At 57.2% G+C, this 92,454-nt stretch carries 61 protein-coding genes, 2 tRNA genes and 1 pseudogene (1 of these 64 only partly in view); 31 read left to right on the forward strand and 33 right to left on the reverse strand.

Annotated elements, in window-relative coordinates:
• A protein-coding gene (locus AC2D8V_RS05870) for a LysR substrate-binding domain-containing protein (RefSeq protein WP_484732577.1) crosses the window boundary here: on the forward strand, positions 1–170 show its 3' portion. It extends 508 nt beyond the left edge of the window; only the last 170 of its 678 coding nucleotides appear in the window; the start codon falls outside the window, past its left edge; its stop codon occupies positions 168–170.
• A gap of 384 nt (positions 171–554) precedes the next feature.
• Here the strand turns inward: AC2D8V_RS05870 and AC2D8V_RS05875 are convergent, their stop codons facing one another.
• The 10 genes from AC2D8V_RS05875 to AC2D8V_RS05920 form a co-directional block, all read right to left on the reverse strand.
• On the reverse strand, positions 555–1,751 hold the full coding sequence (locus AC2D8V_RS05875; RefSeq protein WP_484732578.1) for an AAA family ATPase: 1,197 nt from the start codon (positions 1,749–1,751) through the stop codon (positions 555–557).
• A complete protein-coding gene (locus tag AC2D8V_RS05880) occupies positions 1,751–2,185 on the reverse strand; it encodes a hypothetical protein (RefSeq protein WP_484732579.1) in 435 nt (144 codons plus the stop codon). Before AC2D8V_RS05880 ends, AC2D8V_RS05875 begins: the two co-directional genes overlap by 1 nt.
• Positions 2,182–2,313 carry a hypothetical protein gene (locus tag AC2D8V_RS05885; protein WP_484732580.1) on the reverse strand — a complete coding sequence of 44 codons (132 nt, stop codon included), beginning with the start codon at positions 2,311–2,313 and terminating at the stop codon, positions 2,182–2,184. The genes AC2D8V_RS05880 and AC2D8V_RS05885 overlap by 4 nt, the downstream gene beginning before the upstream one ends.
• Positions 2,310–2,597, reverse strand: coding sequence for a hypothetical protein (locus AC2D8V_RS05890; protein WP_484732581.1), 288 nt, complete (start codon positions 2,595–2,597; stop codon positions 2,310–2,312). Before AC2D8V_RS05890 ends, AC2D8V_RS05885 begins: the two co-directional genes overlap by 4 nt.
• A gap of 118 nt (positions 2,598–2,715) precedes the next feature.
• The gene (locus AC2D8V_RS05895) at positions 2,716–2,886 is read right to left on the reverse strand and encodes a helix-turn-helix transcriptional regulator (RefSeq protein WP_484732582.1); all 171 of its coding nucleotides are present in this window, start codon (positions 2,884–2,886) and stop codon (positions 2,716–2,718) included.
• 62 nt (positions 2,887–2,948) lie between these two features.
• Positions 2,949–3,956 (reverse strand): hypothetical protein, encoded by a 1,008-nt coding sequence (locus AC2D8V_RS05900; RefSeq protein WP_484732583.1) that lies wholly within the window; start codon positions 3,954–3,956, stop codon positions 2,949–2,951.
• Positions 3,953–5,149 carry a tyrosine-type recombinase/integrase gene (locus AC2D8V_RS05905; RefSeq protein WP_484732584.1) on the reverse strand — a complete coding sequence of 399 codons (1,197 nt, stop codon included), beginning with the start codon at positions 5,147–5,149 and terminating at the stop codon, positions 3,953–3,955. The genes AC2D8V_RS05900 and AC2D8V_RS05905 overlap by 4 nt, the downstream gene beginning before the upstream one ends.
• 552 nt (positions 5,150–5,701) lie before the next feature.
• Positions 5,702–6,013, reverse strand: coding sequence for a bactofilin family protein (locus AC2D8V_RS05910; protein ID WP_484732585.1), 312 nt, complete (start codon positions 6,011–6,013; stop codon positions 5,702–5,704).
• A 436-nt stretch (positions 6,014–6,449) separates the two neighbouring features.
• Positions 6,450–6,535: transfer RNA gene (locus tag AC2D8V_RS05915), tRNA-Leu, on the reverse strand.
• Between the two features lie 120 nt (positions 6,536–6,655).
• On the reverse strand, positions 6,656–7,690 hold the full coding sequence (locus AC2D8V_RS05920; RefSeq protein ID WP_484732586.1) for a zinc-binding dehydrogenase: 1,035 nt from the start codon (positions 7,688–7,690) through the stop codon (positions 6,656–6,658).
• A 162-nt stretch (positions 7,691–7,852) separates the two neighbouring features.
• Between AC2D8V_RS05920 and pcaF the strand changes: the two genes are divergently transcribed.
• Genes pcaF through AC2D8V_RS05950 form a run of 6 tightly spaced genes read left to right on the forward strand, consistent with a single transcriptional unit; the run spans position 7,853 to position 12,645 of the window.
• Positions 7,853–9,049: a 3-oxoadipyl-CoA thiolase gene (gene pcaF, locus AC2D8V_RS05925; RefSeq protein WP_484732587.1), complete on the forward strand. Its 1,197-nt coding sequence runs from the start codon at positions 7,853–7,855 to the stop codon at positions 9,047–9,049.
• Positions 9,050–9,051: 2 nt separating this feature from the next.
• On the forward strand, positions 9,052–10,029 hold the full coding sequence (gene paaA / locus AC2D8V_RS05930; RefSeq protein ID WP_484732588.1) for a 1,2-phenylacetyl-CoA epoxidase subunit PaaA: 978 nt from the start codon (positions 9,052–9,054) through the stop codon (positions 10,027–10,029).
• Positions 10,030–10,033: 4 nt separating this feature from the next.
• Positions 10,034–10,318 (forward strand): 1,2-phenylacetyl-CoA epoxidase subunit PaaB, encoded by a 285-nt coding sequence (paaB, locus tag AC2D8V_RS05935; RefSeq protein WP_484732589.1) that lies wholly within the window; start codon positions 10,034–10,036, stop codon positions 10,316–10,318.
• A complete protein-coding gene (gene paaC / locus AC2D8V_RS05940) occupies positions 10,318–11,097 on the forward strand; it encodes a 1,2-phenylacetyl-CoA epoxidase subunit PaaC (RefSeq protein WP_484732590.1) in 780 nt (259 codons plus the stop codon). The genes paaB and paaC overlap by 1 nt, the downstream gene beginning before the upstream one ends.
• Complete coding sequence (gene paaD, locus AC2D8V_RS05945; RefSeq protein ID WP_484732591.1) at positions 11,091–11,564, forward strand: 1,2-phenylacetyl-CoA epoxidase subunit PaaD; 474 nt, start codon at positions 11,091–11,093, stop codon at positions 11,562–11,564. The genes paaC and paaD overlap by 7 nt, the downstream gene beginning before the upstream one ends.
• Before the next feature lie 10 nt (positions 11,565–11,574).
• Positions 11,575–12,645 carry a 2Fe-2S iron-sulfur cluster-binding protein gene (locus AC2D8V_RS05950; protein WP_484732592.1) on the forward strand — a complete coding sequence of 357 codons (1,071 nt, stop codon included), beginning with the start codon at positions 11,575–11,577 and terminating at the stop codon, positions 12,643–12,645.
• Here the strand turns inward: AC2D8V_RS05950 and AC2D8V_RS05955 are convergent.
• Genes AC2D8V_RS05955 through paaI form a run of 3 tightly spaced genes read right to left on the reverse strand, consistent with a single transcriptional unit; the run spans position 12,642 to position 15,001 of the window.
• Positions 12,642–13,244: a TetR/AcrR family transcriptional regulator gene (locus AC2D8V_RS05955; protein ID WP_484732593.1), complete on the reverse strand. Its 603-nt coding sequence runs from the start codon at positions 13,242–13,244 to the stop codon at positions 12,642–12,644. The two genes, AC2D8V_RS05950 and AC2D8V_RS05955, sit on opposite strands and share 4 nt — an antisense overlap.
• Before the next feature lie 5 nt (positions 13,245–13,249).
• Complete coding sequence (paaK, locus tag AC2D8V_RS05960; protein ID WP_484732594.1) at positions 13,250–14,560, reverse strand: phenylacetate--CoA ligase PaaK; 1,311 nt, start codon at positions 14,558–14,560, stop codon at positions 13,250–13,252.
• 12 nt (positions 14,561–14,572) lie between these two features.
• The gene (gene paaI, locus AC2D8V_RS05965) at positions 14,573–15,001 is read right to left on the reverse strand and encodes a hydroxyphenylacetyl-CoA thioesterase PaaI (protein ID WP_484732667.1); all 429 of its coding nucleotides are present in this window, start codon (positions 14,999–15,001) and stop codon (positions 14,573–14,575) included.
• 95 nt (positions 15,002–15,096) lie between these two features.
• Here paaI and paaZ point away from each other — a divergent pair, with 95 nt between their 5' ends.
• The 3 genes from paaZ to AC2D8V_RS05980 all read left to right on the forward strand — a co-directional run bounded on the left by paaZ (position 15,097) and on the right by AC2D8V_RS05980 (position 18,632).
• A complete protein-coding gene (gene paaZ, locus AC2D8V_RS05970) occupies positions 15,097–17,136 on the forward strand; it encodes a phenylacetic acid degradation bifunctional protein PaaZ (protein WP_484732595.1) in 2,040 nt (679 codons plus the stop codon).
• Between the two features lie 71 nt (positions 17,137–17,207).
• A complete protein-coding gene (locus AC2D8V_RS05975) occupies positions 17,208–17,966 on the forward strand; it encodes a hypothetical protein (protein WP_484732596.1) in 759 nt (252 codons plus the stop codon).
• Positions 17,967–17,969: 3 nt separating this feature from the next.
• A complete protein-coding gene (locus tag AC2D8V_RS05980; protein WP_484732597.1) occupies positions 17,970–18,632 on the forward strand; it encodes an HAD-IA family hydrolase in 663 nt (220 codons plus the stop codon).
• On the opposite strand, the gene AC2D8V_RS05985 is transcribed toward AC2D8V_RS05980, so the two are convergent.
• Genes AC2D8V_RS05985 through doeA form a run of 3 tightly spaced genes read right to left on the reverse strand, consistent with a single transcriptional unit; the run spans position 18,629 to position 22,201 of the window.
• Entirely contained in the window at positions 18,629–19,999 is a 1,371-nt protein-coding gene (locus AC2D8V_RS05985) for an aminotransferase (RefSeq protein ID WP_484732598.1), read from the reverse strand. The genes AC2D8V_RS05980 and AC2D8V_RS05985 overlap by 4 nt on opposite strands.
• Positions 20,000–20,024: 25 nt before the next feature.
• Complete coding sequence (doeB, locus tag AC2D8V_RS05990) at positions 20,025–21,020, reverse strand: N(2)-acetyl-L-2,4-diaminobutanoate deacetylase DoeB (protein WP_484732599.1); 996 nt, start codon at positions 21,018–21,020, stop codon at positions 20,025–20,027.
• Positions 21,021–21,025: 5 nt separating this feature from the next.
• Positions 21,026–22,201, reverse strand: a complete 1,176-nt coding sequence (gene doeA / locus AC2D8V_RS05995; RefSeq protein WP_484732600.1) for an ectoine hydrolase DoeA — start codon at positions 22,199–22,201, stop codon at positions 21,026–21,028.
• Positions 22,202–22,300: 99 nt separating this feature from the next.
• Here doeA and AC2D8V_RS06000 point away from each other — a divergent pair, with 99 nt between their 5' ends.
• From AC2D8V_RS06000 to AC2D8V_RS06010, 3 genes are read left to right on the forward strand one after another with little or no spacing between them, the layout of a single operon-like run.
• The gene (locus AC2D8V_RS06000; protein WP_484732601.1) at positions 22,301–23,344 is read left to right on the forward strand and encodes a pyridoxal-phosphate dependent enzyme; all 1,044 of its coding nucleotides are present in this window, start codon (positions 22,301–22,303) and stop codon (positions 23,342–23,344) included.
• Complete coding sequence (locus AC2D8V_RS06005) at positions 23,344–24,501, forward strand: M24 family metallopeptidase (RefSeq protein WP_484732602.1); 1,158 nt, start codon at positions 23,344–23,346, stop codon at positions 24,499–24,501. The genes AC2D8V_RS06000 and AC2D8V_RS06005 overlap by 1 nt, the downstream gene beginning before the upstream one ends.
• Positions 24,501–25,256: a maleate cis-trans isomerase family protein gene (locus tag AC2D8V_RS06010; protein WP_484732603.1), complete on the forward strand. Its 756-nt coding sequence runs from the start codon at positions 24,501–24,503 to the stop codon at positions 25,254–25,256. Before AC2D8V_RS06005 ends, AC2D8V_RS06010 begins: the two co-directional genes overlap by 1 nt.
• Here the strand turns inward: AC2D8V_RS06010 and AC2D8V_RS06015 are convergent.
• The 9 genes from AC2D8V_RS06015 to AC2D8V_RS06055 form a co-directional block, all read right to left on the reverse strand.
• Positions 25,253–28,336: an efflux RND transporter permease subunit gene (locus AC2D8V_RS06015; protein ID WP_484732604.1), complete on the reverse strand. Its 3,084-nt coding sequence runs from the start codon at positions 28,334–28,336 to the stop codon at positions 25,253–25,255. The genes AC2D8V_RS06010 and AC2D8V_RS06015 overlap by 4 nt on opposite strands.
• A gap of 4 nt (positions 28,337–28,340) precedes the next feature.
• Entirely contained in the window at positions 28,341–29,450 is a 1,110-nt protein-coding gene (locus AC2D8V_RS06020) for an efflux RND transporter periplasmic adaptor subunit (protein WP_484732605.1), read from the reverse strand.
• A 106-nt stretch (positions 29,451–29,556) separates the two neighbouring features.
• Positions 29,557–30,492, reverse strand: a complete 936-nt coding sequence (locus AC2D8V_RS06025; RefSeq protein ID WP_484732606.1) for an AEC family transporter — start codon at positions 30,490–30,492, stop codon at positions 29,557–29,559.
• Between the two features lie 50 nt (positions 30,493–30,542).
• Positions 30,543–31,343, reverse strand: coding sequence for an MBL fold metallo-hydrolase (locus AC2D8V_RS06030; RefSeq protein ID WP_484732607.1), 801 nt, complete (start codon positions 31,341–31,343; stop codon positions 30,543–30,545).
• Positions 31,343–32,152 carry a TatD family hydrolase gene (locus AC2D8V_RS06035; protein ID WP_484732608.1) on the reverse strand — a complete coding sequence of 270 codons (810 nt, stop codon included), beginning with the start codon at positions 32,150–32,152 and terminating at the stop codon, positions 31,343–31,345. Before AC2D8V_RS06035 ends, AC2D8V_RS06030 begins: the two co-directional genes overlap by 1 nt.
• 15 nt (positions 32,153–32,167) lie before the next feature.
• A complete protein-coding gene (locus tag AC2D8V_RS06040; protein WP_484732609.1) occupies positions 32,168–33,280 on the reverse strand; it encodes a DNA polymerase III subunit delta' in 1,113 nt (370 codons plus the stop codon).
• The gene (tmk, locus tag AC2D8V_RS06045; protein WP_484732610.1) at positions 33,277–33,915 is read right to left on the reverse strand and encodes a dTMP kinase; all 639 of its coding nucleotides are present in this window, start codon (positions 33,913–33,915) and stop codon (positions 33,277–33,279) included. The genes AC2D8V_RS06040 and tmk overlap by 4 nt, the downstream gene beginning before the upstream one ends.
• Positions 33,912–35,081: a D-alanyl-D-alanine carboxypeptidase family protein gene (locus AC2D8V_RS06050; RefSeq protein ID WP_484732611.1), complete on the reverse strand. Its 1,170-nt coding sequence runs from the start codon at positions 35,079–35,081 to the stop codon at positions 33,912–33,914. The genes tmk and AC2D8V_RS06050 overlap by 4 nt, the downstream gene beginning before the upstream one ends.
• Positions 35,082–35,101: 20 nt before the next feature.
• Entirely contained in the window at positions 35,102–35,986 is an 885-nt protein-coding gene (locus AC2D8V_RS06055) for an SPOR domain-containing protein (RefSeq protein ID WP_484732612.1), read from the reverse strand.
• A gap of 197 nt (positions 35,987–36,183) precedes the next feature.
• Between AC2D8V_RS06055 and AC2D8V_RS06060 the strand changes: the two genes are divergently transcribed.
• Positions 36,184–36,273, forward strand: a tRNA-Ser gene (locus AC2D8V_RS06060).
• 356 nt (positions 36,274–36,629) lie between these two features.
• On the opposite strand, the gene AC2D8V_RS06065 is transcribed toward AC2D8V_RS06060, so the two are convergent.
• Genes AC2D8V_RS06065 through AC2D8V_RS06075 form a run of 3 tightly spaced genes read right to left on the reverse strand, consistent with a single transcriptional unit; the run spans position 36,630 to position 38,934 of the window.
• Positions 36,630–38,291: a recombinase family protein gene (locus AC2D8V_RS06065; RefSeq protein WP_484732613.1), complete on the reverse strand. Its 1,662-nt coding sequence runs from the start codon at positions 38,289–38,291 to the stop codon at positions 36,630–36,632.
• Entirely contained in the window at positions 38,288–38,695 is a 408-nt protein-coding gene (locus tag AC2D8V_RS06070; RefSeq protein ID WP_484732614.1) for a DUF2924 domain-containing protein, read from the reverse strand. The genes AC2D8V_RS06065 and AC2D8V_RS06070 overlap by 4 nt, the downstream gene beginning before the upstream one ends.
• On the reverse strand, positions 38,692–38,934 hold the full coding sequence (locus AC2D8V_RS06075; protein WP_484732615.1) for a DUF3489 domain-containing protein: 243 nt from the start codon (positions 38,932–38,934) through the stop codon (positions 38,692–38,694). Before AC2D8V_RS06075 ends, AC2D8V_RS06070 begins: the two co-directional genes overlap by 4 nt.
• 540 nt (positions 38,935–39,474) lie before the next feature.
• Between AC2D8V_RS06075 and AC2D8V_RS06080 the strand changes: the two genes are divergently transcribed.
• The 3 genes from AC2D8V_RS06080 to terL are packed head-to-tail and all read left to right on the forward strand — an operon-like array spanning position 39,475 to position 42,672.
• Complete coding sequence (locus AC2D8V_RS06080) at positions 39,475–40,803, forward strand: DNA modification methylase (RefSeq protein WP_484732616.1); 1,329 nt, start codon at positions 39,475–39,477, stop codon at positions 40,801–40,803.
• Entirely contained in the window at positions 40,803–41,258 is a 456-nt protein-coding gene (locus tag AC2D8V_RS06085; RefSeq protein WP_484732617.1) for a DUF5681 domain-containing protein, read from the forward strand. Before AC2D8V_RS06080 ends, AC2D8V_RS06085 begins: the two co-directional genes overlap by 1 nt.
• A complete protein-coding gene (terL, locus tag AC2D8V_RS06090) occupies positions 41,245–42,672 on the forward strand; it encodes a phage terminase large subunit (protein WP_484732618.1) in 1,428 nt (475 codons plus the stop codon). Before AC2D8V_RS06085 ends, terL begins: the two co-directional genes overlap by 14 nt.
• Before the next feature lie 274 nt (positions 42,673–42,946).
• Here the strand turns inward: terL and AC2D8V_RS06095 are convergent, their stop codons facing one another.
• The 4 genes and pseudogenes from AC2D8V_RS06095 to AC2D8V_RS06110 all read right to left on the reverse strand — a co-directional run bounded on the left by AC2D8V_RS06095 (position 42,947) and on the right by AC2D8V_RS06110 (position 45,542).
• A complete protein-coding gene (locus AC2D8V_RS06095; protein ID WP_484732619.1) occupies positions 42,947–43,330 on the reverse strand; it encodes a DUF6508 domain-containing protein in 384 nt (127 codons plus the stop codon).
• A 59-nt stretch (positions 43,331–43,389) separates the two neighbouring features.
• Positions 43,390–44,532, reverse strand: coding sequence for an ATP-binding domain-containing protein (locus tag AC2D8V_RS06100; protein WP_484732668.1), 1,143 nt, complete (start codon positions 44,530–44,532; stop codon positions 43,390–43,392).
• A gap of 219 nt (positions 44,533–44,751) precedes the next feature.
• Positions 44,752–45,105: pseudogene (locus AC2D8V_RS06105) on the reverse strand (nuclease-related domain-containing protein); the annotation flags it as partial.
• The gene (locus AC2D8V_RS06110; protein WP_484732620.1) at positions 45,105–45,542 is read right to left on the reverse strand and encodes a Zn-binding domain-containing protein; all 438 of its coding nucleotides are present in this window, start codon (positions 45,540–45,542) and stop codon (positions 45,105–45,107) included. The pseudogene AC2D8V_RS06105 and the gene AC2D8V_RS06110, both read right to left, overlap by 1 nt.
• Before the next feature lie 161 nt (positions 45,543–45,703).
• Between AC2D8V_RS06110 and AC2D8V_RS06115 the strand changes: the two genes are divergently transcribed.
• The gene (locus tag AC2D8V_RS06115) at positions 45,704–45,928 is read left to right on the forward strand and encodes a DUF5681 domain-containing protein (RefSeq protein ID WP_484732621.1); all 225 of its coding nucleotides are present in this window, start codon (positions 45,704–45,706) and stop codon (positions 45,926–45,928) included.
• Between the two features lie 239 nt (positions 45,929–46,167).
• Here AC2D8V_RS06115 and AC2D8V_RS06120 read toward each other — a convergent pair whose 3' ends face one another.
• Positions 46,168–46,965, reverse strand: coding sequence for an efflux RND transporter periplasmic adaptor subunit (locus AC2D8V_RS06120; RefSeq protein ID WP_484732622.1), 798 nt, complete (start codon positions 46,963–46,965; stop codon positions 46,168–46,170).
• Positions 46,966–47,077: 112 nt separating this feature from the next.
• Here AC2D8V_RS06120 and AC2D8V_RS06125 point away from each other — a divergent pair, with 112 nt between their 5' ends.
• The 13 genes from AC2D8V_RS06125 (at position 47,078) to AC2D8V_RS06185 (ending at position 92,401) form a co-directional block, all read left to right on the forward strand.
• Positions 47,078–48,079, forward strand: a complete 1,002-nt coding sequence (locus tag AC2D8V_RS06125; protein WP_484732623.1) for a methyltransferase — start codon at positions 47,078–47,080, stop codon at positions 48,077–48,079.
• Positions 48,076–48,630, forward strand: a complete 555-nt coding sequence (locus tag AC2D8V_RS06130) for an AAA family ATPase (protein WP_484732624.1) — start codon at positions 48,076–48,078, stop codon at positions 48,628–48,630. The genes AC2D8V_RS06125 and AC2D8V_RS06130 overlap by 4 nt, the downstream gene beginning before the upstream one ends.
• A gap of 242 nt (positions 48,631–48,872) precedes the next feature.
• The gene (locus tag AC2D8V_RS06135; protein WP_484732625.1) at positions 48,873–80,042 is read left to right on the forward strand and encodes a hypothetical protein; all 31,170 of its coding nucleotides are present in this window, start codon (positions 48,873–48,875) and stop codon (positions 80,040–80,042) included.
• Between the two features lie 102 nt (positions 80,043–80,144).
• Positions 80,145–80,459 carry a DUF3467 domain-containing protein gene (locus tag AC2D8V_RS06140; RefSeq protein WP_484732626.1) on the forward strand — a complete coding sequence of 105 codons (315 nt, stop codon included), beginning with the start codon at positions 80,145–80,147 and terminating at the stop codon, positions 80,457–80,459.
• A 17-nt stretch (positions 80,460–80,476) separates the two neighbouring features.
• Entirely contained in the window at positions 80,477–82,372 is a 1,896-nt protein-coding gene (locus AC2D8V_RS06145; RefSeq protein ID WP_484732627.1) for a GAF domain-containing protein, read from the forward strand.
• A 3-nt stretch (positions 82,373–82,375) separates the two neighbouring features.
• The gene (locus AC2D8V_RS06150; RefSeq protein WP_484732628.1) at positions 82,376–84,514 is read left to right on the forward strand and encodes a PqqD family peptide modification chaperone; all 2,139 of its coding nucleotides are present in this window, start codon (positions 82,376–82,378) and stop codon (positions 84,512–84,514) included.
• Positions 84,507–86,516: a preprotein translocase subunit SecA gene (locus tag AC2D8V_RS06155; RefSeq protein ID WP_484732629.1), complete on the forward strand. Its 2,010-nt coding sequence runs from the start codon at positions 84,507–84,509 to the stop codon at positions 86,514–86,516. Before AC2D8V_RS06150 ends, AC2D8V_RS06155 begins: the two co-directional genes overlap by 8 nt.
• Positions 86,513–87,280 (forward strand): hypothetical protein, encoded by a 768-nt coding sequence (locus AC2D8V_RS06160; protein ID WP_484732630.1) that lies wholly within the window; start codon positions 86,513–86,515, stop codon positions 87,278–87,280. Before AC2D8V_RS06155 ends, AC2D8V_RS06160 begins: the two co-directional genes overlap by 4 nt.
• Entirely contained in the window at positions 87,280–88,161 is an 882-nt protein-coding gene (locus AC2D8V_RS06165) for a hypothetical protein (protein ID WP_484732631.1), read from the forward strand. The genes AC2D8V_RS06160 and AC2D8V_RS06165 overlap by 1 nt, the downstream gene beginning before the upstream one ends.
• Complete coding sequence (locus AC2D8V_RS06170; protein WP_484732632.1) at positions 88,148–89,188, forward strand: radical SAM protein; 1,041 nt, start codon at positions 88,148–88,150, stop codon at positions 89,186–89,188. The genes AC2D8V_RS06165 and AC2D8V_RS06170 overlap by 14 nt, the downstream gene beginning before the upstream one ends.
• 74 nt (positions 89,189–89,262) lie before the next feature.
• Positions 89,263–90,048, forward strand: coding sequence for a SapC family protein (locus AC2D8V_RS06175; protein ID WP_484732633.1), 786 nt, complete (start codon positions 89,263–89,265; stop codon positions 90,046–90,048).
• Positions 90,045–91,565 (forward strand): tryptophan halogenase family protein, encoded by a 1,521-nt coding sequence (locus AC2D8V_RS06180; RefSeq protein WP_484732634.1) that lies wholly within the window; start codon positions 90,045–90,047, stop codon positions 91,563–91,565. The genes AC2D8V_RS06175 and AC2D8V_RS06180 overlap by 4 nt, the downstream gene beginning before the upstream one ends.
• 131 nt (positions 91,566–91,696) lie before the next feature.
• Positions 91,697–92,401: an IS6 family transposase gene (locus AC2D8V_RS06185; protein WP_484732635.1), complete on the forward strand. Its 705-nt coding sequence runs from the start codon at positions 91,697–91,699 to the stop codon at positions 92,399–92,401.
• The last annotated feature ends 53 nt before the right edge of the window (positions 92,402–92,454 follow it).

Raw genomic sequence — 92,454 nt, forward strand, 5'->3', positions numbered from 1 at the left:
ATCTGGTCGCGCCTGAATTAAGCGACGGAACGCTTGTCAGATTGTCTGACATCAGAGTTGAAAACACGGGTTACTTTGTCGTTTTCACGGATCGGCCGATGTCTCAGGGTGCGGAGGCATTCTTGGACTGGTTGCGGGCTGAATACTATCACAGCAATGGGCCGGTTTAGAATCCTGCGGGTTCTCAGCGCTTGAACGGCAGGTTTGGCGAACCCTGCTGCGCCGCCGAATTTACCCCTCGCACGAGCGAGAGCTTTCTGCTTCAGCAATAGCTGCGGTTGCACAAGACCGCTTGGTCCCGCATTGCGGACACACGAACAAATTTTATTGAACGGCTTGTTATGGTGAAAGCGGTCACTGTCACACTGAAGTTGACGAGGCGCCCTGTTGTTGTGCGGGGCTTTTGTTTTTTGGTCCACGACATGAAGCGCTCGAGTGCGAACTTCATGTCCGGCGTTACTTTTTCAAGTGCTCTTCTTGGACGTGCAGGGTCAGCGTTACCAACGTTACCTCCCATAGGGAGAGGTAACGCCGGTAACGGCAGCATGACCGCGTTACGGAACGGGAACGGTAACGCTTGGTAACTGAGGTAACGGTAACTCTTCACACCGCCATACCGCGTCGTCGACTATCCGAATGATTTCCTTGAAATGCAGCGCTGACTTCACAGCGTGGAAAGCCTTGCGCTGGGCGCTGTCGCTCTCACCGCTGGAAAGCGCATGACGGTCGCAGTATTCCCGCCAGGTTGCCAGCGACACACAGCGACGGTTCTGCGGGTACATATCGCCCAGCCGCTTTTCACCTTTGACCGCTATCGCGTCGTCCAGCGCCTGTAGTGCAATGCTTTGCTGGGCGCTTAATCTGGGGCGCTTGGCGACAGGTTCCGTCGGCTCGACCACGGCGGAAGTTACCGGCTCGCCATCCTCATCTATGCCGATTTCAACATCGCGCAGCCGGTAGGCAAAGACGCTGCCGGTCGGCATATCCCGCTGCTTGTGTGTCTCTGCCATGACCACTGCACCTGACCGGCTCAGATGGATTTCAGTGTCCACTGCAGCGCGTAAGCTGCCGCTGCCGCGCGCGCCCTTGGAAGCATCCTTGCCGCTGTGATGAATGACCATGACATGCGCGCCGGTCGCATTGCGCAGATGGTCAATACTGCGAACAAATGCACCCATGTCGCGCGCCGTGTTCTCGTCACCGTCGCCCATTGTCCGCGCCAGCGTGTCAATGATGACAAGCCCGATCCGCGTCGGCAGGGTGGCAAACGCTTTCACCAGCTCTTCGGCATCGGTCGCGCCGCACAGGTCCAGCATTGTCGGCAGCAGCGTGAAGCCGTGCCTGCCTTCAGCTTGCCCGATCAGCTCAGCCTTATCGCGCCGTAACGCCTCGACGCGGTTGTGCATTCCTGAGCCACCTTCGCCCGCGACATAAACCACGCAGCCAAGGTCATCGCCCGTGTGCAGCACTTTCGCCCCATGCCAAGGTTTGCCCGCCGCAATGTGCATCGCCAGGTCCAGTGCAAAGAATGTCTTGCCAACATTACTCTCGCCGTAAACGACCGACGTCGCCCCACGGTCCAGCCAGCCTTTCACAAGGTAGCGCGACGACAGGACAGGCTGGATAGTCTCAAGCGGTCGCAATGCCGCCTGAAGTTCGCCCGCCCGCCCTGCAAGCCGGTCACTACTGCCATCGCGGCCCGTCCGGTCATTCTTTGATATCTGCTCGAAGCGGTTGTCCTGCCTGCCCATCAGCGCCCTCCTGCAAAGTCACGGAATTCATCGCGCTCGACCGGAGAGAACCGGTTGAAGCAGGCGACCGCATAGGCCGCGCGTTCCTGAGGTGTTGCCATGTCCGCCCAGAAACCTGCCTCCGAGACAATTTCAAGAAAGGAAGGCAAAGGCGCTCCAGCGCCCTCCAGCACAGCACAGGCGATGCTTTCTGCAAACTCGCTGTCGGTTGCTAGTATTGCTGCACAAGCCACTGCAGCGGCCTCCTGCGGCGTCAGACGCGCTTGCCAGACTGCCGCTACCCCATGCCAAGCGGAACCGTCGCGCAGTGTCAGACCATAGCCCAGCGCCCTTGCCGCTGATTTGTGGTTCGGATTTGCGTATTTCGACATGGTGGACGGGGTGGCCGGGCGTGATGCCCGACCCTCCTGTTCTGCTCCGAAAGCGATACTCATGGTTTCACCCGGTAATGCAGTTCTGCCACGAGCCTTGCCGATGCTTCCGAAAGCCCGTGCTTGCGGCGCAGGTGGCGCACGAGGATGACATAAGGACTTTGAAGGCGCTGCCTGATATCCTGCCTCATGCCGCACCGCCTTTGCCGCCAAGCGATTTTGCGGATCGTGGAAAGCGCAAGGTGCTGGCCTTGGCGTGCTTACTCAGCCAGTAATGCGCGATGTTTTCCGGTCCACGGTATTCAACCAGAATGAACCAGTGAAACTCCGTTTTCAGCCGGTGAATAATTGCACCCAGCCGCCATCCGCGCACTTCGCGGATTTCCGTCTTGTGGGAGATTGTGCGCCCATCCAGAAGCGCCTTGCAGGTCCAGAAAATCTGCGTTTTGTTCGAGTAGAAGTTACTGCTCGTCATTTGGTTAGTCCTTTTCATGACGGTTGCTATGAAAAGGCGCTGAGCGTATGTATGAGGGGTATCCGCCAAGATATATTCCCGCCTCACGCACAAGCACCTTGCTTCGGTGGGGCGGGTCTTATCCCGCATGTGCCGCGATTGCGGCTTCTACTTCGGCTTCAATCCAGAAAAGGCGTCCGCCGAATTTGATGGGCTTAGGCAAGCGCCCCTGCTCAACGTCACGATAGATGCTGGTGCGTCCTCTGCCGTCGAGTTTGGTTTGAAGGTTTTGGAAGTTTATGTAGGTCATATGAGTGCTCCATGGGTGGTCATTTGGAACACCTAACCTAACTGGGTTGGGACAGTGGCTGGCTATGTACCCATTTTATTCTTGTGGCGTTTCCAAAGCTGTCTGTTCGCGTCAGTGGACTGCCCATGCCCTCGTTGGAACGCCAATTCCGAGGCTCGCCGCGCTGAATGCCCCTTTGCAATAAATGACTTTATTGCTCTTAAGGTGCTTTCAGTGCTTGCCTTTGTTGAACTCTTACGAGCAAAGCCTCCCGCACGAGCGGACTGAACTGCTTTGATACCTCGCATCGTGTGTTTCTCTAAAGGTTTATTCATTATTTTGCTGCGAAGATCGCCAATATTATATGCGTGTATAGCTAATCTTATGGCATTACGTGCCCGTTCACCCCTATTCCCAATATGGCTCGCATATTTAGTAAAGTCCGGACTGTGAACACGTGAAAAAGCCCGGCTAAATTCGCTGACTTCCTCTAGTAATTTAAGGGCGTAGTCGACGTCAGAAAATTCTGTAATTTTATTGCTTTTCCACTCCTCATAAAGCGTGCTTGGTTCACGCCAAGGATATAGCATCAATTTTCGGTCTAACTCCTTGCCGGCAGCTTCTTCAGTTTTTGCGTCAGGAAATTCTTCGTTCTCGAAAAATTCAAACCAAGTGTCATTTCGATCTAGTATAGCGTTAGCGAGTCTCGACGAAAGCTGCACTAGGTTGCCTTTCTTGTTTTCATAAAAGAAAGTTTCGTGAAGCCCTTGATATTCAATGCCATTTTTCTTCAAGATCAATTTTGCAAGTTTTGCTGAATCCTGGAGAAATCCTGTTTCTCTCGGCACGACATCACGACAATAGATGCGAAATTCTATCTGCTCCAGCAGCATCGCGGCTTCCTCAGTTGCGATGTCGTCCGCCTCGTAAGGGGCAATAAAATCTCGATAGCTGCGAAGCCCTTCTCCTTTTTCGACAACCGGGACGAAGTTTGAAACAAGCTCCCATGCTTCATCCAATTCCTTTTCCGGAATTTCATATGGGTTTATCGTGAGCCAATCGTTCCGTTCAGCATATTCTCGCCAAGTCATTTCAATGTAGCCAAGGAAATTAATGGTCTATTAGGGTCGCATATAAGGACTGCCCACCGCTCCATCAGCGCGCGCCGTTGCTCCAGAAAATCAGTCGTCCGGTATGTCCTGACCACTTTGCTGCCGGTCACGTGGGCGATGCACGTTTCGGCCACCTCGTGCGGTGCTTTTGTTGCATCGGCCAGCCAGTTCCGCAGCGACGCCCGAAACCCGTGAGGCCGCGCCTCCAATCCCTTTCGCTTCATGTAGCTGCTCATGGTCACATCTGAAATGACGCCCTTGCGAACACCCGGAAACAGGTAGCCGTCACGTGCGAATTTTCGGGCTTCATCGATAACGGCACGCGCTTCAGTCGAAAGCGGTACTCGGAACTCCTTCGCTTTTCCTTTTCGCGCCTTCATGTATTGCGCGGGCACAGTCCATATATCGCCGTCGATCTGGTCCTCATTTAGATGGCGAACGGAATCAGACCGCATCCCGGTGAGAATGAGAAAGCGCAGCGCCAGTTCCGTCATCGATCCGCCATCAAGGCTCTGATAGAATGCAGGCACCTCCTGCCACGGCATAGACGGAATATGCGTCGGTTCATGGCGCTGCTTTCCCAAAAGCGCCTTGGCTTTGTCCGTTGCCTGCAGGTCTACGTCCAACCCAAGCGCCGCCGCGTGCCGAATACAAATACGCAGACGGTCCATCGCCTTTTGCGCGGTCGATGCCTTGCTGTGCCAGATAGGCGCGAGCGTATCGCGGATATCGCGCTGATCGATCTGCGTGACCGGCATTTTTCCAAGCTTTGGCAGGACGTGTAGCTCCAAAGGGGAGAACCAGCGCCCCGCTTTGCCGTCGCCCTTCAATTCTGCTTTGCGGCTTTCGAAGGCATCCAAGGCAATGTCGCGCAGGATGTGCATATTGCGTTCGACGTCCCGGCGCTGGCGGTCGCGTTCCTTTACGGCGTCTTTGCCTTCCCGCACAACGGCCCGCCACTTGTCTGCTTCTTCGCGGGCGGCTTTCAATGTCACATCTGGATAGCTGCCAAGACCCATCTCATGCCGCCGTCCAAATATCGTGTAGCGCAGAAACCATTGCGCGCCGCCATCGGGGCGCTTGTGGAACCATAACCCGTCGCCATCGGCATATTTGCCAGAAAGTTTGGTCTTTAGTTCTGCGTTTGAGAGCTTGTGTTTGGGCCGCGCCATTTTCTATCCACCCCAATATCCACCCCTATATATGGGGTATAGTGGGGCAGAATGGAATAGGCTGGAACAGTAGTTTTTAGAAAATATGCGCAAAAACAGTAATTTGCGGTCGTGGTGGGGAAGTGTGGCGTAATAGTTGGATGCCTCTCATCCGCACCACTTTTTCTACGACTAATGCACCGCGGGTTGCCTTGCATCTTTTCAGCAAAAGTTGAGCGTGCAACGTACTGAGCACCCAAAACATGCTTGGCGACCTAAGCTCGCGCTTATCACTAAAGCTCTGGCAAAGCGAAACCCGCCTATAACCGCGGCATACGCTCGCGCTAGTATGTCGAGAAGCGCAAGGTGATCAATGATTTGGTATGCGCAGAACGCGACCTAGCCGCCCTGATTGATAGCAGGGCGACGGAAGATTACATTTGACGGTCCGATTAACTGGGACCTGGACCTGAAACATAGTGACAGACCGGAAACCAGACTTTTACGCGAAGCGTAGCAAATGACTGCAACGATCCTACTTCAGCCTCAATTTTATCGTCATATAACCCTGCATCAAGGGCCTGTTATATTGACTTTGCCAACAAATTTACCGCCACCTTCCGTTGTCATAGTTTTCGCGGAGATATCGCCCTTGATCTTTGAAGTGGCGGCGACCCGCAATTCATCACATTTCAGGGTCCCCTCATAGCTGCCTTCAATTGAAACTGAGGCAGCAGTGAGTTTCCCATCTAAATTTCCGGTCTGATGTAACTCGACCGATGCGGCAGTGACATTACCCAGCACTTTGCCTTTGACTTCGACGCTACCATCCTTTGCGTCTAAATTGCCCTCTATGGTTAGGTCTTCTTCGACTACTGATTTCATAGGTATGACTTCCTTTTGGCACGGACACGCAACCTTCCTGACAATCATTCCAGCCAAACACAACACTGAAGCTTAAGTTGCCAACTTTCGTAAGCGCCGGTCACAGGTGACACAGGCTCTCCCAGAAGCAGAAGTTCATCTGGAATTGTCGAATGACCGCTTCGAGCCCATTTTGACCGGTGCTGCAAAAGTTACGAATTGGCGCGAATGCACGCATTGCAGCCTATGGCGTTGGAAAGTGCCACCCTGAGTCGACAACCAACCAAATAGCGGATGCCAGATGACACCTCGCCAAAACTCATGACGCTGCAGCGCTATGCTATCGCTGCCGTCGGGTAATTGTGTTTAAGGTTGCCTAGAAGGGGAACCCACGGGTGGATCGGTTGCGATTGATGGTATTTAATGGATTGAAATATAATAATATTAATTCGTTATTTGGTGCCCGCGGCCGGACTCGAACCGGCACGGCGTTTCCGCCTAGAGATTTTAAGTCTCCTATGTCTACCATTCCATCACGCGGGCTTAGGGGTCTTCGCGTTACGACTGCCCCGTAGTCTGAATAGGGCGACAAAGCCATGAAAACAATGTGTAAAAAACGCGGCTCACAGGAAATGCTTTCCAAACTCTAGCTTGCCGTCAGGATCAAGCGGTGAAGTCAGTAATAACTGCAGTTCCAGGAGCGGTCGGCCCCATCATGGCCCGCAACTCTGCGCTGGCCTGCGACAGTGGGATTTCGCGTGCCACCATCGGAGAAAGATCGACAGCGCCGCGTTCTATCATGTCAAGCAGACGAGGATACTTCCAACTGGGCATGCCGCGCGTACCGTAAAAGGACAGTTGTTTCATATAGATCGCGCGGATGTTGAGTTCCATCATTCCATCACCCGAAGGCATGCCGACGTGAACATGCCGCCCGAGCGTGGCAAGACATTCGACTGAAGCATTAGTGGTTTGTGCGATCCCGAGTGCTTCGATTGAGACCTGCGCGCCACCACCGGTTATATCTCGGATCGCTTCGGCAACGTTTTCTTTAGAGGCGTCGACCGCCGCATCAGCGCCAAGCCCCTTTGCGTGTTCAAGCTTTTCCGCAACCACGTCAACCACGACAACCTGTGCCCCGAGCATCTTGGCGAGCAAAAGCGCCGACAGACCAATGCCACCCGTACCATGGATTGCTACCCAGTCGCCCGCACGCACCTGTGCCCGATCAGTCAGCGCATGCCACGCAGTGGTAACGCGACACCCTAGGCCAGCTGCCAGCGCAGGTGACATGGTGTCGGGCAAGTCGACGAGATTGTGGTCGTGGGGTACGGCAACATATTGCGCATAAGCGCCCGGCGCGCCGAACCCGGGCACAATCGCGCTTTCGCACGCATTCGAACTTCCAGTCTGGCACAATGGGCACGATCCGCAAGAAAGGATAAACGGCGCGATGAGTCGGTCTCCGACCTTGTGGGTTGCGCGCGGGCCGGCTTCGACGACCGTGCCGCAGTATTCATGACCCATGATGGAGCCGGGCGTCACTTTCGGATGCCCTCCGACCCATCCGTGAAAATCCGAACGGCAGACCCCGCAGGCCAGTACCTTCAGAACCACACCGTCTTCAGGGCAGGTAGGGTCAGCAACGTTTTCCAATCCGAGGTCTTCCTTGAATTGAGTGACAACAGCTGCGCGCATGGTGTGGTTCCTCCCTTTTCCAAATGCTGGATAGCCTGTGACTTTTGATCTGGCAATCACGGGGATGATCATCAGTGATTTTAAAAATGTTACCAAATCTACATCTTTCGAAGTATTGCGTAACATGATATCCTGATAACCGAGCTCGTGGATGGAGACGTGATGTCAGCCTATTTGATAGACGCAGTAAGGACGCCAATTGCGCGCTTTGGCGGAGCTTTGGCGTCAGTGCGCACGGATGATCTGGCCGCGCTGCCGATAGCCGAGCTGGTACGTCGGAACCCCGGCGTCGACCTGGAAGCCATCGACGATGTGATTTTGGGGGATGCAAACCAGTCCGGCGAGGACAACCGCAACGTGGCGCGTATGGCGGCTTTGCTTGCGGGCTTGCCCGAAACCGTTCCGGGGATCACGTTGAACCGCTTGTGTGCCTCAGGCATGGATGCCGTTGGCATGGCCGCGCGCGGGATCAAGGCCGGCGATTACCGCATGGCGATTGCTGGGGGCGTTGAAAGCATGACGCGAGCGCCGTTTGTTATGCCCAAGGCAGAAACTGCATTCAGCCGATCAAATGCAATTTATGACACCACGATCGGTTGGCGCTTTGTAAACCCGAAAATGGAGGCCACGTTTGGCATCGATAGCATGCCGCAAACTGCGGATAATGTGGCCGAAGACTATGGTGTTTCGCGCACCGATCAGGATGCATTTGCCGCGCGATCGCAAGAGCGCTACGCGGCGGCGCAGGCAGCAGGCTATTTTGACGATGAATTGATGACCGTTGAAATCCCGCAACGTCGAGGCGATCCGGTCCAGTTCTCGGTTGACGAGCATCCTCGAACGGGCACCGACATTCAAAAGCTGGCAAAGTTGAAGGGCATTAATGGTGCGGACAAGACGGTTACTGCCGGAAACGCTTCAGGGGTAAACGATGGAGCGGCAGCACTCTTGCTTGGCGATGAGGCGGCCGCGCGCGATTATGAGCCGCTGGCCCGTGTGGTCGCGATGGCAGCTGCTGGTGTAGCGCCGCGTGTTATGGGCGTCGGTCCTGTCCCCGCTGTACGCAAAGTGCTCGCACGCTCCAGCCTGCAGATCGGCCAGATGGACGTCATCGAATTGAATGAAGCATTCGCCAGTCAGGGGATTGCTGTACTGCGGGAACTGGGGATCGAGGATGATGCCGCCCACGTTAACCCCAACGGAGGAGCCATCGCGCTGGGCCACCCGCTTGGAATGTCAGGGGCGCGACTGGTGATGACTGCTGCCTACCAACTGCGCCGAACCCGTGGTCGCTATGCGCTATGCACCATGTGCGTGGGCGTCGGGCAAGGTGTGGCACTGATTTTGGAGAGGGTCTGAAAATGTATGCACAGATGATTAAGTCCGAGGCCAGTGCCGAAGATCCCGAAATGCTGGCGGCATTTCAGGCACGCATTGATGCCGGCGAAAAGATCGAGCCCAAGGACTGGATGCCCCAAGGTTATCGCAAGACGCTGATCCGGCAGATTGGTCAGCACGCGCACTCTGAAATTGTCGGCCAGTTACCAGAAGGGAACTGGATCACGCGCGCACCGACTCTTGAGCGAAAGGCCAACCTCCTCGCCAAGGTGCAGGACGAGGCGGGGCACGGCCTTTATCTCTACTGTGCAGCCGAAACACTTGGCGTGAGCCGGGACGAACTGACGGAAATGCTGCATGACGGGCGTATGAAATACAGCTCTATCTTCAACTACCCGACGCTGACTTGGGCCGACATGGGCGCTGTGGGCTGGCTGGTGGATGGCGCGGCGATTATGAATCAGGTGCCGCTGCAACGGACGTCTTATGGCCCGTATGCGCGCGCAATGGTGCGCATCTGCAAAGAAGAAAGCTTTCATCAACGGCAGGGATTTCACCTCATGATGACAATGGTGAACGGTTCTGCTGCGCAAAAGCGAATGGCCCAAGATGCGCTGAACCGCTTTTGGTACCCCGCGTTGATGATGTTTGGCCCTTCGGACAAGGACTCTGTCCACTCGACCCAATCCATGCGCTGGAAGATCAAGATGAACACCAATGACGAGTTGCGACAGAAGTTCGTGGATGAAACCGTACCACAGGCAGAATATCTAGGCCTGACTGTGCCTGATCCGGAACTGCAGTGGAACGATGAGACCGGACATTACGACTTCAGCGAGCCGGACTGGGCGGAGTTTCACGACGTGCTGGCCGGCAATGGGCCTTGCAACGTAGAGCGGTTGGCGACACGCAACAAAGCCTGGGACGAGGGTGCGTGGGTGCGTGATGCGATGGTGGCGCATGCGGAGAAGAAAGCCGCACGCAAACTGGCGGCGGAGTAGGGCAATGAGCAAAGAATGGCCGCTGTGGGAAGTTTTTATCCGAGGTCAGCATGGCATGAGCCACAGGCATGTGGGCAGTCTGCACGCCGCAGACGCCGAACACGCGATCCGAAATGCACGGGACGTTTACACACGGCGCAACGAAGGCGTCAGTATCTGGGTTGCCAAGGCGGATGACATTGCCGCGTCGAGCCCTTCGGACAAGGGGCCGATGTTCGATCCCGCGCGAGACAAAGTGTATCGGCACCCGACGTTCTATGACATCCCTGACGACGCTGGGAAAATGTAATGGCGCATCCGCTGTCAGACGCTTTTGCGAAGCCTTTGTTCGAATTTCTGTTGCGACAGGGTGACAATGCGTTGGTGCTCGGGCATCGCACATCGGAATGGTGTGGGGTTGCACCCGTGCTTGAAGAGGATATTGCGCTGGCCAACACCGCACTGGATCTCATTGGCCAGACACAACTGTGGCTCGGTTACGCCGCTGAAGTGGAAGACGCGGGGCGCAGCGCCAATGATCTGGCCTATCAGCGTGATCCTTATGATTTCCGGAACCTTTTGATGCTGGAAGTGCCAAATCACGATTTTGGCCGTACCTTGATGCGCCAGTTTCTGTTCGATGCTTTTCAAGTGCCATGGCTGGAAGCGCTTGAGCAATCCGTTGATGAGCGGGTGGCAGAGATTGCGGCGAAATCAGTCAAGGAAGCGATCTATCATCTCGAGCGGTCGCGCGAAACGGTGATCGCCTTGGGCGACGGTACCGAACTGAGCAACAAGAAAATGCAGGCGGCCCTGAATTATCTCTGGCCTTATGCAGGTGAGGTTTTTCAAGACGATGGAACCGATCGTGCGATTGCCGACGCGGGTATCGCCCCCTTGCCATCAAGCCTTCGGTCATCGTGGGAGGAAACTGTGGCTGCGACGCTGGCCTCTGCCTGTCTGAAAAGACCTGAAGGCGATTTTGCACATCATGGCGGGCGCAGTGGCAAGCGGCACACAGAGCATCTGGGCCACATGCTGGCGACCATGCAAGTCTTGCAACGCTCGCACCCCGGTGCCGTGTGGTAACGGCGGACGCACATATTACCGAGCGGCAGGTTTGGGCATGGCTTGAGGCGGTGCCAGACCCGGAAATCCCGGTTATTTCCGTAGTAGATCTCGGCGTTGTCCGCGCCGTTTCCGTCAACGGTGCTTCGGTTACCGTGACCATTACGCCTACCTATTCCGGGTGTCCTGCAATGGCTGTTATCGCGATGGACATTGAAACCGCATTGTCCGCCAAAGGAGTGGCCAATCTGAAGATAGAGACAAAGATAGCGCCACCTTGGACGACAGATTGGATGTCTGAAAAGGGACGCGCGCGGCTTGAAGGATACGGCATTGCCCCGCCACGTGAGGCCGGGGGGCCGGAGCGCTGCCCTAGGTGCAAGTCACAAGACGTGCACAAGGTCAGCCAATTCGGTTCCACCCCTTGCAAGGCACAGTGGCGCTGCGCTGAATGCCTTGAACCGTTTGACTATTTCAAGTGCATCTGAGGACGCGCGTATGAGCCAATTTCACCCTCTGAAAGTAACCGCGATTGAAAAGACGATCCGTGATGCCGTTGTGGTGACGCTGGAACCTGAAAATGCCGAGAAATTTGCATTTACCCAAGGGCAGTACCTGACCTTTCGCCGTGATTTTGACGGGCAAGAGTTGCGCCGGTCGTACTCAATTTGTGCGGGCCGCGACGCGGGCACCTTGCAGGTGGGGATAAAGCGGGTTTCAGGCGGCGCTTTTTCGACTTGGGCGAACAGCGGTCTTAGCGTTGGTGAGGTGATCGATGCGATGCCTCCAATGGGCAATTTCTATACCGAACCCGTCACTGAAAGCCCACACATTCTTGCATTTGCCGGCGGGTCGGGCATCACACCCATTTTGTCCATTCTGCGCACAGATCTGGAAAACGATAGCGGTGCTCGTTTCACTCTGGTCTATGCCAATCGCTCGCCTGCCACGATCATGTTCCGTGAAGAACTCGAAGATCTGAAGAACCGATATATCGGGCGGTTGAACGTGATCCACGTTCTGGAAGACGATGCGCAAGAGATCGACTTGTTCCGAGGACGGGTGGATGGCGAGAAGTGTGCGGCACTTTTTGCGAAATGGATCGATATCTCAACGGTCGATATGGCTTTTATCTGCGGCCCAGAGCCAATGATGCTGGCAATTTCCGAAGCGCTGCAGGCGCACGGCATCGCCAAGGAGCGGATCAGGTTTGAGCTTTTTGCAAGCGGACAGCCCGGAAGGTTGCCGCAGAAAGTTGCGGATACGCAAGTCGGTGCACAAGGCGTGCCGGGCCGCGTCACGATGGGAGGCGTCGCAACCCGCATCGCGATCCCTGCAGAAACCAGCTTGCTGGACGCGGCACTGGGTGGGGGGCTTGACGCCCCGTTTGCTTGCAAAGCAGGTGTCTGCTCCACTTGCAAGGCACAGGTTTTGGAAGGCGATGTAGAGATGGTTGCGAACCATGCGCTAGAGGACTACGAGGTAGAGGCTGGTTTCGTGCTGACTTGTCAGTGCTATCCCGTGTCCGACACGCCAGTTGTCTGGGACTACGACGCAGCGGGGCATTAGACCCTAGCGTTTCGCAGCCCGTTCAATGTCAGATCGGCCACTGTGGCTGCATAATGCTTGCGCTCGGCACGACTGGCGCGCGGTGCCCACATGTAGAACCAGTTCAACATGCCAAAAACCGACATGGTAATCTCGCGCCTTGCCACTGTGTCATTTCCCAGTTTTTCAGGGGCGCATGCCGCAAGAACTTCTCCCAACCGGGCCACAAGCGCGCGCTGGTGCCCTTTGAGAATTTCCTGCCGGTCAGGTGACAGGCTGGGTAAACCTTCGGCCTGTATTTTGTGCTCGTTGTCCATGCCGTCATAGGCCAGCAGGCATTCTAATGTCAGGGTATGAAGCTGCTCTGACGGGGGCAGGTCTGCGAGATCGCAGCTGCATATCCGATCCCGCAGCCGTGCCAGATAAGTGTCGAGGATATCGAAAACCAGATCGTCCTTGCTGTCATAATAGTGGTAGATGTTGGCTTTTGAAATTCCGCAGGCACGGGCCACTTCGTTCATAGAGGCGCGAGCAATCCCGTCTCGGGCAAACACCTGTGCAGCCACCGACAGGATGCGGCGTCGTTTGGCATCGTGATCCTTGGCGATCGTTCGCACCATGCGCTTCAATCCTTGGGACGGTTGTCGATCACGCGGCGTGCCTTGCCTTGCGAACGTTCCACAGTGCCCGGTGTTCCAACGACAACGGCAGCACTGACGCCGACAACGTCCTTGATTTTCTGTGTCAGTGCCTGCGTGGCAATGGCTCGGGCTGACGCGTCGGCCGCTTGCGGGGTCGCTTCGACATGGACCGTCATGGCATCCATGCGTCCCTCGCGGGTCAGTACGATCTGAAAATACGGAGCCAGTTCCGGCAATGCCAGAACCTGTTCTTCGATCTGCGTGGGAAAGACGTTTACCCCGCGCAGAATAATCATATCGTCCGCGCGCCCTGTGATCTTTTCCATGCGCCGCATGGATCGTGCCGTGCCGGGTAGCAACCGCGTCAGATCGCGGGTGCGGTAGCGGATCATCGGCAACCCTTCTTTGGTGAGTGTCGTGAAAACCAATTCTCCGATCTCGCCGTCAGGAACGGGATCACCCGTATGCGGGTCGATAATCTCCGGAAAGAAGTGGTCCTCCCAGATGTGCAGCCCATCCTTCGTTTCAACGCACTCGTTGGCAACCCCGGGTCCCATGACCTCGGAAAGCCCGTAAATATCCACCGCATGCATGTCGAAGGCCTCTTCAACTTCTGTCCGCATGGCGTTTGTCCACGGTTCCGCGCCAAAAATCCCCACCTGCAATGGTGATTTGCGCGGATCAATCCCTGCCTTTTGGTATTGCTCGAGAATGTTGAGCATGTAGGACGGTGTGACCATGATGGTTGTGGCGCGAAAGTCTTCAATCAGCGTTACCTGCCGCTCTGTCATGCCACCTGACACAGGCACAACCGTGCAGCCAAGGCGCTCTGCGCCGTAGTGCGCCCCTAGACCGCCGGTAAACAGGCCGTAACCATAGGCGATATGTGCTATGTCACCGGGTCTCGTACCGCTGGCGCGCATAGAGCGGGCGACCAGATCAGCCCAAGTGTCAATGTCGTTCTGAGTGTAGCCGACGACAGTGGGTTTGCCGGTTGTGCCAGAAGAGGCATGCAGCCGTACGATTTGTTCGCGCGGCACCGCAAACAGACCAAACGGGTAATTCGCCCGCAGGTCATCTTTGTATGTGAAGGGAAACCGCGCCAGATCAGACAGGCAGGTCACGTCATCTGGGTGCACCCCTTTGGCATCGAACCTTTCGCGGTAAACTGCAACGTTATCGTATGCATGGCGCAGCGATGTTTTCAGCCGTGCAAGCTGAAGCGCCTCGATCTCGTCGCGCGATGCGATTTCGATCGGCTCTAGACTGTCACGGTCAGGGGTCAGGTCTTTCATGCAAAAGCTCCTTTACGCTTCGTCAAAAAGGGTGCCTTGCACCATTCGGGAAAGGCCGCGGAATTCGGCAATTGTGCTGCCGGCATCGTTGGTTACCTGCACGTCGTATACGCCACTTCGACCGCGCTGCGTCACTTCGCGTGCGGTGGCGACAAGCCGGTCACCCACCTGTGCTGGCGCCATGAACGTCACATTGGCATGCTGCGCAACGGTGGCTTGATTGCGGCTGTTGCAGGCAAAGGCAAAGGCGCTGTCTGCAAGGGTGAAAATCACGCCGCCATGACATGTGCCGTGCCCATTGGTGTGGCGCGCGTCCACGGTCATCGCAAGTACGGCGCACCCCGGAGATATGGCCTCTACATTCATGCCCAAATGCTGGCTGGCCTGATCGCCCGACCAAAGTGCGGCGGCGGCTTTCTCGGCCCGTTCCTGATCCGACATCGTCATCGGGTGCTGCCTTCTATTGACGTTTGGAGTATTCCGGGCAGAATACATAAACCGACCGGTTGGTCAATAAAGCAGTGGGAAGCAACTTAATGACGATCCAGCAGGTGCAAAGTTTTGTAGCGGGACGCTGGCGCGACCCTGACGGCAGCGCCCGGAACATCCGGTCGGCGATCACCGGCGACATAATTGCACGGGCGGGCGTCGAGCAGTTGGACACGGCAGAAATGCTGCACCACGCGCGCGAAAAAGGGGGCGCTGCGCTACGTGCTTTGACCTTCCATGATCGTGCACGCTTGCTCAAGGCGCTGGCGCTTTATCTGCAGGAACGCAAAGACCAGCTTTACGAAATTTCGTATGACACGGGCGCTACACAAAAGGACCACGCCTTTGATATCGACGGCGGTATCGGCACGATGTTCGTCTTTGCTTCCAAAGGACGGCGCGAGATGCCGGACGGGCACGTCTACCTTGATGGTGGACTGGAGCAGCTTTCGCGCAGCGGATGCTTTCAAGGCCAGCATGTCTGCACACCGTTGCAAGGCGTCGCGGTACATATCAACGCCTTTAATTTCCCGGTCTGGGGTATGCTGGAAAAGCTAGCACCGGCTTGGCTGGCGGGGATGCCCGCGATTGTAAAGCCTGCCACAGCGACATGTTATGTGACCGAACGGGCGGTTCGCATGATGATCGAAAGCGGCATACTGCCTGATGGTGCGTTGCAGCTTGTTTGTGGTGGGCTTGGCGACCTGCTCGACCAGTTGGATGCACAGGATGTGGTCAGCTTTACCGGATCGGCCCAGACCGCGCTAATGCTGAGATCCCGGCCACGGCTTTTGTCGCAGTCTGTGCGCTTCATTGCAGAGCAGGATAGTCTTAACGCCACGATCCTCGGCCCTGATGCCATAGAAGGCAGCGCAGAATTTGACATATTCGTCGATGAGGTGGTTCGCGAGATGACCACCAAAGCAGGGCAGAAGTGCACCGCGATCCGCCGCATCATCGCGCCGCACCAACAGGTGCCTGCGGTAATTGCTTCCTTGAAAAGCCGGTTGGAAGGCATCGTGGTTGGTGACCCGCGTGCACCCGAGACGCAAATGGGCGCTTTGGTGTCAGCACAGCAACGCGAAGATGTAATGGAAAAGGCAAGCCAGATCGGCCGAGAGGCCGAACGTGTCGTCGGCGATCCGGCTCACCTTGATTTGTTTGGAGATGTGGCGCGTGCTGGCGCGTTCCTGCCGCCGATGTTGTATCATTGCGACGATCCGGATGCCGCGGCTGAAATCCACAGGATAGAAGCATTCGGTCCGGTTTCGACAGTGATGCCTTACCGAGATCTGGATCATGCCATTACGCTGGCAAACCGGGGCGAAGGCAGTCTTGTCGCGTCAGTCTTCACATCTTCCGGGGATGTCGCGCGCGAGGTCGTGCTGGGTGCAGGAGCGTTCCACGGGCGGCTTTATTTCAACAACGCAACTTCAGCGAAAGAGGCGACAGGACACGGCGCGCCCATGCCCCACATGGTGCACGGTGGGCCGGGTCGGGCGGGCGGCGGAGAAGAGATGGGCGGGGTGCGCGGCGTTATGCACTACATGCAGCGCACCGCCGTTCAGGGCAGCCCCGATATCCTTTCAGCGGTCGGCCGTCGCTGGGTGCCCGGCGGCGCTGAGATCTCCGCGAAATTGCATCCTTTCCAGCGCGGGTTTCGCGATCTGACCATCGGCGAAACCCATCATACCGATGCGCGCGAAGTTACTCTGTCGGACATCGAACACTTTGCTGCCTTCACCGGCGATACCTTTTACGCTCACATGGACGATGCCGCAGCCAAGCGAAACCCGTTCTTTCCGGGTCGTGTCGCGCACGGATATCTATTGCTCAGCTTTGCGGCAGGCCTTTTCGTGCAACCCGACGAAGGACCGGTGCTAGCCAACACCGGGCTTGACGCTTTGCGCTTTATGAAGCCTGTTTCGGCAGGCGATAGCATCAAGGTACGTATCACGGTAAAGCACAAAACCCCGCGCAACGAGGACTACGGCGAGGTGCGGTGGCATGTCAGCCTGACAAATCAATTGGATGAACTTGTTGCGGAGTACGAACTGTTAACGATGAACGCCCATCAGGCGACGTAAGTAGCATAGGCAGCCGCCACAGGGCTGTGCTAAGCTCAGGCTACTGACCAAGCCATCCGACCGGAAATTCCTTGCAGGCATCCCATCACCTTGTCACCGACCTGGCCACACGTGAGACGATCAAAACATGGTCGCTGATCGTCACGCTTTTCGGAGATCTCGACGGAGACAGGCTGACAGGTGCGCAAATACGCGAACTTCTCAGCCACATTGGTGTTAAGCCTGAAACCATACGTGTGGCGCTGCACCGGCTCAAAAGTGATGGATGGATCGTGACGTCGCGCCGCGGGCGCGAAGCGGTCTATACTTTGTCAAACAGCGGAAAAAAGGAAACGCGGGCGGCAGCCCCAGATATATACCGTACAGATGTGAAATACGCCGAGGGCTGGCATTTCTTGGTGTTGCCGGACGCCGCCGTGTCGCCCCCCGCGATCGCCGTTTCCCGCGATGTCGTCTTGTTCCCCGCCGTAGCGCGTGTCAAAGCACCGGACGCACTTTTGCTGCAGGCGGCGACAGAAAGCTTGCCAGAATGGTGTGCGCGTCAGCTGGTGCCGGACGTCTTGTATCAGAATGCACAGGCGCTGCTTGACGCGCTTGTTGCCTATCCGGCTTCGCGAAAAGACTTCGGGCCGCAAGACAAAATCGCGTTTCGCCTGCTTGTTTTACACCATTGGCGACGTCTGGCGCTGCGTACGGGCACATGGGCGCATATCGGCCTTGTCCCTGAGGGCGGTTTGGCGGCGTGCCATGCGGCGGTCACGGATTTTCTTGACCAGACCCCCCGTATCGCATTCTCAGGTCATGTGACCACTCATAAACAAAGCACCTGAAACATGATCCGACCTGAAGCCATTATTTTCGACCTCGATGGGACTTTGGTACATAGCGTTCCGGATATGCAGGTGTCGCTCAACAGAGTGCTGACTGCACTTGAGCGCCCGTCACTGTCGGAGGATGTGGTGCAGAGTTTTGTCGGCAACGGTGTCAGCCAACTGGTGGCCCGGGCACTCGCCGCGACGGGCGGTGCTGACAAGGCATTACGCCGACAGGCCATCGGCGATTTTCTTGATGATTACGCAACACAAAAGACAGTACTGACCCGACCGTACGCCGGGGTGGTGGATTGCCTTGACGCGCTGAAAGCAGACGGCTTCCCAATGGGAGTATGCACCAATAAGCCGCAGAAAGACGCGCGCGAAATGTGTGAAACGCTCCGGTTGAGTCACTTTTTCGACGATATAACCGGTGCCCGCCAAGGCGTGGCGCGCAAGCCTGATCCCGCCTCGTTGCTCGCGTCGATTACGGCGCTGGGCGCGACCGCTGCCACCTCACTTTATGTGGGAGACAGCGCAGTGGACTATGAGACATCCGGAAATGCGGGCGTATCTTTTCGCCTCTTTACCGGTGGTTATCTTAATCATCCCTTACCTCAACTTAATCCAGTGCATCGCTTTGATGACTGGGGCGCGGGGCAACTCGCGGCGTGGGGATTTTAGCCAATCGCCTCGGAAATGGCAGCAACAGTAGCCGACACAATCTGGTCTGCTTCCTTTTTGCTCAGACTAAGGGGCGGCGCAAAGCCGATTGTATCGCTTTGAGGCATGGCGCGCGCAATGACCCCGTGTTCCTGCATTTTGGCGACGACTTGCGGTGCAACACTGCCCACCGGGTCAAAGCCCAGACGTTGGCCTTTATCTGAAACGAGCTCGACGGCAGACAGCATGCCCTCGCCACGCACTTCTCCTACATGATCATGTTTGCTCAATGCATCAGACAAGGCATCGGTCAGATAGGGGCCGACCGTGCCCGCGTTGCGCACCAGATCAAGGCTGTCGATAAGCTTGAGGTTGGCGACACCGGCAGCGGCACAGATTGGGTGCGCTGAGTAAGTCCAGCCATGGCCAAACGCCCCATGGGCATCGGTGCCCTGTTCCAGTACCCGCCACATTTTGTCCGATACAATTGATCCGGAAAGGGGGGCGTATGCCGATGTCAGCCCTTTTGCGATCGTCATCAGGTCCGGTTTGATACCGTAGTGGTCGGACCCGAACATGCTGCCGAGCCTGCCAAAGCCGGTTACGACCTCATCCGCAACCAGTAGAATCTCGTGCTTCTCCAGTATCGGCTGGATGGCCGCCCAATACCCTTCAGGAGGTGGTACAATGCCGCCGGTACCCAGCATCGGTTCCGCGACGAATGCAGCAATTGTCTCCGGGCCCTCCGCTTCGATCAACGCTTCCAACTCGGCTGCAAGCCATTTGGTAAAATCGGCCTCATGCTGTGCCGGGTCTGGCCGCTGGTAATAGTAGGGCGCGTGAGTGTGTAGTACCTGATTGAACGGCAGATCGAATTTTGCATGAAAAAGCCCCAACCCCGTGAGCGACCCGCTCATCAAACCCGAACCATGGTAGGCGCGTTGGCGCGAGATGATCTTTTTCTTCTCGGGGCGACCGAGAATGTTGTTGTAGTACCAGATCAGTTTGACGTTGGTCTCGTTTGCATCCGATCCGGACAGCCCGAAATAGACCTTGGACATATGCGCCGGCGCCCGGTCCATGATCATCTTTGCAAGGGTGATCGATGCTTCGGTCCCGTGGCCGACGTAAGAGTGATAATAGGCCAAATCTCGCGCTTGATCAGCGATCGCCTCCGCAATCTCCGTGTGCCCATATCCGACATTTACGCAATAGAGCCCTGCAAAAGCGTCGAGCAGCCGTGTGCCGTCCCGATCTTCGATGTAGACACCCGATGCGCGCGAGATGATGCGCGTGGGCGTGTCGCCTCTTGCATGTTTGGCAAGGTGAGTTGAGGGATGAAAGAAATTCTCCCGGTCCCAGGCGTCCAGTTGGTCATTCTTGAGCATGGAAGTCTCCTTTCGAAATTGGGGGTCAGGTCGGATCGGGTACGGCGAGCACGGCAAGGCAATCACCCGGCTGGATGAGGCCCGGGTAATGCCGCGCTGTCAACATCCCGTCACGCTGCGCCAGTACGACGAACGGCGGCTGCCCCGTCGCATGCGGATCCCAGATCTGTGCCAGCCGGTCTCCACGACGCACAGATTGGCCAAGCGGCTGATCAAAAGCGATCAGGCCACCGCAGGGCGCAAAGTGAAAGCAGTCGTCGTCCGGTTGGCTCAGATGTACAGTTGGTTCAATATGCGGCGCTCCGTGCAGAATACCTGCGTGAACCAGCAGGTTTCTCACACCTTTCCGCGCGATGTTCAACGTATAGGGCGTGGCGGTGCCACCGCCGCCTAGTTCGGTTGTGACAAATGTTTTTCCAAGCTCTTCGGCCGCGTTGTCGTACATGCCCAAAGCATCGATCTCGCGCATTTCAACGCTGAAAGGCGCATTAAAGGCATCCCGGGCTTTGCGGCAGCGTTTTTCCTGTTCTTTGTCTTCGAGAATGTGAGACGCGGCAAAGGGCAGAAAATCCAAAGTCTTGCCGCCGGAATGGAAATCCAGCACCACATCGGCCTTGGGTAACAAAGTGCGCTGAAAGTAGTCGGCTATCTTCTCAGTCGCCGAGCCGTCCGGTCGGCCTGGAAACACGCGGTTCATATTGCCCTGATCTATCGGTGACGTACGGGTGCCGGCGAGAAATGCAGGATGATTAAACGAAGGAACGATAAAAATGCACCCGCTCACCTCATCTGTCGACAGGTTGCAAGCAAGCTCGTGCAAGGCAACGGGGCCTTCATATTCGTCGCCATGATTGCCGCCAGTAAGCAAGGCGCAGGGTCCTTGCCCGCGTCGGATCATCGTAATGGGAATTGGGATGGAGCCCCATGCGCTGCCATCATGGCTATGTGGCAGACGCAAGTGCCCGTGATGCACGCCGTCGCGGTCAAAATCGATCGTGGCGCTGATGGGAGAATCGCGCAAGGGCCTTACTCCTTGATAACCAGTTCGCGCGGAGTATTGCACAGGCACTCGACACCGGTTTCTGTGATGACGATCGGTTCGGTGATTTCCAAACCGCCATCATCCAGCCATAGCGCGGGCATGAAGTGAAAGCTCATACCCGGTTGCAATTCAGTTTTGTCGCCAGCGCGAAAGGACATCGTCCTCTCGCCCCAATCGGGGGGGTACGACAGGCCGATGGCATAGCCGCACCGACTGTCTTTCTCAAATCCGAGTTTGTTCAGCGTCGTGTTGAATGCCCGCGCAATGTCTTCGCAGAGGTTGCCCGGTTTCGCGGCCTCCAGCCCGGCTTCGACAGCCTCCAATACGGCTTTTTCCGCATCAAGGTATTTCTGCGGTGGTTTGCCCAAAAACAATGTGCGCGACTGAGGGCACTGATAGCGGCGGTGTGCGCCGGCAATTTCGAAAAATGTGCTCTCACCGGCGCGCAGTGGGCTGTCATCCCAAGTCAGGTGCGGTGCTGTCGCATCGACACCAGAAGGTGCCATCGGGACAATGGCCGGATAATCCCCCCAATGCCCCTCTGCTCCGGCAACTGAGGTATGGTAGATATCCGCGATCAACTGGTTCTTGGCCAACCCCGGCTCTGCACGATCACGGATGGTACGGTGCATGGCTTCAACAATCCGGGCCGCACGGCGCATATAGGTCAGTTCCGTTTCCGACTTGACCGCCCGCTGCCAGTTCACCAACCCCGTGGCATCGGAGAACTGCATCCCACCAAGGGTCTGTTGCAGACAGAGAAAAGCTGCCGCAGAAAAGTAATAATTGTCCATCTCAAGACCAATGCGCGCGTCCGGAGCGGTCCGGGCGCGGATGAGGTCCGCCAGATCAGACATAGGGTGTTTGTCCGGGTTCTGGACATAGCTGTCATCGTATCCGCGGATGTTATCGGCAACCAGCCAGGTGGTCAGGCCAGCGCCCACCGCGTCCATTGCACGCCCCCACCAGACAGGCTCGCCTTCGAGTGTCAGAAACACGCCTTGGTGGACATAAAAAGACCAGCCGTCGTAACCCGTTAGCCATGCCATATTGGACGGGTCGGTAACAAACAACGCTTGCAGACCGCGCGCATCCATAGAACGGCGCACCTTGTGCAAACGAAGATCGTACTCGTCGCGAGAAAACGGAAGGTCCGGCATGGCGCATCCCTTTGGAAAGACAGTGCGACGGTATCATGGAAAAACGTCTTCGCAAGCGCGTCATTGACCGCGAGGACAAAAGCGGGTTGCTATGCGGCTATGGATATATTGGACAACCCATACAAAGGTGCCGGACTAGACCACCCCGCACTCGGCGAGATACCCTGGACGGCAGCAGATGCGGCCGCGCCGCAGGCGCTGACATCACGATGCCCCCGTGCGGCAAGGACACCATTGATCGACGCCACTACTCTCGCTCAGGACACCGGTGTCGCATCAGTTCATATAAAAGACGAACGCGGCCGCATGGGGCTGGGCAGCTTCAAGGCGCTCGGGGCCGCTTATGTGATAGCCTGTGACGCGGCCAGCGGTGACGCATCGGCGCGCACCTATGTCACCGCCAGTGCGGGCAACCACGGCATGTCCGTGGCGGCTGGCGCTGCCGCCTTCGGGGCCAAGGCGCAGGTCTACATCGCTGAAACCGTACCCGAAGCGTTTGCAGAACGGTTGCGGGAACAAGGCGCAGAAGTCATCCGCGAAGGTGCAGTCTACGAAGACAGCATGGCAGCGGCTGCGCGAGCGGCCGAAGAAAAGGGACTTACCCTGCTTTCGGATAGTTCGTGGCCTGGATACTTCGAGCGTCCACATCGCCTGATGCAGGGTTATCTGGTGCTCATGGCCGAAGCTGTCGCGCAAATCCCGACCCCTCCAACTCACATCTTTTTGCAAGCGGGTGTCGGGGGATTGGCAGGCGCTTGCGCCGCGCACGCGCGCGCCGTTTGGGGAGATGCGCCCAAGATTATTGTTGTTGAGCCGGAGGCCGCACCAGCGCTGACCGCGTCGGTCAAAGCGGGCGCTCCTGTCGTTGCACCGGGGCCGGTGTCGATGATGGGAAGGCTCGATTGCAAGGAGCCTTCACTGATTGCGTTAAAGAGCCTTGCGCGCGATGCCGATCACTTTCTGACGATCAGCGAAGGAGAGGCAGATTTTGGCACGATGCGGGCTGCGGATGCTGGGATTGCGTCAACGCCTTCGGGTGCAGCGGGCGTCTCCGCGCTTTTGGCCGCATCGTCCGAAGGGGCCTTGGAGTTAAGCGACACATCCCGTGTTCTGCTCGTCCTCAGCGAAATGCCGGATTCCTGATGTCTGACGTAGTATTCCCTGTGCAGGAGTTCCAAGAGCGAACAGCGCGCGCACAACACCGCATGGCCGAAGCGGGATTGGACGCCTTGCTAATGACGACAGAACCGGAGGTGCGCTACTTTTCTGGGTTCCTGACCCGTTTTTGGGAAAGCCCTACGCGCCCTTGGTTTCTGATCGTGCCGGCCGTCGGAAAGCCGATTGCGGTTATTCCGTCTATCGGCGTTGCTTTGATGCAGACCACATGGATAGACGATATCCGAAGCTGGCGCGCGCCCGACTACACGGATGATGGCGTCAGCCTGCTGGCTGAAACGCTCGCCGAGGTGACCGGCCCCACCGCCCGCATCGGGCTTCCGATGGGCAGAGAGACGCTTTTGCGGATGCCTCTGGCCGATCTTGAGCGCTTGCGCGACGTGTTAAAACCACGAGAGCTCGTCGACGCCGGTGGCGTCATGCGCGGGCTGCGCCAAGTCAAGTCAGAGGCGGAAATCGCGGTGATGGCGCAGGCCTGCGGCGTTGCCAGCCGTGCATTCGACCGGGTGCCCGAGATTGCGAGAGACGGTGTCCCGCTTTCAGAAGTTTTTCGACGGTTCCAGATGCTGTGTCTGATGGAGGGCGCGGACTTTATTCCGTATCTTGCAGGTGGCGCGGGGCGGGGCGGCTATCGCGACGTGATTTCTCCTGCCGGTGATACGCCGCTTGAGCGTGGTGATGTGCTGATGCTTGATACTGGTTTGACGGTTCAGGGCTACTTTTGTGACTTTGATCGCAATTTTTCCATTGGACCGCCATCGGCTGCCGTAGCTGATGCGCATGAGCGCCTGATCGAGGCGACCGAGGCGGCTTTTGAGATCGCGAAACCCGGTCAACGAGCGTGCGATCTGTTTGCAGCGATGGATGCAGTCTGCACACGCGGCAAAGGCGGATCGGATGCGGGCCGGTTAGGCCATGGAGTCGGCATGCAACTGACCGAACCGCCATCGCTAATCCCGGCTGACGAGACAGTTCTTGAACCCGGCATGGTTCTGACGCTCGAACCTGGTATCGATCTGGGCGACGGGCGGATCATGGTACATGAAGAAAATATCGTGATCGGCGAAACGGGCGCCGAATGGCTTTCACTGCCGTCCGATCACAACATCGTGGTGATTGACTGATGGATGAACCGGTTTTTGAATACAAGACACAGCAAATAACGGCACCGCGGCTTGGTCTGATTGCTTTGCAATCCGATGAAACCATAGAAGGCGATCTGCGCCGGATGTTGCCACAAGATGCCGAATGCCTCGTTTCACGTGTCGCGTCCGAAATGGAGGTCACGCGTGAGACACTGGCGTCAATGGAGCGCCACCTGACCGCTGCAGCCGCTCTGTTTCCGCGTGGTATACAGTTTGACGCTGTTGGGTACGGATGCACATCCGGTACGGCGCAAATCGGCCCGGATCAAGTTGCCGCAAAAATACGCGACGGGGCACCGTCGGCATTTGTGACGCAACCCCTGTCGGCGCTTATCGCGGCCTGTGGCGCGCTTGACCTGAAGCGCTTGGCGCTGTTGTCCCCTTATGTGTCCGAGGTCTCCGAACGGCTTCGCGAGGTTCTGAGCCAAAATGGTGTTGAGACTCCATTGTTTGGCAGTTTTGACGTTGGGACCGAAGCTGTCGTCGTGAGAATTGATAGCAGGTCAATCATCGACGCAGCACAATCGTTAATTGGCCAGTCAGATACGCCTGTTGATGCGCTTTTCCTATCCTGTACCAACTTGCGCGCGATAGATGTGATTGAACCGCTGGAAGCTGCGCTTGGCATGCCGGTCCTGACCAGTAATCAGGTGCTGGCGTGGCACCTGATGCGCAAGACCGGACTAGATCCATCGTCCGGCGCGCCAGGACGGTTGTTTGCGCATATTGCCTAGGCTGGCACGGCTGACGGGGCGTCGCCTCCTTTGGCCTGCTTGTCTGCGATCCGTTCGCGCCGGAAATAAGTGTGGTACAGCACAGGCACCCCGATCAGTGTGAGCACAGACGCAAAACCCAAACCGGCCATGATGGTCACAGCCATCGCAACAAAGAAACTGTCAGCCAGCAGTGGCACCATGCCGAGAATGGTTGTCCCCGCAGCCAGAACAACTGGGCGAAGACGGCTGATTGATGCGGTAACAATTGCGTCGTGTTGGATCAGGCCCTCGCTCTTTTTCGCATCGATTTCCTCGACCAGCACGATCGCGTTCTTGATCAACATGCCCGACAATGACAACAGACCCAAAAGCGCGGTAAAACTGAAGGGCACGCCGGTAAACAGAAGGCCGAGTGCGACCCCGTTCACGGCCATCGGCACGATCGTCCAGATCACTGCCGCTTGTCTGAGACTTCCAAAGAGCAAAATCGTGATCAACAGCATAACACCGAAACTCAGGGGCATCTGCCGCCCAAGCGACGCCTGCGCATCGCCTGCGCTTTCAAATTCACCACCCCATTCCATTTTATAACCGGGGGGCAATTCGATTGCTTCGATGGCACTACGCACTTCGACAAATGCCGTGGGTGGTGTCACGCCATCAATCACATTGGCCTGAACGCTCAGCGTCGGCACGCGGTTGCGCCGCTCTATCAACGTGTCGCGGACTTCGACTGTGAATCCGTCAATCATCTGGTCAAGCGCGATATAGTCTTGCAGTGCGGGAGACCAAACAATCTGGTCAAGCAGTTGTCCGGGCTGAGCGACCTCTTCGCGAGGCGTGCGGATAATGATCGGGATCAGCCTTTCGCGTTCGCGGTAGACGCCGGCTCGGATGCCATCCGTAGCCAGTGCGATGCCGGTGGCGACGTCCGACCGCGCGACGCCAACTGCCTGTGCGCGATCTTCGGCAAACACCGGAACGGTTACCAGTTCCCGTTCGCGCCAGTTGGTGTGTTCCGTATGAAGATCAGGCGTTGCCGTCTCCAGTATTTCAAGCGCTTCATCTGCGATACGACGCAGGACATCGGGGTCAGGACCAGAGAACCTCACCTCGACATCGGCGCCAACGGGCGGGCCGTATATGACTTGTTCGGAACGGGTTTCTGCCCACGGCAACGCTCGCGCGGCAAATACATCCAGATCGCGCCTGATGGCGGGGATTGCTTCGAAGCTTTCGGCCCGTATCAACAGTTGCCCAAGCGACGGATCAACCGGTTCGGGATCGTATGTAAGGATGAACCGGGTGAAGCCCTGACCAGAGGAGCCGGTGACGGACAGTACGTCGTCGCGCTGCAAAAGCCAGTCTTCGACAACTTTCAGGTCGTCGCTCGTCTGGAAAATAGAACTGCCCTGAGCTGCCTTGTAGTTAAAATAGAAAATCGGCGTATTCGCAGCTGGGAAGAACTGTTGACGCACCTGCCCGAATGCCGCGACACAGACGGCTGTGGTTCCGATCAGCCCTACTATGACCAGCCAACGTACCCGAAGCGCACCGCGCACCAAAGTGCCGTATCCGCGAAACAGGCGCCCGCCGTAAGGGTCTTCGCCATCTGCGATGCCGCCGACCTTGAAGAAATAACCAGCCAAGAGCGGTGTCGCAGTAACAGCAACGATCCACGACAAAATGAGTGACATGCAGATCACAGCAAATAGAGAGAACAGAAACTCGCCGGATGCATCCGGGCTAAGGCCGATACCGGCAAAGGCCATAATCCCGATGATCGTTGCGCCGAGCAGGGGGATCTGGGTCTTGCCAGCAACCTCATCGGCGACTTCCGGTGCCTTGCGCCCGCGGCGCATCTCCACCTGCATACCTTCGGCGACCACGATGGCGTTATCTACAAGCATCCCCATCGCGATGATCAAGGCACCAAGGCTGATGCGTTCGATCTTGATGTCAAACAGGAACATCAGGAAAAAGGTTGATGTCACTGTCAGCAAAAGCGACAGACCAACGACCAGCGCTGCGCGCCAGCCCATGAACAGAGCGAGCACGGTGATGACGACGCCGACAGACATGGCGAGGCTCGTCAAGAACCCCGCGTTGGCTTCATCCACGACGCGGTGCTGTTCATAGATCGGATGCAGCGCGACGCCGAGCGGAAGGATCGTTTCAATCCCTTTCAGGTGAGCCTCGACCGACTTACCAACAGTTACGATGTTTCGCGAAGACAGCCCAGCAATGCCAAGCGTGAACGCATCCGTGCCGTTGTGGCGGATCAGGTGCTCTGGGTGGGCAACCCGCCCGCGATAAACAGTCCCGATGTCGAGAAGATTGACGACTTCGCCGCCGAAACCGATGGACAGCCCGGCGATCTCGTCGACGGAGTCTTCACCTGTGGGTGCATCGATCCGCAAATCCTGCGCGCCCGACGGTGCCGTGCCGGTCGGGACTACGGCATCGGCAGTGGCGACCGCGTTAAGGATCACACCGGGGTCGACACCCAGATTGGCGACAGTATTGCTATCCGGCTCAACGAAAATTGCCTCTTCCGGCAATCCCATGATCTGGGCATTCGCCACGCCATCGACTGACAGGACCTCGCGTCTCAGATAATTGGAAATTTCCCAGATTTCTGCATCGGTAAAGCCGGGCGCGGTCACGGCATAAAAAATACCAAACACGTCCCCGAAATCATCGTTCACAATTGATGGCTCCGCACCAGCGGGCAGATCGGCCGCGGCATCCGCGACGCGGTCCCGCAGGTCGTCCCATACCTGGGGCAGGGCGTCGCCATCGTAGCTGTCGCGCACTTCGACTTCGATCACTGAGACGCCCGGCGTGTTGCGCGATGTTATCGTCTTGATCTCGTCCATCTGCTGGATCTCGGCTTCCAGCACTTCGGAGATTTCACTGGATACCTCCGCCGCAGATGCGCCGGGGTAGGGGGTGATCACCAGAGCAGATTTCAGTGTGAAAAGCGGGTCTTCCAACTTGCCAACAGAAAGATACCCGACCGCCCCGCCGATCAGGCAAAACAGCATGAAAATCCAAGTATAGAGCGGCCGTTCGATCGAGGCGCGGGCGATTTTCATCTGTTCACTCCTCGACTGTGAGGCCGGTATAGCGACGTACCTTCTGGCCATCAGAGAGCAAATGCGCGCCCGCGGCGACGATTTCATCCTCGGGCGCCAGACCGGTTACGCGCAACTCTGTACCGGATGTCGATATTACTTCGACGGGCTTTGCCTGAACGGTTCCGTAATCTGTGCTGCCGCTGTCAGGTTGAAACACCATGGCTTTGGCCTGACGGTCTGCTGAAAGAACCAAGGCCGTGGCGGGAACGGGACGACCGGGTTCGGAATACGATTGGTCGACGGCGGCTGTCACCGTCATCGATGCACCGGGTATCAGGGTGGAAATGTCTAATTCGGGCAGCAACAGCGTAACCAGAAATGATTGGCCGATGGCCTCTGTCTGGGCCTCGAACTCGATCAGTTGTAGCGGTACGGGGTCCGCAAGTTGCGCAATTTCGCCAGTAAATCTGATTGCGTCGGGCGGGATGCCCGCTTGAAACAGGCGTTCGGGCACATCAATCTGAACTCTGATCTGGGACATGTCATGCAGCCGCAAGATCGTCTGGCCTGGTGTGACATTGGAAAAGTTTGCGGCCACCCGATCTGCGACAAGCGCGTCAAAGGGCGTGGTCAGCGTCGCATCCTCGAGAGCCGCACGCGCGTCCTCCAAGGCCACTTCCGCGAGTTCGCGCGCTGTAATCGCGTCTTCTGCACGTACGGCAGAAGCAACATTCGACGCTGCCAATTGCGAGGATCGAACTTCCTCGCGCTTGGCCTGCGCCAGTGCCAGCTCCGCACGTGCAACAGCGCGTTCAAAGTTTTCCGTCTCAAGTGCCGCGACGACCGTGCCTTGAGGTATCGTTTCGCCCTCCACAACCGGCAGTGTTACAAGCCTGCCGCCCACTTCAAAGCTCAAATCGACGGTTTCACGCGCTGCGATGCGACCAAAAAAACGGCGTTTATAAGCGAATTCCGGGTCACCACTTGCCAATAGCTTCACCGACGGTACCGGAACGGGTAATCCGGTAGGGCCCAGTTCAGCATCGCCTTCTTTTTGTTGGGCAATAGCGATTGTCGCACTGATCACGGCCGCAACGAGCACAGCCGTGAACGCAGAAAGATGGTTGAACATTGCTAGCCTCTTTGTGTCACAAGTGAACTGTATAGTTCAGTTCGACGATCTATCGTCAAATCCACCCATTGCAAGAGGCAAGCGCGAAATAAAAAACGCGTCCCGTTCAGACGCCCTCCAGCAACGTAAGCCATACCCAGACCGTCAGGATCGAGGCAAGTGTTGCCAAAAGCACTGAAGAGGCTGCAACCCGTTTTGCCCGACCGTACATATTTGCGAAGATGTACGCGTTAAAGCCGGGGGCCATCGCAGCGGTGAGAACGCCCGACCGGAAGGCATCGGTCGGGAGCGACAGGGTCGAACCAAAGAACCAGACCAGCGCCGGATGCAGTGCCAGAGCAATGACACTCACCATTGCAATCGTGCGCAGATCGCCTTCAGGTCGGTACTGAAACAACACACCACCCAATGCAAAAAGCGCGGCAGGCAGCGCGGCACGCACAATCAGCGACAATGCATCATCAACGACCGTCGGAATGGGCAGCCCTGTCAGATTGACTATGAAACCCAAACCGATTGCGACCACCAGCGCGTTTCGAAACATTGCCTGCGCGACTGATCGGACCATAACCCCGGGCGATTGCCCGCGATTGCGGGTTATCTCCATCACCGTGATCCCCAGCCCGTAGCAAAACGGCGAATGCAAGGCGACAATCGCGAAGTTACCAGCCATCGCCTCGGGGCCATAGGCACGTTCGGTGATAGGCAACCCCAGAAGAACCGAGTTGGAGAACAGGCAGCAAAACCCGATAGCTACACAGTCCTCCCAGTCACGCTTGAAAAAGGCCCGCGCACCGAACAAACCAGCGAAAAAGCAAATTGCGGCACCCGCATAAAAACTGCCCAGCAGTCTGGGATCAAACCCGCTGGCTAAATCCAGCTTTGCAATCGCCTGAAACAGCAGGCAAGGAATGGCAAAACCTTGAGTAAAGCGCATAACGCCGTCTATGCCGCTTTCGGGAAAAATACGTCGCCACACAAGGACATATCCCGATCCGATGACCAGAAAAACGGGAAGAATTACGTCGAGAAGGGTTTGCATGCCTCGCCTTTGTGCAGCAGCTCTCAGGGCTGCAGATGCGTAATTGAACCCTAGGGCGCGGGATAAGTCAGGCGCAAGCCGTCATACGCAGGTTGTATGTGCTCAGCGGTCTCGGCCAGCACGGTTTCGTAGTCCAGATCGATATGCATGTTGGTCAAGACGGCCGAGACTGGTTTGACCCGGTCGATCCACTGCAGAGTTTGCGCCAGATGGGAATGCGTCGGATGCGGGTCGCGACGCAGCGCATCGACGATCCAGCACTCAAGACCTTCCAACTTCGGCCACGCCTCATCGGGGATCGTGGCAACATCGGGCAGATACGCGACATCACCGATGCGAAATCCCAGTGCATCCATGCCGCCGTGCCGCACGGAAAATGGCGAGAAGCAGATCGAACCGCCGGCGCCCTCAATCGTCACGTCGCCTGAAATCTCGTTCATGTCGAGGATCGGAGGATAGGTAGAGCCCTCCGGCTGGATGAAAGCGTAGGCAAATCGCTCCATCAGCGCGGCGCGGGTGGGTGCATCTGCCCAGACCGGCAACCGCGCCCGCATGTTGAACACAATCATCCGCAAGTCATCAATGCCATGCACGTGGTCTGCGTGTGCGTGTGTGTAGATCACCGCGTCCAATCGGCCTACGTGCTCAGACAAAAGCTGTTCGCGCAGGTCAGGCGAGGTATCAATTAATACAGTCGTGCAGCCGTTTTCATCTTTGCGCTCAACCAGCACGGAACAGCGGCGACGACGGTTCTTGGGATTTGCCGGATCGCAATCCCCCCAATGCCCGCCCAGCCGGGGCACGCCGCCAGAAGAACCGCAACCCAGTATGGTAAAGCGCAGCTCAGCCATCAGGCCGCCTTTTCAAAGGCTGCAGCCTTGGAAAACAGACGGTCGAAATTTGCCTGCGTTTGTGCGGCAAAGTCGCTGTAGTCCATGCCAAAGGTCTCGGCAGCGCGACGTGCAGTGTGCGTAGTATAAGCGGGCGCATTCCTTTTGCCGCGATAAGGCGGCGGTGCGAGGTAGGGCGCGTCTGTTTCAACAAGGATACGGTCGAGCGGGGCGGCTGCGAAAATCTCGCGTAATTCCTGCGATTTCGGAAAGGCTGTTATGCCTGACATCGACAGATAAAAGCCAAGATCAAGCGCAGTTGTCGCCAGCGCCTGAGATGATGAAAAACAGTGCATCACGCATGCGAAAGCGCCCTGCTTGAACCCGTCGGTCAAGATGCGCGCCATGTCGTCATCGGCATCGCGGGCGTGGATGATCAAAGGCAGCCCTGTTTCTCTTGCAGCGTCGATATGAATACGGAGTGACCTTTGCTGCACCTCGGCACTGTCCGCCGTGTAATGGTAATCAAGCCCCGTCTCGCCGATGCCAACGAACTTTGGGTGTTGGGCAAGTGCCACCAGTTCGTCGATCGTGGCAAGTGGCTCGTCTGCTGCACTCATCGGATGGGTTCCGGCGGCGTAAAACACCGGCGCGTGCGCCTCTGCAATAGCCCGCACAGCCGGCTCGTTGCGCAGTTTGGTGCAAATCGTCACCATCCGCGTCACTCCGGCCTCGGCCGCTTCTGCGACGACCTCATCTAGGCGTCCTTCAAAATCCGGGAAATCCAGGTGACAATGGCTGTCGGTAATCTGGGGTACTGCTTCGCTCATCTCTGCCCGTTGCCGCTATGCCTGCCGTGAAGGGGCCTCACTCATCTTCAGCAGGGTATCTAGGACGAGGGCGGCGGGGTCAAGGTTCACTGCAAGGCCATGACGCGCACGCGCACTCGTTTCCTGCGCAATTTCGGCCCAGACACGACCAGCATGTGGGGTAGGAGATAGTTTGCTCAGAACGTCAGCCTCATTTGGTGCGGCCTCCACGATGGGCGGCGCCCCTGAGGCGCCTGTGCGTGCCAAACGCGCCATCAATAGATCGAGCAGGACAAAGAGCAGATCGCGCTTTGCCTCGGCGCCGCGGACGGCAGCACCCTCGGCCAGTTTTACGGCTACGGCCCGGTCGATTTGCGGGATGGTGCGAACCAGCTTTACCAATGCGGTGTAGGTCGACAATCCGTCGAGAAGCGATAGCCGCAAAGCCGCGCCGACCGACCCTCCGGACAGTTCTGAAAGAGCGGCGGCGTCGCCGGTTTCCTGATGGCCCGCCTGTGCAAGGGCGCGCGCCATATCTTCGGGGCCTAGTGTGCCAAGGCGTAACACACGGCAGCGCGACCGTATGGTGGGCAACAATCCGGAAGGCTGGTGGCTGACCAACAACAGTGTTGCGCGCTCTGGAGGTTCTTCGAGCATTTTCAAGAGTGCGTTGGCTGCTTGCGGGTTCATCTCGTCCGCTGCATCGACGATGACGACGCGACGCCCGCCGTCCGCTGCCGAAAGCTGAAAAAAGCTGGCGAGGCCGCGAACATCCTCGACAGAAATAACGTCGCGCAGCTTACCGGTTTTTTCGTTAACGGTTCGAGTGATGGGCTTCAGGCCCGGCTCTGCACCTGCTGCAATGCGGCGCGAGACGGGATGTTCGGGATCGATATGCAAACTTGTCGGGGCAGGGGGCGCACCAAAAAGCCCGTCGTCCTCAATAGGTGGGGTGGCAAGAAGAAATCGGGCGATCGACCATGCAAGTGTCGCCTTCCCGACACCGCGGGGCCCGGTCAGCAGCCAACCGTGATGCAAGCGGCCGGTTGCGTAGGCGTCAAGAAAGGTTTGCTCGGCTGCGTGCTGGCCGAAAAGCTCGAGCGTATCGCGCGGATGCGGTGCGCCTTCGATCTGGTCGGGTGGGGTCATGCCAGTCTTTCGTTCACAGCGTTCGAGACATCCGCCGCTACATCCGCAATCGCGCGCGCGCCGTCAATGACGACAAATCTGTCTGCAAACTCCTCGGAAAGGGCCAAAAACCCCTGCCGCATCTGAGCCTGCAACTCTTCGCCGAAGGCCTCGAAACGTTCGTCTGCCGTCTGACGCGCGAGGGCCCGCCCGAGGCCTGTGGCCGGGTCCATGTCGATCAGGATCGTCAAGTCGGGTTCCCTCCCGATCATCAGACGGTGCAGCGTGTCGACCGTGCCCCGTAAATCACCGCGCGAAAGCCCCTGATACATGCGCGTACTATCTGCAAAGCGGTCACAGATGACAATCTTGCCGTCGTCCAATGCGGGTGCGATCAGACGTTCCAAATGGTCGCGGCGCGCGGCGGTAAACAGCAATATCTCTGTCTCTGCAGACCAGCGGTCTGGATCGCCTTGAAGGACCAATGCGCGTATCTCTTCCGCACCCGGAGAACCGCCGGGTTCACGAGTTTCGACAACGTCGAAACCGCGATCGCGCAGGGTTTGCGCCAATAATTTGGATTGGGTGGATTTGCCCGACCCGTCAATGCCTTCAAATGTGATGAAAAGGCCCTGCCCGCGTTTCGGGGCTGTCACGATTGCGCCTCTGACCCCTGCACCAATCTTGTGAACAGCAGCATGGCTGCGGTGGTCACGCGGCTGACAAAGCCACCCGACGCCACATCGCGATCAGCAACCAGCGGGATGCGCGTCTCGGGCAGACCTTCGAGGGTAAACACTAGCTCGGCAATCTGATCGCCTTTGGCTATCGGCGCTTCAATCGGGCCGCTGTAGACAACTTCGGCATCGATGTCATTGCTGGCGAGCGCGGGCATCAGAATTTCGGTATCCGCTTCGGCAACCAAACCAACCGTCGGTGAGTTGCCCATCCATACATCCGCCTGCGCAAACTGTTGGCCTCCCTTGGCCACGTCCCTCATGGAAAATTGCCGAAAGGCCCAATTGACAATGGCACGAGATTCTTCGGAGCGTTGTTTGACGGTATCGAGACCGGTAATTACAAAGATCACCCGCCGATCGCCCTGTTTTGCGGACCCGACAAGGCCGTAGCCTGCCTCTTGGGTGTGGCCGGTTTTCAACCCGTCAGCGCCAATGCCCATACCCAGCACGGGGTTCCGGTTCAGCTTGTTGCTCGGCACGCGGTTGTCGAATGCAAATTCTTTTTCGGCAAATAACGGGTAAAATTCGGGAAAGTCCGTGATCAACCTGTCGGCAAGCAAGGCGAGATCGCGCATTGACATCAGATGCCCGGTCTGCGGCCATCCGCTGGCATTGCTGAAGGTCGAATTTGTCATGCCCATCTCTTGGGCTTTTTGCGTCATCAGTCGCGCAAATCCGTACTCGGTGCCATCTGGTGACAACGCCTCTGCGATGACAACGCAAGCGTCGTTTCCTGACAAAACAATAATCCCGCGTAGTAAGTCCTCAACAGACACCGATTCCCCTGAACGCAGGAACATGCTCGACCCGCCGTAGGACTGAGCGTGCTCTGACACAGGTAACATCTCATTAAGGTCGAGCCCGCCGTTGGATTTTCCGCGACGGACCGCATCAAACGCCATGTAGAGCGTCATCAGCTTGGACATGGACGCAGGCGGCAAGGGCTGGTCTGCATTCTTGTTCAGAAGAACAGTGCCCGTTGTCTGATCTACCACATAGGCGGCGGTTGCATTGGTCTCAAACGCGGAAACGGACAGCGGCGAAACGATTAAGGCGGTAATTGCAAGAACAAAGCGGATCACGAGGGGCGTCTCCTGCGGTGTTATTGTTTCACGGAATAGGCGTCGGCGTAACCTTCGTCACGGATTTTGCGAAGGGCGGTGCGCCGATCGCTGCGGGTGTTGATTGGGCCGACCAGAACGCGCCAAAGTGGTTTGCCGTCGACCTCTTCGGTTCGCACGTCCGGTGTAAAGCCAAGACTGGTCATTTGCTCGGCCACGGCCTGTGCGTTTTTCTCAACGCTGAATGATGCCACCTGAATATAAGGGTTCGTCAAGCTAGCCGTCTGTGCGGGCGCATCTTCGGTAGAAGTTTCGGCCGCAACTGTCGCAGCGGCGACCGTTGCTCCTGCTGCCGCCTCGGGCGCGGTTTCAATAGCGGCCTCGGCGGCTGCAATCGGATCAAGTGCCTGTTCTTCGATTTCAGCCGGTGCTTCCACAGCGGGCGGCTCAGGCGGGGCGACCGGGATTTTTTCTGTGCGCAGGGCGACAACTTCGAGTTGGACCGGCGCGCCCGCGAGCACCCCAATGGCCTCTGCTGCGTCCGATGACAGACGAAGCGAGGGGCCGGGCAAATCACGTTCGATCCGGAATAAAGCGCCCACAACAAAGCGGCCGTTCGATTTGTTGCGAATGATCACCTTTTCCGGTTGCTTTGTTTCCGGGTGCGACACCCACACGCCGCCAAAGGTTGGCCTGCCGTCCCACAGCCCCGCTTCGAGAGCGTAGAAAACGTCGGGCTTTTCCACTTCCTCCTCAACGAACTGGATGGTGGTGCCGTCCTCGGTCACTTCGGTCTTAACGTCCGAAGGACCCTGAAGGTTGAAAGCGCCTGTCTCGTCGCAGGCCCCCAGAGCACCGGCCAGCCCGATCATCACTGCAAAACGCACCCATAACACGCTGGTTTGAGCCGTTTGACTATTCTTCATACCGAACGTCCTTGCCTGTTTTCAAAACGCCTTGCGTTAAGTCTGCCCGTTCTTTTTTGCGACGGATCACCTGTAGTCTATCGCGCGATGGCGCTGGAGGAAAGTGGCAACAAGTCTGGTCGGCAATATTCCCCATATCAATAATGGAAATTTTTTCGGTTTCAGAATCGCTAATCAGGCTCTAGGAGGGTTTCGCCGGAGGAGTGGCAGAGTGGTCGAATGCACCGGTCTTGAAAACCGGCGTGCGTGAGAGCGTACCGTGGGTTCGAATCCCACCTCCTCCGCCAGCCACCTAAGTATCTGAAAATAAAGGTTTTTACGGCGATTTTATCGCCTATTTTCCGGCGGTTTGCAAGGTGCTCCCCCAGACAGAGACGGTTCCGGGAGACGGATGAGGCGCGAATGTGGCTTGCGTCTCTGTGGGGTGCAATTCGCGGTGCGCTTTTGGGGTGAGATTTCCCTGCTGGCAGGGAATTTGCAGGGAATTTTTGTAAATTTTTCCCAACCGGGCGCATCCGGATCCGCAATGCGCAAGTGTTTTCATGTGCTTATAAGGTAATTCCCTGGGGCTCGAGCAGGGAATTTGCAGGGAATTCTTGTTACCTAATCGATCGCGATCTCGTCATTTGTTGAACACGCAGACTTACACCTCAAACATCCGCTCCTGCATCATCCAGTCAAGCGGGATGCGCTGGCGCAAAATATGGTCCGTTGTGATGTTCGGCGGCAGGGTGCCATCGCGAATGGCGATCTGGATCCTGGGGGACAGGAAGGCGAGCTGACCTCGCTTGCGGATGAACCCGCTAGTACAGTTCTTATCGGCGGCGATGGTCTTCAAAGGGGTGCCGTCTTTGAGAGCCAGCGCCCAATGATGCGCCTCTCTCAACGCCTGCGTCAGGATGGCATCGGGAGCAGGCCTTCTTTCTCCGATCACCAGCTTGGCTTCGACCCCGCGGCGGCGCAGTTGAAGCGGTGCTTGGATATCGCACAGACCCGCGGCAAGGTCACGCGCCGCGACCCCGAGGCTGGTTGCAACGACAGCCTTGTCCAGGGTCAGGTGAATCTCTTGAGGCGCGATTGTTCCTGATGGAAGGATTGTACGCAGCAGGTCCGGGTCCTGTTCGCGCAGTCGCTGCACCAGACCTTTGGCCGCTTGTTGCACCTCGCCGTCGCCGCGCAGATCGGGCTTTGCCAACACCCGGCGTTCGGTGGCAGCAGTGTCAATGTGGTCGGCGATAAGACCCACGATGCTCTTCTCGAGCCCGCGCGCAGGCAAGCGCCAGCCGGTCGGATCTGTCCCGCCCGAGATCAGGCGGTTGGAAATATAATACCGATGGCGTTGCCCGGACTTGGTGCTGTGCGTGGGCGTCAGCCTGTCACCGGTATCGTCGCAGAGTTTGCCCGTGAGCAGGGACTGTTGCACTCCGCCAAGAGTGCGGCCCCGGCTGCGTCGCGCCCCGATTTGCAACTTCTGCTGAACCCGGTCCCAGAGATCCTCGTCGATGATGGCGGCGTGTTTGCCTGGCCAGAGTTTGTCTTTGTGGCGGGTCTTGCCGAGATAGACAGGGTTGAGCAGGATCTTGTGGATCTGCCCGCCGGACATCCGGTTGCCGCCTTGCTCCCGGCCCGAGCGGAACCGGTGATGCTTCGATCTGAGCCCCAGATGATCTGCCTCCCGTTCGACGATCGCCAGAGAGCCGTGCTGGTCGTAAAGGTCAAAAAGGCTTTGCACAGTCGGGGCCTCGTCGGCGTTGATGACCAACTCGCGCGTATTGGGATCGGGATGCGGATCATATCCCAGAGGCGGGACGCCGCCCATCCAGAGCCCTTTCTTCTTGGAGGCGGCGATCTTGTCGCGGATGCGCTCCGCGGTGACCTCACGCTCGAACTGCGCGAAGGACAAGAGCACATTCAGGGTCAGCCGCCCCATGGAGGAGGCGGTGTTGAAGGCCTGTGTCACCGAGACGAAGGAGCACCCGGCCGCATCGAGGCGTTCCACAAGGCGGGCAAAATCTGCCAATGACCGGGTCAGACGGTCAATCTTGTAGACCACCACCATGCCGATCCGCCTGGCATCGATCTCCTCCAGTAAGCGCTGCAGGGCAGGGCGCTCCATAGTTCCGCCCGAGAGCCCGCCGTCATCAAAGCGGTCCCGTGCGAGCACCCAGCCTTCCTGCTTCTGGCTGGTGACATAGGCCGCACAGGCCTCGAACTGCGCATCCAAAGAATTGAAGGTCTGGTCCAGCCCTTCCTCGGACGACTTGCGCGTGTATATGGCGCAGCGGATCTTCGGTGTCGCCGTCATCTGGCACCCTCCTGCAGGCCGAAGAACCTTGGCCCCGACCAGCGGGCCCCCGTGATGGCACGGGCGACCGCCGAGAGCGAGCGATAGGTCCGACCGTTCCAGCGGAACCCGCTATCGATTAACTCGACAGTGTGGGTCACACCGTTCCATTCGCGCAGCAACCGCCCGCCTGATTTAAGCTTGGCGTTGGGCCTTGCAGCCTTCCCGTCAGGTTGTCTGTCCAGATCCGACAGAAACCCTTTCGGCAAACCGCCGAACCGACGCGCCTGGACCTCGAAAGCCAGAAAGCGCCGCAGGAAGGGCTGGCTCAGCCCCTTGGGAACCGGCGACTGAAACAGGTCCGACCAGGCGGCCATCAGCGCCGCCCGGTCCATGGCTTCTATATCTGCCACCGTCAGCGTCATGCGCGCGCCGGTGCGCCGGTGATCCGATAAACGACAGCACCGTTATCGGTTTTTGGTGGTGCCTTGTCGATGATGTAGCCGGATTTGCGCAGGGTGCTGAGGGCTGCGCGCACCGAATGCGCCTGCCAGCCTGTCGCCGTCTGCAGGGCGGTCAGGGTGGCGCCGGACTTGCGGGTCAGCAGGCGCTGGATCGCGGCTGACTTTGTCTCTTTCGGGGTATTCGGGGATGTTCTGGACATGTGGTTCTCCTGTGTTGTGCGGCGCTGAGGAAGGCTGCGCCGTCACCGAGGAGAGCCCGGAAGGAGAACCGGGCGTATCACCAATGACGCTCTGTTCGCGGACAATGTCCAGTCCATTTTTGTGATCCGGAAACTTGTCGCCCTGAAGCGCGTTTGTTAACCAGGGCAATGACTTAACGGACTTTTCTCTTGCTCAGAAGTCCGCAATGAAGTACAAAAACGTTACTGTGTCGCAGAAGGATTCTCGCGACCACCGATCACGAAACCCTACGAGGGTTCGGAGAGTGTCGGCTGGTTTGTGCTTCTGCAATGCTCTCTTCCAGTCATCCTTTCCCACTCTCGGAAATTACTGAAGGAGGAGAGGCATTGAAGCACTTACCAGATCAAACACCAAAGAGCGTCTGCGCGAATAATGAAGAGCCAGATCGCTTAGAAACGCACTCATGCGGGACGTCTGAGTCAGTTAAGGCGCCCGAAAGCTACAATGCGGAACACGGTAAAAACGATCTCTTCCGGCACTTCGCTCTTGTTTGGGTCGCAGTGAACATCATAGACGCAGCACCGCGCCGCGTCCGGCGTGCGTTGAAGAATCAGGAAGAGGAAGTTCTTCGGGCCATCGAGCGGTTTGGGTTCCGGATTCCGATCCTTGTAAAAAGCAAGCCAGGTGGCGAGCGGTATGAAGTGATTGACGGGCATACGCGTCTGGCAGCTGCTCTTCGCCTTGATGCCGAGAAAGTTCCATGCATCGTGGTCGACGATCTGTCTGAGGTCGAAACCCGCCGCCTTGCCCTGTCGCTGAACAAGCTACAGGAGAAGGGGTCTTGGGATCCTGATGAGCTCCGCCTCGAGATCAACGACATCATCGAAATCAGCGGCGACATTCAGATACCAGGGTTCGAAATGCCGGAGATCGAGGCCATCAGGTTTGGGGGTGTTGAGCATGGAGAGGCAGATCCGGCCGATGAGATCGCGAACCATATCTCAAGCAGTACACAACCGGTCGCACGCCCGGGGGACATCTGGCGTCTCGGCGATCACCTCATCGGTTGCACTTCGGCGCGGGACGCTGTTGCTCTCGCGGCTCTGCTGGAGGGGAATGTGGCGGACGCGGTGTTTACCGACCCGCCTTACAACGTAAAGATCAACGGTCATGTCAGGGACGCGTCGACCGGGTTTGCAGAGTTCGCAGAGGCCTCCGGCGAAATGTCCCGGGAAGCTTTTATTGCATTTCTCACTGAGACCCTAGGCAGTGTTGTCACACTGCTCAAGTCCGGCGGGGTCATCTTCGCCTGTATGGACTGGCGGCATGTCGGCGAGATGCACGATGCGCTTGACGCGCTGAAGTTGGCCCTGCTCAATGTCTGCGTCTGGGTTAAAACCGCGCCCGGCATGGGGAGCCTTTATCGCAGTCAGCATGAGTTCGTCTTTGTTGCCCGCCGGGATGGTGCGGGCCATCAGAACAACGTGCAACTGGGCAAGTACGGCCGGAACCGCTCGAATGTCTGGCATTACGCTGGCGCGACCGGTGGCGCCAAGGACGGCGACGACGCTTTTGACGCGCATCCGACAGTCAAACCGATCCGCATGGTGATGGATGCCTTGCTTGATGTGACCGACCCGGGCGACTTGGTCCTCGATCCGTTTCTTGGATCAGGCACTACCCTGCTGGCCGCGGAGCGTACTCGGCGGCGCTGCATCGGTGTCGAGATCGACCCGGTCTACGTCGATGTGGCGATCCGGCGCTGGCAGGGGATGACCGGCGGTGAGGCGGTGTTGGCCCAGACCGGTGAGACTTTCTCTGCAATGGCACAAGACGCTGGATCCACTTCGTCAATTTTGGTGGTCCCAGATGATGGGGAGGACATCTAATGCCGGACGAAGAGAACTCCGAAGACACATATGACGTCGGTTACGGCAAACCCCCCAAGCACACGCAATGGCAGAAGGGACAGTCCGGTAACCCGTCTGGCAAGAATAAGAAAGAACAATCGCTGCATGATGAGCTGAAGAAACTGTCTGCCAAGGAAATTGTCGTTCAGCAGAACGGCGTATCGGTGACGATGACGCAAGGCGAAGCTATGCTTGCTGCGGTGTTCCACAAAGCGATGAAGGGAGATCTCGGCAGCATTAGGTTTATCTCTCAAGCTTTGGGCATCGCCGAGGCTGGATTGTCAGAAGCAAAGGCTCCGGCGATGACGGAAGATATTCTCAGAGTGCTGGAAACACACGCCGACTGGGTGGGCGTGGTTGAGAACGCGCGCACGGAGTTGGCAGAAACCGCAGGAAATCAGGAAGAGGAAGGAGACGAAGATGCCGCCTTTTGACGTCATCCGTGCGTTATGCGCGAACAATCTATTTGCCTATGTCCAGGCTGCGTTTGGCGTTCTTCAGCCAGGGGCAACGTTCCATCCCGCGATGTATCTTCGGGCTCTGTGCCATCAGTTGGAACGGCTTGAGCGTGGCGAAATCCGCCGCCTTCTCATCATCCTGCCGCCTCGTCATCTGAAGTCGTTTTGTGCCAGCGTTGTGTTTCCAGTTTGGGTTCAAGGGCGCAATCCGTCGACCAAAATCATCACCGCAAGCTATGGCGCCAGTCTTGCTGAAGACTTGAGTTGGCAGTCACGCCGCCTGATGGAGAATGATTTGACGCGTTCCATTTTCCCGAAGTTGGAGATTGACCACAAGAAAGCCTCAGTCGCTGATTTGCGTACGACCATGGGAGGTCAGAGGATCGCGACTTCCGTGGGTGGCCCAATCACCGGTAAGGGTTGTAACTACCTCGTTCTGGATGATCTCAGCAAAGCTGAAGATGTGGCTTCTGAGACGCGCCGTGAAAAGGACTGGGAATGGTTAAATGGCAGCGCGCTGAGCAGGATGGACAAGCGTAAAGACGGGCGTGCTGTCATGGTCGCTCAACGGCTACACGAAGATGACCTGCCTGGGCGGCTGATCCAGACAGGGCTTTGGGAGGTGCTGGAGTTTCCGGCCATTGAAGTCCGCGACCGAGAGGTCGCCACGCCCGATGGTCTGGTCTGGACGCGACGGAAAGGTCACATCCTGTTGCCCGAGCATCTGGATCTGGATGAGCTGAACTTGCTCCGGCGCGAAATCGGCGATGCAAGATTTGAGGCGCAATACCAGCAGTCGCCGGTGCCAGAAGGCGGCACGATCATCCGGCCTGAGTGGTTCGGGACAATACCATCTGACGTGCTCACCGGTGACTATGAAGCGATCATTCAAAGCTGGGACACGGCGTCGGTGCCGGGAGAATCCAATGACTACACTGTCTGCACGACATGGGGACTCATCGGAAACTATATCGATTTGCTGCACGTTCACCGGCAGCAGTACCTGCTGCCCTACTTGCAAGAGGAGGCCGAAAAGCTCCGAGCAGAATGGCGTCCAAAACTGGTGATCGTCGAAACCGCAGGGGTGGGCAGGGGCCTCTATGATCATCTTCGCCTGCAAGACTGTTTCGGAATCCAGCCGTATAACCCGAAGACCGGCAAGGACCACAGAATGTCCATACAGTCCCCCAAGATTGAGCAGGGGTTCGTCCGTTTGCCGGTCTCAGCTTCCTGGAAAGAGGTGTTTATAGCCGAAGCTGCTGCGTTCCCGAACGGAAAATATGATGATCAGGTCGACAGCATGTCACAACTTCTTTTTGCCCTTGACCGGAATCTTGGCGAACTGCGTGGGTGTTCACGTTACAAAGGGAAAATGGGACGGGTACTGTGAACTCGTTGGCCATGCAGAGAAGCAGGCGTCCTGTCCGAGAAATGCTCACCTGGTGAGAAATCCGGTGACACTGGTCAGCCACCGATAATCCAAACTTCGCTTTCTTGCGAGGTGATGAACTGGATCGCTGGTTTGACGCCAGTAGCGCCGAATGCGTGTCGAAAAAATGTGGAACGAATACCCCTAAGATTGGGATTTTTCGAGTACGCATGTGGCGTGACACCATTCTGCTGGCGGAAAAAATGCCGGCCATTCAGGTATGGATTTCGACGGCTCAGCGGTTTCCTTCCTTTGCCAAATCTGCCGCTCGCCGGACAATACTAGCGATGAGGCCGGATTCAAATTCTTCCAGCAAAGGATCTCCCCATGCGAAACGGCATCTGCGCTCGCAGACGGTCAACACTCTGCTTAGCTGCTCTTCGCTCGCCTTCGCCAACGCAGCACCGTCTGGTTCGAACAGCTCACGCGCATCCTGGGTTTCAAGCCATTGAGGCCAATTGAATGACGTAATCCAGTTTTCCCGGTACAGCATATCCACGAAACGTGTGACCATTTCACTGTGAACAGAATAAGGAACCCGGGTTACTCCGCTGGGCAAGTCGGGCGGGAAGGGCCGTGACACCCTGCCCCAGAGTCGGAACAGCACGAAATCGCGCATGACGGCCTTCGGGCAAATCAATTATGGGTTAACCCGGCCGTGCTTTTCGCTCAAAGTAACTAGGTCGCGCAGACGCATGTAATGCGAGAGGGATGGATGTCCTGCAACCCTTCCGATAGCCACTTGGTTTCGCCTTGGGATGACACCACGCACAAATAGGCCCGCGCTCGCGAGAACGCGACATAGGCCAGCTCGCGGCCGTCCATTTCGTCGCCGCTGACAATCAGGATTATTGCCGGTCGTTCGAGACCCTTGAACCGTCGCACGGTATCCACCACCACGTCTTCGAGCGCCATGGTTTCGGCATCGGTAAGCGGAATGCTTGTCCCGCTACTTCTCTCGAGGAAGCCCGTTCGGGCGGCTGGCCCATTGACAAGCACAGCTATGTCACCAGGAGCGACTTCCTCTTTGAATACGAGCCGTCGAAGCTCCCTGTATGCGGCTTCGAGCTTTGCATCGGGATTCTCGGCATTAATCCACGAGACCTCGAGGCCATCGGGCCCGTCCGCTATTATCTCAGGGCCGGAATAATGCATCGAAGCGGCACTGTGGATGTTCTTAGTGTTGCGGAGGTTTCGGGAAAGCCGAACCGGAACGACGCTCAGATCATGAACGCCATTCCCGGCGCGCTCGTAGACCCTCTGGTTGCTGTCCATGAAGACGCGGAGGTGTCCACCGTGGCTCAGGCAGGCATCGATTGCGATCCACCAATCGGCACTAAAGTCTTGGCCTTCATCGACAATGATCGTGTCCCACTTGAGTGCCGGCTGAACTTCCATCGCGCGGTAGAGCGCGTTTGGCAGCGCACTTTCATAGAGTTCCCGTTCACTGATGTTCGAAGGCGGCGGGACACCAGCCTTGCGAGAGATGTGCCCGCAAAGTGCGTGAAATCCGGCGATCGTGAGGTTTTCAATATCTTTCAGCTTCCGTTTGAGGTTCGTCGCCAGCGGGCGGCTGTGACAGGTCAGAAGGGTCTTCCGTCCAGCCGCAGCGGATCTCAGTGCTTCCTCGATCGCCACCACGGTCTTGCCGGTCCCTGCGCCACCTCGGATAAGAGCGCGAGGGACCTCAGAAATTGTCTCAAGTATCTGATATTGTGAGGGCTCAAGTGCCTGAAAGTCTTCAGCGGCCTCTGACAAAGCCGCCCCAATTACAAAGCTCAATTTGAAAGGCTTGGCCAACAGCTCCTCCAGTGCTGCCATGCCATCTTTTCCCAAGTCTTCGCAGTTTTGGGGCCGCTGCCCCTCATTCATCCGGCGAGAAATCCACCCGCGCAAATCGGTGTAGAACTCCCCTTGGCAACAGAACAGTTTGCGAGGACGATCTGGCCCAAGATCTCCCTTGATCCTTTCGGACTGAGGGAAAATTACTCCTTGTGCTTCGTGAATGAAGCGCGGATTCCATCGACGTGAATTTTTTAGGCGTTTTCTTATCTCATGTTTTGCGGACCTTGCTTGCGCAACTGGATCTTTGATCTTGTGTGGAAAATTCCCGCGGTCCACAGAAATCCATTGATCTCTTTCGGGATCAAACTCTATGCCGCCACCCTTTACCTCAATTGCCAGAATTCCGTGTGTCGGGTGCGCGATTAAGAAATCGCATTCGCCATCAATTTCGTTGCCAAGGCGATCAAGTCCGACCCAAGGGCGCGTATAAAAAACCGAAAAGCTATCATCGAGGGCCTTTGCAAGCTGGCTATATACCCGCACCTCAGCGCTGCGGCGCGAGTCTTCCAGAATGGATCGTGGGATAGTTCTGGGCCAAAGTATCGCCATTACGCCCTCGCGACCAAATCTTCAAAGAACCCAAGCCCCGAGCGCGTCCCATCGCCGGTCAGGAGCGCGCGATCGAGAAAGCTGTTGAACGTTTCGCATGACGTCTCGGGCGCAAGGCAGCATGCGTGGCATACCGAATGCGAGTAGCTGTTTTCCGCACCCATCATGTCCGTGATGCAGAGCGGATCGGAGGAGCACCACTCGATCGCGTCGATCGCACGTTGCAGAATGCCCTCAATGCGCCCCGCTTTTCCCTGACGTTCGAGCCCGCCGAGCGTCCCGTCCGAGTCCGGTGTTGCGGTATAGATAAGAAGCCCTGCCATCTGCTCATCGCCGGTCCCGGCATAGATCCTTTCCTGAAGGGATGCAGAGGAATATCCGCACTCAAGCGTCAGTTGGCGCATGAGCGCGTGCGCGAGGGTGAGGACAGGGGCCATCCTGAAGGGGGTTACGTCGATGTGGCGATCCGGCGCTGGCAGGAGATAACGGGCGGGGCAGCAAGACTTGTCCAAACAGGAGAGGCTTCCTCTGCACTAGTGCAAGGCGCTGGACATGCTTGTTCCGAAACGGGTGCGCCAGAAAATAGGGAGGACTTCTAATGCCGGACGAAGAGAACTCCGAAGACACATATGACGTCGGTTACGGCAAACCTCCCAAGCACACGCAATGGCAGAAGGGACAGTCCGGTAACCCGTTTGGCAAGAATAAGAAAGAACAATCGCTGCATGATGAGCTGAAGAAACTGTCTGCCAAGGAAATTGGCGTTCAGCAGAACGGCGTAGGCAAGCATACGGCCGCACATGGTTTGCCGGTGATCGCGTGATACTGACGCCGGAGAGCTGATCGGCACTGTCGCGTTACAAAAAGTGGGCGATCCTGCTGACCATATTGGTCCTGCACCAAAGGCTAAACACCATCACGATCCTCAACACCCAACTTACAAATCTGAAAGATTGGGATTTTGGTTTTGTATGACGGGACTGGCCACGGCAGAAAGATGAATACACAACAGACGCGCCTGCGAAAACCAGCAGCTAAGCAGTTTTCATGGTGTCGTTGCCGTTAGTTTTGGGCTGCCAAAATCAAATTGCACCGCGTGCCAGCCTGAATGTCGCCGTCTGGATTGTCGATTTCCAGCTCAATGCCAAAGGTACCGCTGGCGGCATCGAAGACACGATCAACCGTGGCCACCCTGGCGTCGTAAGTCCCTTCCAAAGGTGCTTTCTGGCGAACCCGGATAATGTCTCCGACCGATATCGCGGTGAATTGCTCTTGCGGCAGGAACGCTTCGACTTTCAAGGGGTCGATTTCGGCCAGCGTCATGAGCGCAAACTGCTCATGCGCGTATTCGCCCGGCTGGCCGTCCACTTTAAGGATTAGCCCATCCGCTGGGGCAACAATGGTTCTGCGTTCCCAGAAGACTACTGCCTGCTGATGGCTAAGCTGTGCCAGGATTTTTGCAAGCCGAGCCCGTTCCACTGCCAACTCGCTGATCTTGCGTTGCGCAATGGCTTCTTCGACAGCGCGCTCGGTGACAACGGAACGCTCTGCCAGCGTTTGCGCACGTTCCAGTTCCTTGACGCGTAGTTCCAGTTCCGCCATTGCGGCACGAATTTCAACGTCAGAGGAGGATTGCTCCGCCGTCAGGTCAACCTGAAGTTTTTGAATGCCGTCCTCGAGTTTGGCGAGAACCTGTCCTTTGCTGACGAAATCGCCGCGCCCGACCATCACTTCGGCGATCGTGCCCTGATCCGCGGCGACAAGATTGACGATTGATTTTGGCTGGATGAGGCAATCATAGCTTTGCGCAGAAGCAGGCACTGCCGCGAGACACAAGGCAAAATGCAAAAGTCGTCGCATGAGAGCTCCCGGAATACACGCTTTGTGCTGGAGTATTCGTGCAAAGCGCGAAATAATCAACCTTGCAATTTGCTCAAGGAAAGAGGTTGTCTGTGGTGAAGAGTGGGGCGGCATGACACAGACATCGCAAGAATTGGAAGACCGACTCATATCCGATTTTTCGGCCGTAGTAGCGGTGAAAGCGGCGTTCAGGTTGGGGCTGCTTGAGCTCACAGACTCAGCGGCCATAAAGCGGAAAGGCGTGTTCGCGGGGTCGCGTTCGGGCGGTCTGCTGAAAAAACTTTTGCGGCAGGCCGGCGTTCTGGAGCCCGACAGCCTTGCCCTTACCGAAGCTATGCGAGAGGTCCTGGCCCAACGCGGATCGGCTTTGCGTTCAATAATCGAATTCAATGCCCTGTCGGCTGCAGATTGCCTGCGGTTTCCCGAGCTGCTTTTTGGCAGCCCGCGGCGGTTTATGACGGCGGCCGATACGTTTGACTTCTTCCAATATGGTCGCGCGGGAACAATCAAGGCGGCTGACATACAGGCGACCGAGCCTTGGGTCGATTACGTGAGTGCACTGACCGAACGCGAGGGGGCGGTTATCGCACCGTTGATGCCGTTGGACGGGGTCGCAACACTGTTGGACGTCGGCGGCAATTCCGGCGCATTTGGCGCATGCCTGCTTGCAGCGTGGCCCGCCTTGTCGGTGACTGTTCTGGATCTTCCCGCAGTTGTTCATATCGGGCAGAGGCGCTATGCGGACGCGGATACCGCCGCGCGGTTATCATTCGTCGCCGGTGATGCGCGCCGTGGACCGCTGCCACCGGTTGATGCGATTTGTTTCAAATCCGTGTTGCACGATTGGTCTGAAGAAGAGGCGAGAGGCATGCTGTCGCGCGCGGCAGCCAGTCTCGCCTCGGGCGGTCGACTGATTGTTGTTGAACGCGGGAGGGTTGAGGATGAACCGCCGACGCCGGATATCGGTCTTGGTGCTAATCTGGTTTTTGCGCGGTTTTACCGGACGCCGGATACATATGCCGAGTGGATGCGGGCAGCCGGTCTTGATCTGCTGGTACCGAGTTCTGCATCCTTTGGCACGACTTTCCACCTCGTTGCGGGGCAAAAGCCGTGACGGGACGGATCGTTGCAGTCGCTGGCGCGCCCGGGTCGGGGAAGACCACCGTTGCAACGGCGGTCGCGAAACAACTGGGCGCAGGCGTGGTGGCTTGGGACAATTACGAGACCATGACCCAGCAAGGTCCGGAGGTCATGGTCGATTGGCTCAAGCGAGGTTCACCCTACGGTGAAATCGACGCGCCCGGTCTTTTACCGGCGTTGACAGCTGCTCGTGAGAGGGGGATGGTGATCTTCGATATGCCGCTGGGGCGGGCCTATCAGCCAACAGCGACACTGATTGATTGCGTTGTCTGGCTTGATGCGCCGCCAGACATCTGTCTTGCGCGCAAGATCTTGCAGCTTATGCCGGCACCGCGGAGCAGTCAGGACGCTTCGTTCTCGTCCTGGCTGCACGAATATTTGCGCGCGTATCCCAGTATTGTCGCGCCCTTGCTTGAGCATCAAAGAGCCAAAGTGCGTGGTCATGCGGATCACATTGTCTTAAGCGACAGAGAAGTCGGGACGACACTGAAAAATGTGCTGAGAGTCATTTCATGGGCGACGTAACGGCGAATCGATTTCCTGTGTGCGCAGCGAAATATTGTGTGTTGTCTAGTCTGTTTTTTTGCCATCACATCGGCAAGGATGATTTTAATAAATGATAAAATCTCAAGTCCTGGCATTACAGGGCGCTCGTAAGAGTTGTATTTGTTTTTACTTAAGTTCCAATTTCCGGGGGAACGAAAATGGCTGCTCCATTCATCCGTCAAGAAGCGGGATCTCTCCCGCGTCTTCCACTCAACCGAAAATTGAGATCACGCTTAAGGCGACGAAATCGCGAGAGATTTCATGCCTTTGAGGAAGCCGCGCGACGCCTTGCGCTGGACCCGCTGGAGCCTCGGGTTCTGCTCAACGCCGATGTGCTTGCCTTGGACATGGCGACGCTGGGGTCGGAGGGACAATCGCATGATCTTCTTGTTCGGATGCAGGAAGAGACGACCGAATCCCTTGATAGCGCAGTTACGGTTCAAAGGGTCCAAATTTTGGACCAGACCAACAACGCGGTGTTGGCATTTGGTGATCTGGCGGAAATTTCCGCTGTCAGCATCGCCGGCGGCACCGGCGCAGAAACGATTACTTTCGACGCTATCAGCTTTGGCTCGGACACGCCATTTGGCTTGTCGTTCGACGGTGGTGAGGGCGAAGACAACCTGACCTTCCTCACCGACCGCAACGTTGACTGGACCATTGACGCGGCGGATGGCGGCAATGCGACAGATGGGTTTGCCACGATTGAATTCCAAAACGTCGAATGGGCCATCGGGGCGGCCGACAACGAAGACGTGTTTACAATAACCGCAAGCGGCAGCGTGACCGGCGGTGTCGATGGTGGCGACGCCGGTTTTGATACCATGGTGCTGACGGGCGGTACGTACGACACCGTGAAATACATCGCGCTCGATCCGACCAGCGGCATTGTGGAGCGGGATGCGGATGCCGTCTACTTCACGGGGCTTGAGCCGGTCATCAACGAAAATACCTCGACGAATGTCATCCTTGACATGCAGGCGACCTCGCTGACCGCCGGTTTACCACCCTATTCGGCGACGCTGAACACAGGGCTGACCACCGACTTCGTCTTGGACAGCGGGGCATTCGAGCGTTTCGAGTTCAACGCGCCCACCAGCAAGATCGAGATTACCAGCGATAACGGATTTACCAATCCGGATTTCAGCCTGGACATTGTTGGGTTTTCGTCTGCGTTCACTGGCGACCTGATTGTCCGAACGGAAAACATCACTGTTGATGCCAGCGTCAGCCTTGGTACGGCGCTGAACCCGCTGAGCAGCGTTATTCTGGAAGCTGAGGACACGGCCAATGGTGTCGGACTTAGCTTATTGGAGCTTACCGGCATCGGGTCGGTTGGCAGTACGCTCAACATGCAGGGCGACATTTTTGCGTCCGGTGTCGTTGAGTTGACCGCCAAGGCGGAACGGGTGCTGGATGGCACCGCGACGTTCGATTTGGGCAACATCCTCAATACAGGTCTGTCCGCGGCCAACCCTTTCCAGATGCCTCAACTGCAAGCACAGGCGACTATTGGCCCGAATTCGGAGGTGGTAGCGGGCGCACTGAAACTTGAGGCCGTGACCAACCTTGATCTGATGCTGGACGGCAATCAGGCGCTGCTTGGCAATTTCACGATGAATGTGCTGGCCTCAACGACAGCTGTGGCCGACATCGGAGGTGGGACGATCACAGTTGGCACGGATAGCTTGTCCGGCGAGACGGACAATCTGGTTGTGCGCGCCATCGACACATCGAAAATTGACATTGACCTGACGCCTGATCCCACAGCACTAGACGACGCACTCAACAACAGCCTGAACAATACACTGAGTGACTATGGCCTTTCGTTTTCGATTATCGATCTTGACCGGACGACCACGGCGCAGATCGTCGCGGCGGACCTTTCGGGTACGACCGGCAGTACACTGGTCGAGGCAAAGCAATCGGGCTCTTTGTCCACAGAGGTAGTTTCCGGCCTTTTGGGTGTAACCTATCTGCAATCCAATGATGTGCTTTCTGCAAATGTGAGCGGCGGCACGATCCGTGGGGGAGGCCTGAAAGTCATCGCGGAAAACACCACCGATTACGCGGCGACTGGCAAGGTCGGGTTGAACTTTATCGAAGGATCAACCACCGCGAGCCTTGTCGGGTCGGACGTGATTGTGTCAGGTGCTGTGTTGGTCAGCGCTATTGAAGCTACCAAGCTCACCGCAACTGCACAGGATATCGAACGTTCGGGTCCAGATTCCATTTCTACGATCGACGTCGGTGTCGCAGCAGCCATCAACGAGATGGACAAAGACATCACCGCCAAAATTGACGGCGGCAATGCGCAAAGCACCGGTGCCAGTGTCAGCGTTCTCGCCGAGAACGCCGAGAATCTGGTGTCGAAGGTGGTTGCGACCGAGTACAACAACTCGTCGCTTGACGGCGTTTCTTCCTTTACCGCGGGCGGCACCCTTGCGTGGAACGAGATGTTGGGGTCCGCCACGGCAGCAATCCTCAACGGGGCGGACGTGGACGCCAGTACCCTTATCACCGTCGAGGCGAAAAACACATCGCTGATGGACGCGCGGTCGGATGCGACAACTCGCTCCAAAGGCGGTGGCAGCACGCCTGTGTTTGGTCTGACGGTTGCGTACAACATGGTTGGTTACGACGTGACCAATATTCTTGATGTTTTCGCGGTAGGGATCGATGCGATCCTCGGCCTTGGTCTTGGCCCCTCTGCAACGCCGGTCACGGCCAAAGCCTATATCGACAGCTCCAGCGCCGTTGCGGGCGGTGCCTTGCTGGTCAAGGCGACCAATACCGCGAAGATCAACTCAACAGCATCAAATGCGGCTTTGTCCAGCGCAGAAGGCGGCGTGTTGTCCTCGGCAGAAGGGGTTGGCTTTGCCTTCATCCTGACGAGCAACAAGGTGGCGAGCGAGGCGACTGCCGAGATCACCAACAACCTGACCGATGGCGAGATCGCAGGGGCGTCGGTGACCGTCAAGGCAGAAGACCTGACAGAATTTACCAGCAACTCCAAGGTTGTCGCCTCTCAGGTATCCACGAATGACGGCGGCGCGTCGGCGGTCGACGACGCGTTGGGCATTCTCGTCCCGGCAAAGTTCCGCACCAACGGGACTGATGTTTTCAATGGCGATCTGAGCGGTGCCAGCACTTCCGAAGACATCACATTCGGCGATAAAGTTGCGCTCACACCGGATTACACCGCGTCTGGCGGCGGCACAGGGACCGCGGGCGACATCTACCGTTTTCTCGGCGGTACTGACCTGACAGGGGTCAATGTTGCCAACATCGACTTTACCGATACTGATTTCTGGCAACTAGTCCCGGCCTCGGAGTTCATCCCGACCGGTGTCAACCTGACCGAAAGCGACAGTACCGCCGTTGGCGGTATGATCGTGCGTAACGAAGTCGACAGTGGTGCGACCGCGCGGATCGTCGCTGCGGACGTCAACGCAACGGGCGAAATTCTTGTCCAGGCGATCGAAGGCCTGACAATGCGGGCCACGGCGGACATCGGGGTGGAAAGCTCCGGTGGCAGCACAGTGACCGGACAAGGCACATCCCTTGCTGTGAATGGCGTCATTGCGATCAACACGGCCAATGCCGGCGCGCTGGCCAGCATCGAAGGAGGCTCGGACGTCACGTCGACGGGCGACAAGGTCAGGGTTGTTGCCGCAAATGCCGCAAAACTGAACGCAACACTCAAGGGCGCTGTCAGCTCTGGTGCAGATGCTGTCGGCGTCATGATTGCGTTCAATACTTTGGGCTATGCGCCAAACAACATATTGTTCCAGACGCTGGATGCGTTAATTGGGACGGACATCGGCGACAAAACTCCATCCGATTCTATTGCGCGCGTGACCGACTCGAACGTGGCCGGGCAAAACGGTGTTGAGCTTGACGCGCAAAACAATGCCTCACTGACCGCCTTGCTGAATGGTAATGCAACCTCTGCTGCCTATGCCGCACAGGGTGCAAACGCCATGTCGGCGCAGGGCATTCTGGCATCCAACATGCTGGCGGGAGAAGCGCGCGCCTACATCGATGACACGGACGATACCGTGTCGTCCTGGTCTGTCACGTCTGCTACTGGCAATGTGTCGGTCACTGCTGATGACGCAACCAATCTCAAGGCAGATACGCTGATCATCACCGGCTCGTCGCGGACAAATGATCTCGGCATCGGTATTCTGGACAGCTGGGCGCAGAACCTTCTGGATCAATACCAGTACACGACCCAGTCCGGCATGCAGACGCTGAAATATGGCGACAAGGTCTTTATCGGCACGAATTACACCGCCAACGCAGATTTGCAAGGCAAAGTATTCCAGTATCTGGGCGATGACGATAGCACCGATACGGACCTCGGTTCGGTCGACTTTACCGGAACCTTCCGGGGGGCCGCCGCGGCGGGATACTGGAAACTGCTGGATGAAACGAATGTCGTGCCGTCTGGCGTCGCAGGTTTGCTGACATCGGCGCTCGGGATCAAAAGCGGCGATGCCAAATCCTACTACGTCGTCGTGACACGCAACGAAGCGGAAGGCGGCGCAACTGCCTTCATTGATGACTACACCGTGACTGCCGCTGGCAACCTGGTGGTTGCCGCCAAGGAACGCGCAACGCTGACAGCCACGGAAGGCAGCACGTTGAACGCGAAGGACGGGATTGGCGGCATCATCGCGACCAATGAACTGAATAGCCGCGCCGAAGCCTACGTGACAGATTCCGACATTGAGGCGACCAGCGGAAACATCAAGATCGAAGCCCTGAACGTCGCCGTTCTCGATGCCACGACCCTGACTGAAATGTCCGTTTCGCAAGATGCGGCCAGCGTCATTTTGGCCTTTAACTCAGTGGGATACGATGGAACAAACGTCTTGTTCCAAGCGATTGATGCCATTCTCGGGTCTGACTATCTGGTCGAAAAAGATCCGGTCGGTGCTTATGCCTATATGGAGGACAGCACAGCTGACGCGGGCCAGGACATTGATGTGCTGGCAACGACATCGAAAGAGCTGTTCGACCTGACCACGGTTGACGCCCAGGCGTTGGACGATATGGCCGACCGTGATCTGGACGCTGATGACCAGGAACAGGACGAAATGTTCCTGAGCACGCTCAAAACCGCGTTTGAGACGGGATTGAGTGAAACGATCGACGGTGATCTGACGGTCGAGACGATCGCCACGCAATCACAATGGTATGTCTCCGCAGAAGACGGTCGTACATGGTTGGTCCGGACAGACAGTGGGGCCATAAAGGTCCTGGCCGTCAATCTTATTGATGCTCAGGTAGGCAACGCGGCGTCCTCTACGGCAAAAAGCGACCGCGCGTTGTTTGATGGTTTTGTCACCAAGGCCAAAAGCCCCGGTACCGCCACCAAGGACCTCAAGTTCGGAGCCAACGGCAGTGCCGCAGGCGGCGTGCTGGCATCCAATCGGATATCTTCTTCCACAGAAGCTTGGATTTCCAACAATGAAATGTACTACAACGAATCCGATACCGTTTCGGGATTGCGGGCCGGCGATCGTGTCCAGGTTGGTGCCCAGGTCTTTGAATACGTGGGCGCAGACCAGGTTACCCCCACCGACTTTGACTATACGAGCCGTGGCATCATTGCCGATCTTGAAGTGGGCGATCTGATCCGCCTGCATGAAGATATTGGAACGTTCAGCGAAGGCGACATTTTGCGCTTCAACGGCGCTAGCGACATCTCGGATGTGGATATGTCCGCGTTGCTTACAGGCGCGCAGGCTGGCGACTTTGCAAAAGTAAATGATCCCTTGAGCATTGACCTGAGCGTTGCGGAACAAGCCTATGTATCCTCGGCGGATTGGGAGTTGCGCAGTGCCTCGCTGCCTGCCGGATATGCAACGGCGGGCGACAACCTCACGGTCAAAGCTGAGGACAACGCCTATCTGCGTGCGCATTCCTCATTGTTGGTGTCGTCGGAAACGACGAACAACAATGACGTTTTTGTTGCCCTTGCCGAAGCGCAGCTTGCCAAAGACTACGAAGTCACGACCTTCTCCGGCGAGCGGACACTCAAAACCGGAGATCTGCTCTTGGTCGGCAACAACATCGCCGGCATCGCCGAAGGCTCACTGTTCGTCTACAAGAAAGAAGACGCCAGTATTACGCAGGATTTCGCGACGCTGACGGCGGCTCAGCTCAACGGTTCCGATTGGGAAAATGTCAGCGGCAATACCAGCATCGCAGATGCCTTCCCGAATTTCGGCAATACCGCCAACTCCGACAGCACGGCCTACGGCGGCATCATCATTACCAACGAAGTGAGCGGCGGGGCCGTGTCGCGCGTTGACAACACGACGGTCACGGCAACCAGCGGTACGGTCAAGGTCGAGGCGGTTGAAAACGCGACGCTTATCGCAAATCTCGAAGCCGATGTGAACTCGTCTGGCGGTAGCGCCTGGGGGAGCGGTGATTCAGTTGCCGTCAACGGGATTATCGCAACCAACACGCTCAACGCATCGGCCACAGCCGAGCTGACGGGTAGCGTGGCCACGGCAGGAACAAATGTCGAGGTCCTGGCGAAGAATACCGCGATCATGGATGCGCGGGCCACCTCATCCGGCAACACGGGCGATACCGGGGTCGGCGTTCTTCTGAGCTTCAACGCGCTTGGTTGGCAGTCGGAAAATTTCCTCTTTGCCGCTGCGGATACGATCGCTGGTGACCCTCTTCTGTCAGATCTCTTCGACGGTTCGACACCCTCAAACGCCTATGCCGCCATTTTGGACAGCGATGTCACCGCCACGGGGAACGTCGTGGTGGAGGCGGTCTCGCAAGAGCTTTTGAACTCGACTGTATCTAACACGGTCACATCGTCTGCTTCGGCAACCGTCAATGCCTCGGGCAAGTCGGTTGCCATCGTTTTGTCCAGTAACAAGGTCAATGGTGGCGCGACGGCACTCATCGATAACAGCAATGCCGCGATGGGTGCAGACGTGCAGGGCGCGGCTGTTCGCGTTGAGGCGCGTGACGACATCCGCATGCAATCGAACAGCAAGCTGGTATCTTCCTCAACCACGTCCAACGATGGCGGTCTGTCTGTCTTGCAGGAAACCATTGACGACAAACGAGACGCAGATTGGGAAGCATTGGACACCAATCTTCTGCCGAAACAGGTAGACCTGAAGTTCGGTGAGCTCGTGCGCCTGTCTGACGATTACGATGCAGCGCGTGGCAACAAAGGCGCCATCTATGAATTCCTCGGCAGCGATCGTTCCTTCAATCTGAACGGCGCGGATTACACCAACACCGATCTATGGCGTCTGACGCTGGGCAGCCAGATCATTCCCAGCTTGAATGTAACGGATTCCGATTCGCTCGGCATCGGAACCATGTTTGTTTACAATGATATGCGATCTGAAGTTGAAGCTATGATTGCAGATTCGACCGTGGTGGCAACGAGCAATGGTATCGTGGTGCGTGCTGTCGAAAACGCGGATATGGATGCCATCGTTGATGCCGTTGTCAGCTCGTCTGGCGGCAGCTCTCTCGATGGTGAGGGTCAAAGCCTTGCTGTGGGGATCATTCTGGGATCCAACTTCGTGTCTGGCAGTTCGCGCGCCACAATCGTAGATTCCGATGTTACTGCAAATGGTTCGGGTGACATTTTGGTGGAGGCCAAAAACACGTCGAAGCTGGACGCCACGAACTCATCAGTGGTCACAGCCGGAGCCGAAAGCTTCAACTTTCTGCTCGCGTTCAACGTCATGGGCTGGCAGCCGAACAACAATCTGTTCCTAGCTGCCGATGCCATCCTTGGCGATGCGTCTCTGTCCAGCGGATTTGACGGGGAGCAACCCGTCAACTCAGAAGCTCTGATCCTGAACTCCTCTGCGGATGCCGGCGGGCAGGTGCAGGTCAACGCTGTGAACGATGCCGAGATAAATTCGATCGCGTCAAACGACACGGAGACGCTAGCGCAGGCGCTTCAAGGTGCTTCGGGGATTGCAGTTGGTTTCACGATTGCGACCAACAAGCTGTCTGGCGCAGCGCGTGCAGGCATTGATGTTGCTCATTTCGATCATGACGACGGGGTCCAATATGTGCGCTCAGGCGACCGTGTCAAAGCTGCGGATGGCACGATTTGGCGTTACGATGGTGACGATGATTCGATCGATCTGGAAACCGAAACCTTTGCATCTGCATCGGGCTGGACAAATGTTGGCGACGCCACAACCGGCTTCCTGAATGATATTGATGCCGGCACCGGCGTATCTGTTACCGGGACAGATGAGAACAAGATCGACGCGGATACTGACCTAAAAGCGGCTACCGAAACGACGAATGATTTCGGCATTTCAATTGCCACCGGCCTGATCGAAGGTTTGTTGAATGATTATCAATACACCACGGAGTCGGGCGTCCAAAAGGGTGTCTTCTTTGGACAAAAGGTTCTGATTGGCAGCAACTACACCGGAGACGCTGCCGAAATTGGCAAAACTTACGTCTTTACCGGCATCGGCGACGTCAAGGATCTCTTCAGCGTCGAAGTTGACATGGCTAATACGGTATTCTCTGCCGATGGCAACGGCTGGGTAGAGTGGAACCCGATCGATCTGGAAGCGCTGATCCCCGAACCTTTCAATCTTAACCTTGCATCGAGCGATGCCACGGCGGTCGGTGGAGTTCTGGCGCTCAATGATGTCCGCGGCGCGGCTGAAGCGCGTCTTGTCGATGCAGACGTGGATCTTGCCACCGGCGGCGTGTTGGTTGAGGCGACAGAAAAGGCCAAGATCGACGCCCTGAACAAAGGCGTTGCCAAAGTGAATGGCGGCAGCACGCTGGGCAGTATCGACGGCGAATCTTCTTCGACGCTGGCATTCAATGCTATGATCGCCACAAACTCGGTCCAAGCTACCGCTGACGCCTATATCGAGGACAGCGATGTCGGCGAAACCGATGCCGATGACGGAACGATCGGGGCGAGCTTTGTTACTGTGCGCGCGATCAACGAGGCGATCATCAAGTCAGATGTTGATGTCAGTACCACAGCGATGGGCGGCGATGGTACGTCCGTGGCGCTGGGGGTCACATTGGCTTTCAACTCTATCGGGACAACGGGCCAAAACTTCCTTCAAAACACCGTTGATGCACTGTTTGGGCTGTCACCTGCCGAAGAAGTCCCAAGTATGGCAACTGCGGAGGTCATCAACAGTGATGTCAAATCGACCGGCACGATCAAGGTGGATGCGGACTCCCGACTTGTGCTGGATGCCGATATTACCAACGCGGCATTGGCGACCGCGATATCGGCGGGCACCAATGACAACTCCAGCTACACAATTGCGCCGATTATTGCGCTGAACCGTGGGTCCGGCGGGGCTGTGGCGAAAGTCCAAGGCGCAGGTGATTTCCGATCGACAAGCGGTAACATCGAAATCACCGCCGACGACAACAATGCGGATGGCGCCAGTATGATCACGGCAGATGTTGTTGCGGCAACATTGGCAATTTCAGCTGGCATTTCCACATCCTCTAACACCGTCGCAGTACCGGTCAGCTTTGCGCGAAATGTGTTGCGCACAACGGTTGACGCAAGCCTCGTGAACAGCGGATCAACTAGTACGCCAGTGTCCGCCGCTAGTGGCCTGATCATGGTGTCCGCGACACGCCAAGCTACCATAACGGCAACCTCCCTTGCCGCGGCAGCTGGTATTTCCGCATCGAATTCCGGGTCCGCCGGGGCCATCGCTGGCGGCGGAGCGATTGCTGTCAACCGCCTGTTTGGTGACGCAAATGCGCTTGTGGACGGCAGTGTGATGCAGGCGGACGATATCCTGATCGAAGCCAAGAGCACCTCGAAAATTGACGCCCGCGTCATCGCTGCGGCGGCAACGGTCTCGATCTCTGCAAGTGACAATGCGAGTGCGGTATCCTTGGGCATTTCTGTTGCCGACAACCTCATCGGTTGGCAGGACGCACCACTGCCGGGGACCGTGACTACGGACAGCGACGACACCTCTCATACGCTTGTCAATGGCAATATCATCGAAGTAACAGACGGGCCATTGGCCGGACGGTACTATCAGTACATTGGCGAAACGCAGGCGTCCGCCTCTGACCTGTCGATTGCAGATTACAACAACACCGATGCGTTCAAGCAGGTTGGCCTGTCGCGCGACGGATCGACTACGCAGGCGCGCATGGTCGACAGCGATATTATCCATTCTGCCGCCACACCAGGGCATCTTGTCATCGATGCGGAGTCGCGCCAGACCATTTCGGCGCTGACCCTGGCCGCAACCGTTGCCGCTGCCGTTGGCAAAGGGGGCACTGCAATTGGCGGTACTGGCTCTTTTGCCCGCAACCGTATTGCCAGCGATACAAAAGCTGAGATCGACGGAGATGCGGGTGATGTAATCACAGTCGAGAGCGCACGTATCACAGCGCGCGACGTGTCTTCTATTGATGCCTTTACAGGCGCGGTTTCTCTCGGTTTGGCTGCCGGAGTTGCTCAAGGCAGCAACATAACCGTTCAGATCGGCGTTGCCATCGCCATGAACGAGATATCAAATCTGACGCAAGCTTCTATCAAGGATGCGTCTCTTGATGCCAAAGGCACAGGGCCGGGCGATGGTGCCGCCATTGACCCGTATTCAGTCCTGGTCAGCGCCGGCAGTGGCGCGGGTCTGTCGCTTTCCGCATCGGGCGCAGGTCTGACAGCAGAAAAGCTTGACGATGCAGCCGAAGCGGAGATGTCCGAAGATCCAAACGATTCATCGAAAGTGGTCCGTAATGCGACCGACCTGTCCCAAGACAATACAACGCTGAACGCCATCAAGAACGCGCTGAACGCGGAATCCGCGCTGGTTAACAAAATCACGGGAGATGTGCGTCTTTCGAAATCAGGGCTGAACAGCTGGATCCTTGTCGAGGAAGACACCGGACGGACTTTCAACCTAAAGCTTGACGGCGGCACGCTGTCAGGTGACCGCGCGAGCATTAACTCGGTAGCGCTGGCAGCTTCGGCTGGTGCTTCCTTTGGCACAGGTACTTCCACGAGTGTCACGGGCGCGGGGGCTTACGCAGAAAACGTCATCACCGGCGGCACCAAAGCTGACATCACGGGGTCCGATGTAAAAGCATCGGGTACGGCGACGGGGACGGGCGATGGTGATGTTATCGTTCAGGCGACATCTGACAGCGTCATAAATGCGACGATTATTGCGGCTTCTATGTCGGTCGCCGCATCCAGTGGCACAGGCGTCGCAGCGTCGATTGGTGTTGCTATTGCCCGCAACCTGATCGGGGAGACCCGTGACGGAACGGATGCAGCGCTCGAAGTGTCGGCCGAAATCAAGAATAGCCGTGTCTTTAGTGCTGAGGGCGATGTGTCCGTCACAGCAACGGCTGAGCAAAGCATCAAGGCTGTGACAATCGCAGGTGCGGCCGCCGTAGGTGGCGGAGCCACAGGCGTCGCTGTGGGTGGATCGGGTGTCTACAACATCAACGTGATAAACGTGTCTCAGCTCGCGTCCATCGAAGGTGATCCGGCGAGTGGCGCTTTGCCAAGCATCGACGCGGACAGCATTACAGTAGACGCGACAAACGCCTCGGAAATCTCCGCCTTTGCAGGGGCGGCGGCGGTCAGCTTTGCATGGGGCAGCGGATCAGGCGTTGCCGTAGCACTGGGCGTCTCCATTGCCGAGAACATCATCAAAGGCGGCGTCGAGGCACGCATCCTGAATACCGACGGCGGAGCTGCCTTTGGCGTCATCGCCCGCACAGGCGACGTATCGGTCAAGGCAACCGACAAGGCAACCATTGAAGTTGTCGCCGCATCGGCATCGATTTCGGCAGCTGTTGCCTCAACCGCGGTAGGTGTTTCGGGTGCCGGTGTCGGCGCGGTGAACCGCCTGACAACCACAACCAAGGCGCACATTACCGGGTCTGACGTCGATTCATCTTCCGGCGATGTCAACGTAGAGGCGGTCGCTGAAGGCAAGATCAAAGCGGTTGTCGTTGCAGCCAGTGCCGCTGTTGCTGTCGGTACAACCGCGGTAGGCGCGTCGTTTGGCGTCTCGGTCGTGCGCAACCTGATCGGGTACGAGCAAACAACGGCACCGAGCAACGCCAATTCATCCCAGTCGCTTGCAACCCTGACAAAGAATTCCACCAGAGTGCTGGTCGGGGACGGGCCTCGCGCTGGTGACGTCTATAAATATGTCGGTGACACTGTAACCGCCGAAACAAATGAGACCTTTGCTCTTGAAACCCAGGACTACGGCAACACCGAGCTTTGGGAACTGCAAAACCTCGGTGAGGCGCGCGCTTCTGTTGAGGCTGCTATCATCGACAGTGACGTAACTGCTACCGGCGGCGACGTAAAAGTCGATGCGCTCATCAAACAGGGCATCAAGGCAACAACTGTTGCCGGTGCCGCTGCGGTTGCTCTGGGCTCCGTCGGGGTTGCCGTTGCTCTGACCGGCGTTGGGGTCGAGAACAAGATCGCCACGGACGCCACGGCAAAAATCAGCGGCTCCAGTGATATCGACGCGCAACGTATTGTTGTGAACGCGGATGATGTTTCGCAGATCGATTCCTTTGCTGCCGCTCTGTCGATCGCCATATCGGGCGGGTCCACCGGTGTGTCTGTCGCCCTTGGCGTGTCTGTCGCGATCAATGATGTGGCAAACAGTGTCAAAGCAGCGATCGAAGGCGGTGCAGATGTCGATGCCACGGCAACGACAGGTGCCGGAGTCACAGTTTCCGCCTCCACGCCGGAGCTGCCGATTGGTACGCCTGTCGGCCTGGATAGCTTGTCGAACGTATCCGTTGCTCAACTAGAAGAGGCTGCGGATACCAAAACCGACGATGATGGCAACGCAACAGACCTAACGGCGGATTTCAATGCCAAAACGGCTATCGTAAATGCGCTCAGAGCAGCCAATTTTGAGGTTGTCCGGTCGGCGGGCGTCAACGCGGATCCGAATGATGACGATGTCGTCATTGATGACATCTCCGTCACCGTTGTTCGCGAAGGCGAGGCCTGGTCCATCACTGATGTGGAGGGCAATACATTTGCCATCGTGCTGGACAGCGGTACGCTGAAAGCACGCAAGGCAACCATCAACTCCGTCTCGATGGCGGCGTCCGTGTCGGTCGGCGTTGGCGGCGTCGGCGTAGGTGTCGCAGGGGCTGGCGCGGTCTCGCAAAACGCGATCCGCAGTAATGTATCGGCGACAATCAGCGGGTCAGACATATCGACGGCCAACGATGCTGATGTGGTTGTCAATGCGCGATCTGCCTCGGAAATTGCATCCACGGTACTTGCGGTCTCCGCTGCGGTGGGTGCTGGCAGCGTAGGTGTCGGTGTTGGTATCGGCATCTCGGTCGCGCAGAACTACATCGGGCGCACGCTTAGCGGTGCTGTGCCTGTGGACGACAGTGGGATGGTGTCGGCCACCATCCTGAATTCGAGCGTCAACGCGGGCGGTGATGTGGATGTCGACGCGGAAAACGCTCAGTCGATCCGCGCGCTGACAATTGCCGGTGCGGTCGCGGTTGGCGGCGGGACAGTCGGCGTCGGGGTTGCCGGTTCCGGCGTCTTTGCCGAAAACATCATTGATGCCACAACTGAAGCCTATATCGACGGTGACGGTGCGACGGGCATCAAGGGCGACAGTGTCACCATCGACGCTATGAACACAGCCGTGATTGACGCAGTTGGTGCGGCGGTCTCCATCGCAGCGGGTGTCGGTACCGTGGGTGTTGCAGTATCCGCCGGCATATCAATCGGCCAAAACGAGATCCTCAGCAGCACCACAGCAGCCATCCGTAATGCAAATACCGAAGTTGAGGCGCGCGATGGTCTGATCCGAGTTCAAGCCAAGGACGATGCGATCATTCGAGCAACCACGGCGGGTGCTGCCCTGGCTGTAGGAGCGGGTTTGGTCGGTGTCGGTTTTGCGGGTGCCGGTGCATTTGCAACCAACACAATAAACACCGCTACAACTGCCGAGGTGACCGGCTCAAATCTTGATGCAAATAGAACAAGTGGCACTGGTGAAGTCAAAGTGCTCGCACATGGCAACGCGGTCATTGACGCGCTCATTATTGCCGCATCCGCTGCGATTGGCGGTGGTGCCGTTGGCGTCGGAGTTGCGATCGGCGCGTCAGAGGCGCGTAACGTTATCGGGTCCGGCAATACAGACGGTGTGTTCGCCACTGTCAGCAGCTCTACGCTGAATGCTGAAGGGGACATCACGGTCGAAGCAAAAATGGACAAGGCACGCATCAAGTCCGAAGTGCTTGCGGTGGCCGTTGCCATAGCCGGTGGTGCGATTGCGGGTGCCGCGTCCGGTGCCGGTGCGGGTGGTTACAACACACTTGACTATGCGGTGATCTCCTCTGTCGACAGCAGCACCCTCACAAGTGAAAAAGCACTTTCGCCATCCGGTGTGGAACGCGGCGATGTAACGGTAAAAGCGCGTGATCTGAGCGATATCGACAGCGAAGTTGGTGCGACGTCTGTTGCTGGCTCCGCGGGTATCGTGGGCGGCTCCGTCTCTATCGGTGTAGCCACTGGGAGTGCGACAGTCGACAATACTATCGAAGCGAAAATAAACAACAGCGACGTTAATGCCGACAATGTCAAGGTCACGGCAGATGATGATAGTGACATCCGCGTCAACGCAGAAGCGGCAGCTGTTGCCGCGTCCATCAGCCTCGGGTTCGCTGTGGCCGGCTCGGGTGCGTCTACATCAGCCACCAACACAAACCGTGTCCGCGCCGCGCTGACCGGCAATGGTGGCGACATTACAAACGCCGATGGCAGTGTGCAGGTGGAGGCGCGCTCTACCGCTCTCGTGAGAGGCTTTACAGGCACGAACTCCGTCTCATTGGGGCTGGCGTCAATTGCCGCTCAGGGTGGGGTTGTTGCTGTTTCAGCAAGTCCCGACATTGACGCGGTTGCCACGGGGGTAACCGTCAATGCTAATGATTTGAAAGTGCTCGCTGTTTCCGAAATTTTGACGGTTGCTGAAGCGAAAGGTATGTCGGTTTCTACCGGTCTGTCGATGGGTGCAAACGTCGCTACGGCCTCTGTAGGCAGTACGATCGATGCGACGCTAGGCGGCTCTTCGGGCATCTTCAACGTGGGTAGCATGACCGTCAGCGCGAGCTCGCTCAAAAATGGCGCATCGACAAACGCATTTGCGCTCGCGGAATCGTCCGCAGGCGGACTTCTGCTTGGCGCCACATCGTCAGATGCGAAAACGTACAACACAGAAACCGTGCGAAGCACGATCACGACCGGAGCAGACATCAATGCCGGAAGCGGTAGTGTTTTTGTCTCAGCACTAAGTGACGTGGATCAATTGGCCGTGTCCAATGCAGCAGCGGTTGGTCTGATCGGCGCGGGTGCGGCGACCGCTCTGGCAGAGAGCACGACAACGATCAAAACCGAGATCGGCAATGTTGATATTGACGCGGGTTACATGATCGTGACCGCAGACGGAGATGCCTCCAACATTGCTGATACTACAGCAGGCTCTGGCGGGCTTGTTTCCGGATCGGGCGCGGCACCAGTATCGCGCACAAATGCGGATGTCGATATCCGCTTCAAGGACGGTGCGGACGTCGATGTGACCAACGGGCTGGGCCTACTGCTCATCAATGCCGGGCACGAATCTCGGCCCGATACCTATGTCACCACGAATTCCCTGGGCCTTATTGCCGGATCGGGCGCGGTGTCGCGCATGTATGTGAACACAGACGTCGACATCTCTTTTGGCGACGCCGACGCTGATAACGCAGGGGCGAACGTCACCGCGGACTACCTTGAGACCAATGCCACGCAAGCGGTCATCAAACTGCCGCCGGCTGACGTCAATATCAGCGGCGATGCGGGTGGTCTGGCCAGCGGTGCGAGCGCCGACAGCGAAATTTATGTCGACGTCTCCACCAAAATCGATGTGCGGGACGACAGCAGCCTGACCACGACCGACCGGACGGGGCTGCTAATCCTGAGAGCCTTCAACGAGCTGAACGTCACCGAAGAGATTGCTCTGTTCACCGCCGGTGCGGTGTCCGGGGCCGGTGCTTACGTGGATTTCGTGACCACGCAATACCTTGCACAGGTAAACGTAGCTGCTGGTGCCAGCGTTCACGCTGCGGGCGATCTAATCCTTGAAGCGAACAGCGAAAACAACGTCTACCTGCAATCCTATTCCGAGACATATGGTCTGGGAACCGTTGCGATCGGGCACGCGAAAATCGATGTCCTGCCTACCAACAACATCTTCATCCGTGGCGATGTGCTGGGTGAAGGCGATATCTTTGCCAGTGCAGGCACCAACAAGTTCCGCGACATCATGGACAACTCGCTTGTCGCACGCGTTGATAACTTTGCCGGGTCGGCCATTCCGATTGATGATCTGGAAACACGGGCGATCTACATCACCACGAACACCATCCAGGTTTTTGCTGGGGGTGAGCTGGAAGGCTACCAAAACATCGAACTGATCGCGGATGACATTGGCCTTGCAACAGTCGATGGCAAGGCAAAAGGCACTAACTGGGCGTCAGAGTTCAAGGATGCGGTCGACGGGCTCTTTGGTGGTGCCGAATGGATCGGTGATGGTGTGGGACGCGCGGATGCGCATGCGCGCGTTATCAACGACGGCACGATCCGGACAGGGGCGACCCGAGAGAAAACGCTTGTCATCGACTACGATGGAGACCCGCAAACGGTCACAGATCCACTGACGGGCGAGGACTCGCTGGTCGTCTCCTTCATTGATGCCTCCGGGACCACGGAACTCACCCGGTTGGTTGGTGGCGAAAGCACGTTAAGGTCCTACACCTCCACGCAGAATATCGGCTTTACAGTCACGCAGGAATTCATCGAAAGCGACAACAAACGCCTGCTGGACGAAGCACGCGATTCACTCAAGTTCTACGATGAAGTTTACCCATCCGGTCATCCTCAAGCGGGCCAACTGATTAACCCCGATCTGGTCAATTTCTATGAAGCGCAGATCGAACGCATCCTGAACGAGATGCTGGCAGCGGGCGAAGCGCAGTGGATCGACGCCGATGGTGACAATGAAATCGACATCGACACTGAGCTGGTGCCGCTGCGGCCGCTGGTTGACGTGATCACCGTAGACCCGGTGATTGCTCAGGCAGGCAGGGTCATCATCATCTCTGACCAGTTGGCGGGCTCTGGCCTATTTGACGTGCCACGCAATGCCGAGATTAACATCATCAACAATACGCACGCCTTCCTGAACATCGATGGCGCAGAAATCCCGGACATCAATGGCGGTATCGTCTACAACGGCGTGGACATTACCGAAAACCAGAATAACCCGTTGTTGTCGCAGACGAAATCTGCGGCTGATGCACTTGCCCTCGCGTCCAATGAAATCAATCGAGCCAGCGATAATAACCGCTTGAACACAGGCAGATACACCGGCGTGCCCGTGACCGATCTGCTGACGCCTAACTTTACCTACGGCTCAAACACGCTCAGCACGCCGGATGGCAATCCGCAGATCACGATTCTGCAGGCGTTTGACTTGCTGCTCGGGCAAGTAAACGGTGACCTCCCAGCCGGGCTGGCGATCCCTGACATCACAATCAATGGCCCGGTTCTGAACCTTGGCGGCACGATCGAGATCAGGAACCTGTCCAACGATCCCGACAGCGACGTGATCGTCAATGCAGAGGTGAATGGCGAGAACATCAAAATCTCGGCTGGCGGCACCGTGTTCGTTAATGAGATTATCAAACACTGGACTGGAGAACCTTATTCCAAGTGGAAAACAACTGTTCTGACCGGCGTTGGCTCGATTAACGGCGGCACGAAGGATGCAGATAGACTATTTGTTCCAAACCCGTCCGATCCGCTGAACCCGATCAACGACCCTGTTGGCGACTTCCTTGCCGAAGAGCCTGTCAGCGATCCAACGTTGAAAGCGCGCGCGTTCGACATCAACGCTGAATATCTGAACGTCAACGGAATTATTCAGGCGGGTACATCCGATTACCGCGTGGTGCTGGATGCCTCTGAAAAGGCGCAGATCGATGCCATGCGTCTCAGCGGCAACAATGCCGTTCAGCGCATCAATACGGAAAACGGCGACTTTGACATTTTCTACGATCCGCTGGGCAATGAGGGCAAAGGTCAGATCCTGATAACGCCGCTCAAGACCGAAGGTGGTTCGGTTGATATCGAAGCGCGAGTCATGAACACGCGCAACGGCAAGATCATTATTCACGGTGGCTATCCCGAGATCGAGATTATTAACAACATGGGATACGGCGCGAGCTCAGCGCCAGAGATCGTGCTGCAAGGGCTCGATGCTGCGACGAAAGGTGATGGTGATCTGGTCATCAAGGACCCTGCCAAAGGCGGTGTGAATGATCCGGAGTTTGACACCATTTACGGTGTTGATAACGAAAACAATGTCTACATTGTACGCGACGACGGCACTTTCGATTATCAGGGCAATACGCGGGAATTTGTGTACAACCCGGCCGAAGGCTGGCGCTATGGCTGGACTGTTGCGCAAGACAGCCGTGTTACGACGATCTACGAATATTATCAGAAAGGCTGGTTAGGCTGGGATTCCATTATCCCTGATGAGCGGACGCCAAACAGAGAGACGGTCATAAGAGACCCCTCGCGGCTGCTGCCCGACAGCAACTATTTCTACCTTGATACCGGCGATGCGGCGTCTTCTTCTGATTTGGATGACCCGTATACCTTCAGCACCGTAAATATCGTGACGGATCCGGGAGAGTTCGAGCAAACTGACTATGACACCTGGGGATCCTGGTACGGTAAGAAAACCACTTACTTCGAATACACCAAGGTCGACGGAGAGGTGACCTACTTCACTCACACCATAGAGGCTGACCGGCCTATCGACATTGTGTTCACCGGATACGACCAAGGTTCCATCCTTGTGGATGGCGGTAACTCTAACGTTGTTGTGACCGGGACCCTTGCCAACCAGCGCGGTGACTCCACGATCACCACGTCAGGTACGGTCCGCACAGAGAAATCCGGGCTGCTGACGGGCCTCATTCAGGGTGAAACCATCGACATCTCCGCGGGCGGTGCTATCGGTACGGAATTCACACCGCTCCGGACGGACCTGGCTGAAAGCGCCGATGATCCATCACTGCGCCGGTTGGACGCGTCGACAACCTCTGGCGATATCTGGTTGCGGGAAGTCATCGGCGATCTCTTTGTGGGAGACGTGACAGCCGGTGGCCGGGAAGACGTCTGGGTTGAAGCCAACAAAGGTATTCTCAACGCCGGGCAGGGTATCCTGAGTGGCTTTACAGGTGGATCGCTGACGCTTACCGCGTTGGACGGTGATATTGGTCTCTCGTCGAGCCTGATCAAAATTGATACTGGCAGCACCGCTGGCGACGTCCTGAGGGCCTATGCGAACCTCGGCGGCATTCACCTTTCTGAGGTTTCGGGCGACCTGCGTGTCTTTGAAATCCTGGCCGCTGCGTCTGGCGATGTGACGGTGCAGGTGCTCAGCGGTAGCCTTGTTGATGCAAATACCGAAGAGGTCCGCGACGAGCGGGCCATCGAGGAACTGCGCTCTACCGTCTGGTCTGATCTGTCGCTGACTAACGAACAAACAACAGACTATACAGATCGCGATGGCAACACGTCGACGATCGGTCAGGGCGAGGCTAAGATCCAAAGCGCGATCGAAAGCCTCGAGGAGGCGAAAACCAACGAGTATCGCAACTATTGGCTGATCCGCCAGGTGCAGATTGATGCCAAAGAGGCGGAGCTGCGCGATGAGAATGTTGCCAATCCGGGTACGTACACAGATGCGGAAATCCAGGCGATACTGGATACTTGGCATCTGACGTTCCGCGTCGGCACAACCGAATACAACGACTATGTGACGGCGAATGGCGGACCTGCAGAGATTGCGTTCTCGGCGGATGAGGAAACGTATCTCGAAGACTTCCTGACGGATTTCTATTCGCAGCCGGCGAATATGCCCACAATGGGTACGGTCGCGGAGCGCGTTGCAGCGGAAATCGCTCTGATCCGGACCAGCCGGACGGCCCAGTACCAGTCTCTTGACGCGCAGTTCAAAGACGAGGTTGGAACCGATGGTGATGCGGATACCTTTGATGAAGACTTCATCATCGCTGCGACCGCCCAGGAAGAGCAAGATCTGCGCGATGTCATCAAGATCTGGACTGAAGACGAATTGATCAACTCGATCAGCGCCGGTTTGCTACGTGAAATCGTGGACTCCAATCTGGATATCGAGGACACCAACATTCGCGGTAACAACGTCACGCTCGATGTGTCTGGCACCATCGGGAAAACAGCGGGCAGCTTCGTGATTTCGGCAGCAGGCACGCTGAGCGACGATGATCGCGACATCCTCGGTGCCGCCGAGCGTGATGATGTCTACTACCTAACCACGCAACGCTATGAGGCCGTCGTCGATTTCGACACGAGCGGCAATACAATAACCCGCACCGATGGTATGAATTGGAACAGCGAGCTGTTGGGCGAATTGATCCAGGTTGAGGGTGCGACACCCAACGCCACCGAAGAAGGCGGATTCTATCGCGTCACCGGTGTCAGCGGTGCTGTGCTAACGCTGGATATGGGCACCCTTCTGGATGCGGATGACGAAAATGTTTCTGTCTTTGTCTCGGGGCTCAGCCTCAATCCGCTCGGTGTCGAGCTGGAAGGCGAGGTCACAATTTCAGGTGGAAACACGCTGACCTTTGCTGCCGGTGATGTGTCCATTTTCCAACCGAATATGAAAATCCTGCTGGATGGCGAGTATGAAAGTGCAAACGATTCCAACAGCTTGTTGACCATTGACACGGTTGATACCGCCACTCGGACTATCGTGTTCAAAGGTACGCCGGCTCTTGCAGGCGTTCTGGCCGAGGACATGCTGACGCTGAGTGTTGAACAGTTTGTCGAGCTCTGGGGCTTCCAGGTGCAAGAGCGCGAGGACTTTGATGTGACCGTCAGCGGTGTTCTGACGTTGAACGCACAAGGTGAGGCATTCATCAGTTCCGAAACCCCGCTTGCTATTGCAACGCTTGATGTGACCCAGGACACGGACCTGCGCGCAGACTTGCGGCTGAAGGTTCAGGGCGACATCACCAACAGCGTCGGTGCGGGAGCCACGAACATCAACTCGGGTGACTTGATCCTCGAAGCAGGTGCTGGTGCCATTGGTGGCAAAGAGGCCGCGGATCGCATTTATATGGATCTGATCGGCACGGACTCTTCGGTCACCGCGCGCGCCTCGGGCGTCATTGCCTTGACCGAGAGAATGGGCGACCTTCGGGTCAACACGATCTTCTCGCGCAGTGACGACGTGGATTTGGTCGCTCAGGGCAGCATTCTGGACGATAACGGCAACCTTTTGGTCAATATCGCCGCAACGGACATCTATCTCGAAGCGGAAACCGGCACGATCGGTACCGATGGCAATGCGTTGGAAATCGAGGCGCGCGACGAGAGTGACGGGGCTCTCACGGCGCTTGCAGCTGGCGACATTTTCGTCTCCGACAGGCTGGGTGACCTGGATGTCCGCGCGGTGATTTCAACGGGCGGCAGTGTCTGGCTCGAAGCGGTTACGTCCATTCTCGACAGTGTGGACGCAGGCAATCTGGCTGATCTGCGCGACGAAAGCGGCGACAATGCTGGTACCAACTCCAAGATCGGAGTTGACATTCAGGCGGCGGAAAGCATCACGCTAACCGCCCTGACCGGATTTATCGGTAGCTTCCTCCAAGAGGTTGATATCGATAGTAATTCGACGAACGGTATGACAGGCAAGGTGACAACTACCAGCGCCAAGAATACGTATATGATTGAACGCATTGGTGATTTGTACCTGAACACGGTCGAGGCTTCGGGTGCTGCACTGGATGGTACCGACAAACTAGTCAACATCTATGTAACCGCCGTTGCGGGCGGCATCTTCAATGCCGCGGCGACCGGGCAATCGAACCTGCGTGGCGGCAACGCTTACCTGTTTGCCCGCGAGAATATCGGCGAGCAAAACAAAGCGCTGACCTCGACAATCGGCTCCATCCAATCGTTTAGCAAGAACGGGTCCACCTACGTCATCAACGAGGGCGCGCTTGAAGTCGACAGCTTTACCGAGGACGCAGGCCCACTGGGTCAGGAATCGGGCGGCGAGATTGAAGTTACGGCCTCCAGTCCGATCACCGTGGTGACATCTGTCCTTGCGGCAAATGAAATCACGTATCTTGCCACGGACACGCCGGCACCTGAAGACTTTGACACGATTACCGTTGACGGCGGCGTGACGATTGAAAGCCAGAATTCCTTCATCCTGATGCAGGCTGGTGACAACATCGTCATCGAAGATGCGGCCGTCTTGAAAGCGAAGGCCGACGTCACACTGGTCGCTGATTTCGGGGATGCAGACCCTGGCGAGGGTGGGGATGTATCGGTCCTCGGTACGGTCACAGCAACAGATGGCGTGATTTCCATTATCTCGGGTGGTGACGAAGACAACGTGTTCATTGACGGGACAATGACTGCCGGTGGCGATATCATCGTTTTGACAGGCTCGTCCGACGACATGGTTGAAATCACCGCAGGTGCGAGCGTAACGGCTGGCGCTGATGTTCAGATTTCGACGTCAAATGGCGAAGATACCCTGCTGGTCGATGGTTCAATTTTGGCCACAGACAACATTATCGTAGACACCGGCAGCACGCGCGATTTCATCACACTATCAGATACAAGCGATCTGACAGCTACCAATGAAGATGTCGACTTCCTCCTGGGCGGAGGTGAGGATCAATTCTTTGCTACCGGGGCCATAACGGCAGGTGACGAAATTCGGATATTGGGTGGTGCGGATGATGACAGCATCCGGATCATTGATCCCAATGTCTTCACCGGCTTTGGATCGATCTTTGGCGAGAGCGGCGACGACTTTGTTGAAATCGTACGTCTGCTGGACCAAGACCGGACAACAGACAGCCTTCTGATTGACGGCGGCAGCGGATCCGACGATGTGATCATCCAAACACATGGCTCCATCGGCGGTGTGGATGTAGATTATATCATTGATGTTTTCGACACCGGAGCCCCTGATAGTGGCGCGGATACAATGATCGTTACGGGGACAGAATCCGACAATGACGTCTTCTTGAGCCGCGAGAATTTCCTGGCGCTGATGCATGGCACCGAACAACAAATCCGCGATAACAGCGATGATCGTCCACAGACAGTAGAGCGGATCAACTATGATCGGGGAATAAACGGGCGCCTGACAGTTCAGGGTCTTGCCGGCAACGACGTGTTCATCTCTGACGATAACTCCGCGATCATGACACTGGATGGTGGCGAGGGAGATGACGACTTCCAGTTCGGTCAGATTTTCGGGATCAACCCGAACGAAGCGGCAATCCCGAATGAAGGCCTGCGCGCACCTGGTGATGGCATTGATGCGATCCTGACAACGCGGGGCTGGCTGTCGGCTGGTGTCAGCAACCCGACCGTTGCCTTCGGTGGTACGGGGAATGATACCTTTACAGTCTACTCAAACCGGGCGGTCGTGCGGCTCGAAGGTGAGGCGGGCAACGACACCTTCACAGTACGTGCCTTCTTGCTGCAGGACGATCCAACGCAATCTTCGACGCAAGAGCTGACGAACATCCGCGGCGGTGGTGACGAAGACCTGATCCGTTACAACATCAATGCGCCGTTGCAGATCGACGGTGGGGCCGGGTTCGACCGCATAGTGGTCTTGGGCACCGAAGGAGACGACAACTTTGTCATCACGGACGAAGGTGTGTTTGGCGCGGGCTTGAACATCTCTATCTCCAATACCGAGGAAGTGTTGGAAGTGGACGGGCTTGAAGGGGACGATACGTTCTTTATCCTGTCGACACCGTCGAATGCCGTGACAGAAATAATTGGCGGTCTGGGTTCGGATACGTTCGAGGTCACAGGCGACGTTACAGGCAAAATCATTTCCGCCGGGGTCGAAGGTCGTTCTGGCCTGATCAACCACACCGCAGATAGCGACGATCTGGATTATGACAACGTCTTTGTGCCCGGTGTGGGAACAACGGTTGTGGATGCCAACCTCGGTCAGGTCGTTATCAACCAGGAAATTGCGAGCGACGTGACACCGGGTGAAACAACGGTTTCTGAGTTCGACGGTGGTGCCTTGACGGACGTTTACAGCATCGTGCTGAAAAAGGCTCCCGAAGTTGGCAAACCCGTTTATGTGACCGTGTCTGCGAACCGGTCTTCAACTGAAGACAAATCGCTGGAAATACCCGAAATGGTTAGCGGAACAGCAATCAGCTTTACGGCTGGCGGCACGTCGCTGACACGCACCACGGGTAGCTGGCTCGATGAAGGGTTCGACATCTTCCAATCCATCGAATTGACGGATGCGGGTGACAGCAACGGCATTTACGAGATCGTTTCGGTCAGTGACACAGAGATTATCGTTGCAACTACATTTGCCACCACGGAGACAGGTCTGACCACAGCCGGAGTTATCGGGCAACGGGCGGAATCCGTCCTTGTCAGCGCGAACGGGTCCGACTTTGTGGATGCTCTCGTGCTGACGTTTGACCATACCAACTGGAACACGGAGCAGATTGTCACCGTGCTGGCTCAGGATGACGCGGCGGACGAAGGCAACAGAACCGTCATCATCAGCCACTCGGTGATCTCGGATGACGAAAATTTTGACAACGTTGCGGTGGCCAACGTCGATGTGACCGTCATTGACGACGATCTGGCGTCGGTAGTGCTGACGCAATCCGGCGTGGATACCCGCGTACTTGAAGGTGACGCGACAACGCAAATCACCGATACGTACACCGTCAAGCTGAGCCGTACGCCGGCACTTGGCGAAACGGTTACCGTCACGCTAAGCGAAGACAGCAGCCTGTCCGATGGCTTGTCTGACATTACCCTGAGCGCGACTGTGCTGGAGTTCACATCGCTCAACTGGAACATAGGCCAGACAGTCACCATCACTGCGGTTGCTGACGGCATCGAGGAAAACACCGAAGCGGTGCAAATCCTGCACAGTGTCACGACGACGGGCGGCACCTACGACAATACCGCGGATGAAATACTGGATATCGAGGTCGTCGATGGCGATACCGCTGGAGTCTACCTGAGCGAAACCAACGGCTCGACGCGGGTGACGCTGGAGACAGACAGCCTGGGTGTACAAACGCCAGCCGACACCGATAAATACTCACTGCGCCTGACCGCAGCGCCTGACGAAGACGTCACAATCAGCATCTTTGATGATGGTCAGACGCGGATCATACAGGACGGTATCAGGGTCAGCCAGCGCACATTTGGTGCACCGGCAACCGTGAACTTTGTCCGTCAGGAAGACGGTTTGGACTTCATCGAACGGACAGACGGTGGCAACTGGTGGAACACCGACGGGATCGAACCCGGTATGACCGTAGATGTAACGGGTACGACGTCGAATGATGGCCCATTGCTGATCTCGGGCGTGTCACTGGACGGCAAAACGCTGACCATTGTAGGTGGCATTGACCTGACCTCAGAGGCAGGTGTGCTAGCCAACTTCTCGGTCACCGTGTCGCAGATCACCTTTGATGCAACGAATTGGTGGATCCCTGTTGACGTGGTGCTGGAAGCAGACCCAACTTTCGATCCAACGGCCGAAAACTACATCACCAAGGTCTTCCCGACCGAAGAACACACAACCTCAAAAATCAAAGGGCCGCTCATCATCGAAGGCGGCGTAACGGTTGAGCGGGAGCTGAAAACGGCGGTGGTCTTGCCGACTGAATTTGACAGCGGTCCGGTGACTGTAACAGTGGATACTGACGAGACCCTGCAGAACGACCGGGTCAATATCTTTAATGATACATCAGATGCCGACGATACGGGCACGATGGACAACACCGTTCTGCCAGATGGGCGCGAAGCCATCCTGATCAACGGTCTGGGCATGGGTGAACTGACACGGGAATTCAATCAGGGCACACCGACAAATCCTGATCTCATCACGTTCCCCGAAGGTATCGCAATGACGAACGTCGAGATTATCGACGTACTCCTTGGCAAGGGCGATGACAGTTTCACAATCAATGACACGAACCGCTTCAGCGACAACGAAGTTGCGACGGATCTGACAATCACCGCCATTCACGGCGGCGGCGGGGCCGACACGATCGACATCAATGGTGGTGCCGGACCGGACTCGATCCTCGTGGTCTACGGCGACACCAAAGCGGATGGCAGCCGGTATGACTGGCTGGGTGGTGCGCCGTCTGGCGGTGGCCTTGAGTTCGATGCTTGGGAAGATCCCGACGCACATGCAGACATCATCGATGCGTCCGATCTTATCCTTGCTCCGCAGGCGAGCGTGGGCCTGACGATCTATGGCGGTGCTGGCAATGATACCATTCACGGCTCGTCTGCGGGGGATCACATCGCGGGCGGCTCCGGCGACGACAGTATCGAAGGCGATGGCGGACCGGATCATATCTACGGCGACAACGGCTTTAATGTCGAACTGGCGACCCGCTTCCTTGAGGTTGTCGACACGATCGAGGTTGATTCGGAATTGCTGGGAAGTGCCGACACCCGTGCACCGGGAGCCGATGTTATCCAAGGCAACGGCGGCGATGATCTGATCGTGGGCGATCTTGGTGAGATCGGACAAACTGCCGGGGTCAACCGTCTGACGACCACGGGAGAGGTGACGTATATCTCCACACGCAACCCAGTGTTTGGCGGCAACGACGTCATCACAGGAGATGCCGGTGAGGATGTCATTCTAGGCGGAAACGGCAACGACAGCATCGAAGGTGGTACGCAGGATGACGTTATCCTCGGTGATCATGGCATCGTGGTTTGGGACACAGACGGCGACCTTGCAACTCTGGACAGCATCGAAAGCACCGACTTTGACGAGGGTGGCGATGATACAATCCGCGGTGATGACGACCGTGACATTATTCTCGGCGGCAGCTTTGACGATGTCATCTTCGGGGGCGCGGAAAACGACCTGATCTTCGGGGATCACGCGCTGATTGCGGGTAACATCCTTACTGAAGATCTGCCGCTGGCCATCGACGCACGCTTTACCGCGACCTCTATTGAGACCGGAGAGGGTGACTTTGGCGGTGACGATGTGATCCTTGGTGACGCGGGCGAGGATGTCATTCTGGGTCAGCAAGGCAGCGATATCATCTTTGGTGGCGCGGACGACGATGACATCATCGGTGGCCATAACGTTGACCTGGACACAGATGGCGAGTTTACGGCTGATGGTGATGACGCCATAGACGGTGGACTGGGCGATGATGTCATTCTGGCCGACAACGGGACCGTGTTTCGGGCCACCTCGTCCGATGACGAACGTTTCCGCAAACTCACCGGGTCCGAAATCTACGGTCGCGGTCTGGCCGATGGCGATGGCGACGCTTCGGATGATGGTCTTGCACAAGTGGGTGCCACGGCGCAGACGAACCCGGATGGAACGGCGCTGCGCACGATTGAGCTCTTCGATATGGGGGATGATCAGGACGAGCAGACCGGGATCGAATGGGGCAACGACTATGTGGCCGGTGGCGCCGACGATGATGTGATCTTCAGCCAGATGGGCGATGACGTCATCCAAGGTGACGGCTCAATCGACTTTGCCGATGTGTTCGATGCAATCACCAACGCCACGATTAACCTGAGTGAGGTTGCCTTTGAGCGCGGGGACGATGGTGCTATCGCCGTTCTAAATACTTCGCAGGATGACTTTGCCGGTGTCGGCACCGATGGGACCGACTACATCGAAGGCGGCGCGGGCGGCGATCTGATCCTCGGCAACCTTGGTCAGGATGATCTGGTCGGCGGTTCTTCGTCCCTCTACGATGGCATCAGGACAAAAGCGCAACGTGAAGGTGACGGCTCTGACGACATCTTTGGCGGATCGGCAACAGCCATTGTCCGCAACGACGACGGATCCATCTCTGACAGCCACGGTCGGGATGCAGATGCAATCGCGGGCGATAACGCAAATATCTTCCGTCTACTATCCAGCGCGGGTGTCTTGGAAGACTTCGCCTATGACGATGGCTACGGCGAGCAGATTGTCCCACGGGCGATTTCCCTGCTGGATTACACGGCCTTTGGTCTGACCAACAATGACATCGGTGCGGGCGACGAAATCCACGGCGAGACCGGTGACGACAGTGTCTACGGTATGGTCGGCGATGACGTCATCTTCGGTGATTCGCATGATGACGATCTGATTGGCGGCCGCGGTCACGACTGGATCTCGGGCGGCACTGGGCTTGACGGTATTCTTGGCGACGACGGACGGATCATGACAAGCCGCGTCGGTGCCGGTGGCGAGACGCTCTACGGCGTTGCGGCACTTGCCCCGGAGGATATTGACAAGACAATCTCGACGCCCGGCAATGTCCAGGTCGAGGTGATCAACGAAACGGGCTCACTCAAGAAGTCGGTCAATCTGATGCCGTTCTCGGCAAACGGTCTGGCGGCGTTTGATCCTTTCGCCGAGCAAGTCGAGGAGGATGCCGATGACATCCTGTTTGGCGGATTGGGCGACGACTCCATTCATGGTGGGTTGGGCGATGACGCCATCTCGGGTGCGGAGGCTCTGGCCGATGCGGTTGCGATCATCTTTGATGGCACGCAATTTGTCACTGTGACGGATGACGGTGGTGACCCGATCCGCGTCGGCTTTGATAACCCTGGCAACCCCGGTGACATTTTGCAGTTTGGTCTGCGCGCGGGTGAGATGGGCGCATATGACGAATACGAGCCACTGGTCCGCATCGAAACGGCAGATGGGCAATTCTTCCTAAACTTTGCCAGTGATGAAGGTGAGGCCGTCAATAACGGCGGTGATGCGACGGCATCTGACGGCGACGACATCCTGTTTGGTGATCTTGGCAATGATTGGATTGTCGGCGGTACAGGTCGTGACCATGCGTATGGTGGTTATGGCAATGACCTGATGAACATGGACGACGAGCTGGGCACGAACGGTGGCTTGAACGACGGAACCGAGACGGACGCCAGCTATGAAGACCGTGCATATGGTGGTGCTGGACGCGACGTGTTGATCGCCAACACGGGCGGCGATCGTCTGATTGACTGGGTGGGCGAGTATAACTCCTACCTGACACCATTTGCGCCCTTTGGCCTTGCAACGGTCAGCCGCGCGCCGCAACCGGCACTGCAGAACTTCCTGCTGGAGCTGTCAGAAAGCCATGGGGCGGATCAAACGCGTGCTGCAGATGAAGGCAGTGACGCCTCTCGCAACGGCGAACCCTTCGGAGAGCTGGGTATGGTCATCCAGAAAGACCCTGAGTGGCAAGACCAGACAGGTGCCCCTGATGATCCACAAGCCGGTAACATACCGGGTGGTCCGCGTGACGTGCTACGCTCTGCTTCGTTCTCTGGCGCAGGTGGTGGCAACCAGTCCAACGTGGATGACGGCACGCTCAACGCACAGGGCTTCCTCGCCGATACGGGCACATGGGAGCAGCAGGATGGCCGCTTGACCGTGGCACCAGAAACGTTGGGAGCGGATGCCGTCAGCATCTACAACGTCAACGATATGCTGCCCAGCTACTACGAGGTCGTGGCGAACATCATCGCCGAAAAACCGACGGGCGGGTACAAATCCAACGCTTACATGATCTTCGACTACCAGTCGGAGGACGACTTCAAGTTCGCTGGTATCAACATTTCGAACGACAAGCTCGAGATCGGCTATCGCGATGCGACAGGCTGGCATGTGATCGATCAGGACAATGCGCGTTTGAAACCTGGAAAGGCTTATAACGTCAAGGTTGCCGTGAATGGTGTTACGGTTACGGTTGCGGTCGATAACAAAGATGTCTTCAGCCTGGCCTTTGCGCCGCGCGTGGATAACGACGGTTTCACCTACGGGCTGAACACCGGGTTCGTCGGGTTTGGCGCGAACAACTCCAAGGCGTCGCTTGACAACGTGGCGGTACAAGTTCTGCCGCCCGAATTGACGTTCGAAGCTGAAACCGAGTTCGACAGCACTACGGGCGTATTTGGCGATACAATAGGTGACTGGATCGTTGCCGGAGGTACCGCAACTGGTGGTGGCACCGATGCCGCACCGGCCTTTGCGCTGGCACCGATCACCACCGGGGCAAACTATGTTATGCGGGTAGAAGCGGATATATCCAGAGCCACAGGTGGCGGACTTGTCTTCGATTACTACAGCGCATCGGCCTACAAGTTTGCCCGCCTTACGATAGATGGCATGATTGAAATCGGCCATGTTTCCGGTGGCGTGGAAACCGTCGACTATGTTGCAGACGCCCGTTTGTCTGGCACCGCAACCTTCGCAACTGTCAAAGTGTCGCTCTACGCAGGCACAGTCGACATTGTCGTCAACGGCAACGCCATCGGTGGCGAGGTCTTCAACGGTGTCACCGTAGACGGCCAGGTCGGGCTGATGAGTGAAGGTGGCGCCGTCTTTGATCGCGCAGCTGTTCAGACCAATGATCCTGCGTACGAAGAGACAATTGTCGCCGTTGTCGCAGGCGACGGATCGGGTGCTTTGTTGACCAACGAAGCTGTTGAAAGCGTCAAGGACGCGGTGATCGCCCGTCTCTCGGATGAGTACAATCTGTCCGAGGCTGACATTGCAAGGCTCGAAGAGACGGAGATCGTGATCGCATCGCTTGATGGTGTCGAGGTCGCGCGTGTCGAGGACGACACCGTGATTTTGGACGCGGACGGAGCTGGCCACGGATGGTTCGTCGACAGCACGCCGCTGGAGGATGAGGAATTCGGCGGCGATGCGACGGTTGATGGGATTGATCTCGTCTCTGTGCTTGCCCATGAGTTCGCTCATATTCTGGGGTACGAGCATGGAGACGACGCTCTGCTCTCGCCGGTCATCGAGGAAAGCCAGCGCCTGTTGGGTGGTGAAACCACTGTTCCGGCCGGCTTCTCTGGTGAGGCAGACGCGGTGATACAGCAAGACACCGCAGGACGGGCGACGCTGGAAGAAATCATCACAGCGATTGCGACGAGCGAGATCGTGGTGCAGACCGAAAGTGGCAAAGGTAAATCGTACCAGCCCGCGACCGGCGGAACATATGTCTACAATGACGAGACGGAAAGTTTCGAGAAGACGTCTGACGTGTTTGCGACATCTCCTGATGGTAGCGCACTTGCCACGTTGCTGGATGATGATGGAGAGCTCTTCGCCTACATCGATACCAGTGGCGGTCTGTGGATTATCGACGATTTGTCCGAAAACCCCGATGGTCTTTCTGATCCGGAACCGGATGACTGGAACTTTGAGGGGCTTGTCACGTGACACGATCCACCGCATGATCGGGTATGAGTGAATAAAGTTATTTGTGACAATTATTTGAGCGGGGACATACGGTCTGTGACATGCGCTTCTGGGGGACGGTAAATGAGTGAATCCGACACCGCTAAGGACGCCGGCGACGGCAAAACCCGCACGGCGTCCAAGATCCAGTGGCAAGATGGTGCGATGCGCACCGACTTTGCCAACGTGGTGAATATTCAGGGGACGCGCGAGCAGATCGAATTCTTTTTCGGTACAAACCGCAGCTGGGATGTTTCGGGCGACGGCGATGTTACCGTTGATCTGACCAACCGTCTGATCCTAACACCCTTCGCGGCGAAAAGGATGCATCGCATTCTGACCACGGTATTGCGCGAATATGAATCCCGACACGGCATCCTGAAGGTCGAGGACAGCTAGACCTGAAAGGTAGATCTATGCGCAAAGACGACAGGTCCGATCATCAGGCAGAAACACAGCCTGCAGGTGTCACGCTGCTGGAACAAGGTCTCTGGAAGCGTCTGGCAAGTGCCGAGGGCAGCGAGGAGGTCAGCAAAGCCTGGGCACCGTTGATGTTCGCCTTGCTGGAAGAGCCGGATATTTGCGCGGTTTTCTTGATCGATGACGACACGCTGCGTCTGCGACAGGCGGCTGCATGGCCGGAAACCAGGGTGCCGGGGAGTGCGATCGTATCTGCCGCTGAGGGCTGTGTTGCGCAAGGCCGTGGTATAGTCAAGGGGGATATGCCCAAAGACGGAGAGGGGGGACAGGTTGCCATTGCCGCTCCGGTGATTGTTGAAGGCAAGACCACCGGAGCTGTGGCTTTTGAGGGCTGGTTGCACGATCACACCGCACTGCAAAACACTATGCGCCGCTTGCAATGGGGGGCGGCGTGGATCCGCGACGCGGAACGCGCCCGGCTCGCCGCGCGCGAGGCACAGCGGCACGCCTATGCGATAGGTGCCCTACATACCATTACCACCGTTGCGGAGCAGGAAGGGTTCCAAACCTCGGTACAAGCTGCGGTGACCGATCTTGCCACCAGATTTGGTTGCGATCGGGTGTCGATCGGATTTCGCCGTTTTCGGCGTTCACGGGTCCGGGCGATCTCACATACCGCGCAGTTCGGCCGTCACATGCAGCTGGTGCGGCAACTCGGGGCCGTGATGGATGAGGCCATCGATCAACGCGGCGTTGTGATCTACCCCGAACCGCAAACCATTGATGCGCCGATGGCAACGCATCGGCATGAGCGGTTGGCGCGTGCGCAGAATATCGGGCATGTGTTGACCGTCCCCTTGTACGTGAAGGGAAAATTTGTTGGCGGCGCGACCTTTGAACGCCCGGTGGAACAATCTTTTACACAGGCGGAGGCGGAAATTCTCGAAGCGAGCGTTACGGTTCTCGCCCCTGTGCTGGAAGAGGCGCGCCGCGCTGACCGCATGGTCATCGTTCAGGCGGCGGACTGGACCCGTCGGCAGTTTGCGGAATTGTTCGGCCCGTCGCGCCTTTTGCGCAAGGCGCTGTTTCTCGCCGGGGTGCTGCTCGTTGCCTTCTTCTGGGTGGCCAAGACAACAGATCGCATTCCAGCGGACGCGCGCGTGGAGGCCCAAGTCCAGCGGATGCTGGTTGCGCCCTATGATGGTTTCATTTCCGAAGCCAATGTTCGCGCAGGCGACAGGTTCGCCGCCGGTGATGTGCTCGTCAGGCTTGACGACCGCGAACCAGCGCTCGAACGTTTGCGTCTTTTGTCGGAGCAGCAGAGTTCAACGCTCGAGTACGATCAGGCCTTGGCCGCGGGTGATCGCGCTGAGGCGCAAGTGCAGCGCAATCGTATCGAACAAGTAGCCGTGCAGATTGCTCTGGTGGACAAGCAGATTGAGCGCGCTCTGCTGGTCGCACCCTTCGACGGCATTGTTGTTGCCGGCGATCTGTCGCAGTCCATTGGCGGTGCGGTCGTGCGCGGTCAGGAGATGATGACGCTGGTGCCCGATGAAGGCTACCGGGTCACGCTGCAAGTTGAAGAAGACCGCATCAGGGATGTGCGTGTCGGACAAGCAGGCACGCTCGTGGTTGCCGCGCTTCCACAACGCAGCTTTGACGTTGAGGTGGGCCGGATCACACCGGTCGCGAATTACGCGGATGGTCGTACCACCTTTCGGGTTGAAGCCAGGCCTTTGGGGGACGCCAGCATCCTGCTTCCGGGCATGGAAGGGATCGTGAAGCTCGACGCGGGCGAGGACCGGTTGATCGCCACGTGGACGCGGCCGATGCGCGATTGGGCGCGGCTTTGGGCCTGGCGGTGGTTGCGGCTTGGTGGTGGCGAGGGCTGATCCATGTCGGCATTTCTCAGCGAAGACTGGTATCGTGTCGCCCCTTTGAAACTGAGGCTCCGAAGCCACGTCGAAATACACCGCCAGACGTTCCGAGGTGACATCTGGTACGTGGTGCAGGATTTGCATTCCGGGCGATATCACCGGATATCCCCCGCTGCAAATCTTGTCGCAAGCCTGATGGACGGGCGCAGAACCATGCAACAGCTTTGGGAAATCGCTTGCGAGCGGTTCCCAGAAGATCCGCCCTCGCAAAGCGATATGATACATCTCGTGTCGCAGATGCACGCATCGGATCTGGTTGCAGGCGAAACGCTGCCGGACATAAAAGAGTTGGGTCGTCGTCATTACAAGCAGGAACGACGCGCGTTGATGGCGCGATTGAAAAACCCGCTGGCGCTGCGGTTCCCGATCTTTGATCCCGACGCGTTTCTCGAAAGTACCATCCGTTATGTGCGTCCGCTGTTCACCATCTGGGGGGCACTGGCGTGGTTTGCGCTGGTTTTGACAGGCGTTGTGCTGGCGGTGTTGAATTTCGACTTGCTGACTGAAGACATTGCAGATCGCGTGCTGAGCCGTGAAAACCTCTTGCTGATCGCAACAGCCTATCCTTTGGTCAAGGCGATCCACGAGATGGGACATGCCTATGCCACCAAGGTATGGGGCGGTGAAGTGCACGAGATCGGGGTGATGCTGCTGGTCCTGATCCCCGTTCCTTATGTTGATGGGTCGGCTTCAGCCGCTTTCCCCGAAAAGTGGCGCAGAGCGGTTGTCGGCGGAGCAGGCATCATGGTCGAATTGGCGCTGGCTGCGGCTGCGATGATTTTCTGGATCAATGCCGAACCGGGGCTGGCGCGGGCCTTTGCCTTTAACGTGATGCTCATCGGCGGTGTCTCCACGTTGCTTTTCAATGGTAACCCGCTTTTGCGTTTTGACGGCTATTTCGTGCTTTCCGACATCCTGGAGATGCCCAACCTGGCGACGCGGGCGAACAAGTATTTCTGGTATCTGGTGCAGCGGTACTTGCTGGGCGTCAAAAAGGCGCAGTCGCCGATCACGGCACGCGGAGAACGCGGCTGGTTTCTGTTATATTCCGTTGCTGCCTTTGTGTATCGCATTTTCATTTCGATTGCGATTTCGCTCTTCATTGCGTCGAAGCTGTTTTTCGTCGGGATCATTCTGGCGGTTTGGGCCTTGTCCAACGTCTTTGTGTTCCCAATTTTCAAGGGAATTCGTTTTATCTTGACAGACAAGGCTTTGCGCGGCAACCGGCGGCGCGCGGTCGGGCTGGCGACCGTTGCCGTGGCGATGCTGGGCGGCGGCCTTTTTGTGCTGCCTGTGCCGTACGCTACGCTGGCAGATGGCGTTGTCATTTTTGACGAGAACCAGATCGTCAGGGCGGATACCGGCGGATTTATCGAAGAAGTGGTTGATGATGGCGCGCACGTAAATGCCGGCGATGTTCTGGTGCGGGTGTCCGATCCTGCGCTTGACTCGCAGACCCGCCTGACCGAGGCGCGCCTAGCCGAGATCAAGCTGCGTCTGGACAGCACCAGCCTGGCAGATCAGACGCGCGTGACCATTTATCGTGAACAGCAGGCTTTCCTGTCTCAACGGCTGGAGCATTTCAACGATTTGCAGGACGGCTTGGAGACACGGGCCAGTCAGAACGCGCAGGTCGTGATCCCGGGGTCCGGTGACATGATTGGCAGGCTCACTGAAAAGGGAGCGGTCCTGGGGTATCTCAAGACCGATGCGCCACCCCGTCTGCGGGTCGCGGTGTCCGAGACATCGGCGGATCTGGTAAGAAACAGGACACTGGGAACCGCCATTCGTTTCCGGAGCGATCTCAAGACAGTCGTACCAGCGCAGATCGTCGCGGCACCCTCCGAAGGCATGGCGATCCTGCCGTCACCCGGTCTTTCCACCGACGCAGGCTCTTCGCTCGTGCGCGATCCGACCGACCCGGATGGTTTGCGTACATTGCAGACGATATTCACCTTCGACTTGGTTCCCGACGTGCCGGTTTCGCCGTTGATGGGCGAACGTGCGGTCGTGCGCTTTGACCACGGATATGAGCCCATCGGTTACCGGATGATCCGCGCGGCGCGCCAGCTTTTCTTGCGGCAATTCAATGTCTGACGGTGCGTTCTCAGTCTCCGAAGGGGAATTCCGCCGCCCGCTCTTGGCCACGTACTTTGAACGGGCGGACAGCCTTGACACCGGATTTGACCGCTGGGTTCAGAAACAGATTGGGCGGTTGCTGTCAAAACGCAGCAAGGGGCGCGCCCGCGGCCTGCGGGTCATTTTGCGCGAAACCAACCGCCATGCGGCGCATTTCAGTCAGTTGAGCGACGCGGCGCTCGGACACGCGGCATCAGATATTCGCACCACGTTGTCGGCGGTGCAGACGGAACGCGGGTTGCACCCGAAAGACGCCGGTCTGGCATTGGCGTTGATTAGTGAGGCCGCGTATCGCACGCTTGGTCTCAGGCCTTATCCGGTCCAGGTCATGGCGGCCTGGGCGATGTTGCGGGGCTTGCTCGCAGAGATGCGAACAGGTGAGGGCAAGACACTTTCGGCGGCAATTGCTGTTTCTGCGGCGGCACTCGGGGGGGCTGCGGTTCATGTCATTACGGTCAATGACTATCTGGCACGGCGCGACGCGGATGGCATGCGGCCCTTGTTCGATTTTCTCGGGTTGTCCGTGGCGGTTTTGGAAGAGGGGCAGCCGCCGCCCGTGCGCCGCCAGCTCTACCGCTCTAACATCGTCTACACGTCGAACAAGGAAATCGCATTTGACTACCTGCGCGATCGCGCGGTGTTGCGCAAAAGGCCGGGGAATCTCGGACGCAAAGCGGAACGTCTAAGCGATGCTGGTGACACCATCTTGACGCTGCGTGGCTTGCATTTCGCGATTGTGGACGAGGCTGATAGCGTGCTGGTGGATGAAGCGCGAACGCCTCTGATCATCTCGGGTGTTGAGGCGACGCACGGTGTCGATACGGAGCTTTTCACTAAGGCGATGGCCGCGGCAAAGGCGTTGCGCAAAGATGTGGACTACCGTGTGATGCCCGATGAACATCGGATTGAGGTTCTCGACGAGGGCTTGGACCGTCTCGATGACATGACCGAGGACGAGACCGGATCATTTGGTGTGCCGGTGATCCGCGATCATGCGATCCGCCAGGCACTGACCGCACTCCATCTATTCTTTCATGACATTCATTACATCCTGCGCGACGATAAGGTGATGATCGTAGACGAGTTTACCGGGCGCATTCAGCCGGACAGGACATGGTCGGAAGGCCTGCACCAGATGATCGAACTCAAAGAAGGGCTGGAGCCGACACCTCCGCGAGATACGGTGTCGCGGATGACGTACCAACGGTATTTCAGACGCTATCACAAACTGGCGGGCATGACAGGTACCGCAAGGGACGCGGCGGCGGAGTTGTGGGCGGTTTACCGGCTTCCTGTCGCGCGCATACCGACCAACAAACGCGATATTCGGAAATTCGCCAAGGACCGGGTGTTTCGCTCCGAAAAGGCAAAGTGGCAGGCGATCGGTCGGCATGTGGCCAAGCTGCACGCGAAAAACCTGCCGGTATTGATTGGGACGCGGTCCGTTGCGGCGTCCATGGCAGCGGCCGAACGGCTTGAGGAACTGGGATTGCCGCACCGGGTGTTGAGCGCGCGCCAGGACAGCTTCGAGGCGGAGGTGATCGCCGAAGCAGGGCAGGCGGGTAGTATTACCATCGCGACAAACATGGCCGGCCGTGGCACGGATATCAAACTGGCCGAAGGTGTTGCGGCACTGGGTGGGCTGCACGTTATCCTCACTGAACGGCACGACAGCCGCCGGATTGATCTGCAACTGCTGGGACGGTGCGGACGCCAGGGAGATCCAGGGAAATGTGAAGCCTTTCTGTCGCTTGAGGACGAGCTGATGCGCGGTGATCATGCCGCACTCTATCGCCGGTTGGGGAACATCGCGGCGCTGTTCGGGCCCCGTGCCGCCGGGTGGTTTTTGCGCAGCAGGCAGCGACAGGTGGAAAGGGTCCATGCCCGGATGCGAGCGGATCTGCTGGATGCCGACCGCAACCTCGGGGAACTGCTTGCAGTGACAGGAGATATTGAATGACCCACAAGGGCGCGGCAGACCTTTTTTCCGCTCTGCAGGATGTGGAGAAGCCGTGGCTCGTGGAACATTCAGCAAAGCTGCTGCCCGGAGAGGTGCGCAACGGACGTTTGCTCGTGAGTTTTCCGCGTCGTGCCTTGGGACCCGGGCCGTCGCGCCGGCTGCGCGACATTTGCGATCGTCTGGGTGCGCCAGAGGTAGGATTTGCCCGCATTGACGCAGTTCAGTCACGCGCGATTATGGTGCACTTCGGGCTGGAACCGGAACCCGCTGGTATGCGCTTCAAGTGTTACCTTGAATTCTCAAGGCGCGATACCCCCGCGACGCATCTTGCGTTTCTCGCGGTGAAATGGGTGCCACGAACTGGTGGCTTTGCGGTCAGCCGCTACTGGCGCCGCGACCACCTTGAAACACATTCCCGCATCGCGTTGATCGGAGATGTTCTGCCTGCCGGCGCGCTGCGAGAGATGTTTGAGAACCTGTCTAGGCAAGCGGACGACGCAGAGGCAGGCGGGCTGCTTGAAATCGATGAACTGTCCGGTCCGCGCCGGTCACTGGATCTCAACCTCGCGGACGCGGAATTGAAAGTGGCTGACCGGAAGGCATGTCTGGTCTCTGGCCTCGGGCGTTTTTCGGGTGCGCAGGACTACCTGGAAGGGATCGCGGGCGACAAGCTTGGGCATATCGCGGCAGGCACCTCGCGGGAAGGCCAGGCCTTTGCGACGGTTTACCACGGCGCGCATTTCATGTCGGATATGGTGCACTGATGGCTTGGAGTCTCGAAAACCGGTTAGAGGCTTTCCAAGCCGACGATCCGTTGCGCGACTATTGCCAATGGCCTTACGAGGCACCTGTTCCGGCTTCAGCAGCCGCGTTGCGGTCCTCGGCACTGCTTTACCAGTCATTTGCCGTGGCGGGTCAATCGGAGAGAATGTTGGCATTCACAGACGCCATCCGGCACGCTGCGGGGCCCTTCAACACGGTTTTTGGCGTCAAATTTGCCGAAGGACGGCTAAGTTGGGAATTCTATTTCTACGATTATGCGCGCACGAAAAGACGCTTTGGCCTTGCGGATTTTCAGGCAGCGTCCGGCCCGTTTCTGTCAGTTACACCGCAAGCGACGGATGACCGCCCTTATTTTATGTTTTCGGTAGAGGTTGACGAACGCCACATCGATCAAGGTGTCTCATTGGAGCAGATAGACCTCTATGTTGGCAGCCCTGGCAGCGAAGTATCGACAGGCATATGTTACGGGTTGACGACAAGAGGCATGGAGATGCGCAACATCTATTTCTTTTTCGATGCGATCAGCCACGCACAGGACATCCGCGAGAAAATCGTCGAAAACGCGCATGTTCCGTGGCGCGCCCTGCGACTGCCGGAAGTGTTGTGGCCCGAAATGGATGCACAGACGATTGTTGTCGCCAACAAGCGTTACAATGACGGCCTGTATTTCTCGCGTATCGGCATTGACGCGTTGCTGGCTTTTCTAGACCGCTTGTCATTTCCTCCGGCTATTGTGGATTTTGCCAGACAAAATCGCCATGCTTTTGCGCACCACCTCTTTGACGTGGGGTATGATTATGTGCAATCGCCGGATGGAAATGGTATCTTGCCGGTGAAAGGAAGTTACTATGGGCTCCTCTGACACTCCTGTGCCAAAAACGGTGGTGGCGATCCGCAAGATCAGTGCGCCGGGTGTGCGGTTGGGCATGACCTCGACGCCGGAAGAACAAAAGGCGCGCCCCGGGCTGTCGCTGCGCGACCACGACGACTATGTGTCGATCACGATGGAATTTCGCTGCAACCTCAAGTGTGTTCACTGCATGATCGAAGGCACGATGGATCATCTGAAGGCAGCACCTGACGGGCAGTTCGAGCGGGTGCTTGCCGAGCAACGTAGCAACAAGCGGTGGAAGGGGCTTGTCCTCACAGGCTCCGAAATCACGCTCAACCGAAACTTGCCGAAGTGGGCCGAGCGTGCGCGGTTTTCCGGGTTTGAACGCGTGCGCATTCAGACCCATGGGATGCATCTGTCCCGGCCGGGATACGCTGAGCGGTTGTTGAACGCAGGTGTCAACGAATATTTTGTTTCGGTCGCCGGGGCATCGCGTGAAAGCCACGACAGAATTACGCAGGTCGATGGTGCGTGGGACAAGATGATGGTGGGCATGTCACTTCTGGATCAACATGACGATGTGAGATTGCTGACCAACACGGTGGTCACGGAGTTGAGCTATCGAGAGTTACCTGAACTTGTCGCGTCGCTGTCTCATTTGCGGCGACTTATCCAGATGGAATTCTGGAATTACTGGCCAATGGCCGAAACCGATGATAAGAACTTGTGTGCGTCGCATCTGGATATTCTGCCCTATCTGCGCCGCGCGATTGAAGTGGCTCGCGGACTTGGTCGTTACGTGGAGGTTAAAAATTTTCCTGAGTGCTTGCTGGGCGATTTGTCGGATGCGTTGGTGAACGCGCAGCCGACACTTTTGATCGATCCGGCTTTCTGGAAAGAATTTGACCGCAACGGTTTCTACCAGTGCGCTCACAAGCCGGGCTGTACTTCGACAGAATGCCTTGGTCTAAATACTTCTTACATAAAGAAATTTGGCTGGGAAGCCGAAGAACTTTCACCACTTGGAGTTACCGAAAATACGGTTAAGAAGACATAAATTTCTTTGTCTCTTTCGGCGCTTTGTATAGTCTTAAGATCAAATGCAATTGATTGTTTCAGGGAGTTTAAATTATGACGAAGCAACTTATGATCTATGACCGCGCTGTTCCGGTTTCGACCGACAGGCACAGCGACTGGTCAGTGCGCCAGGACAGGAATTATTCATTTGTCAAAGAGGTGAATTCCGTCCCTTTGCTCGCCGCGGAGTTTCTTGCCGCAGCTCCTCATTACGCCATCGTTTTTGCGGGCGACGAAAACAACGTCTCGCCTTCGGTGATCCTGGGCATCAACAATAACACTAACGCATATGTCAGCGACGAAGGCGCATGGACGGGGGACTACATCCCCGCCTTCATCCGCCGCTATCCATTTGTTTTTGCGCGCTCCGACGACGGAGCCACGTTTACGCTTTGCATTGACGAAGAATTCGAAGGTTTCAACAAGGATGGTGAAGGCGAGCGCCTGTTCGACACCAAGGGGAACCGAACCCAGTTTCTGGAGTCTATGCTGAAATTCACGCAAGACTATCAGACGCTCTCTGATCGTACGCAAAGGTTCTGCGACAGACTGCGCGAAAATGATCTGTTGGAAGGCGCGCGCGCGCAGTTTACGCTGCCTGGTGGCCAGCAGGCCCAGCTTGCCGGATTTTACACCATAAACCGCGCAAAACTCAAAGAATTGCCGGATGACGTTCTGAAAGAGATGTTCGCGACCGACGAAATGGAACTGTGTTTTGCACATCTGCATTCGCTGCAAAACCTCACTCCAATGACTCGCAAGGTCGCGGACGCCGGCGCATCTGCCGCCGCACCGGTGGTTGAAGAAGAACCCGCCGAAGAAGTGGATGCTGAGACTTGAACAAGGCACCCGCCGTCCTTGTCGTGGGCGGCGGGTCTGCCGGGTGGATAACCGCCACGACCTTGAACGCTTCGCTGAACGCGGGTGGTCGGGAACCCGTGCCGGTGACGCTGATCGAAAGCCCGGACACGCCGCGGATCGGCGTGGGCGAAGCCACGATCCCGACGATTAAGAACTGGCTGCACGCCATGCAAATTCCGGAAAGGGAGTTCATGGTGGCCACCGACGCGACGTTCAAGCAGGCGATACGGTTCGATGACTGGAGCGGACCGGGACGGCGCTATCTGCACCCCTTTCACCGGTTTGCGTCGCATCAGGCTCCGAACGTCGTCGCGCACTGGCTGGCATCTGATAGCACCGTTCCGTTTTCGGATCTGGTCAGCGTACAAGGCGCGCTGATCGCACACGGACGGGGGCCGCGCGGTTTGCAAGAGCAGGACTACGGTGGCGCGATACCATATGCCTACCATTTGGATGCAGAAAAGTTCGGAGACTTTTTGTGCGCCCGTGGTGTTGAAAACGGGATCACACATATTCGCGCGCACGTAACGAAGGTGGAGCGTGACGAGGATGGCTACGTCACGGCCGTGATCCTGTCTGATGGTCGCAGGGTCGTCGCCGACCTCTACGTAGATTGCACGGGCTTTGCCGCGTTGCTGTCAGACAAGTCGGGCCCGTTGCCCGATGACTGGCCCGATGACTGGATTGACCAATCCTCTCACCTTATCTGTGACCGCGCTGTTGTCTTCCGTGTTCCGCGTGACGAACAGGGTGCGCCGCCTGCGTTTACGCGTGCGCGTGCACTGTCGTCCGGATGGTGCTGGGACATTGCACTCAGCGAACGGCGGGGGCGGGGCTATGTCTATAGCAGCGCGCATCTGTCCGACAGCGACGCAGAGACGGAATTGCGCACTGAAGACGGCGCGGCGGCGGACGAGGCGTCAGCGCGCATTGTTAATTTCCGCGTGGGTCGCAGAGCCCGGCCGTGGCAGCGGAATGTTGTTTCGGTGGGGCTGTCTGCCGGTTTTCTGGAACCGCTGGAATCGACTGGGCTGTATCTGGCAGAATTTGCGTCGGGGTTGTTGCGATCTCTCTATCCACCGACTGTTGACGCAATACGCAATCCCTTGCCGGCGCAACGCTATAATCAGGTGATGGGCGAAGTGCATGATGCTATTCTCGATTTCATCCAGTTCCATTATGTCGTTGCGCAAAGACGTGACACGCCGTTCTGGCGCGATGCGTCGGACATATCGCGGGCGTCGGAAATGTTGCAGAACCTGCTGGGTATGTGGGATCTCAGGCCGCCCAGCCATGTTGATTTTTCTCTCCAGTTTCCACCGTTCTCGCATGTTAACTACGAATTTATCCTGCTAGGCAGTGGATGGCGACCAAAGGACTCCGAGCCTTCGTTTACGAGGGCTGCGCCAAGTGATCAGATCGCCAGAAGCGTTGCAGGGGCTCTGAAATCTTTGCCGTTGACCGATCAACTTTGGCGGTTCTGCAGAGGTGGTTGATCGGCATTGTCAGAACAAACCGGCTTGAGGCGGGCAGGGCGGATTTGTAGCGTCTGCACATGACCAAACCTGATGGTACTGTCAGAGCAAAATCGCTTGAGCCGGGCAAGGCGGTTTCGTAGCCTCACCGGATGACCAATCCTGATCCATTTCGCTATTTCAAAACGAGCCGTGAGATTATCCGGCTGGCGGTTATGCTGTATGTTCGTTTCCCGCTGTCGCTTCGCAATGTGGAAGATTTGCTCCATGAACGCGGCATCGATGTCAGCCATGAAGCGGTGAGATACTGGTGGCATCGGTTCGGTCCCATGTTCGCGGCGGAGATCCGAAAACGCCGAATTGCCGGTATGAAATCGAGCAAGTGGCGCTGGCATCTTGACGAGATGTTCGTGAAGATCAACGGTGAGCGGCACTACCTTTGGCGGGCCGTCGATCACGAGGGCGAGGTGCTCGAAAGCTACGTCACGAAGACCCGTGATAAGAAGGCGGCGTTGAAATTCTTAAAGAAAGCAATGCGTAAGCACGGTTGTCCGGAGGTGTTCGTCACGGACCTGCTGCGCTCATATGGTGCTGCGCTGAAAGAGATCGGCGCCGCAGACAAGCAGGAAACGGGCCGGTGGATGAACAACCGAGCGGAGAATTCGCACCTGCCTTTTCGACGACGAGAACGGGCCATGCTTCGCTTCCGGCGCATGCGAAGTTTGCAGAAATTCGCCTCCATACACGCTTCCGTCTACAATCACTTTAATCAGGAACGCAGCCTCTCAACTCGAACAAATTTCAAACTCAACCGCGCCGTCGCTCTTGCCGAATGGCGCCAACTCGGCGCGGCATAAGGATCAGCCTTACTGTCCTTGCAGAGACGAGTTCGAATTGGTCTGACAGCACC

This window comes from Roseobacter sp. YIN89 (assembly GCF_057219365.1).

Excerpts from the sequence above, each read along its gene's own strand:
- AC2D8V_RS05875 (WP_484732578.1), bottom strand. The coding sequence starts at position 1,751 with ATGGGCAGGCAGGACAACCGCTTCGAGCAGATATCAAAGAATGACCGG.
- AC2D8V_RS05880 (WP_484732579.1), bottom strand. The coding sequence starts at position 2,185 with ATGAGTATCGCTTTCGGAGCAGAACAGGAGGGTCGGGCATCACGCCCG.
- AC2D8V_RS05885 (WP_484732580.1), bottom strand. The coding sequence starts at position 2,313 with ATGAGGCAGGATATCAGGCAGCGCCTTCAAAGTCCTTATGTCATCCTC.
- AC2D8V_RS05890 (WP_484732581.1), bottom strand. The coding sequence starts at position 2,597 with ATGACGAGCAGTAACTTCTACTCGAACAAAACGCAGATTTTCTGGACC.
- AC2D8V_RS05895 (WP_484732582.1), bottom strand. The coding sequence starts at position 2,886 with ATGACCTACATAAACTTCCAAAACCTTCAAACCAAACTCGACGGCAGA.
- AC2D8V_RS05900 (WP_484732583.1), bottom strand. The coding sequence starts at position 3,956 with ATGACTTGGCGAGAATATGCTGAACGGAACGATTGGCTCACGATAAAC.
- AC2D8V_RS05905 (WP_484732584.1), bottom strand. The coding sequence starts at position 5,149 with ATGGCGCGGCCCAAACACAAGCTCTCAAACGCAGAACTAAAGACCAAA.
- AC2D8V_RS05910 (WP_484732585.1), bottom strand. The coding sequence starts at position 6,013 with ATGAAATCAGTAGTCGAAGAAGACCTAACCATAGAGGGCAATTTAGAC.
- AC2D8V_RS05920 (WP_484732586.1), bottom strand. The coding sequence starts at position 7,690 with ATGCGCGCAGCTGTTGTCACTCAATTCAAGGAAGACCTCGGATTGGAA.
- pcaF (WP_484732587.1), top strand. The coding sequence starts at position 7,853 with ATGTCAGCCTATTTGATAGACGCAGTAAGGACGCCAATTGCGCGCTTT.
- paaA (WP_484732588.1), top strand. The coding sequence starts at position 9,052 with ATGTATGCACAGATGATTAAGTCCGAGGCCAGTGCCGAAGATCCCGAA.
- paaB (WP_484732589.1), top strand. The coding sequence starts at position 10,034 with ATGAGCAAAGAATGGCCGCTGTGGGAAGTTTTTATCCGAGGTCAGCAT.
- paaC (WP_484732590.1), top strand. The coding sequence starts at position 10,318 with ATGGCGCATCCGCTGTCAGACGCTTTTGCGAAGCCTTTGTTCGAATTT.
- AC2D8V_RS05950 (WP_484732592.1), top strand. The coding sequence starts at position 11,575 with ATGAGCCAATTTCACCCTCTGAAAGTAACCGCGATTGAAAAGACGATC.
- AC2D8V_RS05955 (WP_484732593.1), bottom strand. The coding sequence starts at position 13,244 with ATGGTGCGAACGATCGCCAAGGATCACGATGCCAAACGACGCCGCATC.
- paaK (WP_484732594.1), bottom strand. The coding sequence starts at position 14,560 with ATGAAAGACCTGACCCCTGACCGTGACAGTCTAGAGCCGATCGAAATC.
- paaI (WP_484732667.1), bottom strand. The coding sequence starts at position 15,001 with ATGTCGGATCAGGAACGGGCCGAGAAAGCCGCCGCCGCACTTTGGTCG.
- paaZ (WP_484732595.1), top strand. The coding sequence starts at position 15,097 with ATGACGATCCAGCAGGTGCAAAGTTTTGTAGCGGGACGCTGGCGCGAC.
- AC2D8V_RS05980 (WP_484732597.1), top strand. The coding sequence starts at position 17,970 with ATGATCCGACCTGAAGCCATTATTTTCGACCTCGATGGGACTTTGGTA.
- AC2D8V_RS05985 (WP_484732598.1), bottom strand. The coding sequence starts at position 19,999 with ATGCTCAAGAATGACCAACTGGACGCCTGGGACCGGGAGAATTTCTTT.
- doeA (WP_484732600.1), bottom strand. The coding sequence starts at position 22,201 with ATGCCGGACCTTCCGTTTTCTCGCGACGAGTACGATCTTCGTTTGCAC.
- AC2D8V_RS06000 (WP_484732601.1), top strand. The coding sequence starts at position 22,301 with ATGGATATATTGGACAACCCATACAAAGGTGCCGGACTAGACCACCCC.
- AC2D8V_RS06005 (WP_484732602.1), top strand. The coding sequence starts at position 23,344 with ATGTCTGACGTAGTATTCCCTGTGCAGGAGTTCCAAGAGCGAACAGCG.
- AC2D8V_RS06010 (WP_484732603.1), top strand. The coding sequence starts at position 24,501 with ATGGATGAACCGGTTTTTGAATACAAGACACAGCAAATAACGGCACCG.
- AC2D8V_RS06015 (WP_484732604.1), bottom strand. The coding sequence starts at position 28,336 with ATGAAAATCGCCCGCGCCTCGATCGAACGGCCGCTCTATACTTGGATT.
- AC2D8V_RS06020 (WP_484732605.1), bottom strand. The coding sequence starts at position 29,450 with ATGTTCAACCATCTTTCTGCGTTCACGGCTGTGCTCGTTGCGGCCGTG.
- AC2D8V_RS06025 (WP_484732606.1), bottom strand. The coding sequence starts at position 30,492 with ATGCAAACCCTTCTCGACGTAATTCTTCCCGTTTTTCTGGTCATCGGA.
- AC2D8V_RS06030 (WP_484732607.1), bottom strand. The coding sequence starts at position 31,343 with ATGGCTGAGCTGCGCTTTACCATACTGGGTTGCGGTTCTTCTGGCGGC.
- AC2D8V_RS06035 (WP_484732608.1), bottom strand. The coding sequence starts at position 32,152 with ATGAGCGAAGCAGTACCCCAGATTACCGACAGCCATTGTCACCTGGAT.
- AC2D8V_RS06040 (WP_484732609.1), bottom strand. The coding sequence starts at position 33,280 with ATGACCCCACCCGACCAGATCGAAGGCGCACCGCATCCGCGCGATACG.
- AC2D8V_RS06055 (WP_484732612.1), bottom strand. The coding sequence starts at position 35,986 with ATGAAGAATAGTCAAACGGCTCAAACCAGCGTGTTATGGGTGCGTTTT.
- AC2D8V_RS06065 (WP_484732613.1), bottom strand. The coding sequence starts at position 38,291 with ATGACGGCGACACCGAAGATCCGCTGCGCCATATACACGCGCAAGTCG.
- AC2D8V_RS06070 (WP_484732614.1), bottom strand. The coding sequence starts at position 38,695 with ATGACGCTGACGGTGGCAGATATAGAAGCCATGGACCGGGCGGCGCTG.
- AC2D8V_RS06075 (WP_484732615.1), bottom strand. The coding sequence starts at position 38,934 with ATGTCCAGAACATCCCCGAATACCCCGAAAGAGACAAAGTCAGCCGCG.
- AC2D8V_RS06085 (WP_484732617.1), top strand. The coding sequence starts at position 40,803 with ATGCCGGACGAAGAGAACTCCGAAGACACATATGACGTCGGTTACGGC.
- terL (WP_484732618.1), top strand. The coding sequence starts at position 41,245 with ATGCCGCCTTTTGACGTCATCCGTGCGTTATGCGCGAACAATCTATTT.
- AC2D8V_RS06095 (WP_484732619.1), bottom strand. The coding sequence starts at position 43,330 with ATGCGCGATTTCGTGCTGTTCCGACTCTGGGGCAGGGTGTCACGGCCC.
- AC2D8V_RS06100 (WP_484732668.1), bottom strand. The coding sequence starts at position 44,532 with ATGGCAGCACTGGAGGAGCTGTTGGCCAAGCCTTTCAAATTGAGCTTT.
- AC2D8V_RS06110 (WP_484732620.1), bottom strand. The coding sequence starts at position 45,542 with ATGGCCCCTGTCCTCACCCTCGCGCACGCGCTCATGCGCCAACTGACG.
- AC2D8V_RS06115 (WP_484732621.1), top strand. The coding sequence starts at position 45,704 with ATGCCGGACGAAGAGAACTCCGAAGACACATATGACGTCGGTTACGGC.
- AC2D8V_RS06120 (WP_484732622.1), bottom strand. The coding sequence starts at position 46,965 with ATGCGACGACTTTTGCATTTTGCCTTGTGTCTCGCGGCAGTGCCTGCT.
- AC2D8V_RS06125 (WP_484732623.1), top strand. The coding sequence starts at position 47,078 with ATGACACAGACATCGCAAGAATTGGAAGACCGACTCATATCCGATTTT.
- AC2D8V_RS06140 (WP_484732626.1), top strand. The coding sequence starts at position 80,145 with ATGAGTGAATCCGACACCGCTAAGGACGCCGGCGACGGCAAAACCCGC.
- AC2D8V_RS06145 (WP_484732627.1), top strand. The coding sequence starts at position 80,477 with ATGCGCAAAGACGACAGGTCCGATCATCAGGCAGAAACACAGCCTGCA.
- AC2D8V_RS06150 (WP_484732628.1), top strand. The coding sequence starts at position 82,376 with ATGTCGGCATTTCTCAGCGAAGACTGGTATCGTGTCGCCCCTTTGAAA.
- AC2D8V_RS06155 (WP_484732629.1), top strand. The coding sequence starts at position 84,507 with ATGTCTGACGGTGCGTTCTCAGTCTCCGAAGGGGAATTCCGCCGCCCG.
- AC2D8V_RS06160 (WP_484732630.1), top strand. The coding sequence starts at position 86,513 with ATGACCCACAAGGGCGCGGCAGACCTTTTTTCCGCTCTGCAGGATGTG.
- AC2D8V_RS06165 (WP_484732631.1), top strand. The coding sequence starts at position 87,280 with ATGGCTTGGAGTCTCGAAAACCGGTTAGAGGCTTTCCAAGCCGACGAT.
- AC2D8V_RS06170 (WP_484732632.1), top strand. The coding sequence starts at position 88,148 with ATGGGCTCCTCTGACACTCCTGTGCCAAAAACGGTGGTGGCGATCCGC.
- AC2D8V_RS06175 (WP_484732633.1), top strand. The coding sequence starts at position 89,263 with ATGACGAAGCAACTTATGATCTATGACCGCGCTGTTCCGGTTTCGACC.
- AC2D8V_RS06185 (WP_484732635.1), top strand. The coding sequence starts at position 91,697 with ATGACCAATCCTGATCCATTTCGCTATTTCAAAACGAGCCGTGAGATT.